83 protein-coding genes and 1 pseudogene (1 of these 84 running past the window's edge) are annotated in these 115,343 nt (G+C 39.1%); 76 read left to right on the top strand and 8 right to left on the bottom strand.

From position 1 onward, the window contains the following. Positions 1-135, top strand: the 3' portion of a protein-coding gene (locus BUB77_RS15410; protein WP_073277489.1) for an ABC transporter permease. 789 nt of this gene lie to the left of the window's left edge; only the last 135 of its 924 coding nucleotides appear in the window; the start codon falls outside the window, past its left edge; the stop codon is at positions 133-135. 137 nt (positions 136-272) lie between these two features. Here the strand turns inward: BUB77_RS15410 and BUB77_RS15405 are convergent, their stop codons facing one another. Continuing rightward, complete coding sequence (locus BUB77_RS15405; RefSeq protein ID WP_073277635.1) at positions 273-1,073, bottom strand: hypothetical protein; 801 nt, start codon at positions 1,071-1,073, stop codon at positions 273-275. A gap of 705 nt (positions 1,074-1,778) precedes the next feature. Between BUB77_RS15405 and BUB77_RS30470 the strand changes: the two genes are divergently transcribed. From BUB77_RS30470 to BUB77_RS15370, 7 genes are all read left to right on the top strand, one after another. Continuing rightward, the gene (locus tag BUB77_RS30470; protein ID WP_073277488.1) at positions 1,779-2,894 is read left to right on the top strand and encodes a cell wall hydrolase; all 1,116 of its coding nucleotides are present in this window, start codon (positions 1,779-1,781) and stop codon (positions 2,892-2,894) included. Between the two features lie 320 nt (positions 2,895-3,214). Continuing rightward, complete coding sequence (thrC, locus tag BUB77_RS15395) at positions 3,215-4,699, top strand: threonine synthase (protein WP_073277486.1); 1,485 nt, start codon at positions 3,215-3,217, stop codon at positions 4,697-4,699. Positions 4,700-5,610: 911 nt separating this feature from the next. Next, positions 5,611-8,094 (top strand): Ig-like domain-containing protein, encoded by a 2,484-nt coding sequence (locus tag BUB77_RS15390; RefSeq protein ID WP_073277485.1) that lies wholly within the window; start codon positions 5,611-5,613, stop codon positions 8,092-8,094. Positions 8,095-8,280: 186 nt separating this feature from the next. After that, entirely contained in the window at positions 8,281-11,223 is a 2,943-nt protein-coding gene (locus BUB77_RS15385) for a CDP-glycerol glycerophosphotransferase family protein (protein WP_073277484.1), read from the top strand. After that, complete coding sequence (locus tag BUB77_RS15380) at positions 11,223-13,445, top strand: polysaccharide pyruvyl transferase family protein (protein ID WP_073277482.1); 2,223 nt, start codon at positions 11,223-11,225, stop codon at positions 13,443-13,445. Before BUB77_RS15385 ends, BUB77_RS15380 begins: the two co-directional genes overlap by 1 nt. Before the next feature lie 69 nt (positions 13,446-13,514). Further along, positions 13,515-14,294, top strand: a complete 780-nt coding sequence (locus tag BUB77_RS15375; protein ID WP_073277481.1) for an ABC transporter permease — start codon at positions 13,515-13,517, stop codon at positions 14,292-14,294. 20 nt (positions 14,295-14,314) lie between these two features. Next, entirely contained in the window at positions 14,315-15,049 is a 735-nt protein-coding gene (locus tag BUB77_RS15370; RefSeq protein WP_073277480.1) for an ABC transporter ATP-binding protein, read from the top strand. Positions 15,050-15,351: 302 nt separating this feature from the next. Here BUB77_RS15370 and BUB77_RS15365 read toward each other — a convergent pair whose 3' ends face one another. Beyond that, positions 15,352-17,166 (bottom strand): O-antigen ligase family protein, encoded by a 1,815-nt coding sequence (locus BUB77_RS15365; protein ID WP_073277478.1) that lies wholly within the window; start codon positions 17,164-17,166, stop codon positions 15,352-15,354. Between the two features lie 183 nt (positions 17,167-17,349). On the opposite strand from BUB77_RS15365, the gene BUB77_RS15360 reads away from it, so the two are divergent. From BUB77_RS15360 to istB, 21 genes and pseudogenes are all read left to right on the top strand, one after another. Continuing rightward, the gene (locus BUB77_RS15360) at positions 17,350-17,979 is read left to right on the top strand and encodes a sugar transferase (RefSeq protein WP_073277476.1); all 630 of its coding nucleotides are present in this window, start codon (positions 17,350-17,352) and stop codon (positions 17,977-17,979) included. Then, the gene (locus BUB77_RS15355; RefSeq protein WP_073277474.1) at positions 17,951-18,745 is read left to right on the top strand and encodes an NAD-dependent epimerase/dehydratase family protein; all 795 of its coding nucleotides are present in this window, start codon (positions 17,951-17,953) and stop codon (positions 18,743-18,745) included. The genes BUB77_RS15360 and BUB77_RS15355 overlap by 29 nt, the downstream gene beginning before the upstream one ends. A 72-nt stretch (positions 18,746-18,817) precedes the next feature. Further along, positions 18,818-20,002, top strand: a complete 1,185-nt coding sequence (locus BUB77_RS15350) for a glycosyltransferase family 4 protein (protein WP_073277472.1) — start codon at positions 18,818-18,820, stop codon at positions 20,000-20,002. Then, complete coding sequence (locus BUB77_RS15345) at positions 20,002-21,267, top strand: glycosyltransferase (protein WP_073277470.1); 1,266 nt, start codon at positions 20,002-20,004, stop codon at positions 21,265-21,267. Before BUB77_RS15350 ends, BUB77_RS15345 begins: the two co-directional genes overlap by 1 nt. A 21-nt stretch (positions 21,268-21,288) precedes the next feature. Continuing rightward, a complete protein-coding gene (locus tag BUB77_RS15340; RefSeq protein ID WP_073277468.1) occupies positions 21,289-22,452 on the top strand; it encodes a glycosyltransferase family 4 protein in 1,164 nt (387 codons plus the stop codon). A gap of 7 nt (positions 22,453-22,459) precedes the next feature. Further along, positions 22,460-23,236 (top strand): ABC transporter permease, encoded by a 777-nt coding sequence (locus tag BUB77_RS15335; protein ID WP_073277466.1) that lies wholly within the window; start codon positions 22,460-22,462, stop codon positions 23,234-23,236. 2 nt (positions 23,237-23,238) lie between these two features. Further along, positions 23,239-24,531 carry an ABC transporter ATP-binding protein gene (locus BUB77_RS15330; RefSeq protein ID WP_073277464.1) on the top strand — a complete coding sequence of 431 codons (1,293 nt, stop codon included), beginning with the start codon at positions 23,239-23,241 and terminating at the stop codon, positions 24,529-24,531. Positions 24,532-24,554: 23 nt separating this feature from the next. Continuing rightward, positions 24,555-27,029 (top strand): methyltransferase domain-containing protein, encoded by a 2,475-nt coding sequence (locus BUB77_RS15325; RefSeq protein WP_073277463.1) that lies wholly within the window; start codon positions 24,555-24,557, stop codon positions 27,027-27,029. Between the two features lie 57 nt (positions 27,030-27,086). After that, positions 27,087-27,713, top strand: coding sequence for a hypothetical protein (locus tag BUB77_RS15320; RefSeq protein WP_073277461.1), 627 nt, complete (start codon positions 27,087-27,089; stop codon positions 27,711-27,713). Between the two features lies 1 nt (position 27,714). Continuing rightward, positions 27,715-28,794: a glycosyltransferase gene (locus BUB77_RS15315; protein ID WP_073277459.1), complete on the top strand. Its 1,080-nt coding sequence runs from the start codon at positions 27,715-27,717 to the stop codon at positions 28,792-28,794. Position 28,795: 1 nt separating this feature from the next. Beyond that, positions 28,796-29,971 (top strand): glycosyltransferase family 4 protein, encoded by a 1,176-nt coding sequence (locus BUB77_RS15310; RefSeq protein ID WP_073277457.1) that lies wholly within the window; start codon positions 28,796-28,798, stop codon positions 29,969-29,971. A 14-nt stretch (positions 29,972-29,985) separates the two neighbouring features. Next, the gene (locus BUB77_RS15305) at positions 29,986-31,170 is read left to right on the top strand and encodes a glycosyltransferase family 4 protein (RefSeq protein WP_073277455.1); all 1,185 of its coding nucleotides are present in this window, start codon (positions 29,986-29,988) and stop codon (positions 31,168-31,170) included. A gap of 96 nt (positions 31,171-31,266) precedes the next feature. Further along, a complete protein-coding gene (locus BUB77_RS15300) occupies positions 31,267-33,507 on the top strand; it encodes a hypothetical protein (RefSeq protein WP_073277453.1) in 2,241 nt (746 codons plus the stop codon). 13 nt (positions 33,508-33,520) lie between these two features. Beyond that, positions 33,521-33,937: a GtrA family protein gene (locus BUB77_RS15295; RefSeq protein WP_242962527.1), complete on the top strand. Its 417-nt coding sequence runs from the start codon at positions 33,521-33,523 to the stop codon at positions 33,935-33,937. Then, a pseudogene (locus BUB77_RS30890) lies at positions 33,930-34,819 on the top strand (glycosyltransferase family 2 protein). Before BUB77_RS15295 ends, BUB77_RS30890 begins: the two are co-directional and overlap by 8 nt. Positions 34,820-35,111: 292 nt before the next feature. Then, a complete protein-coding gene (locus tag BUB77_RS30465; protein ID WP_242962526.1) occupies positions 35,112-35,321 on the top strand; it encodes a hypothetical protein in 210 nt (69 codons plus the stop codon). Between the two features lie 124 nt (positions 35,322-35,445). After that, on the top strand, positions 35,446-35,652 hold the full coding sequence (locus BUB77_RS31010) for a mobility-associated LCxxNW protein (protein ID WP_408606406.1): 207 nt from the start codon (positions 35,446-35,448) through the stop codon (positions 35,650-35,652). A 216-nt stretch (positions 35,653-35,868) separates the two neighbouring features. After that, positions 35,869-38,166 (top strand): DUF6020 family protein, encoded by a 2,298-nt coding sequence (locus tag BUB77_RS15275; RefSeq protein WP_073277451.1) that lies wholly within the window; start codon positions 35,869-35,871, stop codon positions 38,164-38,166. A gap of 13 nt (positions 38,167-38,179) precedes the next feature. Continuing rightward, entirely contained in the window at positions 38,180-39,118 is a 939-nt protein-coding gene (locus BUB77_RS15270; RefSeq protein WP_073277449.1) for a glycosyltransferase family 2 protein, read from the top strand. A gap of 855 nt (positions 39,119-39,973) precedes the next feature. Then, entirely contained in the window at positions 39,974-41,521 is a 1,548-nt protein-coding gene (gene istA / locus BUB77_RS15265) for an IS21 family transposase (RefSeq protein ID WP_073277447.1), read from the top strand. Then, positions 41,518-42,276, top strand: a complete 759-nt coding sequence (gene istB / locus BUB77_RS15260; RefSeq protein WP_073277445.1) for an IS21-like element helper ATPase IstB — start codon at positions 41,518-41,520, stop codon at positions 42,274-42,276. The genes istA and istB overlap by 4 nt, the downstream gene beginning before the upstream one ends. Positions 42,277-42,312: 36 nt before the next feature. Here the strand turns inward: istB and BUB77_RS15255 are convergent, their stop codons facing one another. From BUB77_RS15255 to BUB77_RS15240, 4 genes are all read right to left on the bottom strand, one after another. After that, positions 42,313-42,900 (bottom strand): ATP-binding protein, encoded by a 588-nt coding sequence (locus BUB77_RS15255; protein WP_170866662.1) that lies wholly within the window; start codon positions 42,898-42,900, stop codon positions 42,313-42,315. 197 nt (positions 42,901-43,097) lie between these two features. After that, positions 43,098-44,051, bottom strand: coding sequence for a GDP-mannose 4,6-dehydratase (locus BUB77_RS15250; RefSeq protein WP_073277442.1), 954 nt, complete (start codon positions 44,049-44,051; stop codon positions 43,098-43,100). A gap of 60 nt (positions 44,052-44,111) precedes the next feature. Beyond that, a complete protein-coding gene (gene gmd / locus BUB77_RS15245) occupies positions 44,112-45,140 on the bottom strand; it encodes a GDP-mannose 4,6-dehydratase (protein WP_073277440.1) in 1,029 nt (342 codons plus the stop codon). A 26-nt stretch (positions 45,141-45,166) separates the two neighbouring features. Then, positions 45,167-46,237 carry a mannose-1-phosphate guanylyltransferase gene (locus tag BUB77_RS15240; protein WP_073277438.1) on the bottom strand — a complete coding sequence of 357 codons (1,071 nt, stop codon included), beginning with the start codon at positions 46,235-46,237 and terminating at the stop codon, positions 45,167-45,169. A gap of 674 nt (positions 46,238-46,911) precedes the next feature. Here BUB77_RS15240 and BUB77_RS15235 point away from each other — a divergent pair. The 17 genes from BUB77_RS15235 to BUB77_RS15145 all read left to right on the top strand — a co-directional run bounded on the left by BUB77_RS15235 (position 46,912) and on the right by BUB77_RS15145 (position 76,775). Continuing rightward, positions 46,912-49,641, top strand: coding sequence for a right-handed parallel beta-helix repeat-containing protein (locus BUB77_RS15235; RefSeq protein ID WP_073277436.1), 2,730 nt, complete (start codon positions 46,912-46,914; stop codon positions 49,639-49,641). A gap of 293 nt (positions 49,642-49,934) precedes the next feature. Next, positions 49,935-50,468, top strand: coding sequence for a GRAM domain-containing protein (locus tag BUB77_RS15230; RefSeq protein WP_242962525.1), 534 nt, complete (start codon positions 49,935-49,937; stop codon positions 50,466-50,468). 479 nt (positions 50,469-50,947) lie between these two features. Further along, entirely contained in the window at positions 50,948-52,927 is a 1,980-nt protein-coding gene (locus BUB77_RS15220; RefSeq protein WP_073277432.1) for a TerB N-terminal domain-containing protein, read from the top strand. Then, on the top strand, positions 52,917-54,242 hold the full coding sequence (locus BUB77_RS15215) for an ATP-binding protein (RefSeq protein ID WP_073277430.1): 1,326 nt from the start codon (positions 52,917-52,919) through the stop codon (positions 54,240-54,242). The genes BUB77_RS15220 and BUB77_RS15215 overlap by 11 nt, the downstream gene beginning before the upstream one ends. 51 nt (positions 54,243-54,293) lie before the next feature. Further along, complete coding sequence (locus BUB77_RS15210) at positions 54,294-56,561, top strand: DEAD/DEAH box helicase (protein WP_084124300.1); 2,268 nt, start codon at positions 54,294-54,296, stop codon at positions 56,559-56,561. Between the two features lie 347 nt (positions 56,562-56,908). Then, on the top strand, positions 56,909-57,895 hold the full coding sequence (locus BUB77_RS15205; protein WP_242962524.1) for an ABC transporter permease: 987 nt from the start codon (positions 56,909-56,911) through the stop codon (positions 57,893-57,895). A 55-nt stretch (positions 57,896-57,950) separates the two neighbouring features. After that, the gene (locus BUB77_RS15200) at positions 57,951-58,835 is read left to right on the top strand and encodes a carbohydrate ABC transporter permease (RefSeq protein ID WP_073277428.1); all 885 of its coding nucleotides are present in this window, start codon (positions 57,951-57,953) and stop codon (positions 58,833-58,835) included. A gap of 30 nt (positions 58,836-58,865) precedes the next feature. Then, positions 58,866-60,464, top strand: a complete 1,599-nt coding sequence (locus tag BUB77_RS15195; RefSeq protein ID WP_073277426.1) for an ABC transporter substrate-binding protein — start codon at positions 58,866-58,868, stop codon at positions 60,462-60,464. Positions 60,465-60,583: 119 nt separating this feature from the next. After that, on the top strand, positions 60,584-62,812 hold the full coding sequence (locus tag BUB77_RS15190) for an FAD-dependent oxidoreductase (protein ID WP_073277424.1): 2,229 nt from the start codon (positions 60,584-60,586) through the stop codon (positions 62,810-62,812). Between the two features lie 176 nt (positions 62,813-62,988). Further along, a complete protein-coding gene (locus BUB77_RS15185; protein WP_073277422.1) occupies positions 62,989-64,965 on the top strand; it encodes an alpha-amylase family protein in 1,977 nt (658 codons plus the stop codon). A 252-nt stretch (positions 64,966-65,217) separates the two neighbouring features. Further along, positions 65,218-67,386, top strand: a complete 2,169-nt coding sequence (locus tag BUB77_RS15180; protein WP_073277420.1) for a glycosyl hydrolase family 28 protein — start codon at positions 65,218-65,220, stop codon at positions 67,384-67,386. 25 nt (positions 67,387-67,411) lie between these two features. Continuing rightward, a complete protein-coding gene (locus tag BUB77_RS15175; protein WP_073277418.1) occupies positions 67,412-68,083 on the top strand; it encodes an SGNH/GDSL hydrolase family protein in 672 nt (223 codons plus the stop codon). After that, entirely contained in the window at positions 68,067-70,346 is a 2,280-nt protein-coding gene (locus BUB77_RS15170; RefSeq protein WP_073277416.1) for a GH36-type glycosyl hydrolase domain-containing protein, read from the top strand. Before BUB77_RS15175 ends, BUB77_RS15170 begins: the two co-directional genes overlap by 17 nt. Before the next feature lie 764 nt (positions 70,347-71,110). Next, positions 71,111-72,145, top strand: a complete 1,035-nt coding sequence (locus BUB77_RS15160) for a response regulator (protein ID WP_073277412.1) — start codon at positions 71,111-71,113, stop codon at positions 72,143-72,145. A gap of 69 nt (positions 72,146-72,214) precedes the next feature. Next, positions 72,215-74,002, top strand: a complete 1,788-nt coding sequence (locus tag BUB77_RS15155; RefSeq protein ID WP_170866661.1) for a sensor histidine kinase — start codon at positions 72,215-72,217, stop codon at positions 74,000-74,002. Between the two features lie 97 nt (positions 74,003-74,099). Then, positions 74,100-75,815, top strand: coding sequence for a heparinase II/III family protein (locus BUB77_RS15150; protein ID WP_073277408.1), 1,716 nt, complete (start codon positions 74,100-74,102; stop codon positions 75,813-75,815). A 168-nt stretch (positions 75,816-75,983) separates the two neighbouring features. Next, complete coding sequence (locus tag BUB77_RS15145; protein WP_139241196.1) at positions 75,984-76,775, top strand: arginase family protein; 792 nt, start codon at positions 75,984-75,986, stop codon at positions 76,773-76,775. A 309-nt stretch (positions 76,776-77,084) separates the two neighbouring features. On the opposite strand, the gene BUB77_RS15140 is transcribed toward BUB77_RS15145, so the two are convergent. Continuing rightward, on the bottom strand, positions 77,085-78,980 hold the full coding sequence (locus tag BUB77_RS15140; RefSeq protein WP_073277404.1) for a polysaccharide biosynthesis protein: 1,896 nt from the start codon (positions 78,978-78,980) through the stop codon (positions 77,085-77,087). A gap of 587 nt (positions 78,981-79,567) precedes the next feature. Between BUB77_RS15140 and BUB77_RS15135 the strand changes: the two genes are divergently transcribed. From BUB77_RS15135 to BUB77_RS15125, 3 genes are read left to right on the top strand one after another with little or no spacing between them, the layout of a single operon-like run. Further along, a complete protein-coding gene (locus BUB77_RS15135) occupies positions 79,568-80,533 on the top strand; it encodes an ABC transporter permease (protein ID WP_073277402.1) in 966 nt (321 codons plus the stop codon). A 59-nt stretch (positions 80,534-80,592) separates the two neighbouring features. Then, positions 80,593-81,531: a carbohydrate ABC transporter permease gene (locus BUB77_RS15130; protein ID WP_073277400.1), complete on the top strand. Its 939-nt coding sequence runs from the start codon at positions 80,593-80,595 to the stop codon at positions 81,529-81,531. Positions 81,532-81,584: 53 nt separating this feature from the next. After that, the gene (locus BUB77_RS15125; RefSeq protein ID WP_073277398.1) at positions 81,585-83,225 is read left to right on the top strand and encodes an ABC transporter substrate-binding protein; all 1,641 of its coding nucleotides are present in this window, start codon (positions 81,585-81,587) and stop codon (positions 83,223-83,225) included. A 411-nt stretch (positions 83,226-83,636) separates the two neighbouring features. Here BUB77_RS15125 and BUB77_RS15120 read toward each other — a convergent pair whose 3' ends face one another. Beyond that, the gene (locus BUB77_RS15120) at positions 83,637-84,662 is read right to left on the bottom strand and encodes a LacI family DNA-binding transcriptional regulator (RefSeq protein ID WP_073277396.1); all 1,026 of its coding nucleotides are present in this window, start codon (positions 84,660-84,662) and stop codon (positions 83,637-83,639) included. A 318-nt stretch (positions 84,663-84,980) separates the two neighbouring features. On the opposite strand from BUB77_RS15120, the gene BUB77_RS15115 reads away from it, so the two are divergent. The 27 genes from BUB77_RS15115 to BUB77_RS14995 all read left to right on the top strand — a co-directional run. Further along, positions 84,981-86,498, top strand: coding sequence for an ABC transporter substrate-binding protein (locus BUB77_RS15115; protein WP_073277394.1), 1,518 nt, complete (start codon positions 84,981-84,983; stop codon positions 86,496-86,498). 143 nt (positions 86,499-86,641) lie between these two features. Then, complete coding sequence (locus BUB77_RS15110; protein ID WP_073277391.1) at positions 86,642-87,580, top strand: ABC transporter permease; 939 nt, start codon at positions 86,642-86,644, stop codon at positions 87,578-87,580. An 11-nt stretch (positions 87,581-87,591) separates the two neighbouring features. Then, positions 87,592-88,479, top strand: a complete 888-nt coding sequence (locus BUB77_RS15105) for a carbohydrate ABC transporter permease (protein WP_073277390.1) — start codon at positions 87,592-87,594, stop codon at positions 88,477-88,479. A 15-nt stretch (positions 88,480-88,494) separates the two neighbouring features. Further along, the gene (locus BUB77_RS15100) at positions 88,495-89,352 is read left to right on the top strand and encodes an alpha/beta hydrolase (protein WP_073277388.1); all 858 of its coding nucleotides are present in this window, start codon (positions 88,495-88,497) and stop codon (positions 89,350-89,352) included. A 174-nt stretch (positions 89,353-89,526) separates the two neighbouring features. Further along, a complete protein-coding gene (locus BUB77_RS15095; RefSeq protein WP_073277386.1) occupies positions 89,527-90,357 on the top strand; it encodes an alpha/beta hydrolase in 831 nt (276 codons plus the stop codon). 17 nt (positions 90,358-90,374) lie between these two features. After that, a complete protein-coding gene (locus tag BUB77_RS15090) occupies positions 90,375-91,742 on the top strand; it encodes an acyclic terpene utilization AtuA family protein (RefSeq protein WP_073277385.1) in 1,368 nt (455 codons plus the stop codon). 13 nt (positions 91,743-91,755) lie between these two features. Further along, a complete protein-coding gene (locus BUB77_RS15085) occupies positions 91,756-92,082 on the top strand; it encodes an AtuA-related protein (protein WP_073277383.1) in 327 nt (108 codons plus the stop codon). 14 nt (positions 92,083-92,096) lie between these two features. Then, positions 92,097-93,296, top strand: a complete 1,200-nt coding sequence (locus tag BUB77_RS15080; RefSeq protein ID WP_073277381.1) for a CaiB/BaiF CoA transferase family protein — start codon at positions 92,097-92,099, stop codon at positions 93,294-93,296. Positions 93,297-93,327: 31 nt separating this feature from the next. Beyond that, entirely contained in the window at positions 93,328-95,019 is a 1,692-nt protein-coding gene (locus tag BUB77_RS15075) for a CocE/NonD family hydrolase (protein ID WP_073277379.1), read from the top strand. Positions 95,020-95,041: 22 nt separating this feature from the next. Further along, positions 95,042-96,223 carry an acetyl-CoA C-acetyltransferase gene (locus BUB77_RS15070; RefSeq protein ID WP_073277377.1) on the top strand — a complete coding sequence of 394 codons (1,182 nt, stop codon included), beginning with the start codon at positions 95,042-95,044 and terminating at the stop codon, positions 96,221-96,223. 239 nt (positions 96,224-96,462) lie between these two features. Then, on the top strand, positions 96,463-97,299 hold the full coding sequence (locus BUB77_RS15065) for a helix-turn-helix domain-containing protein (RefSeq protein ID WP_073277375.1): 837 nt from the start codon (positions 96,463-96,465) through the stop codon (positions 97,297-97,299). Between the two features lie 87 nt (positions 97,300-97,386). Next, complete coding sequence (locus tag BUB77_RS15060; protein ID WP_073277373.1) at positions 97,387-98,460, top strand: iron-siderophore ABC transporter substrate-binding protein; 1,074 nt, start codon at positions 97,387-97,389, stop codon at positions 98,458-98,460. Between the two features lie 119 nt (positions 98,461-98,579). After that, entirely contained in the window at positions 98,580-99,608 is a 1,029-nt protein-coding gene (locus tag BUB77_RS15055; protein WP_073277371.1) for a FecCD family ABC transporter permease, read from the top strand. Then, on the top strand, positions 99,608-100,525 hold the full coding sequence (locus BUB77_RS15050; protein WP_242962523.1) for a FecCD family ABC transporter permease: 918 nt from the start codon (positions 99,608-99,610) through the stop codon (positions 100,523-100,525). Before BUB77_RS15055 ends, BUB77_RS15050 begins: the two co-directional genes overlap by 1 nt. Beyond that, the gene (locus BUB77_RS30460) at positions 100,431-100,625 is read left to right on the top strand and encodes an iron chelate uptake ABC transporter family permease subunit (protein ID WP_242962522.1); all 195 of its coding nucleotides are present in this window, start codon (positions 100,431-100,433) and stop codon (positions 100,623-100,625) included. The genes BUB77_RS15050 and BUB77_RS30460 overlap by 95 nt, the downstream gene beginning before the upstream one ends. Before the next feature lie 154 nt (positions 100,626-100,779). Further along, positions 100,780-101,640, top strand: coding sequence for an ABC transporter ATP-binding protein (locus BUB77_RS15045; RefSeq protein ID WP_330392587.1), 861 nt, complete (start codon positions 100,780-100,782; stop codon positions 101,638-101,640). 35 nt (positions 101,641-101,675) lie between these two features. Beyond that, positions 101,676-102,416 (top strand): nucleotide-binding protein, encoded by a 741-nt coding sequence (locus tag BUB77_RS15040; RefSeq protein WP_073277369.1) that lies wholly within the window; start codon positions 101,676-101,678, stop codon positions 102,414-102,416. A 19-nt stretch (positions 102,417-102,435) separates the two neighbouring features. Then, positions 102,436-103,989, top strand: a complete 1,554-nt coding sequence (locus BUB77_RS15035) for a nitrogenase component 1 (RefSeq protein WP_073277367.1) — start codon at positions 102,436-102,438, stop codon at positions 103,987-103,989. Beyond that, positions 103,976-105,187: a nitrogenase component 1 gene (locus BUB77_RS15030; RefSeq protein WP_073277365.1), complete on the top strand. Its 1,212-nt coding sequence runs from the start codon at positions 103,976-103,978 to the stop codon at positions 105,185-105,187. The genes BUB77_RS15035 and BUB77_RS15030 overlap by 14 nt, the downstream gene beginning before the upstream one ends. 156 nt (positions 105,188-105,343) lie before the next feature. Next, positions 105,344-106,144, top strand: a complete 801-nt coding sequence (locus BUB77_RS15025; RefSeq protein WP_073277363.1) for an FHIPEP family type III secretion protein — start codon at positions 105,344-105,346, stop codon at positions 106,142-106,144. A gap of 776 nt (positions 106,145-106,920) precedes the next feature. Beyond that, on the top strand, positions 106,921-107,097 hold the full coding sequence (locus BUB77_RS29930) for a hypothetical protein (protein ID WP_170866660.1): 177 nt from the start codon (positions 106,921-106,923) through the stop codon (positions 107,095-107,097). 91 nt (positions 107,098-107,188) lie between these two features. Continuing rightward, positions 107,189-107,848, top strand: a complete 660-nt coding sequence (locus tag BUB77_RS15020) for a hypothetical protein (RefSeq protein ID WP_073277361.1) — start codon at positions 107,189-107,191, stop codon at positions 107,846-107,848. Between the two features lie 12 nt (positions 107,849-107,860). Next, complete coding sequence (locus BUB77_RS15015; protein ID WP_073277359.1) at positions 107,861-109,360, top strand: contractile injection system protein, VgrG/Pvc8 family; 1,500 nt, start codon at positions 107,861-107,863, stop codon at positions 109,358-109,360. Positions 109,361-109,373: 13 nt separating this feature from the next. Then, positions 109,374-110,357: a pentapeptide repeat-containing protein gene (locus BUB77_RS15010; protein ID WP_073277357.1), complete on the top strand. Its 984-nt coding sequence runs from the start codon at positions 109,374-109,376 to the stop codon at positions 110,355-110,357. A gap of 4 nt (positions 110,358-110,361) precedes the next feature. Further along, positions 110,362-110,871 (top strand): imm11 family protein, encoded by a 510-nt coding sequence (locus BUB77_RS15005; protein WP_073277355.1) that lies wholly within the window; start codon positions 110,362-110,364, stop codon positions 110,869-110,871. Positions 110,872-110,902: 31 nt separating this feature from the next. Further along, positions 110,903-111,349 carry a DUF4280 domain-containing protein gene (locus BUB77_RS15000; protein ID WP_084124292.1) on the top strand — a complete coding sequence of 149 codons (447 nt, stop codon included), beginning with the start codon at positions 110,903-110,905 and terminating at the stop codon, positions 111,347-111,349. Positions 111,350-111,360: 11 nt separating this feature from the next. Next, positions 111,361-115,343: DUF6531 domain-containing protein (locus BUB77_RS14995; protein ID WP_073277353.1), on the top strand; the 3,983-nt coding region annotated here is incomplete at its 3' end.

Here is a 115,343-nt window from a genome sequence, read left to right as displayed (position 1 = left end):
TTAAATGAGCACTGGTTTTTGTTAAGTGCCGGAATCCAGATAGCAATTTCCATACTCCTGCTGCTATTGTCAGCCAGAATATTAAATCCTCTTAAGGGTAATAAAGGAAAATTTAAAAATAATAAGATAAATTAGAAAAATAAAATAGCCATCGGCTTCTTAAAAGCAAAGAAGCGATGGCAATTTTCTGGAATATGAAAATGGAAGAAGAATAATATGTGTTTATTATAACATATAAAATAAAAAAAGGTAGTCTTTTTTTAAAAAATTTTTTAATTTCTTTCTTTTTCGGATTTTAGCAGTAAATTTTCTGCAAATCTTCGGATACTTTTGGAAATTCTCAGATTGTGATAAAGCTTGGCATATTCAATCTCATCCACGTCACCAATGTAATTGACGGGGAAATTCTTTTTAAAACCACTTCTTATTAATAGATCGGCAGCCTTATTGTAAGCGACAGCAGCCTCTTTTTCGCTGGGATAACGGCCTACAAGGTAGTCGCCTTCAATATGTATTTTAGCAGTATAGCAGGGAAGGGACTTATGTATGGTGGTGAAAACACCGTGGTACCGGTTAATTACCTCAATATTGCTATAACGAAGGTCTTTTTCATTTCCGTTAATAAAACGGTAATCTCTTCCGGCTACCGCATAATTCTTAATCCCATAACGGGAGAGAATATTTACCTGCATCCCGTAATCGGAAACGAAAAGGTGTCCGCCCCTTATCATAATTTTATGGTGCCCATAATAAAACAGATCGTCCGTGTCAAATATAAAATAAGTATCTCTACTTATATAATATATGAAGTAATTCGTTCTTAAATAAATAGGATTCTTAATATAGATTCCATTATCTCTGAAATTCATAAGAATAACCCACTTCTCAAAGTCCAGTGCCATATCTTCCGTATAATCCATAAGTGTATATTGGTTTTCTCTCAGAGCGAAAAGGGCGGCTTCGTAAGCACGGTTACCCTGAAGGGCGGTTGTGTAGCTCCCAAGACTTATATGCTTGTTTTGATAAGTAATACCGGCACGGTAATAGCACTCACCATTTTTTTTGTATGCCATGGTAACACCAGGATAAGAAAGCAAGGAATTCACCTCTCAGTCAGTTTCGGATTTATTTGCTTCTATTTTATAAGAAATAACAGATAAATTCAATAAGACATAGGTAAGGGAATAACTGTTTTAGGGAGGCTTCCTTTCAGACGTATATATGTTCTATTTATATAGAAAATAAAATGAGTAGGATAAAATGGAAAAAAACTGCAAAAGGCTCTGAATAGAAGTAAAGCTCCGTTAATATGAAAAAATATTATGTTACATAATTATTACATGGTGTAATAGATATGTAATAATATAAATGGGGATAAATCAATAAAAATCAAGGGGTTTTAAAAAATACGGGCAAAAAAATGGTGTTGACATGTATAAATCTCAAAAAATGGTACAAAATATTTAATAACTCCTTAACATTTAGTTAAAATTTGTTTGTATGTAATCAACAAAAATCTAAAGCTTAAAAGAGGTATAAATTATGCATAAAGCCATTTGCAGGAAAAAAATTCCAAAATTATTTGGCGTATCATCCAAAGTTCGCATAGAGTTATTGACAGTAAAAGGTTAAATGATATAATGCATGAGAAGCTCTTAAGAGAAAGAATGCCTGTAGTTCTTTTAAGCAGTTTGATAGTCCATAGACTATTATGACAATAGAATAACAAAGGTGATATTTTATTGGAGTAAGATCAAGAAAGAAAAGAGGATGTATATATGCTAAAAATACACTCGTTTCTTCAAAGGGCTTTAAAACCGGTGAAGGCAGCAATACCCGCAGCCGGAAATAATAAAACAGCAATTGTGGCAGCCATTTTATATACGGCGGTTGCAGGCTTTTTAGTATTAAGTCCGGATACTATCTACGAACATTCCTCCCTGCAGAAGGCTCCTGTATATACTTCAGGAAACCTGGAAGGAAAAGGTAACGGGATAGGGGAAGAAACAGCGATACAAGCTATCCAACGGGTAATTCCGGATAGCGGTTTTGAGGCTTATGGTATCCAGTATGTAAATCCTTATATTCCCTTCAAACTAAGTAACGCAGCAATAACAGCAATAAACGATTCAAAAACAGCAGAAGAAAAATTAAAAACAGAGGCAAGGTCAGCGCTGGAAAAAAGCCTGGAAATTAGTACTGGCCCTATCGTAAAAGAAAAAACAATAAGTTTGAGCTTATTAACAGACAAGAATACCAATACAGGAACCAACCAGGCGGTAAAAGAAAACATAGAAGATAATAAAAGTAGATCAGCAAAGAAAAGCTCAACAGTAGAAGAAGCAGTACAGGCAGCTGCAAAAAGTAAGGTTGATAGTAGTTCAGCCAAAGAAAAAAAAGAAATCAAAAAACTTGAGAAAACTTCTAAAAAAACGGCCTCTAAAGAAGTAAGAAAGACAGTCAGAAAAGAAGCAAAAAACGCTGTCAGAAAAACAGCGTCTAAAGTAAAGCTGAGCAATGAAGATATGGGAGTTCTTCAAAGAATCGTAGAAGCTGAAGCAACCGGAGAAGATGTGAAGGGCAAGATGCTGGTTGCGAATGTGATCCTAAACAGAGTTAAAAATAAGGATTTCCCTGATACGGTAAAAAACGTGGTCTTTCAAAGAAGCGGTAATACCTATCAGTTTTCCCCGATAAAGGATGGAAGATATTTTTCCGTAAAAGTATCGGAGAGTACCAAAAAAGCCGTTGGGCGAGTACTTGAAGGAGAAGATTATTCCCAGGGAGCACTGTATTTTTCGGCAAGAATAAGAGCTGACAAAAACAGTATGAGTTGGTTTGACCGTCATTTAAAATTCCTTTTTAAATACGGCGGGCATGAATTCTTCAGGTAATATCAAAAATCAAAAAGGATGTTTTGAGATAATGAAAGGTAATTATCTCAAAACATCCTTTTTGATTTGAATTTCACTTTAGTAAGGTATTGTGCATCAGTAGGAAACATGTTATAATACAACGAAAATCGGCTAAGGCCGTTTCTTTCATCAGCGATGCAGAAGGACGCATCACTTGTATTAGCAGTTCATATAAATAACTCATATCAGTAATGCATGGATGTAATGATCTAATGATCAACAATAGTTGGGAAAATCCTTTTTCAACAGTATATACAGGAATATAAAGCAGAGATTTGTTAATTACGAAAGGAGACAGCATGAATCTTTTATATCAAAGCACTCGCAGCCATACCGCACCCATAACCGCATCCCAGGCAATATTAAAGGGGCTGGCAGAGGATGGAGGACTCTATGTTCCTGAGAGCATTCCGAAACTGGAAGTTACCTTAAAGGAATTAAGCACACTTACCTACCAGCAGACAGCTTACGAGGTCATGAAGCTGTATTTTACCGACTTCACGGAAGAAGAATTGAAAAGCTGCATAAACAATGCTTATGATGAAAAATTTGATACGAAAGAGATAGCTCCTGTAAAAGAAGCCGGAGGACTCTATTATCTTGAATTGTTTCATGGCTCCACAATCGCGTTTAAAGATATGGCATTATCCATATTGCCCCATCTGCTGACAACAGCGGCGAGAAAGAACAATGTAACCGATGAAATCGTTATTTTGACAGCAACCTCAGGAGATACAGGGAAAGCGGCACTTGCCGGCTTTGCAGATGTAAAGGGAACCAAAATTATTGTATTTTACCCGAAAGACGGTGTAAGTCCCATTCAGGAAAAACAAATGGTAACCCAAAAGGGAAGCAATACCTATGTTATCGGAATCGATGGCAATTTTGACGATGCCCAGAACGGTGTCAAAGCTATGTTCAACAACAAAAAGCTGGCAGAAGACTTAAAAGCAAAAGGCTATGTATTCTCCTCCGCGAATTCCATTAACGTCGGACGGCTGGTGCCTCAGATCGTATATTACATCTATGCTTATGGCAACCTGTTAAGAAAGGGTGTAATCTCCGAAGGTGAGAAGATAAATGTCGCAGTACCAACGGGTAATTTTGGAAACATCCTTGCTGCCTATTTTGCAAAACAGATGGGACTGCCCCTTGGTAAGCTTATCTGCGCTTCCAATGAAAACAAAGTGCTGTTCGATTTCCTGGAAACAGGAGTTTATGACCGTAAGAGAGAATTTATACTTACTTCCTCGCCTTCCATGGATATATTAATCTCCAGTAATCTGGAAAGGCTGCTGTACTTAGCATCAGGAAAAGACAGCGACAAGACCCTTTCTCTTATGAATTCTTTAGCCAAAGAGGGAGAGTATGAGATAACAAAAGAAATGAAAGACAATATGTCAGGTATACTGGGAGGCTATGCCAGCGAAAGCCAGACAGCAGAAGCCATCCGAAAAGTATATGAAGGAACAGGTTATATAATCGATACCCATACAGCAGTAGGTGCTTCTGTTTATGTTAGGTATAAGGAAGAAAGCAAAGATGAGAGCAAGGCAATCATAGCTTCAACAGCAAGCCCGTATAAATTCACCAGAAGTGTTATGGAAGCAGTTGACTCAAAATACGGCAGTATGGAAGATTTTGAACTGGTAGATGAGTTAAGCAGGATATCAAGGGTTCCGGTACCGGCAGCAATTGAGGAAATTAGAAGAGCCGAGGTGCTTCATGACAGAGTATGTAAAAAAGATGAAATGCAGTTGGTTGTAGAAGAGATATTAAAATAAGCTGAAAAATTGATAATAGTTATTTCAGCAGGTAGCAGGATATAGAGAGTTTTAATAAAAAAGAAGTGAAAGAGAATATATCCTATAAAATAAATAATAGAGAAAAGTAAGGTGAAAGGTAATGCTGGTGAAGGAACTTAAATATAAAGCATAAGAAATAGAGAATAAGAAACAGAACAAAAGGTAACATGTCAAAAAGAATCAGATCAAAAAGAAGTAGATTAAAAAGAAACAGATTAAAAAGTAGCAAATTAATGAGCGACAAATCCAACCCAAGGTAACAGATCAAAAAGTACGTTTAAAAAGCAACAGATTAAAAAGCAACAGTAACAAAACATAAATTCAAAAAAATAATATTAATAAGTAAAGTAGAAAAGGTTATAAGGATGATTTGAATATAATAAAAATAGCTATAAACAGACAGAGAGCTGCGGAGTTCATTACGGATACCGCAGCTCTCTATCTGTTTACAACAGACTGAAAAGTACTTAAAATGTCTTGAAAAAAAGCCGTTTGTGACAAATGCCTGACATAAAATTGACATAAACAAAGTGCATTATATACCTAGAGTTCAGGAATCATAAAGCTTTGGAAAAGTTTTTGGTCCTAACTTTGATATAATCGTCCATAAAGGTATAACAAGAAATGGAAAGCAGCCAAATGCTTAAGATGGAAAGAGCTTCCATGTTTTTGACAGAACAGGCTATAGGACAAATGAGCCTGAATGTGTCAAAAATAAGGCAAAGTCCAGTTTTTAAGCTTAATTTATGAGGCTGTTAAACAGTAAAATTATAGATAAAAGGACTTGACCTTTTATTTGATTATTGTTATAATCTACTTGTTATTGGAATGATTATATTGAAAAAATATAATACCAAGCCAAACCTATATTTTAAGGAGGAAGAAAGAATATGAAGAAAAATTTCTTTAAAAAGAAATTAGCTTCTGCTCTTGCTCTTGCGTTAGTAGTAGCAAGCGTTAGCCCTAGTCCATTAAGTGCTTCCGCAGCAACTGTTGCTAAGATCGTAGACAAGGGTTCAAGCAAAGCAACAGCGGTTCTTTATGTTGACAAGGTTTCTTATGGCAAGAGTGCTGTAAACTTCGACCTTAGCAAAACATACGCTGGAACAAAATACACCTGGACAATTAGTGATAGTAAAAAAGCTACTATCGGTGCTAAGACAGGTTATGTGGTAGCGAAAGCTCCCGGAGTAGTAACTGTTAAGGTTGCTGCTAAGAACAAAAAAGGTAAGACAACAGCATTTACTCAGAAAGTTACAATCAGAAAACGTGCTACAGCCGTTGCAGCTGGTGATGACTTTACATTAAATTCTGGTGAGACAAAAACTATCAAAGCAACTGTAACACCTTCTAATTCAACAGATGCTGTAAGATACTATTCAAGCGATGAAAAAATCGCTACAGTTGATGTTAAGACTGGTGTTGTAACAGCAATTGGTGCTGGTGAAGCGACAATTACTGCTTATGCTAAAGCTGCTTCTACAGCTCCTAACACAAGCCAGTGGAATGTAACAGATACTGTTAAAGTAACAGTTCCTGTTGGTCTTGCAAGCGTTAAGCAGAATTCTTCTACAGAACTTGCTGCTACATTTAATACAAATATTGAAAGTGGAAAAGTTACAGCAAGTGATTTCAGTATTGTAAATGATGCAACAAAGCAGGTTATAGCTGTTAAAGAAGCTAAGGCTGATGGTACTGGTGTTGTTAAGTTAACTACATTTTCTAATATGTCAGATGGAAAGACATATACAGTAACTTATAACAAAAAATCTGTTCAGTTTACAGCAACTGATGGTGTTGTTGCAAGTCTTGCTATTACACCTGCAACTGTAGCCGCCAATACAGAAACAGAGATTAAGGTTAATACTGTAGATTCTAAAGGTATTGTAATTAACTCATATGCTCTTGGAAGTGTAACTGATTCAAAGCTTGAGTTTAGCATCTCTGATAACAAAGGCTATACAAGCGGAAGTAAATTAACTCTTTTCAATATTGGTGATACTGCAAAAGCTACTGCTATTTATCATACTTACAAGTGGGATAATACAACAGGTCAGGAAACAGGAGCAATCAAAGCTGAGCTTACAATTACAGCTGTTGATAAAGTTGCTGCTGGTGTTTCCAAAACTGAATACACAATTGGTGCTAACAAACCTAACTGGAACAAATATACAAGTAAAACAAGTATTGCTGTTGGTGAATCAAGTACATTATGGTTTAGAGTAACCAAGACAGATGATAGCTATGCAAAATATGGTGACTATACATTCTCATCATCCAATAGCAATGTACTTATTGTTTCTGATCATAGTTCTGAACTTGCTGCTAGAATTAATGCTGTGTCTGTAGGTTCTGCTTATGTATTAGTAAAAGATAAGAATGGTAATGTTGTTTGGTCTCTTGCTGTAACAGTTGTTGGCGAAAGAAAAGCAACTAATATGATACTTGATAAAGATTCTGTAACAGTATCTAATTCCAGCAATATTACAGATACAAAAGTTATAACAACCACATTAAAGGATCAGTATGGTGAAGATATGGATTATACTTCTGCACCTACAAAGACATTATTAACTAGTATTGCTTCCGGCGTAGTTCAGCCTAGTGTAGTACCTAGTGCTGATGGAGATATCACAATTACAGCTGTTGGCGCTACAAAAGGAACATATCAGTATAAGATTGTTTATGGCAATGCATTCAGAACTATCACAGTTAATGTCGTTGCACCTGATAATAGCACAAGTGCTACAGTTAGTTATCAGTTAGATAAGAGTGCTGATACAATTGATACAGTATTCACTGGAAATTCTACAACTCCTAAGGATTTTGTAGCTAAGGTTGCTATGCTTAAAGGTGGTGTTGTTGATGGATACGCTGATATTACATCATACTCAATTAAAAAAGGCACAACAGAAGTTGCTAGTGGAAGTTCTTTAAAGAACACTACTGCTGTTAGCTATTCCGCATTAAGCGTAAGTGGTAGTACAGTAACTAAGGCTGTAGCTGATGGTTATTCTGTAAATATTAAATACGTAGATAACAAAGGTGTAACTCAAGAAATGAATACTGGCTTTGTAATCAAAGATACTCAGTCATCAGTAACTGCAACACAGGTTAAGACAAAAGTAACTGGCACTTCTAGCGTTGCTAATGCTATTTCAGAGGCATTTAAGTTCTACTATGAAGGTAATGAAATTACAAGTCCTATATTCCAAACTATTGATAAGGATGCAACTGTAACGGCTAGTTCAGGCACAAATTATACCTTCGTAAGAAGCGTTTATGTTTATGTAACAGTTACAGGCACTAAGGGATCATTCCAGGTACCTGTAAAAGTAACACTCGGTACTAGTGGTGTTACAATTGAACACTAAAATTTTAGTGCTTAATTGATTTTGATATAATAAAAGAATCAGAGAAGTCCAGGCTTCTCTGGTTCTTTTTTTATACATTATCATATCAGCCAGTTCCTTAAGAATCCTTAATAATTATTGCATTCTCCCATTTTCTATGATAAAATCCAATTTAGTGGCAATTAGACCCTTAGGAGGAGTTTAGAAATGAATGAAGTTAAGGTAAGCATCATTGTACCTGTTTACAATGTAGAGAAATACCTTACAGTTTGTATGGAAAGTCTGGTCCATCAGAGCTTAGAGGACATTGAGGTTATAGTGGTCAATGACGGCAGCCCTGATAACAGCATCAAGATTTTAGAAAAATATGAAAAGAAGTATCCCGTTAAAGTGCGAGTATTCACTACGGAAAACAGGGGTGTAAGTCATGCCCGTAATTATGGATTAGACAGAGCGGTCGGCGAATATATTATGTTCGTAGACAGTGATGATTTTATAGAGCTTGATATGGCAGAAAAGCTTTATACCAAAGCAATTACAGATAACAATGATTTGGTTCTGTGTGCCAGGTATAATGTTTATGAGGTTCCAGGAAAGGAAGAGCTTCAGAAAAAAGAGATGAAGGTCTTCTATATGAATCAGAATTATAAAATGTCCGAGAGGAAATTTGAGCTGGTGCATGCATCGCCTTTCCCCTGGGACAAGCTATTTAAGAGAGAACTGTTAAAGGATATAAGATTTCCGGAAGGTATCCGATTTGAGGATCTTGTACTTGCTTTTGAAGTAATGGCAATTGCAGAAAGCATTGGTGTTGTTCCTGAACCCCTATATAATTATAGAAAGACAACGCAGGTCGGGTTTCTGAATAGTTTTTCCGAAGCAACAAAAGACATTGTGAAATCCTTTGGGTTGTTGTTTCAATTTATGAAGGAGCATAAACTCTATGATACCTTTAGAGAAGAATTGGAATATGTCTGTATAAGGCATTTTTTTTACCGTTATGAGTCTTTTTATTCTGATGAAAAAAAGGGGCAGCTGCCTTTAAAAATAGATATTATAAATGCTACACAGGATTTTCTGGACAGGGAAATACCTGAATGGCCGGGAAATCATTATCTTAAATACACTGCTTCTCAGTCATTAAAGAAGCATCTGAAGCATTATGTTGACAGAAAAAAAGCTATCCGATATGTTTCGCTGAGAGATCGTTTGCCAGGCAGACTAGTAAGAATTCTTCAAAAAATCAAGGACAAATGGCATAACCTCCAAAAAAAGTGGACAAAATTTAAGAAAAGCCGTAAAAAGATTACCTTTATTAAAAATAAAATTAAAAAGCTTAAAATCTATAAATTATTCCACCTGCCTGCTGATATGCGCTATACGAAGTATTTTGAAAAGCTTCCTGTCAGGGAAAAGTATATTTTATTTGAGTCCAAGCATGGCGAGGACCTGGCGGGCAATATCTTTAATATGATATATGAATGCAAGCACGGAGCATATAGGGATTATTGTATTAATCTTGTTCTTAAGAAGGAGCTGTTTGATACTTATGAGGAGCTGCTTTATAACTATGGCATCAACTATGTGAAGTTTATAGAGCTTCACTCAGATGAATATTTAAGGGCACTGGCTTCGGCAAAATATTTAATAACAGATACCAGTTTTCCGCCTTATTATATCAAGAGGCCGGAGCAGGTATATTTGAATACCTGGCATGGTACGCCGTTAAAAGCCATGGGTAGAATAGTACAAGACCGTGAGTACGGTCTTGGTAATGTCCAGAGAAATTTTTATATAGCAGATTATCTTTTGTATCAGAACGAATTTTCAAAGAATGTCTTCTTTGAAGATTACATGCTGGAAGAAGCATATAAGGGAAAAGTACTCTTATCGGGATATCCCAGAAATTCAAGCTTTTATCGTACAGAGAGAAGGGAACAGATACGAAAAGAATGCTTTTTAACAGATAAACAGGTTATTGTGTATATGCCCACCTGGAGAGGACTTTTACACAAGAAGCAAAATAAAGAACAGGTTTCTAAGATATTTGGCTACCTGGCTTATCTTGACCGGAAGTTAAAACCGAATCAGATATTGTATGTTAAGCTGCATCCATTTGTAAAAAATGAAATTAACTATAGAGAGCTTCTTCATGTAAGGGAATTTCCCGGGGCTTATGAGAGCTATGACTTCTTAAATGCCAGTGATATGCTGATTACCGATTATTCCAGCATTATGTTCGACTATGCGGTTTCGGGTAAGAAGATTATCCTGTTTACCTATGACAGGGAAGAATATTTAGGTGACAGAGGAATCTATATCGGTCTAGATGAGATGGATTTACCAAAGGTCGATACAGTGAAAGAGCTTGTAAAGGAAATCAATAAGGAAGAGCATGAGTATCCTAAGTTTTACGAAAGATTCTGCAGTCTGGATTCAGCTGATTGTGCCAAAAAGGTATGCGATACCATGTTTTTAAATCAGGAATCAGGACTTTTAACGGAAGATTATTCAAAAAACAAAAGAACAAATACTCTGATAAATATAAAAAACCTGCGTGATACAAGAGAAAATCTGCAGTTCATAAATGACCTTAACAAGCATAAGGATGAAAACAGTCATATTTATTTAAATTTCAAAGCCGGTGCGTTAAAGAAGCACTCCAGAAACTTATCCCTGCTTCATAAAAACATCGGATATATTCCTTTGTCAACAGGAAGGAATAATACTTTCCTGGAATATGCAGCCTTTGCAATGACTTTCAGATTTGGGATTGAAACAAAATTTACAAGAAGAAAATTAGCAAGCTTGGTTAAGAGAGAGAATCTCAAGAATTATGGGAATATCAGCTTTGATACGGTAATTAATTATTCCGGTATGGATTTGCTATTGCTTCATCAGTTTGAACTTCTTGCTAACAGGAAGATATATTATTTTTCTGATTTTGACGAATTGAAATATCAGAAAAATAAGAAGTACCGCAAAAACGTGGAGTATGCTCTAAAACACCTGGGCAATTACACAACAGTTGTTATTCCGTCTTCCATGAATAAACTTAAAAGCGTGGAAGAATTGAGAAATAAAGTAAATGTTATAGTATCAGAGGAATCACCAATTCATCTTGAAATGCTGCTAAAGGAGGCAAAATAGTGAAGGCTGGTGTCATTACATTTCACAGCGCCCATAATTTTGGAGCAAGTCTTCAGACATGGGCTTTACAAAGGGTGCTTAAAAATAATCATATAGATGCATACGTGGTTAATTATCATCCCCCTATTATTGATGATTTATATAATCCTTTAAAGGGAAAGGAAGGTATCAGGAAGAGGCTTGCAGAATTAAAGCTTAAGCATGACAATCCCAGAAGTCTGCAAAGATTTAAGAATTACACGCATTTTATCCAAAAACAATTTGATTTGGTTGGAGATTATACAGATTATCAGGAGCTTGCGGATGCATCATTAGATCTGGATGCTTACATTGTAGGCAGTGATCAGGTATGGAATAGCGAGCATATAGGCGGTTTTGATCCAGCCTACTTTTTAGATTTTGTTAATTCTGGAAAGATAAAAATATCCTATGCAGCCAGTATAGGAAAAGATTATCTTCTTCCTATCTATCATGATAGGATTCGTAATAGCTTAAAAAGCTTTACCTCAATATCGGTAAGAGAGAAGAGTGCGGTGAAAGCGGTGAAAGAGCTTGCCGGCCGACCGGTGGATGTTGTATTGGATCCTACCCTTCTATTGCCAAAAGAAGATTATGAGGTCATAAAAACAGTTCCTTCTATGAAGGAAAAGTATATTTTTGTTTATATGATGGAACATAATCCTGAGGTAATTGCTTTCGCCAATAGAGTATCTACTGCAACCGGACTTCCCATCATACAGAGAAGACCGGGTAAACTGTTTAGAAATGAAATAGGCAGTTGTTATACCAGTGCACCGGGAGATTTTCTCGGTTTAATCGAAAATGCGGAATATGTTATAACAAATTCCTTTCATGGCACGGTGTTTTCCATTATCTACGAAACACCATTTGTTTCCATGCTTCATTCAAATACCGGAAGCAGAACAGTAGACTTGCTTGCATCCCTGGAATTAGATTCTCACTTGCTTTACAGCAAGGAAGAATTTAAGGATTTTGAACAATTTAAGATTCTGGAACCGGAGAAGCTAAGGAAAAGAATATTGGAATTAAGAGAATTCTCACTTTCATTTTTAATTGATGCACTGAATAACAATAACATCCAGACAAAAGTACAATGTCCTACCGACATTAGTAAGATGGACTGTTATGGCTGCAGAGCCTGCAAAGAAATTTGTCCTGTTGGTGCTATTACAATGGTGCCGGACAAGGAAGGATTTATGTATCCGGTAGCAGATGAAAAATGCATTAACTGCGGTGCATGCAGTAGAGCTTGTATCCGTAAACATGAGCATATTATTTCCTATGAAAAGTCCTTTCCTAAGGTTTATTGTGCAATAAACAAGGAGGAAGAGGTGCGCCTTGGTTCGTCTTCAGGGGCTATATTTCCGGAAGCAGCCAGATATGTAATAGAAGAAAAGAAAGGTGCAGTTGTTGGTGTCAGATATGATGAAGATATGAATGCCATATCTGATATTGCATATACCATGGAGGATGTTAAACCATTCTTAGGTTCAAAATATGTTAAGAGTGATTTCGAAGGCATGTTTCCTAAGATAAAAAAACTTTTAGCAGAAGGAAGGACAGTTCTGTACTCGGGCCTCCCCTGTGAATGTGCCGGTCTTCGTTCCTATCTTAAGAAGGACTATGAAAATTTGTTTATCAGTGAAATCTTATGCCATGCATCACCGTCTCCGAAGGTATATCGTCAATATATCGATTACCTGAATAAGAAGCACGGTTCAAAGGTTACGAATTTGCAGTTTCGTAATAAGAGCAAAGGCTGGCTGAGCACCGATGCCAGTATGGTTATTGAATTTGCCAGCGGCAAATCCATAACAGTGAATACCAGAAAAAATGATTACTATCGGTCGTTTACCAAAGATTATATTTCCAGACCTTGCTGCAGCAAGTGCGGTTTTACCCACAAAAACCGTGTCGGGGATATAACCATGGGAGATTTCTGGGGAATAAAAGATATTGATCCATCCATGTATGATAATAAAGGAGCAAGCCTTTTACTTGTAAATAACGAGAGAGGCGAAGCTCTCTGGAATGGAATAAAAGACAATTTCCGCTTTAAGGAAAGCAATATCAGAGACGCCTTCCGTAAGAATCATAAGAAACCCAATCCATATAAACCGGAACGCATGGAGTTTTTTGGAAGGCTGGATAAAGAGCCTATTGAGCAGTTGTTGGAAAGCTGTAATGATTTAAAACAATAATAGGTACGACTGCTTATGCAGCTTTATTAAATTCTGTAAGTACTTTCTACGAAAGGCCAAGGTGTTAATTTGAAAAAACATTTTAGTAATTTTAAAAAATATCGTTTTTTATTAGGTGAACTGGTAAAAAAGGGAGTAACCTTAAAATACAGACATTCCTACCTGGGAATTTTGTGGACATTAATTGAGCCATTACTGACTATGATAGTACTTACTATTGTATTCGGCAGCTTGTTGCACAGAAGTAGTGACCCGACCTTTCCTATCTACATACTTTCAGGAAGGTTAATGTATTCGTTCTTTTCCAATAGTACAAAAGTATCCATGAAATCGATCCGCTCCCATAGCAGCATGATTAAGAAAGTATATGTACCAAAGTATATGTATCCGCTTTCCAGTGTATTAAGTGACTACATTACTTTCCTGATATCCTTGATCGTACTGGTTGGAGTAGGAATTGTACTCAATGTCAGACCCACGCTTTATCTGTTTGAGGCAATTATACCTTTAATAATGCTGCCAGTAATGTGTTATGGAATCGGATTGATTCTTGCCACATTTTCAGTATTTTTCAGAGATCTGGAATATATTTGGTCCGTAGCATTAATGTTAATCATGTACACATCAGCTATCTTTTATCCGGTAGAAAGAATTATTGAGAACGGATATGGCTGGCTGTTAGAAATTAATCCTCTCTATAACGTAATTGTTAACTTCCGAAATGCTATTTTTGGTCAGCCTTTGGATATGAGAGCATTGAAATTATCCGCTTTATTCAGTATTGGATTTTTAATTTTCGGATTAATTATCTTCTATAAGAAACAGGATGAGTTCATATTGCATGTATAATATCTGGAAAGGAGTTCGACATGAAAACAGCAGTAGAAGTTAATAATGTAAGTATGCGGTTTAATCTGGCTTCTCAGAAGGTAGATAACCTGAAAGAATATTTTATTAAGTTTGTAAAGCGTCAATTAAAGTATACAGAGTTCTGGGCACTGAGGGATATCAACCTGACGGTTGAAAAAGGAGACCGTCTGGGGATACTTGGTTTGAACGGAGCAGGAAAGAGTACACTCCTTAAGATTATTGCCGGTGTGTTAAAGCCCACAGAAGGCACTCTTACTGTAAAGGGTAAGATTGCCCCTTTGCTGGAATTAGGAGCAGGATTTGAGCCGGAATACACCGGTGCGGAGAATATCTATCTTTATGGTGCGGTTCTGGGATATCCAAGGGATTTTATAGCTGAGAAATATAATGAAATAATAGAATTTTCCGAGCTTGGTAAATTTATCGATGTACCCCTTAAGAATTATTCCTCCGGTATGAAATCCAGATTAGGCTTTGCTATAGCAACTATCGTAGAACCTGATGTACTGATATTGGATGAAGTTTTATCAGTTGGAGATGCTAAGTTTAAGAAGAAATGTGAGAAAAAGATTCAATCTATGTTTGATAAGGGAGTTACTGTACTTTTTGTATCACATTCTTTGGCCCAGGTTCAGAAGATATGCAATAAGGCAATACTTTTGGAAAAGGGAGAGATTATAGCATCCGGAGATATTGGGGATGTAAGTAAGATATATGAGGAAAAGACGAGTTAGTGGTTGCTTAAGCTAAACAGAATTGATAGGAATAGTTAATGTAAATGGGGAGGGATTCGGATATGATATCTCCAAAGTAGATAAGGCAAATAACCAAATCTACTTTGGAGATTTCATTCTCAGAATCTCGCACTAACTGTGAACAGGGATTTTATATAATCGTGCGGAAAAATCAAATTCTTATAAGTTAATTTTATATAAATTCTATTCGATATAAAAAATCCCGCTGGATACAACAGCGGGATTTTGTTATGAGTATAAATTAATGAATATGGGTTTTCACACCAGTTTAATTTCCGCACCTATACGGAGCCTTTTGATAATTTATAGTTGATGGCCACTCCGATACCTATAATAGTCCAGAAAACGGGAGCTACTGTAACAGTAGAATCATTTGAAATACAAACAATCATATAAGAAATACTACCAAGGAAATAGGCAGCACCGGTCTTTTCCCAATAGGAATCAAAATTACATTTGAGGTATAAACGAATACTTGATATAAAGTACATAATGTAAAATACAAGCATTGCGATAAGGGATAATAGTCCTGTCTGTATTCCTACCTGTAAGTATAAGCTATGAGGCTTTGTCAAAGTCTGCCCTTCAAAACCTGAATTATAATAATTAAGGTAATCATTCTGTGGAAATTCGAATACAAAACTGTCAGCACCACCACCTAGAATGATGTTATTTTTTAATAATGGTATTGATCTGGACCAGATATAGCCTCTTCCAGATATAAGCTTTTCATAGCCAGTAAATATTGCAGAGTCAGCAGTTACCATTTTATCAAATTTCCCTTTTGTATTTAAATAATAGAAGGTACCATCACCTGTCTGGTTTGTAAATACCCAATCCTTCCCTTCTATTATTAGATTCATACATAAAACATTATTGTACATAACCGGTGTTATAGTAATGTTTTTATAGCGTTCATCATCTATTTGCATCTGGTATGAAATACTCTCTGTATGATAGGGAAGAGTATTATTATTGGAATCCTTCAATGTTAAGTCAATCTGTGAATTATCAAAAGTATAATTTAATAAAAGTTTATTCCCTTTATATGTGAGCTCCAAATCTTTATCGGTTTTAATGTCAGAAATATTATATGTAGATTTCACTAACGAAAATTTACTGTTAACAGCTGATGTTATAGTATCAAATTTAAGGAAAAATAAACATAATACAGCAGTGGATAATATAAGCGTAATACCAATCGCAATTTTTTTATGTTTAAATAATTTTTTTCTGAATATAATAATTGTAGCAAATACGGTAATTATGGAGCTGAGTAACCCTGCAGCAGAACCAGAAGATATTAGTGAAATTATCATACATAGTAGAGCAAATACGTAAGTAATTCTGTATTTTATATTTTTCTCCGTAATCAGAAGACTTATGAGAATAGGAATGACAAAGGAGGTATATACACCTACATAATTTGGGTTATATAATGTAAGAAAAGCGGTTTTTAATGGAAAATTGAAGGTAATAGAGTCTAGGTTTCCCCAATCAGAACTGGGTATGTAAAGTTTCTTCATAAAATTTGTTCTGATTAAGTCATGTCCAAATGCCTGAAATAGACCAAGTATGCCAAGTACTATGATACCAATTAAAAAATAGTGATTGATTTTTTTTAAATCGTTTTCTGTTTTAATATAAAGAAAAGTGTAAGCTAAAACAATCACATAACCAAGTAGCACAAAAACCGACTCAAATTGCTCAAAGGAACCGCTAAATCCATAGGAAGGATGCTTGGAAAATAAAGTTGATAGAAATGCAAGCAATCCGTAAATAAACATAGGGTATAGGATAGCAGAAAATTGTAACTTTCGGTTATTAGTGAAAAACTTGTATATTATTGCCAGAAGCATAATTGTACAAGTTATTATAAAGAAGATTTGCTTATAATACAAAAAAGTATCCATATATTCAGTAATATCACTAAACCAAGGGTATTGGTTTAATTTGGGATTATATTCATAAGAGCGTATTATTAGAGGCAGAATAGCGATAATGAATATAATCGGAAAAAGTTGAATAGCTGTATTTGATGTTCCAGCATTTTTATAATGTTTATTGTTCCCTTTGTTAGAAAGATTCGACTTCATTATAAACTCCTTATTTGTTATGTAATATGGTATCTATTTTAATACTTGAACTAATTATTTACAAGAGTATATAGAGTTTCTTAAGATATTAAGTCATTTAGTAAAGATTAGTCAAAAATGCTTGTAATTTCTGGGGGTATTAATTATAATTGAGTTATTATAAAAGGATGGTAAGTACGGCCTATGTATATTAAGTATTTTAAACGGATTATAGATTTTGTAGGTGCATTTGTTACCACTGTGTTATTTTCGTGGCTTCTACTTATGATAGCACTTTTAGTAAAATTAACATCAAAAGGGCCTGTATTATATAAGCAGAAAAGAATTGGAAGGAATAAAAAAGAGTTCTACATATTAAAATTTCGGACTATGAAGTCATCAACTCCTGGTGATGTGCCAACACATTTATTACAGAATCCGGAACTATACATAACTGGAATTGGTAAATTCCTTAGAAAAAGCAGCCTGGATGAATTGCCGCAGTTAATAAATATCTTAAAAGGGGACATGTCATTTGTAGGTCCGAGGCCGGCACTTTGGAATCAGTATGATTTGATAGAAGAAAGGGATAAATATAGGGCTAATTCCATAAGACCAGGGCTAACTGGCTTGGCACAGGTTAATGGGCGTGATGAGCTTCCGATACCAATAAAAGCTGAATATGACGGTGAATACATTAATAAGATGAGTTTTCTATTTGACTTATCCTGTATCTTTAAAACGTTTTATTGTGTATTTAAGCATAAAGGCGTCAGAGAAGGAACTTGTGAGGTAAAGAAATTTTATGAAGAGAGTACTGGTAATTGGAGCTAATAGTTACATAGGGAAGAAATTTTATGAATATGTAGGTTCACTTAATGAAAAATTGATAGAGATAGATATGGTAAGTGCAGCAGATGGATCATGGGAGAAGGTGGATTTTTCTTTATATGATACGGTGCTGCATTTATCTGCGATTGTACATAGAAAAGAAAATAAAAAAATGAAAGATCTCTACGAAAAAATTAATCATAATTTACCTGTATCAATTGCCAGTAAAGCGAAAGATAACCATGTCAAGCAGTTTATATTCATGAGTACAGTCGCAGTATATGGTGATATTAATGGATGTATTACCAAGGATACTATTCCTAAGCCTTTATCATTATATGGAAGATCAAAATTGTATGCTGAAGACGACATCCAAAAATTCAAAAATATAGACTTTAAAATTGCCATTATCCGTTCACCTATGGTATATGGAGAAGGATGTAAAGGTAATTATCAAAGGCTTAGTAAGCTTGCGGCATTTACGCCTGTATTCCCAAACTATCATAACAAAAGAAGTAAGATTCACGTTGATAAATTAAATTATTATTTGCTAGATATAATATTGCATGCAAAAGAGGGCCTTTTTTATCCTCAAGATAAAGAATATGGAGATACTTGTGCACAAATCATAGATATAAGAAAAAGAATGGGAAAAAAAACTTATCTTACAATGATTTTTAACGGTTTCATTAGGTATCTAGAAAAAAGGGTTGGAATTATTAATAAAATGTTTGGTGATCTTTATTATGATATTGATATATTGATATAATATTGACTTTTATAGTTATCTAAGTGATTAGAAAAGTAATGGTTAAATTATTAGTGATAAGGAAATTATACCATGATGAAAAAGGTATTATTGTTAAGTTATCGAGCACCTCTCCCTGTTGTTAGTGGAGATAAGATAAGGATATTTCAAGATTTGAAAATTTTATCAGATAGCTTTGTTATTGATTTGGCTTATATTGATGATATGGGAAAAGAATTTAATGAGTTAGATAAGTATTGCAATAAAGTAGTCAGATTTCCAATTAGTAAAGCAGAGCATTTTATCAATGCAATTTATAGTTATTTATTTTTATCAATGCCATTTCAAAGTGGATATTTTTATAGTAAAAAGATGCAAAAATGGATAGATAAGAATATTGGAAATTATGATTATATATTTTGTATACATATTAGAACGGCATCCTATGTAATGAAATACAATAATTTAATCAGAATAATAGATGGTGTTGATGCAGTGTCATTAAATTATTTTAACAAACTAATATTGTCCAAGGGTTTCAAACATATTCTGTATAATTTGGAATATAGACGTTTGAGTAAGTATGAAAAGCAAATATATAAAAGTTTTACCAAAGCAATTCTTATATCAGAATATGATAAGAACTATGTTAAGGAAATGGGTGTGGATAATCTTATAAAGGTCATACCTAATTATGTAAGAGATATAGGATATGATCCTTCGGTAGAAATAAGAGGTTGTTCTATTGTATTCATGGGATTAATGCGTTATGAACCTAATATTAATGCCGTATTATATTTTGCTAATGAGATTTTTCCAGCAGTCAGGGATAAAGTATCAGATATTAGGTTTCGAATTATTGGTGGTGAACCAACTAATGAAATTAAGGAATTAAATAAAGTGGATGGAATAGAAGTGTTGGGATTTGTTGAAAATCCAGCCATAATTTTACAAGAAGCTACTCTGGTGGTGGCACCAATGATAAGTGGCTCGGGATTACAAAATAAAATTATTGAATCGATGTATCTGGGGAAAGCGGTGATTACAACAAGGCAAGGAGCTTATGGCCTCACACATTTGTCTGGGGATGAAATAATTATAGCAGAAGACACAGACGATTTTATACAAAAATTAGAATGTTGGATTAGCATAGAAAAAAGGGAAGAACTATTGGAAATAGGAGTTAATGCAAGAAATTATGTGTGTAAGTATTTTGGATATGATAATATAAAATCAGCTTTAACTAAATATCTAATAGATGAAGAAAAGGATAAATAATGGTTAATTTATCAAAAGTGTTATTAAAATTATCAGATAAGTTAAAACCTTTTTTAATACGAATATTACCAATTGCATTTCTTAGAAAGGTTAAACAACTGATTATAGATAGTAGCTATAAGCGAATAGATAGGTTACAGATTGAACCATTTAATAAAGAAAAGTATGTGGACGGTATTAATCTTATAGGAAATATAAGGGCAGAAATTGGATTAGGGCAAAGCTGTCGGCTTCTTGCAAACGAATTAGAAGCTTCAAATATTGATTTTATAGTACTTAATTATGTGCAAGTAAGTGCTCTTCATATGAATGACCATACATGGGATAATAAACTGGCAGCAGAAGCTAAGTATAATATTAATATAATACATATTAATCCTTATGAATTGGGACTGGCATATCTGCAATTAGATAAATGTACATGGGACTTCCGCTATAATATTGCTTTTTGGTTATGGGAATTGGAAGAATTCCCTGATGAATGGACAAGCTGCTTACCTTATTTGGATGAAATATGGACTCCTTCAGAATTTGCCAGCAATAGTATTAGGAAGAAGACAGATAAACCTGTTATAACAATACCTTATTATATTACAGTACCAACTGAAGAAAAATATAATAGAGAATATTTTAAGTTGCCAGAAGAAAAATTTTTATATTTGATTATGTATGATAGCGGGAGCACCATTGAACGTAAAAATCCTTTAGGTGCGATAGAAGCATATAAAATAGCATATCCAGTAGAAAATGAGAATGTTGGGTTGATTATTAAAATCAATAATATGCAAAAAATGGATTTAGATATCATTAAGGATAAGACAAAAGAATATAAGAATGTATATTTTATAACAGATATCATGCAAAAGATCCAGGTAAATAGTCTGATAAAATGCGCAGATGTCTTGATTTCATTACATAGAGCAGAAGGCTTTGGACTGGTATTAGCAGAAGCAATGCTATTAGGAACGCCTACAATAGCAACTAACTGGTCCTCAAATACGGAATTTATGACTGAAGAAAACTCTTGCCTCGTGGATTACAGTCTGGTTACCATAGAAAAGGACTGTGGAATTTATAAAGCTGGCTATCGATGGGCTAATCCTGATTTGAAGGAAGCTTCAAAATTTATGTTAAAATTATTTGAACAGGAGGAATATTATCATATGATAAAGCAAGCAGCGCAAGAGCATATAGCAGTAATTTTAGGTGCGAAGCAAGCTGTTGAAAAGATTGAAGAAAGAATACAGACTATATTATTACAATAGATAATCAGGATGGTAGATTCCATGAGAATAGCATTTGATGCACAACTTATATTTGAGAAACAGAAAACAGGGATAGGCTGGACCTCTGAGCATATTCTTAAAAATATAATTAAGGAATTTAATAATGAATATTACTTGAATTATTACACTTTCCATAAAGCCCGAGAAAAGAAAAAAATAGTAGAAGAATATATTGATTTAGGGTATAAACTAAAAAAATGTGTATATCTACCAAATTATTTATATAAAAGGGCCTGGAATGTGATACCAATACCTTATTCAAGGTTATTTGGTAATAAAGCACAGATAACACAATTTTTTAATTATGATGTTCCACCAGGAGTGAATGGAAAGGCGGTTACTTTTATTTATGATATGGTTTATAGAGCATTTCCGGAAACTATCGATCAAAAAAATAAAAAAATGCTAGATTATAATTTATCCGTAGCATGTAAAAGAGCGGATCATATAATTACTATTTCTGAATTTAGTAAAAATGAAATCATCAAATATATGCAAGTTGAAGAAAATAAGGTATCTATTATGCCATGTGGAGTCGACACATCGATTTACCATGTAAACTATACAGAGACTGAGGTTCAAACTGTAAAGAGAAAATATGGCATTACAGGGGACTATTTATTGTATTTAGGTACATTGGAACCTAGGAAAAATATTGAAAGGCTAATAAAAGCATATGCATTATTAATTGAACGATTACATGATGCACCTTTATTAGTGCTAGCTGGAAAAAAAGGCTGGATGTATGATAAAATATTAAGCTTGGTGGAATTTTATAATTTACAGGAAAAAATTATATTTACAGGGTATATAGAAGCAGCAGAAGCACCAAAACTTTTAAAGGGTTCTTTACTCTTTGTTTTCCCATCTATATATGAGGGCTTTGGCATTCCACCATTAGAAGCTATGGCATGTGGAACACCAGTAGTAGTTTCAAATCAAGCTTCAATGCCAGAGGTAATAGGTGATGCCGGGTATTATATAGACCCATATCAAGTAGAAGATATCTGTGATGCACTACAAACATTATTGGGAAATGATAATCTACGGAAAGAATTAAGCAAGAAGGGAATCAGTAGAGCAAAGGAATTTACGTGGAGTTCCGCTGTCAATAAATTAATGAAAATATATAATAAACTTGTCTGGGACGAGGGGAAAAGTTAGGTGAATTATGAATACATTAACAGAATTATATGCCTATAGGCAAATGATATACAGCTTGGTAAAAAGAGATTTAAGAGGTAGATATAAAGGTTCAGCTTTAGGATTTCTCTGGACTTTTATAAATCCATTGCTACAATTGGTAGTATATACAATAGTATTTTCAGTCATTATGAAGACAGGTATTGATAAGTTTTATCTTTTTTTGTTTGTTGCGTTAGTACCATGGCTTTTTTTTAGTACATGTTTAACTGGTGGCGCAAGTTGTATTATGGCACAGCAGGATATGGTGAAAAAAATTTATTTTCCTAGAGAAGTGCTTCCACTATCTTATGTCATAAGCCAATTTATTAATATGCTACTAACTTTTTTAATTATCTTTTTGGTAATAATTATGTCAGGTACGGGTATTAATTTAGAAGCAGTATTATATCTTCCGTTAATAATGATTGTAGAAATGATTTTAGCTCTTGGCATAACAATGTTAGTCTCTGCATTAACAGTTTATTTTAGGGATTTAGAGTATATATTAGGGATAGCTGGTATGATATGGATGTATTTAACTCCAATTATGTATAGTGTTGATCAAGTACCTAAAAATATAATGCCCATTTTTAATTTAAATCCCATGACTCCTTTAGTAATAGCATACAGGGATATTTTATATTATAAAAGAGTACCAGAGATTGAAACATTAGGACATGCATTATTATTGGGAATAGGTATTTTGTTTTTTGGATGTTGTGTATTTAACAAATTAAAAAGACATTTCGCAGAGGAATTGTAATAATGAATAGTGAAAATTCAATTGAAGTTAAAAATGTGAAAAAGAAATTTAAAGTTTATTATGATAAAGGTAGAAGCTTAAAAGAAAGAATACTTTTTCGTAATCGTAATCATTATGAAGAACGCTGGGTGCTAAATGGTATTAGTATTAATATTAAAAAAGGGGAAGCTGTAGGTTTAATAGGACATAATGGTTGCGGTAAAAGTACAACTTTGAAGCTATTAACAAGAATTATGTATCCTGATGAAGGTACTATAGAAATTATGGGAAGGGTTTCGAGTTTAATAGAGTTAGGTGCAGGTTTCCATCCTGATATGAGTGGAAGAGAAAATATATATACAAATGCTTCTATTTTTGGACTTAATAGAAAAGAAATTGATAATAGAATAAATGATATTATAGAATTTTCTGAATTAGGTAAGTATCTTGACAATCCTGTAAGAACATATTCTTCAGGTATGTATATGAGACTGGCATTTTCAGTAGCTATCAATGTGGATGCAGAAGTGTTGCTGATAGATGAGATTTTAGCTGTTGGCGATGCCAATTTTCAGTCTAAGTGTTTAAATAAACTAAGAGAGATAAAGGCAAAAGGTACAACTATAGTAATAGTCTCTCATTCTCTAAATCAAATTGAACAAATATGTGATCGTTGTATTTGGATTAAAGAAGGCTTGATATATAAGGATAACGTACCATCTGAAGTGGTTTATCAATATATGGATTATATGGGAGAAAAGAATAGGAATTTTGATAAAACAGTATCAAAAAAAGAAAAAATACAAGATGATAATACTACAAGCACTCCCCAGAAAGATACTGATAAAACAACAGAAGTTAATACGTTTAATCAACCTAACGATACATCACAAGATTCAAGCCTTGATAAAATAGCTTCTATTATACAAGCGGAGTTAGTTCATGAAGATGGCAGGACAGGTAATCGTTTTAAAACAGGAGAAAAAGTTATATTGCAAATTAAATATTCATCTAAACCTGAACTTTTGGATGAGCCTATCATAGGGCTTAAGTTATATCGTAATGATAATATTATAAGCTATGGGACGAACACACAAAATGAAAGGATAAAGGTTGATTTAAAAAAAGAGGGAGTTATTAACCTGTATATTGATAAACTTAACTTAATAGCTGGTGAGTATATACTAGATATTGCAATACGTTCTCAGCATATGTTCGCATATGATTATAAAAGTCATGCAATTAAATTTACGATATACAACTCTATATATGAAGAAGGTATTATTCATCTGGATCATGAATGGAAATTTGAATAAAACATGTACAAAAAGGAGTAGGGATGGAATCAAAAGAAAATCACAATCCGAATATCAAGAAAGATGATATATCAAAAAGTATAGAAACTAAATTATCCAATGAAGAGCATATCCTGTACTTGAAGAATCTGTATAATATACAAAATGAAAAATTAGAAAATTCAAAAGAATACTCCCGATTTAGTTTCTATTGGGATTTATATGGGAAAAAATATTTTTTAAAAAGACTTTTACGAAAAGTATTAAGAGTAGCTTATGGGTGGTTTATTATACCCTTAATAGAACATCAAAATAGTTTTAATAAGTCAGTTATAGAAGTACTGGAAACAAATAAATTAATATCCGAAGAAACAAATAAATCGATCAGAAATTTGGATGATGACAATAATGAACAGATGATTGCTCTTCAAGATTTAGAGAATAATCTAAAGCTAGTCTCTGAAGAATTTGCTATATATAAACAAGAGAATGATGACAGGCATAAACAATTGAAAGAAGCGGTATTTCATCAAAGATTATCTATGGAGCATTATCAAAGACATGTTGTGCCAGAATATAGAGTGCAACTAGAAGATAAGCAGACAAAAATTATCTCAATAGCTAGAGAACAGGATCTAAATAAAATGAATGAAATAGATTCAAGTAATTTAGAATTCTTACAAAATGATAATCTAGATAAAATAAATGAAAATTATAGAAATTATATAGAGAAAACTATCAGTAATTCTAATAAAAATGGCGGATTAATTGTAATCATAATTAAAAGTTTTCGGCAGGAATATGGTATGGAAGCGATTAGAAATGAAACGTATGATTTATACCAACTTTTAAAAAAGGAAAGTGTCTATAAAGTTAAACTGATATCTCTTGAAAAACAGAAAACACCGAGTAATTATGATGAATCTATAATGTATATTATGGAGAATAAGCTGTCAGATTGTATAGAAACGCTATCGCCCAATTTACTAATATTGTGTGCAAGTGCTGCTCATATCCTATTTGAATATTATTCTGTTTTTTTTAAATATCATACGCTTGTTCGACTAACAGCGCAAAATCCTTTTCAGGGATTAAATAATGAGTCTATTGAGGAGCTTCGCCATGCAAATGATTTTGGAGTGCACCATTATATTGTAAGTTCGAAGCGAGCACTTGGTATAATGGAGTCAGAAGGGTTTAGAGACGTTTTATTACAATACCCAATAATTAATACGGAACGTATTGATGTTAAAAATTTTAAAAAGCGTACAAATGAGGTTTTTACACTTGGATTTGCTTCCTCACCAATGTCTGAAGAACAATATGAAGATCGAGGAGTAGGATTATTGAGTCGAGTTATAGAAAAAATTCCAGAGGTTCAATTTAAAATACTTTGGAGAAATGTAAATCTACCAGTACCTGCGATACTAACAAGTCTTTCAAACTGTCAGATTTATATTGGAAAGTATGATATGGTTAAATTCTATACGGAAATTGACAGTATTATAATACCGTATAAGACAATCGATTATAATCATGCGTGCCCGCTATCAGCAGCAGAAGCCTTGATAAATGGAATACCCGTAATATGCACAGAAAATTCAGGAATAAGTGAAATTCTTAATAGCTATGGCATGGGAGTGGTGTGTGAACCTACAATAGAATCACTGGTTGCTGGCATACTTAACCTACGCACAAATTATCAGCTTTATTTAAATGAAGCTAGTGTCAATTTAGTAAGAACACTATTCAATTCAAATAAAGTAATTGGAGTAGTAGAGGATATTGCAGAAAATTATGTGTCGGATAACTTTGTCACACTACGTCAATGGGATGATTATCTGAAAATTAAAGGCAAATATTTGGTGAAGGGACATGATGCTATTAAACAATACTACCAGAATGAAGAAATAGCAGAAAAATATAATGAAGAAAGATTCTTGCAATTTCCGTTTAATTATTTCGATGCTTTTGAACGTACATCAATTGACATAGCTTTTGAAAGTTATATGAAAGAACACATTAAAATTTTAGATATTGCTTGCGGTGACGGCAGAATTGTACAAGAAAATCTGAAATATGGTAGTTGCACAGCAGTTGATAGTTCTCAGGCTATGTTGAATATCGTCAAGAACAGATACGGGCACAATAATGTAAAGACTCAGATATGTGATTTTTTTATAGACAGTATTGAAGATAAGTTCGATGTAATTACAACCTTTAGATATATTAGGCATTATGATTATGCACAGCGAAAAAGCATTTATCATAAAATATGGAACACACTTAATGATGAAGGAATGCTAGTATTTGATGCTCCTAATATACGTTACGCTATGAAGGAAAGGAATGGAGATAATTGGGGATATTATAATATCTATGACGTATTCTGGACTGAAGAAACTATAAAAAAAGAATTGTCAGATAATAATTTTATTCTATACTATTTAATACCGATAGGATTAAGTTCTATAGATGAAGAACCGGTTTCTTGGACAGTAATCGCGATAAAAAAATAAAATACAATTATATGCTACCGGAATGATAGTATAAAATAAAACGAGGTGAGAAATAATATGGAAGAACAAATGATAGATATTGACATAGAAAAAATAATGGAAACAATAAGATGTAATATTAAGAGAAAGAATTATAATACAAACCTACTTAGTTTTGAAGACATATCAAGTAATAACACAGGTTATACTGAAGAATTTGAAATGCGTGAATTAGACGAAAATTTATCTTATGTTAATCAAAATTGCAATGTGAGAATAGAACGTGAAATTCAAGCTCATGGAAAATTGAAGAAACCTATAGTATTTTTAAAAAAGGTTATTAGAAAGTGTATCCGATTTTACATAGTACCAATTATTGAAGGGCAACAAGATTTTAATAATTCTGTTACCAGAAGCCTGAATCAAGTGTCACAGTTTATAAAAAGTCAATCAAATTCAACTCAGATGATAGAGGATTTAAATTATGAGTTCAATAAAAATATAAAGAAAGAGTTAAAATTAATTGAAATTAAATATGCAGAAGTTCTTATGGAAAACCAAAAACTGAAGAATCGATTACAAGAAGTAGAAAAAGAATATAATATATCGAAGAAAGATATCTCTACATTAACGGATAAGGTTGAGCGTGTCAATCTAAATTTAGATAAATTAGAATTTCAACTTGAAAAAAGCAAGGAGGTGTAAAATGAAGGTATTTCAAATACTACCCACCCTTGCTTATGGAGACGCGGTAAGTAATGATGCTCTGGCAATAAATAAGGTGTTCCATGAAAATCATTATAAAACCAGTATATATGCTGAAAATATTGACTCCAGACTGCCTAAAGGATTAGTAAGTGCTTATAAAAATATACCTTTTGATATAGAAGAAAATGATGTAATTATTTATCATTTATCTACTGGATCTAAGATGGTGCATGATATTCCAAAATTTAAATGTAAAAAAATAGTTATATATCATAATATTACTCCTCCAGAATTTTTTCGTGGTTATAGCAGAGGAGGGCAGCAGTTATGTCAAGAAGGCTTAAAAGATGCAATTTATTTGTCGGATAAAGTTGATTACTGCATTGCTGACTCCGATTTTAATAAACAGGATTTAATAAATATGAATTATAGCTGCCCTATTGATGTTCTACCTATTTTAATACCTTTAAATGATTATAGTACAACTGCTAATAAAGATATCCTACGGAGGTTTAATACAAATGGAACTGTTAACATTATTTTTACAGGTAGAATAGCACCTAATAAGAAGCAAGAAGATATAATAAGAGCATTTTATTATTACAAAAACTATATAAATTCTAATTCCAGACTGATATTTATAGGCTCTTATACTGGTATGGAGAACTATTATGAGCAGCTTACCCAATATGTATCCTCTTTAAACTTACAGGATGTTATTTTTACAGGACATATCAAGTTTGATGAAATAATTGCTTATTATAAAGTGGCAGATATATTCTTATGTATGAGTGAGCACGAAGGATTTTGTGTACCCCTTGTAGAAGCTATGTATTTTAATATTCCGATTATTGCATATGACAGCTCTGCTATAGGATTTACTTTGGGGGGAAGTGGTCTACTAATAAAGGAGAAAAATCCAATTGTTGTTGCTGAACTAATACATACATTAATGACAGATAAAGAGTTAAGAAATAATGTGATTCAAAACCAAAAAATTCGTTTGAAAGACTTTGAATATGATACTATAAAAACGAAGTTGTTACAGTACTTCCAAAATTTAGTTAAGGAAAAATGAGATGCAAAAAATTGCCATAATAAATCAAAGATATGGATTAGAGGTAAATGGTGGTTCTGAATTTTATACCAGACAAATTGCTAGTAAATTAAAAGATTATTATGAAATCGAAATCTTGACAACAAGAGCAATCGATTATATGACATGGGCTGACTATTATCCAGAAGGCTTACAAAATGTAGACGGCATTCCTGTAAGAAGGTTTTCTGTAAAAAGAACGAGGGACATGAAAAAGTTTAATAATATAAATGCAGAATTATTAACCAGTCCTGTTCATAATGAAGAATTGGAAACACGTTGGACAGAGGAACAAGGGCCTCTATCAATAGATTTAATTAAATATATAGAAACGTATCGAAATGATTATGATGTCTTTATCTTTGTTACATACTTATATTATCTTACAGTGACAGGATTACCATTAGTAGCAGAAAAAGCAATACTTATACCTACTGCACATGATGAGCCATATGCTTATTTTCAAATTTATAATAAAATATTCAATCTTCCTAAAGCTATTGTCTATCTTACCGAAGAGGAAAAAAATTTTGTACAGAATAAATTTCTAAATAAACATATTTATAATGACGTATTGGGGGCAGGAATTGATGTACCTGACGTTATTAAAGCAGGTGAATTCCGCAGTAAATATAAAATACTAAACGAGTATATCATCTATGTCGGACGTATAGATTACGGTAAAAATTGTGATTGGTTATTTCGTTATTTTACAGAATATAAAAAGAGGCATAACACTAGTGACTTGAAGTTAATATTAATGGGAAAAGAAGTTATGGAAGTCCCTAACCACCCAGATATTATTAGCTTAGGTTTTGTTAGCGACGAAGATAAATTTAATGGATTAGCAGGAGCAAAAGTATTAATTTTACCCTCCGAATTTGAAAGTTTATCCATATCGGTATTAGAAGCGATGGCTATTTCTGTTCCGGTTGTTGTTAATGGCAAATGTGAGGTTCTAAAAGGACATTGTATAAAAAGTAAAGCAGGATTGTATTATCATAATTATTTTGAGTTTGAAGAAATACTAAACTATATATTTAAATATGATGGGATATATCAGCAGATGAAGAAGAATGCAAAAGAATATATTATAAAGAATTATCAGTGGAATACTATCATAGAAAGATTTAAAACAATTATCCAAAGCATCAAATAGAGGAGGAGTTAATCATGAAAAAACTAGCATTTGTAACTCCCTGGTTTGGTGAAAAAATACCCGGTGGTGCTGAGATGGCATTAAGAGGTATCACACAGCATTTATTTGCATCCGGGATAAATTTAGAAATATTAACAACTTGTGTGAAAGAATTTTCTAGTGATTGGAATGAGAACTTTCACAAACCAGGAGAGGTACATATTAATGGTATTCCAGTAAAACGGTTTTCGGTAAGTAAAAGAGATGTAAAAAAATTTGATGAGGTTAATTATAAACTCATTAATCATATACCTATAACGAAAGAGGAAGAATTAATATTTATACAAGAAATGGTAAATAGCCCTGATTTATATAAATATATAGAACAAAATGTAAATGAATATGAGCTTTTTATTTACATTCCATATATGTTTGGGACTACATACTTTGGTGTTAAAATTTGTCCTGATAAATCTATATTAATACCTTGCTTCCACGACGAAAGTTATATGTATTTAGGCATATTCAAAGAATTATTTTCAAAAGTAGCTGGTATGATTTTTAATGCAAAACCTGAATGTGTCTTGGCTAATCAAGTATATGATTTGTCTAATGTAAATCAATGCACTCCGGGTTTAGGTTTGGAGATTGATATTGAATATGATGAAAATCGGTTCAGACAAAAATATAATATACAAGATCCATTTATATTATATGCTGGCAGAAAAGATGTTGGAAAAAATGTTGACTTACTTATAAAGTATTTTATTCAATATAAAAAGAGAAAAAAAAGTAATTTAAAATTAGTTTTACTAGGAGGCGGAACGATAAATATTCCAGACACTTTTAAAAGTGATGTTTTAGATTTAGGTTTTCTGCCTCTTCAAGATAAATATGATGCATATAGCGCTGCTTTATGTTTATGCCAGCCATCTATAAATGAAAGTTTTTCGTTGGTTATAATGGAAAGTTGGTTGTGCCACAGACCAGTAATAGTACATAATAATTGTGAAGTAACTAAGCACTTTGTTAAAGATTCAAATGGGGGATTGTACTTTGCTGATTATTGGGAATTTGAAGGATGTATAGAATATTTACTTAATAATCCAGCAAAATCAAAAGATATGGGGAATAGAGGAAATGAGTATGTAAGGAATAATTTTGATTGGAATATAATTATAATGAAATATAAAAATTTTTTTAGTAAGATAGAATTATAGATATATATATCTAAAGTAAAGATATTTAGCGCTAATGGTATAACAGAACACAAACAATAAAATGATTTATGTAAATATATGATAAAGGGAGTTAAAATGAAGAAATATAAGACTTATGATATAATTGATAGTAAAGCTGTTTTTATTTGGAGTCTATTTTTTATAATTAATGCAGTTGTGGCTATACAATTAAAAGTACTGACAATTATCCCGGATGAATTAAATCCACTGGGGGTGCCTGCATATCTATCTGGATTGGATTGGTCTACATCAATAAGTAATTATAAAAATTATTATGGTTATGGGCAAGCTATACTATATACTCCTTTATTTTATTTAATTAATGACAATATCTTATTATATAAAGCAATAATATTGGTAAATTCTTTTATTGTTTCCTTTATACCGGTAGTTGCCTATAAAATATTAAAAGAACACTTTGATATGAAAAATGATAAAATTACACTTTTAATAGCATGTGTAGTCGGTGCACAACCATGCTATTTAACTCTGTCAAAGCGGGCTTGGAATGAAAGTTTAGTAATGCTACTTTTATGGATAGTATGTTATTTGATATTAAAATGTTATAAAACATATAATAATAAAAAATATAATTGTATTAATAGTATTTTATTGGCAATAGCGTTGATGTATGGTTATGCAACTCATGGTAGATTTATAGCTGTTATTGCAGCAGTTATAATTATAGTATTTTTATATATTATAGCATTTAGAAAAAAAGTCATATCATTAATACCTTTTACTATAACATTTTTATTTTTATATTATGTTAATAAGTTAATTGAAGGATATTTCTTGAAAAAAGTATGGTTAGTTAATAGTGAAAGTGAGTTGCGAAATACATTTGCAGAAACATTCCATAGAGCAATAGAAAATATATTTAGTATTGATACATTATATGTATATTTGCGTGCTTTTTCTGGTTATATATTTTATTTGCTAATTGCAAGTTTAGGATTGTTGGTATTGGGAGTAATTGTATATTGTAAAGTGATTAAGGTATATTTACAACATAATAAAGGATTATGTAATGGTATTGAAAATGATAATATAATATTTTTTGGTGCATTTTGCATTTGTTTAGTAATTTGTGCTATTGGTGTTGCTATAATATTTTTTACAACTGATTTAAAAGATGCAAGTGGTTATTATTACATATATGGTAGATATACTGAATATCTATTAGGACCAGCAATAATGATAACTTTAAAATTAATAATTAAATATGGAGTTACTATGACTGATTTAGCTATAAGTAGTTTGATTTTAGTAGCTCATTATTTATATACTTTTATTATAGAAGCAATTGATATAACTAACCCTGAAAAGACAGTTGTTAGCTTAAATATTTTTACTCTTGAATCATTTTCATATAATTACGGTATTGAAAAATCAAAATTGTCTTTTATAACAGCAATATTAGTTGCATTAATTTGTTTTATTATAATTGTGTTACTTCTAAATAGAAAGAAATATATTTGCAGTTTTGGTTTTATTTTATTTGTATTTATTATATCATATGCACATACCGCTAATAGTGTTTTAATACCGGATTCTCAAGGTATGTATCAATCATTACAAAGTTCATATCACTTTTTTAATAATATCAAATTGGACAATAAAAATAAAACTATATATTTATATAATATATTTCCGCATAATTATCAGTTGGCATTAAAAGATTTTAAATTCCAACCAATTTATGATGAAAATTTTATACTAGAAAAAGGAACTTTTATAATTGTAAATGGCACTAAAGATTATAAATTCGGCTGTGATTATCATGAATTATATAAGGTTAAATTAGATTATGATTTAAATGATGAGAAGATATTTGTTTATGGTAATAATTTAGCACAAAAATTAAAGGAAGAGGGTGTTAAGCTAAATGGATTTACTTACATTCTTGGTGATGTGGTTAATTATTCCAATAACAACAATTCAAATAATTATTTAAATCGGGGATGGTCAGTACAAGAAAATTGGGGAATTTGGTCAGAAGGTAATGATAGTGGGTTGTATTTTCCACTTAATGAACAGCCTAAAAAGGATATTAATATAAATTTAAAAGTTAGTGCATTTAATAGTGAAAAAAATGTGGAAATGTATGTAAATGGGGATTATTTAAGTACACTTTGCTTTACAACAGGAGTAAACAATTATGAAGTTAAAGTTCCATTAGATATGATTGCTGGTGCAACGTCATTAGATCTAGTTTTTAAAATAACGGATAAATTAGTCTCACCACAAGAGATTGGGATGAGTGCAGATACCCGTAAATTAGGATTTGGATTATATTCTATAAAAATTTATTAAAGGAAGAAAAAACATGATGAAAAAACTAGCTCTGCAGATTATTAAGTTTGGCATAGTGGGGGTAATCGCTTTTATAATTGATTATTCTATATTATTTATTTTAACAGATTTTTTTTCTGTCTACTATTTACTATCTGCTGCTATTTCATTCACAATATCAACAATTTTTAATTATTTCTGTTCTATGTGCTGGGTTTTTGAGGGTAAAAAAAATATAAAAAAAAGAAATGAACTTATGATATTCATTTTTTTGAGTGTTATAGGATTAGGAATTAACCAAGTTATGATGTTGATATTAGTTGAGCAAATAAAAATTTTTTATATGATATCAAAGATCATCGCTACTTGTGTAGTCATGATTTGGAATTTTATTACTAGAAAATTATTTTTAGAAGATCATAAAAAAAGGAGAATATGTACTAATGAATAAAATAGCAATATTAATACCTTGTTATAATGAAAGTTTAACTATTGAAAAGGTAGTTAAAGATTATAAGGAAGTTTTACATGAAGCTGATATATAGGTTTATGATAATAATTCGATTGATGGGACTGATGAAATAGCTAGAAATGCCGGCGCTATAGTACGCTATGAAAAAAGGCAAGGAAAAGGAAATGTTATAAGGAGTATGTTTAGGGAAATAGATGCAGATTGTTATCTTATGATTGATGGGGATGATACATATCCAGCAGATAATGCTAGGGATATGGTAAATGCTGTTTTAAATGACAAAGTAGATATGGTAATTGGAGATAGACTATCATCTACTTATTTTACAGAAAATAAAAGATTGTTTCAAGGAAATCGATTAGTAAGATTGTTAATTAAAAAATTATAAGAGATATTATGACAGGTTATAGCGCATTTATTAAATTATTTGTTAAAAAATTACCTATTCTATCAAGAGGTTTCGAAATTGAGACAGAAATGACTATTCATGCATTAGATAAAATTTTATGTTGAAAGAAATGCCCGTCGACTATAGAGATAGACTAGAAGGAAGTATATCAAAATTGAATACTGTATCTGATGGTATTAAAGTAATAAAGACAATAGATATTCTTTTTAGAGATTATAAACCTTATATATTTTTTCAATGATTTCAATAGTAGGGTTACTATTCTCGTTAGCATTATTTATACCAATATTTATAGAATTTATTAATACAGGTAAAGTACCAAAATTTCATCTTTGATAGTATCCTGTATTATTGCAGTAATTTCTATTTTAATGTGGATTTGTGGAATTATTTTAGATGTTATTGTGAAAAAACATAATCAACTATATGAAATCATGTTAAATAAAAATTAACTATAAGTTATGACTACTTATCAGCGATTCTCCCCGGCGCCGAGGCTAAAGAACATTTCCATTATTCTAAAGAATAAGATGGAAAAAGCAAAAGACGAAAAGGTGCAATACGGCAAAGACAGCCAATACGGAATTACCCGTGGCTCAGCTTATTATGGATGTGGACGATAATGATTAAGCAATCAACAATAGATAAGATGCAAGATTTAAGACTTACATGCATGGCATCCGCTTTTGAAGAGCAGTGTAACAGCCATGCCTTTGATCCTATTTCTTTGAAGACCGGGTGGGAATGCTGGTTGACAGACAATGGGACAACATGAAGAACAACACTCTCCTAAAACTTATGAAGCAGGCTGGATTCCGGTATCCAAATGCATGTATGGAGGATATCGAATACCTTCCAGACCGAAATCTTGATGAATTTCTTCTGTCTCCGCTTACCAGTGAGCAATGTCATAATTTATTGGAAATCATTGGAATCAGAAGTATTCGAGGCTGAGTGATTTTCTGCACACAGTTTGAAACAAAAGGATGGCTATCCAGAATCGGTACAGATGCAGATGCTACTGTTGCTGAAACAATCATAGACCGTATCAAACCAAACGCATACGATATCATGACTGATGGAACTGTTTCAATGCGTGAACGTAATGGTCTTAAAGCTAGTCAGAAAGCAGGTGGTATCCATGAATAATTATTGTGCATTCAATAGAGAACACAACTACCTGAAATGGACAGACCGTGAACTTACAAGGTTTGATCTGCAGGAAGCTGATGAACTATGCTATGGCAACTGGATTGAGTATACAGCACTTGCAGGATCGTGTTGATCAACTAGAACAACTGATCCGGGATGCTGGAATTGAAGTACCACCAGAATACTAAGAAACAATACAAACCGCACTTCCTATCCGGAAACTATTACACTTTTATATTGATAGGGATGCACTGAAATACCGAAAAGAGTACTTTTCAAACAGTATATCTGCTATAGGGATACTTAAACTGTATACACAAAAATTAATCATTATGAGAGGTAAAGATTAATGTATTTTAAGACTTTGTTTGCAAATAATTGTAAAACATATAAGCTGCTAGCTTTTTCTGTAATTGCTGTGGCTACAATTAATACATTTGAGAAATTTGGAAATAGTAATATGGTTTTGATTTCATTGGTAGCAATTATAATTGGCTTATGTTATCGCAAGATGTTGAGCCTAAATGTAATGCGCAGAGAAAAGATAATTGTAGGCTTTTATTCTGTTTTCTTATCATTGGCGATAATTGCTGGTCATGAAGTTCATTATTCTGAAATGCGTAGTGGCATTAGTGAGAATTTCATTGATTTAGACATATCTAGTATACTTACAGGTTTTTCATTAGCAATTCTTACTTTTCCAGTATTGGTTAATATTGTCGAGCTAATAAAAAAGCATAGAATAAACGAACTTGATCACAATGTCATTAATGTAAAGCCACTTTTCATAGTCTCTTGGATTATCATTTTTATTTCATGGTTACCATATTTATTGACATTTTATCCGGCGGGGGTAGTAGGTGATGGAGCAGTAACGTTAGAGTATTCGCTACAAGACGGTATCCCATCAAATAATCATTGGGTTATTTTATATATTTTGCTGTTAAGGTTGTTCATATATGTCGGAAGATTAATAAGTCAGGATATTAATGTAGCTCTTTTCTTATATGCTATTACAGAATCTGTGGTTTATTCAGCAGTTTGTGCAGTGACGGTAGCAACAATAAGAAAAAAGGGTGCACCAAGATTAATTGCATATGTTTCCTTATGTATATATGCATTATCTGGTTTCTTTGCATCCTATAGCATGACTCTTTGGAAAGATGGAATTTTTTCTGCAGCAGTAGTGCTACTTGTATTACTGTTTTGGGATTATCCTAAAGATAAATTGGTATCAATTGGTTATTGCATTAGGTTTGCGGCAATTTCGCTTTTTATTTGTTTCTGGAGAAATAATGGTACATATGTTCTGATTTTATGCATCATTGGGATAGCAATTTTACTTGGAAAAAAGGCAAAAAGGCTTATTGTAACAGGAATCATTGTGGCATGCATGGCATTAATAATTCAAGGACCTATTTACAATATGCTTGGAATTGGAAAAGACTCTTTAATAGAATCATTTTCAGTTCCTTTACAGCAAATTGCTGCCGTTGTAAGTGAAGGGGGGGCACTATCTGATGAGCAGGCTGAAATAATATATTCAGTCATGCCAAGGGAAACGTGGATGAAGAATTATTGCCCCACATTAAGTGACGATATAAAAAATGCTGTTGATGCCGTTTATTTGAAAAATCACCTTGGCGATTTTCTTAAAGTTTGGGCTCAGTTATTGATGCCACATTTTTCGACTTATGTTAAGGCGTATTTGATGCAGATGCTTGGTTTTTGGCAGCCTGGAGTATTTCAAGGAAACTATTGGGATTACTGGTTAGGAATTCAAGACTTATATAACAGAGGCTATCAGGCAACTGATTTGATTCAAAGTATTACCGGGATTTCAATAGAAGGATTATTGCTTGATCGAATGCAGTTTATTCCTTCGGGAACAATGGTATGGCTACTACTTTTTTCTGGAGTTGTTGTTGCGTGCCAAGACAGTTATAGAAGAAAGAGAATGTTTGTAATGCTCCCATTGATTGCTTCCTGGGGCATTATTATGATTGCTGCACCTATTGCATATGCCTATAGGTATATAGTAATGATACCGATGGCATTTCCAGTCATTTTCCTATTACCTTTTATAGATGAAACAAAACAGCAAGTCATATATGAGCGTGATATTCAAGGAAACTGTCTGAGAACAATAAATACAAAGATTTTATGTGCGACGTTTGTTATTACTTTTTTTTGTTTATGTGTAAATGTCGGGGCAAAGACACATGTCATAGAAAGATATAGAGGGGGTGAATTCGTTATCAATTTAGCAGGGGATGAGTACAATGCTTCCGATTATGTTAAAAGCGGTTTATCAGGAAATGAAGGAATGTTTTCATGGACTGATGGCGACTGCGTGGCTTTTGAGATACCTGCTAATAATAAATATAAGAATTTAAAAGTTGATCTTTCTGTGCTTGGCACATTTGATGGAAAAAAATCTTATGTTATTAAACAGAATGAAAACGTAGTTTCTGAGGGAAGTATAAATGGCAGCGGAGAAATTATCTTCTATGCAAAGGTTAATGATAAAAAGTTGAAATTTGACTTATATCTACCTGATGCAGAGGTTATTAGTGAAGTCCAACCAGATAACGCTGATACAAGAAAAGTATCTTTTCAATTAGTAAAAATGACTATTAGTGAATAAGGAGCGGCAGATTATGGATAAAATAGCGATTTTGATTCCGTGTTACAACGAAGAGAAAACAATAGAGAAGGTAGTTGCAGATTTTAAAAAGGTTTTACCTGAAGCAAGTATATATGTATACAACAATAATTCTTCAGATCGTACTGTTGAACTCGCTGAAAGAGCGGGTGCTATTGTCAGAAATGAATATATGCAAGGTAAGGGTAATGTTATTCGCAGAATGTTTAGAGATATTGATGCAGAATGCTATATAATGACTGATGGTGATGATACTTATCCTGCAGAAAATGCAAAAGAAATGGCTGACCTTGTATTGAACAAGAATGTTGATATGGTGGTTGGAGATAGATTGTCTTCTACATATTTTTCGGAGAATAAGCGACCATTTCATAACTTTGGGAATTCGCTTGTTAGAAAAAGTATAAATTTCTTATTTCACAATGATATTAAAGACATTATGACAGGATATAGGGCATTTAGTTATGAATTTATTAAGACATTTCCTGTTTTGTCAAAGGGGTTTGAAATAGAAACGGAGATGAGCATTCATGCTATTGATAAGAATATGTATGTTGAAAATGTGATTATAGATTACAGAGATAGGCCAGAAGGCAGTGAGTCAAAATTAAATACATATTCTGACGGAATCAAGGTGCTTAAAACAATAGCTAGACTTTATAGGACATATAATCCGAGGGGGTTTTTCGGATCCATTGCAGCATTGTTAGCAGTGATTTCGATTTTATTTTTCATTCCTGTAGCTACAGAATATATTAAAACGGGCTTGGTGGCTAAAATCCCCACATTGATAATGTGTGGATTTGTCATGATTGCTGCGATTCAAGCATTTTTCTCGGGTATGCAGCTTCAGACTGGCATACAAAAAAACAGGCAAGATTTTGAAATGAACCTTCAACGTGTCAGTGATGAGAAAAAGGGACTTATGAAATAAATGAATAACAGAGAAGACGTATTTGATAAACCTATAAAGCTTCCAGTTTTGAACCAATATATAAAAACACAAAGAAATTCTTTTGTACTTATTATTTGGTGACTTGTAACTTTGGAAAGTATTGAAATATATGCTCTGTTTAGCATTTTATTTGGAATTCAAGAGCTCATTTCAAATGTTCTTTCGTAACCGTCAAATAAGTCAGTGCATATAAAAATAGCCAACCTTCTGGTATTCTTGAAGGTTGGCTATTAGCGACAAATCTTTTGAATCGAAGGATACCATGGTGTGTAGTCTTCCAGAAATTCAGGATATTGAAGAAAAGCCGTACCAAGGTAAGCGCCTAATTTCAGGCACACCCCCAAATTAGGCGCTTACGTACCAAGAATATCACTTAAAATAAATTGAATATATTTATAAGGACTGTATGTGCTTCAAAAGATGGTGTCATATACAGATTCATATTTCTATGATAATCTGCACCGGTCACTGATGCGTTTACCAATTGCCGCCCGGTGGAGTTAACGGCCAGTATTTAATCGATCGATTTCGTGTTTATTACTACAGTATAATGCTTTGTTGTTCTCTTCATGATTGCGTTCGAAGCAACTTCATCGTTCAATATCATAGATGTCCAACTCTTTGGCTCACGCTGTGAACAGACAATCGTGCTCTTTGACGCTTCACATCTTTTTGAATATTCCGGAGCCCAAGTTCCATCAGTTCCGGTGTTAGGTTCCACCTCTACCGGTTAAATGTTCCACCCTTACCGGATAGGTTCCAATAGATGTTTTAACCTCTATAATGGTCACATACACCAAATGGTGTAAATCCATTATGAAGGAGGTCATTATTATGACCCAATATCGTGAAATCCTGAGACTTCATAGTCTGGGATTCAGTCAGGTCAGCATTGCTGGCAGTGTAGGATGTGCACGTAAAACAGTCCGGAACGTTATTAACCGTTCCCAGGAACTTGGCATCCAGTGGCCATTAGAACCAACCATAACCGATTGTGTTCTGGAAACACAAATCAATCCCAAAGCTACCATAACACAGAACCGCCGTTATCCAGACATGGAGTATATCCATAAAGAACTCATGCGCAACGGCGTTTCAAAACGTCTTCTCTGGACCGAATACTGTGAAGATTGTCGTACCTCTGGTGAACTTCCACTGATGTATTCACAATTCTGTTATCACTACCAGCAGTATGCAGAGAAGAAACAGGCTACCATGCATATCAAGCGAAAACCTGCTGAAATCTGTGAGGTTGACTGGGCCGGACAGATGACCCATTACTGTGACAGAGATACCGGCGAACTCCTAAATGCCTATATATTTGTTGCTGTACTGCCTTATAGTATGTACGCCTACGTAGAAGCATTTCCTGATATGAAAATGGGAAGCTGGATCACTGCTCACGTAAATATGTTCCGTTTCTTCGGAGGTGTCACAAAAACTCTTGTGCCAGATAATCTAAAGACTGGTGTTAACAGGGTAGACTGGCATGATCCCGAAATCAACAAAACTTATCGTGAAATGTCAGAACACTATAACACCGCTGTCATTCCTGCAAGAGTAAGACATCCAAAAGATAAAGCCTCTGTAGAAGGAACCGTTGGTAAAATCTCCACATGGGTCATTGCTTCATTACGAAACGAACAGTACTTTTCCATCAAGGAATTAAACAAAGATATCCGTAAGAAACTCGATGTTTTTAATACAAGAGCTTTCCAGAAGAAAGAAGGGAGTAGACTCAGCATCTTTCTTGGGGAAGAAAAGTCTTTGTTGCTGCCGTTACCTGCTACGCCCTTCGAGTTGTCAGAGTGGAAACAGGCTACCGTAGCATTTAATTACCACATATCGGTAGATAAGATGTTCTACTCTGTACCTTATGAGTATATCAAACATAGGGTAGAAGTGCGAGTAACAAGTTCAATGATTGAGGTGTTTTATCAAAACAACCGCATATGTTCACATCCCAGATTATCCGGAAGAGACGGCATGTACAGTACCATACCGGAACATATGCCAGCGCACCATCAGCATTATCAGGAATGGGACTCCAAAAGATTTCTATCATGGGCTGAAAAGATAGGCCTCAGTACTGTCATAACAATCAAATCAATTATTACCTCAAAGAGGGTTGAACAGCAAAGTTATCGAAGTTGCATGGGACTGTTAAAACTGGCGGATAAGTATTCTGTAGAACGATTGGAACGTGCCTGTGCCAGAGCACTTTACTACACCATGCAGCCCAGCTATAAAAGTGTTAAGACCATTCTGGAAACCGGTCAGGACAAGCTGGATATTTCCGACAATACTCAACCTGAAAACAAAGATGATGATGACGGCGGTTTTACCCGCGGTGCTGACTATTATGGAGGTAATAACGGATGAATAATGAAACCACTTTAAATAAACTGATTGAAATGCACTTTACTGCAATGGCTGATGTACTGCGTATCCAGTTACAGGATAATTCCCAGGATCATCTTTCCTTTGAAGAAAGACTGGGATACCTAGTAGATGTTGAATATATCAGCCGGAAAAATAATAGGCTGCATCGCCTGATTCAAAGAGCAGCTTTTGATCAGCCACAGGCTAACATAGCTGACATTAACTATACTTCCGGAAGAAAACTGGATAAGTCACTTATACACCGCATGTCTACTGGAGAGTATATTGCGGATGCCCATAACATCATCATTATGGGAGCAACCGGAACGGGTAAGTCATATCTGGCCTGTGCTTTCGGTGTAGAAGCCTGTAAGCAGTATTATACAGTAAAGTACCTGCGACTTCCTGATTTACTGGCAGATATTAATACTGCAAGAGGTCTTGGTACATATAAGAAACTGATGAGCTCTTACAGTAAATACAAACTCCTCATCCTAGATGAGTGGTTGTTAACCAGCCTGACAGACACAGAAGCAAAAGATTTGTTTGAGCTGATACATGCCAGACATAAACGGACAAGCACCATCTTCTGTTCCCAGTTTTCACCACAGGGCTGGCATAAGAAAATCGGGGAAGCAACCCTTGCGGATGCCATCCTGGATAGAATTGTTCATGATTCATATACCATTGAAATTCAGGCAGACGCAAATATGCGTGAAGTCTATGGTTTAAAAAACATAAAAGCAACTAAGTAAAACAATGCTGGTTCCGTGTCCGGAACCACTGGAACATCAAACCGGAATGGGTGAAACCACCCATCCGGAACTGGTGGAACATTCCACCGGAATATTCATTTTTTCTAAAACAGAAAACAGAACTTTGATTTCCCGTTCAGCTGTGATAGTGTGAAGTAGTAAATCGTCAAGTACCAGCAGATCAAGCTTTGCGAAAAGTGTCATCTTACGATTATATTTTTTATAATCCGTTTCTTTTAGTGAAACCATTCCTTCAAGATAGGACTCGCAATGGTGGTATTCAACCTTGTAATTATTGCAGGCAGCAATCCCCAGTGCTTTCGCAAGATGTGTTTTTCCACTATCGGATGGTCCAAGTATGCATATATTGAGTCCATCCCGTATGAATGCCATTGAAGACAGTACATCAGTGATTCCTGTTGGCAGATATTCTCTGGTTATCGAATACTGACATTCTTCAATCGTCTGAGGGCATCCGATCAGTTTTGCATGACGCAGCCGATTGTTAACACGTTTACTGATTATATCCGCGTATTCTGACCCAATCAGTTCTGACATCAGGGTAAGGTGATCAAGATCAAGAAATAGTTCTGAATGATAGACTTTATCCAGCGTTGCAGCCATGTGAATATTCTTGCTGATTGAAATCAGCATTCCGGAAAAATGGAAATCCGTCTTCTGCTAGACGGAAATCATCTTAACTTAGCTTAATTGATTACTATCTTGGAATGGTCAAATTGTCAATGCTTGCCACAGCCGCCCAAATTGGGCGGCCAACTTATTGGTCTGGAATGGTTATTTGACATTTACTAATAAATCATTTAAGATTTCACATTGGATTTATTAATACGCCAATAGTTTAACGTCTCCATTATCGTTTGTTCAAGTGAAATTTTTCTTTTCCATCCAGTACAATCTTGTAATTTACTGATATCAGCTTCAATGATAGGAACATCTACAGGTCGTAATTTTGTCAAATCCGTCTCAATTTTTATGTTAGCAGTAGAAAACGAGAGAATTTTTTGTAGCAATTCTTCAATCTTAATTGCCTCGCCGTTTCCAACATTGTAAGTTTCACCAGCTGCACCTTTTTGAATTAGTAAGGAGTATGCCCTAACGACATCCCTTACGTCCGTAAAATCTCTTTTAGCGCTAAGATTGCCGACCTTGATAACAGGCTCTCTTAGCCCTTTTTCAATATCAGCCACTTGTTTGCAAAAATCTGCGACTACGAAGATAGGAGATTGTTTGGGACCAATATGGTTGAAAGCACGTATCATTATAATCTCCATCTGGTAAGCATCAGAATAGATTTTACCTAGCATATTCTGACAAGCCTTTGTGGCAGCATAGATATTACCCGGACGGGTATGATTTGATTCTGTTATTGGAGTTTCTTCCGGTAAGATGTGTCCATACTCTTCTCCAGAGCCAATTAAAAGAATGCGGGGGTTATAATCCAGTTCCCGTATGGCATCAAGCACATTAATGCTGCCTTTGATATTAACATCTATTGTTAAGGCAGGGTTCTTCCATGAAAGTGCAACTGAGCTTTGTGCTGCAAGATGAAAGATATAGTCGGGTCTGACTTCTTTCAGTACCTGATGGATAGCTTCTTTATCCAGAATATCTAGGTTATATGGAGTAACATAATCTTCTTCAATAAACTCATTTTCAAGCTTTGTCACTGCTACCGACCATTTACAATCATGATATAAATGATTTATCAGGTAGCTACCTACAAATCCGGCACCGCCTATAATTAATGCTTTCATTTTTCCTCCAAATTAAGAATGTCCCAAATAATTTGAGACATTCTCATTTCTTATTCATTTTTACTTAGTGTTTTTAATTTCCTTTTGTACTAATTCCATATCACTCTTTATCATTCTCTCTACTAATTCGGTGAATGGAATGTTACGTTTCCAGCCTAATTTCTCATCCGCCTTGGAAGGATCTCCGAGCAGGATATCTACCTCGGCAGGACGGAAGAACTTAGGATTTATTTTAACAATTATTTGACCGTTTTCCTGGTTAATACCAACTTCATTAACACCATCACCTTGCCACTTTATTGTAATACCAACAAGATGAAAAGCAGTCTCTACAAATTCCCTGACGGTTCTGGTCTCATTTGTGGCAATGACGTAATCATCTGGTGTATCCTGCTGTAACATTAACCACATTGCTTTTACATAATCTTTGGAATGTCCCCAATCGCGTTTGGAATCCATATTGCCAAGTTCCAGATATTCCTGAATACCAAACTTAATTCTGGCTACTGCATCTGTTATTTTTCTTGTTACAAACTCTTTGCCACGACGCTCACTTTCATGATTAAATAAAATTCCGCTACAGGCAAAAAGTTTGAAGCTTTCGCGATAATTTTTGGTTATCCAGTGACCATATAACTTAGCAACTCCGTAAGGACTTCTGGGATAGAAGGGCGTGGTTTCTTTTTGGGGTATTTCCTGTACCAATCCAAACATTTCGCTGGTCGAGGCTTGGTAGAAGCGGGCAGTAGGTTTAACAGTACGGATAGCTTCCAGCATATTGGTTACGCCAATAGCGTCTATTTCAGCAGTGGCAAGAGGCTGTTCCCAACTGGTAGCTACAAAAGATTGTGCAGCAAGGTTATAAACCTCATCAGCCTGGGATATTTTCATCGCATTGATTAGGGAGATAATATCAGTCATATCAGCATATATGAATTGTATTTTATCCTTAATATGTTCAACATTACCATAATCAACAACACTTTTTCTTCTCATAATACCATAGACATTGTATCCTTTTTCTAAGAGCAGTTCTGCAAGATAAGAACCGTCCTGTCCTGTAATACCAGTTATTAATGCATTTTTCATTGATAGTTAACTCCTTTATTATTATTCTATAGATATTCATTCCTATTACATATTTTAAGATTCTCAAGAATCTTTTTAATGTCTCCTGCACTGTCTTTTTGGCAAATTAATGTGGCATCTTCCGTGTCTACTACAATAAGATTTTCGATACCAACAGCAGCAATAAGTTTTTTGCTTCCTTCTATAATACAATTTTTTGAATCAATAGTTATTACATTCCCATCTACCACATTACCTAATTCGTTACTGGTTTTAATACGTTCCACTGCTAGCCATGAACCGACATCATCCCAGCCAAATGTTCCTGGAAGCGTATAAATATTAGATGATTTCTCCATAATGCCATAGTCTATTGAAATTGACTGTAAATCGCAGAATTCCTTTTCTAAGACAAAGTCTTCTTCGGGTGTTCCTATAGCGGATTGTATGTTAAGGAGACCTGAATATGTTGTTGGCATAAATTCTTTTATTTTATGCAAAATAGAAGATACTTTCCAAACAAACATACCGCTGTTCCATAAATATTCATCGGATGCCAGATATTCCTTAGCGGTCTCGAGATTGGGCTTTTCAACAAAACGATCTACTTCAAAGGCTCTTCCTGAACAGATACTTGGATTGAATTTAATGTAGCCATAGCCTGTTTCGGGATAATCAGGAGTAATACCTATAGTAACAAGGTTACTGTTATTTTGTGCAATATCAATAGCATCCTTTAAGGTATTTAAAAACATACTATTGTATTTAATCAGGTGGTCAGAAGGAAGTACCATCATAATGGCATCTTCATTTTTTTTAGCAATATGTATAGCACCTAATCCGATACAAGGAGCAGTATTACGGCTGCACGGTTCACAAAGTATATTCTCCTTTGGAATGCTTGGAAGTTGTTCTAAAACAAGAGATTTATAATCTTTATTTGTAGATATGTAAATGTCTTCGATACTTACAAGAGGCAAAATCCTTTCAACTGTCAGCTGAATCATTGTTTTACCATCACCAGTAAGTGAAAGAAATTGTTTTGGTAAGTTTTTACGACTTTTAGGCCAAAATCTTTCGCCACGGCCACCAGCCATTATGAGAGCTGTTATTTTCATATTCTTATGTTCTCCCTTAATTCTTAAGTATAAATGTGAATCTAATATATATAATACCCGACATTGCACGATAATGCAATTCAATTTTGGTGAATTTAGCCTTTCTTCTTTTAAGATTGGACTAACGAATTAGCTACTATATTCCATCCTATGTTCTAAATTGGGATTAGACATTTGAATAATATGTTTATGGTTAAATGTTTATAAAATTCAATGTTTTTTAAAACAGGTTAAAATATTACCATAATGTTAAATATCTAATATTGTTGATGCTTTGTGAAATAAATATAATTACATACATAAATATTGATAAAATATATGCAATATTATAAAAGCAACTAAAAATATTTTGATTTAATTATACAAATATTATAATTTAATTTAAATGCAGAAGGAATAATTGTAATCATTAAGCGCTTTTGATAAATAAAATTTATAAGATGAGAAAGCATACTCTAAAATCATAAAACTTTCTTTAGGTTTACGAAATTATTATAAAAGTGCATCCCATTTTAATCAGATAGTTATAAAATATGTAATGATTTTCTGTATATATTAATAAAACAGTAAGCCGTATAAATTACTTTGTAAAGGAACAAACAGGTTTTAAATACTAACCACCGTTAATAACGGACCCACCGTTATTAAATAAATCAAAATTCAGGAGGGAAATTATGAAAAGGGTTAAAAAAATTCTTTGTATCCTGCTAACGGCACTTTTTGTCGTGTCAATGAGCCTGACAAGCTATGCGTCAACCAATACCGCTCAATTATCAACATCAACGTCAACTGCATTTGCTGCCTTTTATGTTGACAACAAAGGCAATGACGCCAATGATGGCAGTAAAAAAACACCATTCCAAACAATCCAAAAAGCAAAAGAAGCAGTAAGAACCTTAATTGCCAAAGGCAAACTGCCAAAAGGCGGTGCCAGGGTGTATCTTCGGGAAGGTACCTATTATGTCTACAATTCATTGGAATTTGGACCGGAGGATTCGGGCTATGAGGACGGAAAGATTACCTATACGGCTTATCCTGGGGAAAATGTAAGGCTGTCAGGAGGTAAGCCTATTGAACAAAGCTGGTTTCAGCCTGTAAATGATGAGGAAAAAGCACGGATTATTGATCAGGACGCTGCGGGTAAAGTTATGGTCGCAGACCTGAGAGCCCATGGCATTACTGAGTATGGTGTATTGAATACAAGGGGATATCATTATTTTAATAAGGGACAGTATATGGCATCCGAGCTGATTGTGAACGGAGAAAATCAGACACTTGCACGCTATCCCAATACGGGCACCATTCCTGTAAATAATAAAAACCTTTTGCCTGAGGAACTGGCATTCAAATATGATAATGATAGGCCTAACTACTGGGCAAAGGCAAAGGATGTATGGATTTGCGGTACATTATCCATTAATTATGAAAATAACTACTATCCAATTGATTCCATAGATACGGCAGAGAAAAAAATCAAGCTAAAGGAAGGTAAGATTAAGACCTATTACACCAATGGCTGGTACTTTGCGGAGAATCTTCTGGAAGAGATGGATCAGGCAGGAGAGTATTACATTGACAGGGAAGCTGGAAAGCTTTACTATCTTCCTCCTAAAGATTTTAATGCAAAAAGATATACTATGGAACTGTCCACCATTGGAAAACCCATATTCTATTTTAACGGTGCCAAAAACATTGCTGTGACCAATATGACCATTGAGGGCGGAAGAGGCTATGCGGCCTTGGGAACCACCAAGGATTACAAAATGATGACTTATGGTGAGTTTCTGATTAAAAATAATGTCACGAATCCGATAACCTTTGACCCTGCCTCAAAGCATTTCCTAAGACTTGCTGCTCCCTCCAACTATCCGGAAGCCCAGGTGTTTCCGGGCCATATCTGGGATGGATTTCTGGATGACGGACAGGGTGTGGAAGGAATAGAGTTCCGAGATTGCCAGATACGCAATTTTGGACAAGGGGGACTGATTTTCCGGGGGACAAAGATAAAAATTGAAAATAATGAGATTAAGAATATCGGCGGGACAGGTGTATTTATGTCTGGGGGAGATTATGAGACTCTTACTTCAAGTGAAAATACAATTATCAGTAATTCAATACATAGAATCGGCTACCAGCACCGGGCTTATAATCCCGCAATTGCTTTGCAGGGGGTTGGGTGCAGGGTTGCATATAACGATGTATATGACGGGCCCCATTGTATTTTAAACTTTGGCGGAAATGACCATATCTTTGAATATAATAAAATCCATGATGCGGTGAAAGAATGTCTGGATATGGATGCCATCTATACGCGTAATGAAATCAGCCCTCAGCAGAGGGGTACCATATTCCGGAATAACTATATTTACAATCTTGGTATCTACCCCGTAGGAGAATATACCAAGCAGTTTAACGTATGCGGCATTAGAACGGATAATAACGGTCATGCATTGCAGCTTTACAATAATATCTTTGCCAATATCGGGTCTGACAAAGCGAATAATGTTGTGGCTGTCAGGGCCCAGGGTACACGTAATATGGTAAAGGGAAATTTGTTCCTGGACTGTTCTGCCACCTATTGGGGATTTGACAATTATAAACCCGCCATGACCTGGAACACGGCAGATGCAGAGACCAGCAGAAGACTGGAGCTTGTGAAAACCTATGCCGCAAAGCCTGTTTATGCTGCAAAGTATCCGGAACTTCTGACCTTTGACCAGGAATTTTATGCAGCCGTGGCAACCAATGTATTTGATGAGAACCTGACGGTCAATTTAAAATTCCCTCTTAGCCTGACAAATGGTACCACCCTTTCCAGCGGTGCCAGAGGTGCCAAAGAGCTTATGCTTGGCAGCAATAATATTGCCATGACCACAGACCCCGGATTTATAGGATACGGAAGCGGTAACTATGAGCTCAAGGCTGGTCTTGAGCTGTTTAGTCAAATGCCGTTTTTCAAGAACCTCAGTATGGGTGATTTCGGACCACGGGGATTGCCGGCGAAAGCATTGACGGATAATTTGAGGGACTATGTATATAACCTGGATATCAAAGAGGGTTTGAAAAATCCGTTAATAAGTAATCTTAACAATGCTATGGAGCGCCTGGAAAAGGGTCAGTATAAATTGGCATTGCTGGATATGAAATTATTTATGGCAAAAGCCAGGCTTATGGAGCCTAAGATAATCAGCAGGGAGCAATTTAATTATATCATTGCAGAGAGCCTTGATATCTGTAAGGCTATTTGGTCGGAGGCTGAGAGCAAGGCTGCAGGTGGGGAGGAGATCAGCAAGGCAGAGAAGATATTGGAATCCCTTGATAACCTGATAAAAACAAAGGATAAATCGGATAATTACAATGACTTAATAGATAAAGTCAGTGATTTGATTGATATGCTCCAATAACGGAACCTAAAGGTGTTTCATTAGATAAATATTTTATAAAGCGTTCGCTTCGTTAGGACTGCACTTTCTGACAATTGAGAAAGAATGTGAATAAAGGATATTCACAAGGAATACTTTTTCAATTTGTTCAGTAGGTGCAGTCTTTTTCTGTCTTTCATTCAGAAACGATTCGTTATCGGACGTGAATGGCTTCTGCTATTCCAGGCTATGGGTCGATTTTGCCGTATTATATAAGATAAGAAAGTGGTAATAATTTACTATAATGCATTTTACAAATATAACCGAATAAATAAATGGTGGATAAGGCGGCATTTATCACGAATAAAATGCTGTTAAGTACGGCGGCAGCTCCCATACTATCCTGGCGGGAGCATGCAAAAGCACTTTCTCACAAGAAAGTAACAAAAGAAAATTCAAACTATAAACGGAAGGATAAAAGAGCTATGAATGATAAGAAAAAAGAAAAACTGAAAAACAATCTTGTGAAAGCCGGGTTGATGGAGCAGGAAGATACAATTATAGAGTGCCTTCAAGCGAACTATAGGCAAAGATTGATTGGAATAATGGGACAGTGGAAGCAGGGCTGGATTTATTTTACAGAGACACGGGTTGTCTATCCGACAGGTCTTTTGGATAATGATATTGTGATTCCCTATAAAAGCATCCATAAAATTGAAAAATGCACCCAGGGTATTTTTCCTATGGGTATTTCTCTTACCTATGAGGAACCGAAGACCGAAAATCAAATAACAGATAAATTTTCCATGACCAAAAGAGGAAAATGGATGGATTTTCTGGCGGACAAGGCGGGCATTTCTCTCGGTTAAAACCCGGTAAAGGAAAGCAGCAACCGAAAGAAAGGCCAATCCGGCTGCACTTTGGCAAGAACAATGAGTATGGGGTGTGCCGCCCGCAGGCGGTAACCCTCATAGTCAAATAAATGGTGTGAATACAGGAAACAACAGTCATTTAGTGATATGGAAGTTAATATGATTTTCAACCAGATTTTTCTCTTTGCCTTAAAAATTTTCAATGAAGATTTCAGCATGTAAAATTCTCAATGAAGATTTCTGTATGTAAAATTCTTTCTTAGAGGATACTCACTAGGAGCATTTTTCAATATGTTCAGAAGGTGCAGTCTTTTTCTGTCTTTTATTTAGGAATGATTCGTTATCGGACGTGAATAATTCCTGCTATTTCAGACTATGATTTCAATAGTAATATTTTCATAATCTCTTGCCTATAAACTTCATATGGTATAAACTGAAAGAAACTATCGCAATACCAGCTAAGAGAGAGGCCTTGTATGGATGGAATGAAAGCTTTTGTGAAAGCAATTATGAGTGGAATGATTCAAAAGGGCGTGGACGGAAAAGATAAGCCGCTTAAGGATACGCTGGCTAAGAAGGAAATGAACCAGATTGTGGATGATTTTATAAATAAAGTATTCTGGGAAACTGTACTGGAAGAAAAGCCGGATAAAAAGATGCAATCGGAAAATATTCTTCCCAGAACTGCTTCAAAGGCTAAGGAGAAAAAGAAAGCATATACGAGCTCAAAACCAGACAAGCCCAATAAGGAACTGAATGTCATATTTGAGAAAATGCGCAGGTTATCCAGAGAATACGAAGTTTATTATTATGATAATACTTACAGAAGCTTATATGGCAACGGATACTATGGAAAAAGCTATGAAAAAAATTACCTTAAGCAGCGTGCTTCTCTTTTTGTAAAACAGGGAAAGTTGTTAGCGGATTTAGAGGAAGCTTATGAGTGGAAGGCAGATTATAGAAGTACAAAACCCTTTTATGGGGAGATGGACAACAGGCAGCTGCGAACCTATATTACCTGGCGGACAGGAATACGCAGAGGGGTTTATCAGAATGCGGATAATTCGTATTTCATACTTTATCTATCGGAGATTGTCAATAATATAGGAATCAAGGACCGGTATGAGGGGCTGCAGAAGCTTTTCTTTTTGTGGAACAGTATGAGAGCACAGGGATTTACCGCAAATGACAGCCTGTTTATTGCTTACATTAAGGCATACTATGTCTGCAATAATTTCAGGGAAAGCTTTAAGGAAGCTGTTGCACCTTACCGGGAGCCCGGACAGTTCGAGGAGTATTTTATTGATAAAACAGGGACTGGGTGGAAATTTCTTGCTTATGATGGCATATCCTCCTACAAAATCAGTAAAAGTAAATATTATACGAAAGAAAGGGAAGAGGGAATTGCCCTATGCTTTGAGGAACTTTTAGGGGAGCTGGACAATTATTTCAAGGCAGCCGGAAAGGATGTTCACAGTATAATTTATCAGAAATTAAAGGACAGGAGCTGGATTCCTTTTTCCGTAAGCTTTTATGAGGAGTTCCCTCCGAAATATGAAAAATTCGTATATCTTCAGAATGATGAGTATTATTTTTATAACCGAATGGAATGGAAATACCGCAAGGAGGAAGTAAATAATCCCTTTGCAAAACTTTTCCTTGGTTATATTATGAAAAGCATGGAAAAGCAGCTCCGGGAGCTCACGGATTATAAATATAAGCTTACGACGGATAAGCATCGTTTTATTCATGATATTAGCCATGAAAAGATTACGAAGACTTTGTACAAGCTTTTATCCAGTGAAAAACTGGATGAGATTATTAAGAATAGCGTTTTGTTGTTTCTTTCTAAGGAACCCCCAGCCTTTATGACTGGAAGGGAACAAGTTTCTCCTAAAGAAGTAGTTCTTTCCATCGATACAAATCAGCTGAATCGAATTAGAGAAGAAAGCCTTGAAATTCAGGACAAGCTGTCCGTAGGTAATTGTGAAGAGGCTGGCAGGGGAAACCCTCAGGTATCCCTCCCTGTTGCTTTGATAAGTGAGCAGGAAAAAAGTACCGAAAAAGTCCTTTCTGAGAGAAAGCCAGAGTTATCCTATTCCGTTGAGGAGAAGATGGTCTCTGCGAAGGAAGGCCGGCCGCTTCCTGCTTCAGAGGAGCAGGAGCCCGGTATAGCGGATCAGTGGGCAGAGCTTGCAGGGCTGCTAAAGCCGGTTCATTTTGAGATATTAAACCTTCTTCTTCAAACTTCCGGCAACGCTGCAGCCAGGGAGCTTACAGAGCTGTCAAAAAAAGAAAATAAGCTTGTGGAAGTCCTCTATGAGGAAATCAATGAAGCTGCTTTGGAGGTCATTGGGGATAATCTGTTAGATATGGCAGACTTATATCCAGATATTTACGAGGATTATCAGAGTGCTGTAAGGAATATGCTAAAGGAGTTAGAAGATGACAAATAAAATACCTAAGAGAATTGCAAATTCTGTTATGAATTCCCTGCGGGGAGGGGTTGTGCCAAGAATAGGGCTTGAATATATTGCCGTGGGAAGAAAGGATGAGATAGAAGCTCTTCTTTCGGATGTGGATATGGTGATTAGCGGAGGTGCTTCCTTCCGCTTTATTGTCGGAAAGTATGGAAGCGGGAAGAGTTTTCTTCTGCAGACAATCCGTAACTATACGATGGAGAAGAATTTTGTTGTACTGGATGCGGATTTATCGCCGGAACGCAGATTAGTCGGGAATAAAGGGCAGGGGCTTGCCACCTACAGGGAACTGGTTAAAAATATGGCAACAAGGACGAAGCCGGACGGAGGGGCACTGCCTCTTATTCTGGAAAAATGGCTGTCCGGTATTCAGTCTGCTGTCTTGCTGGAATATAACCTGTCTCCCGATGAGCCGGAATTTGAAGCAGCAGTGAATAAGAAGGTGTTAGAGACTCTTAACAGTCTGGATGGAATGGTAAATGGTTTCGATTTCTCAAGAATGCTGCTGCTATACCGGAGTGCATCCAAAGACAGTGACGAGGAAAAGAAAGCACGGGTTTTGAAATGGTTTAAAGGAGAATATGCTACCAAAACGGAAGTAAAGAATGAGCTTGGGGTGAATATTCTGATTACGGATGATAACTGGTATGATTACCTGAAGCTTTTTGCCGGATTTCTGGTAGGGGCAGGCTACGGCGGAATGCTGGTACTGATTGATGAGCTTGTCAATCTTTTCAAGATTCCGCATACCATTGCCAGGCAGTATAATTATGAGAAAATTCTGACTATGTATAATGATGTTCTTCAGGGAAAGGCAGAGCATATCGGCATCATTATGGGCGGCACGCCCCAATGTATTGAGGATTCCCATAAAGGTATATTCAGTTATGAAGCATTGAAATCCAGGCTGGAGGAAGGACGCTTTGCAAGGGAGAAGGGATACAGGGATATGCTGTCTCCCATAATTCGACTGGCACCACTTTCCCATGAGGAACTGTTTGTTTTAGTGGAGAAGCTGGCGCTGATTCATGGTGAGCTCTATGATTATACAGTGAAGCTGAAGCAGGAGGATTATTTATGCTTTTTACAGACAGAGCTTTCTCGTGTAGGAGCTGATAGCAAGGTTACACCAAGAGAAATAATCAGGGATTTTATAGAGCTTCTCAATCTGTCCATGCAGAATAAAGATACGGATATCCGTACTATTCTTGGAGGCGGCAATTTTACCTTTGCAGAAGATAGGATAGGAGAAGAGGCAATACATCAGGAATTCGCAGATTTTGAGCTATAGTATGATAGAGTTTCAGACGGATTATGGTATAGGTACAATGAAAAGGGCAGAATGCTGCATATAGCAGATTTTGCTCTTTTCGCTATGAGAAAGGAAGGAATGGAAATGAGTGAATTTGACAGACTGGCACCTTATATACAGGAGTATATTTATGCCCACCGGTGGGAAGAGTTAAAAGGTATTCAAGTGGCTTCCTGCAAGGCGGTATTTGACACGGATTGCAATGTCCTGCTGTCCTCCGGTACTGCTTCAGGTAAAACAGAAGCGGCATTTTTACCGGCCCTGACCCAAATTTATGAAACTCCTTCCTCTTCTGTCGCAATCCTTTATATCAGTCCGCTAAAATCCCTCATTAACGACCAGTTCTACCGGCTGAAGGATTTATTGTCTGAAGCCGGTATACCGGTTACCAGATGGCATGGGGATGTGGCTGCTGATAAAAAGAAGAAGCTTCTTAAGAATCCCTCCGGAGTATTGCAGATTACGCCGGAATCCCTGGAAAGCATGTTGTTGAACAGAAGGGAAGAACTTCAGATACTTTTTAAAGAGCTTCGGTTTGTTATCATTGATGAGGTACATTATTTTATGGGAAATTCCAGAGGAATACAGCTTCTTAGCAACCTGGAGCGGATTAGCAGACTGATTGGGATTAATCCCAGACGTATCGGGCTGTCGGCAACCCTTGGTAATCCCTCTCTTGCAGAGCAGTGGTTAAATTGCGGCACCAACAGACAGTGTGTAACGCCTGAGACAGGTTCCTCTGGTAAAAGGCTCAGTCTGGCAGTGGAATATTTTAAAGAAAAAGTACAGGAAGATTCAAAGGTGCCTGCTTTAAACTTTGATTTCTACAAGGCGGTTTACCGCCAGACCCTGGGGAAGAAGTGTATTATTTTCTCTAATTCCAGGTCAGAGGTTGAAATGATAATTGCCTTTCTTAAAAAAATTGCCGCAGAGAAGGGGACGGAGGATGTCTACCGGGTTCACCATGGCAATATATCCGCTTTTTATCGGGAAGCCACGGAGAAAGAAATGAAGGAATCGGAGCTTCCCTTGGTTACAGGGGCTACGGTTACATTGGAGCTGGGAATTGATATCGGTACTCTCGACCGTGTGGTCCAGATTGCGGCACCTTTTACCGTGTCAAGCTTTGTACAGCGATTGGGAAGGTGCGGCAGGATGGGAGGCCCTGCTGTTATGTATTTTGCTCTCTGTGAAAAACAAGTCTCTGATAATGCACATGTAATGAAGGCTATTGATTGGGAATTGCTGCGTTGTATTGCAATAATTGAGCTGTATGTGAAGGAACGCTGGATAGAAGAGAACCGGATTCCCCTCTTCCCGGCAGGGCTGTTGTATCACCAGACTATGAGCCATATAGCAGGAGAAGGGGAGGTCTCAGTTCCCGGGCTAGCCCAGTATATTCTTACCCTGTCCCCCTTTTGCAAGGTTTCCAAGGAGGATTACAAAATACTGTTAAGGCATTTGATTAAGACAGACCAGCTTATGTACTCAGAACGGGGAGGACTTATGCTGGGAGGTGCGGGAGAGCGTATTATTAATCACTTTGCGTTTTTGTCCGTCTTTGAAACTACAAGGGAATATTCTGTGAAATATAAAAGCCGTGAGATTGGTACCGTTATGATGCCATATCCCATAGGCTGCAAGTTCAATCTTGCCGGTACTGCCTGGCTTGTTATTGATACGGATGAAAAAAGCGGAACGATTTTTGTAGAGAAGTCTTCTGGTATAGCCAAGACTCCCTTTGTCGGGCCTGACGGAATTGATATTGATATCAGAGTGGTAAAAAAAATGAAGGAAATAATGGAAACCGGGGAGAAATACCCTTATCTGACAGGAGATGCCCAAGAGAAGCTGGAGGAAATAAGAAATCTGTCCAAAGCCTCCGGTATTTTGAAATATACCATTATGGCTACGGAAGTGAATTCCCTTTATGAAATATATCCGTGGCTTGGAACAAAGCAGCTAAGAGCATTGTCCCTTTTATTAGAGGACAAAGGGTATGCCAACAGGCAGAACAGCCCCTATAGCCTGGAGGTAATATACCCGGATGGGGATGAGGAGAGCCTGCTTAAATTGTTAAAGAGAATCAGTGAAGAGCCCGTAGATATGTGTGGAATAAAACCGGAAGGAGAAATCTCTGTATCGGGAAAGTACAACAGATACTTACCCCCGGAGCTCCTGATGAAGGAATTCCTTACAGATTATGTTGATGCGGAGGGGATGAAGAGGGAACTGAAGCAGGAATTTGCTTGTCATGAAAAAATAGCCGAAGCTGAAGCAGGAAATTGCTTGTCGTGAAAAAGCAGCCGAAGCTGAAGCAGGAAATTGCTTGTTATGAAAAAGCAGCCGAAACGTCAGTTAATAAATTGTAAAAATTTATATAAAATAGTTGGAGCGGGATACTTCTTATAAAAACTCATTGGCCGAATGACTATAGAGCGTAATTTCATAGGGACTGCACTATCTGAGAGTTGAAAAAACTGTGACATAGAAGAGGTTACAGTTTTTTTATATTTTTCAGAGGGTGCAGTCTTTTTAAAATGTAAAAATATTTTGGTTAAAATACTACGGTAATGTTAAATATCTATTATTGTCCGCTATTTGTTGAAGAGATATAATGAACTACAGAAAGAGCAAGAATAATTATGCAATATGACGGAAAGGTGTTGGGGCTTATGGCGGAAATAAAAAAGGAACAAGTAAATTTAACAATAAATAGGAAAAGCAAATGGAGGACCTTTAGAGATAATTTTGAGCTGTCTGTGATGCTGATACCCGGTATTCTCTTTTTTCTGATTTTTAGTTATATACCGATGTTTGGTGTGATTATTGCATTTAAGGATTACCGAAATAATCTGGGCATACTGGGAAGCAAATGGGTCGGATTACGGAATTTCAAATTCTTTTTTACCTCCCAGGATGCATGGAGAATTGCCAGAAACACCATAGGATATGGATTGGTCTTTATCATATTGGGCATTGTCTGCTCGGTGACCATAGCAATACTCCTGTATGAAATCAAAAATAAATTTGCATTAAAGTTTTACCAGACGACCATGATATTACCTCATTTCCTGTCCTGGGTCATTGTTGGTTATATTACCTACATATTATTGGAACCTAATATGGGTATACTGAATCAGATCCTTCAGTTTTTCGGGATGAAAAGCATCGACTGGTATCTGGAACCAAAGTACTGGGTTGTCATACTGCCGCTGGTAAATGTGTGGAAGACCGTTGGACTTAGCTGTATTATGTATTATGCGGCTTTGATGGGCATCGATGAGCAGCTCTTTGAAGCGGCAACGGTAGACGGAGCAAGCAAATGGAAGCAGGTCAAATATATTACAATTCCTTCCCTTGTCCCGCTGATGACCGTATTGACTATTCTTCATGTCGGCAATATTATCAAAGGTGATTTCGGCCTCTTTTATAATATACCCCGTAATGTAGGGCTGCTTTACCCTACCACAGATATCATAGACACTTATATATACCGCGGGCTGCAGACAGGTGATGATATCGGAATTACCACTGCGGTAGGACTGTTCCAGTCCTTTGTGGGATTGGTTATGGTTGTTGCAACCAATAAGATTGTTAAGAAGATTTCACCGGAAAATTCATTGTTCTAAAGAAAGCCGTGAGTGAAGTGAAATAGTGAAAGAGAAGGGTGCGATAGGTGTAAAGATGAAAAGCAAGAAAGCAAATATACCTGTAAATATATTTTTCATATTGTTTTCAATGTGTTTTGTAGTGCCGTTTATATTGATAATATCAGCCTCCATAACAGATGAACAGACACTTTTGGCAAATGGATATAAGCTGATTCCCTCAAAGATTTCATTTGAGGCCTATAAATATGTTATGAAAAGTCCGGGACAATTGTTGAACTCCTATAAGGTCACAATTATTTATTCCCTGCTTGCCACCGTACTTAGTATGATTGTTATGACTATGATGGCTTATCCCTTATCAAGGGCAAATTATAAATATAAAAAGCCGGTTACATTTTTTATTATTTTTACAATGTTGTTTTCTGGAGGATTGATTCCTACTTATATATTAATGACTAGATATTTGCATCTTCAGGATAACATTTGGGTTTATATACTGCCCAATCTGGCAAATGCATTCCACATTATCGTAATCAGGTCTTTCTTCCAGGGATTACCGCCTTCACTTGTTGAATCTGCAAAGATTGACGGAGCAAGAGAGCTGCAGGTATTTTATAAAATTGTCCTGCCTTTGTCAAAGCCGGTTATTGCCACAGTTTCCTTATTGAATTTACTGGCCAGGTGGAATGACTGGAATACGGCTTTGATTTATATCAGAAGCAAGAATTTATATTCTTTACAGTTTTTGCTTCAGCAGATATTAAGGGAAGTACAGTTTATAAAAGATATGGCCGAAAGTTCTCCGGTTGCGGGTATCAATATCAATCTTTCCAATTTGCCTTCTGAGACCATAAGATTTGCCATGTGTATTGTGGCGGCAGGTCCTATGCTGATAATATTCCCGTTTTTTCAGAAGTATTTTGCGAAGGGTCTGACGGTAGGAGCGGTAAAAGAATAGAGGTTTACATAGAAAAAAGGAGGGTATTTTATGTTTAAGCGATCAAAAGTTTTTATTGTAATCTGTCTTATGTTTTCACTTATTCTGACAGGCTGCAAAGGCAGTAATTCAACTACGGAAACGGGCAAGGCCAATAATGGGGACAAAGAAAATACCGCTACGCCGACTGAGACTGCCAAGGAGGCAGATCCGGTAACGTTAAAATGGGTAATTATGAGCCCGGGAGAGCAAAAAGATGACCAGGAGGTTTGGAATAAATTTAACGAAGAACTTCAGAAATATCTGCCGGGTACCACCGTTAAATTTGAGGGAATAACCTCAACCGATTATGCGGAGAAATGGAAATTAATCAGTGCATCCCAGGAAAATGTAGATATTGTATGGCATGGCTGGATGATTCCTTATACAACGGAAGTCAGAAAGGGCTCCTACATGGAACTGGATGACCTGATAGCCAAAAATGCTCCGTCCCTGTTGAAGGAAATCCCGGAAAACATTCTGGATAAATCCAGAGTAGACGGCAAGCTTTACAGCATTCCCTGCATGCAGCAGATGGTTTCCTATGTATCCACCCTGCAGTTCCCTGTTAAGATTTATGAGAAATATAAGGATAAGATTGACGTAGAAAAACTGGCAGCTTTATTCAGCTCCCATCAAAAAATGGATCAGGCTTTGTGGGATGAACTTGAGAAATACATTGTGATGATCAAAGACGGCGGAGATTTGAAGAAGGGTGTTTTTGGATTTGCAGATCACGTGGAAAAAGGCTATGAATGGATTTTAAATCCTTATAAAATCGATATTTACAGCGATGATTATACACCCATTAATCTTTACAGAACTCCGGAATATGCCACCTTCGTAAAGGAGTATTCCGACTGGTACCAGAAAGGTTATATCAGAAAGGACATATTGACAGCAGACAATGTATCCCAGGATATTTATGAAGTCCGCGGCGGAGCAAACTACCTTGTAGGACAGGGCTATTTACCTACCGAGTCTGAAATTAAAACAAGTGAAGCAGCAGGCTCGACCGCATATGTAAAGATACCTTTTGATAATTCACACTATATTCCCTATACAGCTTCTGCAACCAACATGGCTATCTCCTCCAATTCAAAAAATCCGGAAAGAGCCATACAGCTCCTCGAATTGCTGAATACCGAAAAAGGAAAGGATTTATACAACTTACTGGTATATGGTATCGAAGGTAAGCATTATAAGAAAATCAATGATCATGAAATTGAACCAATTGGCTATACCTCACAGCCTACGGCTGACAGCCCTTACGGACAGTATAACTGGGCCATTGGTAATATATTTAACGGATATGAAATTTACATGAAGGATAAGCCCCTTACCATGCAGAATGATTTTATCAAGAAGGTTAATGCAGATGCAGCTCCTTCCAAGCTTAAGGGCTTTACCCTGAATACGGACCCCATCAAGACAGAGCTTGCACAGGTAAATGCCGTAGTAGGCGAGTATAAGACCACCTTAAGCTCAGGTGCAGCTCCCGATGCTGATGCCCTGTACAAGGATTTTGTAGATAAGCTGATCAAGGCAGGCGATGATAAAATCGTGAAAGAAATTCAACGTCAGATTGATGAATGGCGGGCTTCCAAATAAAACGCAGTAAGCCATTAATATAGGTAAAATTCTTCTTCTATGCTATTAAGGCTATGAAACAGGCCTTAAATGGCATAGAAGAAGTGCTATTTATATTCAGTTCAGAAGTGGAGAGAGTTATGAAAAAACTGTATTTTGATGTTACGGTTGCAGGCGGAGGAATCGCAGGTATTTGCGCAGCAGTAGCAGCAGCCAGAAAAGGACTGAAGGTTTTATTGATGAATGACCGCTCTGTTTTAGGCGGAAATGCATCGAGTGAAATCGGAATTGCAATTTCCGGAGCCAGCCATCTGGGCTTAAACCCTTCCATCTATGCGAGAGAAGGCGGCTTGATCGAAGAAATCAGGCTTCGTATGGCAAAATACGCCATAGGCGGCGGCTATGATAAGGGTGCATTGCTGGATGCCGTTTTTTTTGATTTGATTTATGAAAATAAGAATATTACCCTGTTTCTGAATACTACCGTTTATTCCTGTGAGGTGGCAGAGCGAAAAATCACACAGTGCTATGCCAGGCATACGATCAGCAATGAAGCTTATTGCATTGAAAGCAAAATCTATGTGGATGCCACGGGAAACGGTATTTTGGCCCATGAAGCAGGCTGTACCTACCATATGGGCAGGGAAGGTAAAGAGGAGTACGGGGAAACCTGGGCTCCGGATAAAGCAGATAAATACACCATGGGAAACACCTTTTATTTTGAAACCTGTGACTGCGGGCAGGAGGTTACTTTTACACCTCCGGAATTTGCCCATAAAGTTGGAGATATGGACTTTATAAAAGATATCCATAATCCAAAAAATTTCCGGAACATCACGGTAAAGGGCGCCCATTGGTCCCTGGAATACGGCGGACAGGTGGATGTCATTTATCAGAGCGAGGATGTTGATTTAGAGCTTCGCAAGCTGATTTATGGCATATGGGATTATATAAAAAACAGCGGGAAATACCCGGAAGCAAAAAATTATGTATTAAAGAGAATTTATACAAGGTCAGGTGCCCGTGAATCCAGAAGATTTATGGGAGATTATGTGTTAACGGAAAATGATATTGAAAATAAGCGCAGCTTTGAGGATGCCGTGTGCATCGGCGGATGGCCCATGGATGTCCATGCCAATCTTGGGATATATGACAGTGCTCCTGCCAGCAATTTTATCCCGGTTACCGGGATATATAATATACCCATGGGCTCCCTTTACTCAAAGGACCTTGATAATCTGATGCTTGCAGGAAGAGATATCAGTGTGAGCCATATTGCACTTGGCTCTACCAGGGTAATGGCAACCTGCGGCGCCATAGGCCAGGCAGTGGGTACTGCCGCAAAATACTGTATTGAGCAGGAATTGTCTCCCCGGGAAGTGACGAAATTATATCAGAAGGAATTGCAAAGAACCCTTGCCGAGGATGATCAGACGATAATCGGAATAAGTAATATTTCCCCGGTTATGCAGAAGTTCACTGCCTCTGCCACAAGTGAAAAGAAATACGAGAATGTTAAGGGCACCGGTACTATGAAGCTGGCGTATGATTACGGCCTGGCCTTCATGCTGGAGACGGAGCATCTTAACAGCGTAAAGGTCAGAATAAGAAATCATTCAGCGGAAGCAAAGCTTCTGCGCTATAAGATATTGACAGGCAGCCACAAAGAGACCTTTCTGCCGGAAAAAGTCATCAAAACGTACGATACCTCCATACCGGGCGAATATGACGGCTGGGTCCGGCTTGCTATTGATGCGGACCGTGGAAAGGATGGCAAACTGTATCTCATATTTGAAAAAAATGATGCCCTTTCTCTGGATACCGCTTTTCAAAGACCAACAGGCGCAATAACCTTGCGTATGCATACCTCTGAAAACTGCGGGGAATGCAATCATGACAGTATTCCTCTTAACAAGGATACCGGATATCTGTTCTTTGAGCACCGGTATGAGAGAAATAGAAATATACTGTTTCAGGATATGGTTCCGGAACAAAGAGTATTTTCTCCTGCTATGGCCCTGTCCCCCTATACCAGACCCTACGGTATGCCGAATCTGTGGATCGGAGAAGGGGAATTTCCTCAGACGCTGACCTTAACAGCAGAAGAGCCCGTTGATGCCGGTAAAATTGCTATTACCTTTGATAGCTTTCTGGAAGGTGAAAATGCCCAGAATATGCCGGACTGTCTGGTCAGGAAGTATGAGCTGACAATTCACAGTAAGGACGGCATAATCAAAAAGCAAGTGCAGGATAATTGGAAGCGGTACCAGGTATTTGATATTAGTGCAATAGAGATTCGGAAAATAGAGATAAAGGTGATAAGCAGCTGGGGAGCCGAAGCCGGCATTTACGGCGTGAATTTATTCTGATAGCTAGAAAAGCATACAGCCTGTACCACCAATAAGGAATAAAGTAATAAGCCAGCATGCAGGAAAATGGAAATAAAAGTGAATGATTATTTAAACCTTTCACTTGGCAAGTTTGTATCTGTGCTGTGCCCGCAAGCTTGAAATGCACAAAATACTGCGCAGAAATGAGGAAAACTATGAATTACAGACAAGTACATTTGGACTTTCATACCAGTGAAAAAATAGAGGGAGTCGGTGAAAGCTTTCAAAAAGAGCAGTTTCAGCAGGCTTTAATAAAAGGCTGTGTCAATTCCATCACCTTATTTTCCAAATGCCATCATGGATGGTCCTATCATCCTACCAGGGTAAATGAAATGCATCCTAATCTGCATTTTGATTTATTGGGAGAACAAATAGAGGCGGCCCATGAAATAGGTGTAAAAACACCGGTGTATCTGTCGGCAGGCTTTGATGAAAAGACGGCCCGCAGGCATCCCGAATGGCTGGTAAGAATGCAGGATGATTCCCTGTTATGGACAAAAAGCTTTCTGGAGCCGGGCTTTCATAAATTATGCATCAATACGCCATATTTGGAGGAATTGCTGAGCCAGATCAAGGAAGCCTGCGAAAATTATGAAGCAGACGGAATCTTTCTTGATATTGTGGGAGTTCAGCCCTGTTACTGCAGGTATTGCAGAGAGACTATGGAGCAGGAGGGGATGAATCCTTTCAACAAAGAGGAGGTTATGACCCTGGCGGAAAGAGTCTATGCCAATTATACCAGGCGGGTACGGGAGACAGTGGACAGTGTCAGACCTGGTTTACCGGTATTTCATAATGGTGGGCATATCAGGCGGGGAAGAAGAGACCTGGCGTATAGGAACACCCACCTGGAATTAGAGAGCCTGCCTACCGGGGGCTGGGGCTATGACCATTTTCCCCTGTCGGCGGCTTATGCCAGAACCCTGGACAGGGAGTATCTGGGCATGACCGGAAAGTTCCATCAATCCTGGGGAGAATTTGGCGGCTACAAGCATCCCAATGCACTTCGCTATGAGGCAGCATTGTCAGCGGCAAATGGAGCGGGAGTTTCCATCGGAGACCAGCTTCATCCCTCCGGTGAGATGGATATGGCCACATATTCCTTAATCAGCCAGGCATATGGAGAATTAAAGGAGAAAGAACCCTGGCTCTTAGAAGCTAAAAATATTGCGGATATCGGTGTGCTTTCAGCGGAGGCTGCCTGGGAAAAGAACAGGGCTTTCATGGATAATACGGTAGAAGAAGCACAAAGGGCAGATGTAGGAGCCGCCAGGATTCTGCTGGAGGGTCATTATCTGTTTAATGTAATTGATCAGGAAGAGGATTTTGAGAAATATCAGCTGATCCTGTTACCGGATGTTATTTTGCTGGAGGAAGAATGCAGGAATAAACTGATGCAATACGTTAAGAAGGGCGGAAAAATTCTGGCAACCGGCAAGTCGGGCCTGGACAGCAGCAAAACAAAGTTCCTGCTGGATTTTGGCGTTGATTTTCTGGGTGAAAATCAATATTGCCCGGACTATTTCAGACCAGGGTTTACCCTGCCTGATTTGGATAATGCAGCTTTCGTTATGTATTCTCAGGGCTACCATATCGAAAATGTGTCGGGAGAAGAGCTTGGTAGCAGGGAAAATCCATATTTCAACCGTTCCGCTATGGCTTTTTGCTCCCATTTGCATACGCCGGGAAGGAACGAAAAGGCCGGTCCCGGAATGGTAAGCGGTAACGACGGAATTTATATTTCCTGGGAAGTATTTCAGGATTATGCCACGAAGGGCAGCCTGATTCTAAAGCGTATGGTTCAATATGCCATCGATTATCTGCTGAAAGATAAGATGACCCTGAAAACATCCCTCCCTGCCCAGGGGATAAATACATTGACAAAGCAAAAAGGCCGTTATATAGCTCACCTGCTCTACGGGGCTCCCGTAAAACGCGGAATAAATACGGAAGTCATCGAGGATGTACTGCCTGTTTTTAATATACAAGTCTGCTTGACCGTAAAGGAGCAGATAAAGAAGGTATACCTGGCACCTCAAAATGCTGACCTGGAATATACCCAGGAGAAGGGCACGGTCCATATAATTCTTCCGGAGATGAATTTGCACCAGATGATAGTATTTGATTTTTGATTTCATAGTGTTATAGGAGGGGTATCAGGAAAATAACAGGAATTTATGAAAGACAGCAGAACGGTATTCTTAAAAATAAAACTAAAAAATTGAAATACTAAGAAAATATATATATATTGGGGAAATAAAAGCACTAAAAAGCAAAAGAATATGGAATACAAAAAGGAAAACAAAAAGACCATATGACAAAAAAAATCAGGAATTAAAAAGACCAGGAACACAAAAGTATAAGAAACAGGAAAGGATAAGTGTATGAATTATAAGGTCTATGTAAATGGAGAAAGTGCCGGAATATACACAACCAATGTATTTCCCATGCCCTATAACGAAGTGCAGGTCATGGAGTATACCAGCTTCCAAATGAACCAGCCGGTGGATATACGCATAGAATCAGAAGCTTTTTTAAACAATGTCATGATACGTCCCCTCAGCCTGGGGTTGGAATTTACATATAAGGATCATGAAATCGTAATCCATTTGGAGGAGCCGAAAAAATTTTCAGTTGAAATAAATGGCAGCTATTACAATAATTTGCTTGTATTTGCAGAAGCGCAGCAATATGAGGATTTTGACAAGTATGCTGAAAATGTTATTTATTTTAGCCGGGGAGTTCATACAGTGGATATCCTTACCGTCAACAGGGATAATACGGTCGTTTACCTGGAAGAGGGAGCTTTTCTGAACGGCAAAATAGATTTGGACCATTGCAATCATGTTACCATCTGCGGTTATGGAACCATTAGCATGGAAAAATACCCTCTGGAGGTCAGAAATATCTATCACCGCTGTGTCGATGCGATGAATTGCCGGGAGGTTTGCATTAAGGATATTACCATAACCGACAGTAATGACTGGAGCTTAAGAATCTTTGGATGCGAGGAGGTCATCATTGACAATGTAAAGATTTTCGGCTGTAGGGGGAATTCCGACGGAATTGATATCTGCGGTTCCAGAAACGTACTTGTTCAGAATGTATTTACAAGAGTTTGGGATGATTCCCTGGTGGTAAAGGCATTTAATACCGGCAATCTTGAGAATGTAACCTTCAGGAGCTCCATCCTGTGGAATGATTTTGCAAGACCCATGGAGGTCGGTGTGGAGCTTCGGGCCGAAAAGGTCAGAAATGTCCGGTTTGAAAACATTGATATCATCCATTCCCCCACCGGATATCCCTTAATGGGAATCCATCACGGAGACAGAGCGGAGATTTCGGATATTCATTTTGAAAATATACGGATTGAAAATGCACCGGGAGCACAGCTCTTTGATATCAGAATCCGGGATTCCTTTTGGAACAGGGATAAGGAAAAGGGAAATATTAAGGATATCTTTTTCAAAAATATTGACTATATAGGCAATCCAGGAACGGATTTGCTTCTGTCCCGCTCAAGATTACAGGGGCTTAGTGAAGAATCAGGTATCCGTAATATTACCTTTGAGAATATCAAGATTCTTGGAAAGACTGCCGCCAGTGAAAAGGATTGCGGGCTGCTGGTCATGGATTATGTGGATAATGTGGTGCTCCTCTCGGAGGAATGTACACAAAAAATTAATTTGATAGATACCCGTATAGAGATTCCGGAAGAATTTGTTCAGGACGATAATGGCTTTTATAAGGGCAGGGTCCGGGTAGAGCTTGAAAACACAGGGAAGGAAGACCAGAGTGCGGTATTTTGGCTGCAGATTTCGCCTGCCCATGTGGGAGAATATAAACGGGAAGCAGAAGCCTTTCTCCTGAAAGCAGGTGACAGCAGGAGTTTTGATTATGATATCAGCCTGCCTCCCGGTAAATATGTAATAGCAGTCCAATCGGATAATGCCAATGTCAGCTATGCCTGGAAATTCCTGCAGCTTGACTGGGTACTCCGGGAGGGGGCAGAGGTAAATAAGGCTCCTGAACTGGAATTTATCAATTACTACAATATCAGAACCAGGGGATTAAAAGCTGCTGTTCATAAGGAGGAACTTATCCTTCAGTCGGATATCTTAAAGGATGGAAACAATAGTCTGGTACTTTATACGGCCCTGCCGGTGGACAGACGGGAAGAGGAAGTGATATTTTCCGTTGAAGAGACTGATTTTGGAGTGGTTCCTGCTGTTATTAGCGGTAAACACAGTCTGGAGCTTGCACCCCAATTACGCTGTCCGTTGGAGATAACTCTGGTATTTAAGAATGAGCCCAAGGTGAAGGAAATTAAGAAAACCCTGATTCCCGGAGGAGGGAATGGGACAGTCGCCATACCGCTTACAGAGCTTGGACTGGAGCCTGGAATCAGACATTTTTGGATGGAAGTCGAAGCCAGGACACAGGATGTCACAGAGTACAGATACCCCTATACAATGTTTCATTCGGTAACGCCGGAAACAAGCGCCCACATGTTTGCAAATGTAGTAATAAATACGGATGATGCCATTCGTTAAGTAAATAGAAAGAAGGTAAATACATATGGCAAAAACAATATTATTTCAGGGAGATTCTCTTACGGATGCTTGCCGGGATAAGGAGGGAAAGGATAAGAACCGGATACTGGGAGACGGCTATGTTAAGTTTATCGGAGCCAGCTTAATGTGCGATTATCCGGGTATCAATATTCTGAATACTGCCATTTCCGGCAACAGGATTTCGGATTTATATGGCAGATGGATTGAGGATACCTTAAATATTGACTTTGATATCCTGAGCCTCTTATGCGGCATCAACGATATTGGCTTTGCTTTAAGACTGAACATGGGAGCCGATGCCGAAAAGTTTGAATTTGTTTATGACAGAATGCTGTATGAGGTAAAGAAGGCAAAGCCCCAGGCAAAGATAGTTCTCTGTGAGCCCTTTTTATTCAAGCTGAATATCGATGAGGTAAAGGATGGAACGGATATTATTGAAAACTGGGATGTTTGGAACGGACATATGCTGGAGAGGAGAGCCATCGTGAAATCCCTGGCAGAAAAATACCAGGCAATCTTCGTGCCCTTTGGCAAAGCCTTTGATAAAGCACTGGAAAGTGCTCCGGCTAAACACTGGTCAATAGACGGTATCCATCTGACCATGGCCGGGAATGAGCTGATTGCAAGAGAATGGCTGCGCTGCGTAAAAGGAGACCCCAATGTATCATTTTCATAAGGAGAGAAAAGAAATAACAATTGATAAGTATAACACACCGACTCCCTGGATGAATTATTTATCCAACGGTACTTTTCATACCATGATTTCCCAGGCGGGAGGCGGCGTGGCATTTTACAGGTCGCCTCAGATATGGCGGATTAATCATTACCGTTTCTTTCACCTGCCAATGGACCGGAGCGGTTTTTATACCTATATCAGGGATGGCAAGGATATCTGGTGCCCGACCAATGAGCCCTGCAGGATGAAGCCGGAGCAGTGGAAGGCTTCCCATGGCATGGGCTATACACGCTATGAGGCAAAAAGGAATGGGGTTGAAGTAAAGGCAACCTACCTGGTAGGAAGCTATGAAGATGCCCTGATATGGAACTTAAAATTCAAATCCGATGAGGATAAGAAAATAACGGTCTACCCCTATGTAGAGCTTGGTATGATGGAATTCATGAGAGAGCTTCAATGGCAATGCTATAACAAGCACCAGCTTTCCGCGTATAATCTGGAGGATATCCTGGTATACCGCTATGGAGTGGAGGATCAGCCAAAGCCAAAGGAAACCCCCTATGTATATTTTGCCAGTGATGCTGCCATCAGCGGCTTTGACTGTGACCGTGATGAATTCATCGGAAGCTACCGGAGTGAAGAAAATCCAATAAGAGTAGAGGAAAATGCCTGCTCAAACTCCACTCTGTTTGGCGGAGACCCCTGTTTTGCCTTTCAGATAGAGGTTGACCTGAAGGCCGGAAAGGAGAAGGAAGTTACGATTTTCCTTGGAACGGCAATGACAGAAAAGGAGATACTTGATTCTGTCAGAAACTGCAGGCAGGAGGGTTTTGTATCCAAATCCCTGCGGTCACTGAAGGAGGATTGGGACAGCTTTTTAGAGAACTTCCAGTGTGAGCTGCCGGATAAGGAAGCGGAAACGATGATTAACATCTGGAACCCCTATCAGATGGAGCGTAATTTTCAGTTTTCCCGTAATATAAGCTATTATGCCACCGGAACCTTTCGGGGTGTCGGAGTAAGAGATACGGCCCAGGACATCCTGGCAATGATACCCTTTGATCTGGAGAGGGCAAAGAATAAATTGAATTTACTGTTTACCCAGCAGTATCAGGACGGTCACTGCAACCATTATTTCTTTCCGACGGAAGGATGGGAGCCGGTTAAGAGAATTCATTCGGATAACCACCTCTGGCTTGTGATGGACGTGTATAATATTATTCTGGAGGAAGGAAAACTGGACTATCTGTTTACAAGTCAGCCCTACTATGACGGCGGCAGGGATACGGTCTGGGAGCATATCAAAAGGTCAATTGAGTTTACAAAGAAGAACCTTGGCGAAAGAGGATTCCCCTTAATGCTTTCCTCGGATTGGAACGATATGCTGTACAAAGTATGCCGGAAAGGAAAGGGTGAGAGCATCTGGACCTCCATGCAGTATGGTACCGTATTGAAAATGATGGCCCATCTGTCACAGCTTATGGGGGAAGAACCATCCGAATATCTCAGGATTTACGAGGAGCAAAAGGAACTGGTAAATTCCGTGGCCTGGGACGGACAATGGTTCAGGCGCTGTATTACCGACGACGGAACCTTTATCGGCTCGAAAGACCAGGAGCAGGCGAAAATCTGGCTGAATACCCAGAGCTGGGCGGTTATCAGCGGAATGGGCGACCAGGAGAAGCAGCTTCAGGCCATGGACAGTGTTAAAAAGCACCTGAATACAGAACTTGGAATAAAGAAAATACACCCTGCCATGAAGGACTATCCTTCCAAAGAAGACCCCCTCACCTATTATAACAAAGGCTGCGGAGAGAATGGCAGCGTCTTCTGCCATGCCAATACCTGGGCTATCATCGCAGAATGTATGCTGGGAAGGAGTGATTTGGCATATCAGTACTACCATCAGCTGTTACCGATGGTTGTCCAGTCCAAAGCCGGAGAAGCCCGCTATAAAGCCGAGCCCTATGTATATGCCTCCAACATATTCGGACCCGAAAGCGATAAATTCGGCCTTGCCAATGTATCCTGGCTTACAGGAACCGCCGCCTGGATGTATCTGGCAGCCACCCAATACCTGCTAGGAGTCAAACCAAAATGGGAAGGCCTAGAGATTGCCCCCTGTATACCGGAAGGCTGGGAAAACGTCCATATAGAAAGAGTATTTCGAGGCTGCAAATACCACATTACAATAAAAAACAGCGGCAGTAAGGCTTTTATAGAGCATGTAGAAGGAAGAAAAGAATTCTCAGTAGAAATATAGAAGGTTAAATACCAGATATTTTGACTATAGAATTAGAACTATGTAATTCTAGTAATATATTTTTTAGATTATAAATGCCGAAGGAAGAGGGCTCTCAGAGCAATTCAACTATTAGAATTAAAATATTAAAACATATTTAAGAACGTATTTTTAAAATAAACTTTTAAACTATACTTTTAATTATACTTAAATACATTTTTAGCTTTATATTTCAAACAATATTTTTAATCATATCTTTAATCAATATTTTTAAATTACATTTTTTAATCATATTTTTTAAGCAATATATATTTAAATCATATATTTTCAAGTAAAAAAGTATTAACATCACAAAATGCAGCAAAAATATTATAGTAAGTAACCAGATGATTTTGACTTACCTTTTAACATTTCCTATTGAAGCGTCCCTAATGACACTTAAATGGCGGCAGCTGTGACTAGATTAAATTATACCATTGTCTGAGCTCACAGCCTTGCAGCCTTACTACCTTAACAGCGAGTTTGGTATAATTTAATCTGCCAGTCACAGCTGCCGGCATTTTAGTGGAATTTGGGACACTGAACGAGAAAATGTTAAAAGGTAAGTCAAAATCATCGTCCACTCCCAAAATCAGGACCCTGCCCAAGACACTTTCACTATATTCCTGCCTTTCCAAAGGCCCGGCCCTGACATAAGGTTTACTTGTATTTTTCAGTGTGCTATAGTATTTACAGAGCATTTTTAACCATGCTAAAATCAGCAGCTCTCAACGAGGAGATGAGGTATGTATAGGGTAATCGTAGTAGATGACGAACTAGTAATACGTAGTGGGATTACGCATTTCATCAATTCTGAAATGAAAGATTTTGAGGTTTTGAACAGCTTCGGTGACGGTGCAGAAGCAATAGACTATTTCAAAACAAATGACATTGATTTAGTGATATCGGATATAAAGATGACCCATGTATCCGGTATAGATCTTGCAAAATATATATTTGAAAACAGGCCTTCCATTAAAGTGATTTTATTGAGCGGTTACCGTGAATTCGAATACGCCAGGTCGGCCATCCAATACGGCGTAAAATATTACATCCTGAAGCCTACAAATTTTACGGAATTCAAGGATGTGCTGGCAAATATGAAAAGCGAACTGGATCAGGACAAATCCAGAAAAGACCAGGTACTTTTTATGGATAAAATCAAGCTGCTCTACTCCAATATTTTATCCAATAAAAAGAAGGAAGCGCAGGATATTCTGCTGTCCGTCTTTGAGGATGTCAAGGATTGTCCCATATCTAAAATAAAACAGTATTTTTATGACTTATTTGAAATCATCTTTGACAAGTTCAATTTATATCTGAAAATCCAGATAACTGCTGAAAAATTTAATCTAAATCAGCTGTTATCGCTGGAAAGCGTAAAGGAAGTAAAGGGCAGTGCTCTTGATATCCTTGAGAAGGTATTCCACCTGCTGCTAGTGGAAGAGGAAGCACCCAATGTATTTCTCCTGCAGGATATAAAGGAGTATGTCCAGGAGCATTTGCAGGAGGATATCTCCCTGCAGGATGTTGCCGATAAAATGTTCTTCAGTACGGTATATTTCAGCAGATTTTTTAAAAAGCAGACAGGTGAGACCTTTAGCAATTACCTGTTGAGAGTCCGGATGGAACAGGCGGTAAAACTGCTGCGGAAAAATAAAAAGGTAACGGAAATCAGCGAAGCCTGCGGGTATCATGACCCCAGTTATTTTACACGGATATTCAAGGAATACTACAATTATACGCCAAAGGATTATGCACGCAGGTTTATCAGCTGTTGATAAGCTTGTGCCCGGGTAATACCTGGCACAAGATGAAGGCGTACTATGGGCATGCATAGGGGGCATAAGGTGAAGAAGAAAAATAACACATGGTCATATATAAAAAATTATAAGTTCAACAGCATGTTCATCCGGACATTTCTGCTGATTTTTATCATGTTTTCCATTCCATTCTTTATACTCAGTGACTTGTATTACAGGAATATGGAACATGTGGCAAAACAGGAAATTATTACAGAGAATAACTCTCTGCTTTATGGGGTAAGGGATATTTCAGACAGTATATTAAGCGACTGTGACATGCTGTGCACCTATATCTCCTATAATGACAATGTCCAGATGTTCATGGTAAATGACTGGTTTACCAATATAAACAGTGAATCCATGAAGGAATTTACCCGGTTGGTAAAGGCCCTTCCCCTGATTTATAAGTATATAGATTCCATCTATGTTTATTCCGAATACAACCAATCCGTATATATCGGGGAAAGAAAAAGCCCGATCAAGAGATTAAAGGATATCTCCTGGATGGAGGAATATAACAGAAGCGAGGATGTTTCCGGCAGTACCATCCCCAGGCTGAAGAACGATAACTACCCCAGGCTGATAACCATTATTAAGCCCATTTTCATTGATAAAGTGAAGAGGGGAGCGGTTGTTTTAAATATCAACAGTGAGAAGCTGCATAATATCATTACCACGGAGAAATACCAGAATCAAAGTGATATTTATATGATTAACAATACCGGTAAGGTCATTATGTCCAGTGAAGAAAAACAATTCGGAAGAGCCGTGAAGGATATCCCCTATTTTAAAAGTATCATCAAAAGCGGCAGCTCCGGTTCTGTAATCAAAAATATAGACGGGATTAATTCTATCGTGTCAGTCATACCATCTGCCAAGTTTGGGTTTACCTATCTCAGTATGACCTCCATGCTGCATTATCAGAATAAGCTGGATCAGCTGAAGCTGCAAATTATCATACTGAGTATACTTTTAGTAGTATTAAGCCTGATATTTGCTTATTTTACAGCCATTCGAAGCTACAAGCCGGTGGCGGAGATAATAGGAGTATTAGAGGAACCGGAAAGATTTAATACCTACGATGATTCCAGGAAGGCAAGACTGAATGAGCTCAGATATATTATCAGCACCATTTTAAAGCAGATAAAGACTAATGAGAAAATGAAGGATGAGCTGGACAGTAAATTAAAGCTGCTGGAGCAGTCCCAGTTTGCCATGCTGCAATCCCAGATTAATCCCCATTTTCTGTATAATACCTTAGAGACAATCAACTGGATGGCCTTTGACCTGGCAAAGGGTGATAATAAGGTATCAAAAGCAGTGAACAGTTTGGCGCAGCTGTTTCGGAATAATGTTTATATGGGCGATTATATCATTTCCATTGACCAGGAAATAGAGAATACCAAAAACTACCTGGATATCCTTGCACTGCGGTATGGGGATGTCTTTCAAGCCAGATGGGAAATTGACGAAGCAATAAAGCCGTATTCCATCATAAAGATCTGCTTGCAGCCAATCATTGAGAATGCCGTATACCACGGTATAAAGCCAAAGGGTACAGGAGGACTGCTCAAGATCCGGGGTGAGATAAACGGTCTTGATATTGTATTTACGGTAAGGGATAACGGTGTTGGTATGGAGCAGGTACTGGTAAATGAGATTAATCAGAAGTTAAATGACAGGTCCAGTCTGGCAGAAGACCACATTGGAATATATAACGTCAATCAACGGATTAAAATCGTATTTGGCAAGGAATACGGAGTTTTAATAGAATCCCGGAAGAACCTTGGGACCTCTGTTATAATAAGGATTCCTTTAGTAAATTTACAATGAGAGCCTGAAGCAGGAGAAGGGTGATTCTACCGATATTAGTTATGAAGGATATTGGTATTTCAATCATAAAGAAAAGAACAAAGGCAGGTGCATGGCAATGAGAAGACAGGGATGGGAAAGCAGTGAGGATACCCTAAGCTTAAGAAAGCAAATTGATGAATATGTAAAGCAGGCGGCCGGCGGGAGTATCCCCCAGCCTCTCTTTTCCGGGTATCAAAGATATATTGAACAGGGCAGCAGGGCAGAATCAGAGGCAGTTTATTTTGAAAGAAGAAAACAACTGGCAGCCTTTGGCTTGTACCTCCAGTATCATCAGAAAACGGAAGATAATTACGGAGAAATACGGAATTACTTCCAGGAGCTTATATGGTCGGTCACAAATGAATTTTCCTGGTGTTTAGCCGCCCACCTTCCGCAGGATAAGAATGGCTTTTTGGAAAGTCCCGGGTTTCAGATAGATTTATTTGCGGCGGAAACAGCGGATACTCTTGCCGAGCTTTTATCCATTCATTCGGATATTATCCATCCGTTTATACAGGGACATATCAGAAGGCAGATCTCCGAACGTATTTTTGAACCCTTCCTTGAGAAAAGCTGGTGGTGGGAGACGGCGCAAAGCAATTGGTGCGCTGTTTGCTGCGGTTCTATCGGTATGGCGGCATTATTGTTAGAGGAGGGCCAGCGAAGAGAGCAGCTTCTTAATAAAGTTGACCGGGGCCTGGTACATTATTTGAATAGCTTTGGCGAGGACGGGGCCTGCGAAGAGGGAATCGGATACTGGGTCTATGGATATGGCTATTACACCTATTATATTGCCATGAGAAAGGAACTGGATGCAAAATTCCATTTGAATGAGGAGGACTTTGGAAAGCTGAAAAAATTGGCGGAATTTCCAAGCCTTGTTCAAATGAGTGAAGGTTCCTTTGTTCCATTTTCGGATGTGCCGGACAGAACCCTCCTTCCTACGGGGTTATTGTCCTATCTGCAGCAGGAATATGCAGTGGAAATGCCTGCCTGTATACAAATTACACCCTTTGATTTTGACCATTGCTTCCGCTTTGCCCATATCAGCCGGGACCTTTGGTGGACGGACAGCCGGATATTTCATAGGGAACTGGGAAAGAAAGCAGTCTATCTGGAAAACCGCCAATGGCTCCTTCAAAGGCAGGACGGCTGCTTTTTCGCCATTAAGGGCGGAAATAATCAGGAACAGCACAATCATAATGACACCGGCAGCTTTGTATTTGCCATGGACGGAGAGCTGCTTCTCGCTGATTTGGGAGCAGGCAGGTATACGGCGGATTATTTTGGTGAGAAACGCTATGAACATGTACATACCAGGTCACGCTATCATAATCTGCCTCTTATCCAGGGGCTGGAGCAGGTTCCTACTGCGGAAGAGTGCCTTGTGGAGCAGGTTACGGTAAAGGGAGATTTAGCCGGAATAACGCTGGAGCTTGCCAGGCTGTATCCAATTCCGGAGCTGAAAAGCCTGAAGCGTACGGTAATCTCAGATATGGCAAAAGGGTGCATTCATTTAAAAGATACGGTAAGCGCAGCAGAAGCTGCTACCATGGAAGAAAGCTTTATCAGCTATATCCGTCCAACGCTTTTAGAAGATGGCAGGATTGTTATATCAGGAGAAAAAGGGCAGCTGGTCTTATCCTATGGAGAAAATCTGCTGGAATATTCCCTGGAGGAGCTGTCTGTTGAGAATCACTACGGGGAGCTGAGAGAAGCTTACCGGATAGGTCTGAAAACCAGGGAGCGGAAAGAGAATACAGCACTGGAGTTTTTGCTTACCTACAAATAAAATATTCCGTTGCAGCAGTACAAGACATGCCGGCATGAAATACCTTGAGGTGTCTGATATAACACCCCGGATATATTTTACAAAGATACTCAGAAGGATTGAGATGTCTTAAATTTTGGAGTATAATGTAATGTAGTTGTAAAGTACCGTAAAAGGAAGTGTATTGTATTGACAAAATCAGTTACAATAATGAATTTTTCCGGTATCTATGAAAAGGAAAGCTTTTACAAAGATATGGATTACCAATGGATAGAGCTAAAAGACATCAGAGGAACCAACTGTTACTGTGATGAAGCTGCCCAGGGAAAGCTAACGGGCATACTGAAAAGCTATACTCCCTACGGTATTCACTTTATCGATTCCGGGAATTATCATTATACTACAAAATTTTGGACGGCTAAGCTGACCAGGCCTTTTTCCTTAATCGTATTTGACCATCATACGGATATGCAGCCTCCGGCATTTGGAGATATCCTGTCATGCGGGTCATGGGTAAGGAATTTACTGGTTACCTGTCCGAATCTGGTTAAGATTTATCTTATTGGCATGCCGGAGAAGGTATGTTATTTTGCAGGGCGCGAGAAACATAAAAAGCTAATATGGATCAGTGAAGAAAAATTCATGGCAGGAGATAATTGGAAAGGATTCTTTCAAACCTCCTTGAAGGAACCTGTCTATATTTCTGTTGATAAGGATATCCTTACTGAGAAAACCGTTAAAACCAACTGGGACCAGGGAAATGTTACTATCGATAAGCTGGAGGAAGCTCTTGAGACGATACTGGGAAACTGCCCTGTCCTGGGTATGGATGTATGCGGTGAATACATTTACCGGGAATATAGCAAAGAAAAGGAAAGCATACTTGCCGGTCAGTATTATAAAATGCATGATAAAATAAACAGGCTTCTGTTGGAATGTTATTTGAATACGGAAAGCAACCTGCTCTGGAAAATAAACTAGTGAGTAACCAGCTAGTAAGTAAGAAACTAATAAAAACAAGCTAATAAAAACAAATTAATAAAAACAAACTAATGAATAACCTTGGAATATTGAATTAAAAACCATAAAGCATTGATGCCGAAAGTTTTGTCATCAATGCTTTATGGTTTTTTTATATTGCAACTATTGATTTGGATTTATAAAATATCTCAGCCTATATCTTTGATATCTGGGTTATAAAAATGCAAGGTCGTGACTTTCACGGAGCTGAGTGTATTTTTATAACCCAAATATCCATTCAACAAACCTAACGTTATAACAATCAAATTATTATGTATTTTCTTTACTCGCCGCCACATATTGCATGGCTCCGGCGTTATCAGGATGATAAGTAGGTACCAGTTCCATGATTCTTTCTCTGATATCATCTACCTCTTCCTTTGCAGCCTTGTCCAGCTCCAATACCTTTTCCAGAAATTCCTCTTCATCGATATCGATCTGTTTCCCGATGAATATCAATTTATTACTGGTGGAAGACAAGCCTTCCTCTTCCATGAGAAGCTCTTCAAATAATTTCTCACCGGGACGGAGTCCGGTATACTCAATTTCGATATCTCTGTCCGGTTCATATCCGGAAAGGCGGATAAGATTTTTCGCCAGGTCCGCTATTTTTATCGGTTCCCCCATATCCAGGATAAAGATTTCACCGCCCTTTGCATAGGCACCGGCTTGAAGGACTAAGGATACGGCTTCCGGAATGGTCATAAAATACCGGATGATGTCAGGATGGGTTACCGTTACAGGACCGCCTCTTTGAATCTGCTCCTTGAATAGTGGGATTACGCTGCCATTGCTTCCAAGGACATTACCAAAGCGTACAGCTACGAATTCAGTTTTGGATTTCTTATGAAAAGCTTGTATTATCAATTCGCAGATACGTTTGGAGGCACCCATTACATTTGTGGGATTTACTGCTTTATCGGAGGAAATGAGGATGAATTTTTTTACTCCGAAGAGATGGGCTGCCATTGCCATTTTATAGGTACCGCCCACATTGTTTTTGATTGCTTCGTTAGGGCTGTTCTCCATTAAGGGAACGTGCTTGTGGGCCGCTGCATGGTAAATGATATCCGGGTGGTATCGCTCCATTATTTTATGAATCCGCTTTGTATTCCTTACGGATGCAATCAGTACGGTCAGATTCAGGTCCGGATGGGTGCTTTTAAGCTCCTGCTCAATGGAATAGGCATTGTTTTCGTAAATATCAAGGATAATTAGCTGCTTTGGTTTATGCCCTGCCAGCTGCCTGCACAGCTCACTGCCGATAGAGCCCCCGCCGCCTGTTACCAGAACGACCTTGCCGCTTACATAATTCATTACTTCCTCTAAATCGATTTTTACAGGCTCTCTTCCCAATAAGTCATCGATTTCCACATCTCTTAGCTCTGTTACACTGACTTCCTCATTAATAAGCTGATACATACCGGGCAGTAATTTTAACCGGCAGTTTGTTTGCTTGCAGATCTCAAGTATTTCCCTAATTGCTCTCTTGCTGGCAGAAGGCATGGCTACAATAATACTGGTTATTTCATATTTTTCAACAGCCTCCAGAACATTGTTCCTGTCACCGACTACTTTGATTCCCTGAATGTAGCTTCCCATTTTGTCCTTGTTATCGTCAATGGCACAAATGACACTTCCATTCACATAGACACTTCCTGAAATTTCCCGGATAATGGAGCTTCCGGCTTCCCCTGCTCCAATAATCATAATACGTTCTTTTACAGCTCCGAAATTTCTTCTGGAAAGTCTTCTGATATAGCGGTAGAAGAAGCGCCCCATGCTGATGAAAAAGATTAGAAACAGGGTACTGGATGGGTAAAAGCTTCTGGGCACATGTATTCTAAATACGAAATGCATTAAAATCAGCTGAATGGCACCGGCACTTACACAGGCAAATAAGATGTTTGTCAACTCGTCTATTCCGGCGTATTTCCATAAACTGTTGTAAAGTCTGAACAACGCAAAAATTATGATTGTGACCAGCGTATTTATTAAGGTATAGGATAACACCGCTTCCGCATAGTTTGTTGGTACCTGGCTGATTCGAAAGTCAAAACGAATGATAAGTCCCAAAAAAGATGCCATATTTATAAGAATAGCATCAAGTAATATCAGAAAAAGCCTTCTGATAAAAAGCTTCCTGTCTTTTATAAACTGTTTCATGTGCCACCTCAAACTATTTGATTTTATACCTGGCAGATTGACCCTCGGAACAATGTCCGGTTAGACCATGTACGTGGGGATTTTGAATTAGAACTTCTATATTCTAATGGAATAGCTCCTAACTTCATATCATATCACAATTTCTTTTTTCTTACAATCAGTTTGAAGAATAAACATAAATATCCTAAGCAATCTTATACACATGATTGTGCCTGGGAAATCCTCAGCCCAATCTTGTGATAGGAAGGCATGGCTGTTAGTTTGAAAAATGCGTTGTATTTTTATACCCAAAATTTACATAGATAAAATCTGCAGTTACTTATGACACTCGAATCAAAATTGTTTGAAATCACTTCTTTCATTGTCAATTTTTCATCTTATATCGCCGCATTTACTTCTGCTTGTGTTGAAAAAGTACAAAAAACATCCGGAATTAGAACAAAAATTATAACGAATAACATATATAAACAAATAATAACAATTCTGTTTCATTACTATTGTGTTAAAATCATGTAAAATTAATAGTAACAAAAAGAAAATAAGCAACTTTAAATAGAGCGCAGAAAGAAGACAGGAGGATAAAGATTATGGCTAAGTTAACGGCGGAGGCAAAAAGAAAGGAGAGGGGCTGGGGAAGGAAGAAAAAGACGTTATTACTGCTAAGCATGGTTGCTCCCGGAGCTATCTGGTTAATTCTATTACGTTATCTTCCCATGTTCGGTATCATAATTGCCTTTAAGAATTACAAGATTTACACAAAGGAACCTACCTTGCTTAACAATGTAATGCACAGTAAATGGGTGGGACTGGAAAATTTCAAATTTATGTTCAAGACCACTGATTCCTGGATTATGATACGGAATACCCTTGGATATAATCTCCTATGGATTTTGCTTGGTATTGTAGTGGCAGTCAGCTTTGCAATTATGCTGGATCAGATAACAAATAAATTTGTGGCCAAGAGCTATCAGACAATGATGTTTTTCCCTTATTTTCTCAGCTGGGTGGTAGCAAGCTACTTTGTACTGGCTTTTCTGGACCCTACCAGAGGATTAATTGTACATTTTCAGAAGTCCCACGGAATGGATGTTATTAACTGGTATAATGACACGACCTATTGGCCCTTTATTTTAACCATAGCGAATATGTGGAAATACATAGGATATTCAACCATTCTTTATCTGGCGGCAATTACCGGAATTGATACCACCCAATATGAAGCAGCCGGCATCGACGGTGCAAGTAAATGGCAGCAGATTCGGTATGTGACGATTCCTCACTTAAAAACGATGATTATTATATTATTCATACTGAATATCGGAAAGATTTTCAATGCTGATTTTGGTCTTTTCTACAGTGTGCCAATGAACTCCGGACCATTATTTCCTGTAACTCAGGTTTTTGATACTTATATTTACCGTACTTTGATGGCTACCCATAATGAAGGAATGAGTACTGCTGCAAGCTTAATGCAGAATTTCGTTAATTTCATTTTTATCATGACAGCAAATACCATTGTACGTAAGGTGGACGAAGAAAGCAGTTTATTCTAATCGGCTGAAGTGCTGCGGCGGATGGGAAGAAAATTTGACAAAGAAGGTTAGGGTGAATTATGAGTAATATAGATTATACAATAACGGTAAAAAGTAAAAAAAGAAGACTGAATTCCATCAGTCTTCCGGCGGAAGTCATTATCAATATTATATTGGGACTTTTCTGTCTCGCATGTGTCCTTCCATTTATATTTGTTGTGATTATATCCTTTAGTTCTCAAAACAGCATCAGAGAAATCGGATTCTCCTTTGTACCAAAGGAGTGGTCGTTAAATGCCTATAAATACATTATGGATTTAGGAGCGCAGCTTTGGGTTTCATATTTTAACAGCTTTTTTGTGACCATTCTGGGAACGATTCTCAGTGTTCTTATGTGTGTACTGTACTCCTATGCATTGTTCCGAAAGGATTTTAAGTACAGAAGGTTCTTTACCTTTTTCAGCTTCTTTACCATGCTCTTTGGCGGCGGCCTTGCACCGACCTATATGGTCTGCAAGAATATGCTGGGCTTAAGTGATAATTACGCGGCATTGATTGTGCCCATGCTTATAAATCCTTTCAATATTATTATTATGAGGACCTTTTTCCAGTCCTCGGTTCCTACGGAGCTGATTGAATCTGCTGCTATTGACGGCAGCGGCGAATATAACACCTTGTTTAAGATTATTGTACCCATATCAAAGCCCGGCATTGCCACGGTCGCACTGTTAAATGCCCTGGCTTACTGGAATGAATGGTTTATTCCCATGCTGTATATTAAAAAGGCCCACTATATACCATTACAGTACCTGCTGATGAAAATGCAGAACCAGGCGGATTTCCTGGTCAGAAATGCAGGTGTTCTGGGAGCTGAAGCATCAAAGATCATGAATACCATTCCGCAGGATACCCTGCGTATGGCATTGGTAGTATTAATCGTTATTCCCATTGCCTGTGCCTATCCGTTTTTCCAGAGATTTATCATATCAGGCCTTACCATTGGTTCCGTAAAGGGATAAGTACGGCAGGTAATTTTGCCGCTTATATAGAAAAAGAAGGAGGATTTATATTTATGAAGAAGGTAGTATCTATCATCCTTACACTGGTTCTGGTATTTTCATTAGCTGCCTGCGGTAGTAAGGAAAACAAGAATACTTCCAGTAATGCAGGAAGTACAAATCAGAGTTCGAATTCGGGGGCTAATGGAGGTACGGATGCTTCCGCAACAGAGGCAGCCACAGAGACACCCGGGGCACCTGACATTTCCGAGCCTGTTACCTTGAAATGGTACCTAACCGGCAGTACTGTTACAGATGACAAAGAGGTGATTGCAAAAGCAAACGAGTACTTAAAGGAAAAGCTGAATGTAACATTGGAACCCATTTGGGGAACCTGGGGAGATTTTGATAATAATGCTGTGCTTGCCATAAATGGCGGTGATGATGTGGATATTTATTTCACCAGCTCCTGGAGCGGTGACGAATACAATGCATTTGCCAAGAAGGGTGCATGGGTTCGTCTGGATAATCCGGATAACAACCTGATCGAAAAATATGCTCCCGACCTTTGGAAAGCACTTCCTACTGTACTGACAGATGGTGCCAAGATTAACGGCTCCGATGGTTTAGGCGTGTATGCAGTTCCCGGTTACAAGGATATTGCCACACAGAACTGCTGGGATATCAATGTACCTTTACTTCAGAAATACGGCTATTCTGTGGATGATATCAAGAAGCTTGATTACTACAGCTTTGGTGATATCTTAAAGAAAGTAAAAGAGGGTGAAGGGGACGATTTCTATCCTCTGTTAGTAGAAGGTGCCGTACTTGAAAGAATGGTGGACAATTCCATTATTGTCACCGGTGATGCCGGAAGCAATAACCTTCTTTCCTACTATATCAATCCGACTGACCCTTCACAGCCCGGCTCTTATGAAAACAAGATTTTAAGTAAATTTGAAACACCGGAATATAAGAAATTTGTAGAAAAGACCCGTGAATATTACAATGCCGGTTATATTGACCCTGCAATGGGCAATGCAAACCAGGCAAATGATACCCGTACAGCCAAACAGCTTTCCGGACAGTATTTAATCGGAACCCAGAGCTATGCTCTCGGATATGAAGTTCAGGCAAGCAGCGAGCGTGGATTCGAGGTTGCAATGGTACCCTGTACACCTGCTTATGTTGATACCACATCCTCTCAGGGTGCTATGATGGCTATATCCACTTCCTCCAAGAATCCGGAACGTGCCATGATGTTCCTTAACCTCTTAAATACAGATCCCACACTTTTCACACTGTTGGATTACGGTATTGAAGGTACACACTATACCTTAAAAGACGGCAAGGCTGCCTTTACAGATAAGCGTAAAGATTACCAGCCCTGGACAAATGGTATGGGTAATGTAACACAGCTTCCTCCTTTAGACGGACAGGATGCTAACTTCTGGGATAACTTCAAGTCCTATTATGGCTCTGCAAAGAGCATACCTGCTTTAGGCTGGGCATTTGATCCTACCAGCGTTGAAACAGAATTAGGCTCACTTGCCAACGTAGCCGCAGAATATGCACTTGCATTAAACACCGGTACTGTTGATCCCGCAACGGAGTTACCGAAGTTCATCAAGAAATTGAAGGACAACAATATTGATAAGATAGTTGATGAAGCAAATAAACAGTTAACAGATTATCTGGCAACAAAGGGGAAATAAACTGTTAACAGATTATCCGGAAACAAAAGAAGATTAAACAGAAAATAATCAGGAAATAAAACAGGATAAAGCTAAAAAGTCAGATTATAAGATGGATTTGGTTATAAACTGTAAGTAAACAAGGGGAAACACATAAGAGAAATAAATAGAAGTAAAGAAGAGAAATAAAATATGTAAAAAAATAAGAGAAGTAAAACAAGAGTAAATCAGCAAAACAAATTAGCGAAAGCAAATTTGAGAAATTCAACAAGAAACTCCACGCCTCTTCTGCATAATAATGCAGGAAGGCATGGAGTTTCTTGTGTTGGAAGGTTGCGGCCAGGAGCCGCTGTATCTGGCGGATGCCATTTATCCTTTCGTTTGCCAGAATGTGGCTGAAAGCTGAGTAAAAGGTCCAGCCAATTAGTTCGTTCATTGGCGGTCAGTGGATTTTCTTGCAATCAGTTCTGTCTTAAAATAAATCTGAGTCGGTTTTATATCCGGATTATTTATATGAATTTTAATAAGGTCATAGCAGGAGGCTGCCATTTGCTCCATGGGAATGTTAATTACAGTTAGGGAAGGATTACTGTATTTGGTATATTGGGGGTCACCGTTGCCGATAGCAATAATGCCGATAGTATCAGGAACAGGAATGGCATACTGCTGCAAAGCATGGATAAGGCCAAGGGCAATTGCATCGGAATCACACAGGAAGGCATCAATGGATTGGATTCTGTCCCCGGTCATATCATGCTCATAAATAAACTCGGCTCCGCCTGCAATAGAATTCGTTACGTTTCTGATATTTTCATCAGGTATTGTAATTCCATAGGTACTCATCTGGGCAAAAAAGGCCTCCCGGCGCATGGAAGCTCCCGGGAAATTTACATGGGAACCGAGTATAAAGGGGTTACGGTAGCCCTTCTGGTATAGATGGTCCGCAGCCAGCTGGCCAATTAACGTATCATTCATATTGACGGAAGAGAACCGCTCGGAAAACCGGTTATAAAGAATAATAGGAATAACCGTATCAAGTTCTTCCAGGAATTGCAGGTCTTCTTTCGAAGCATTTGCTACGATGGCAGCATGGAAGTGGCTTCCGTCAAAATTTTCAGCTTCCCGGTAGAGCTCTCCGTTGGTATAGGGATAGATAAATATACTGGAATTGGCCTGCATAACCTGTATTTTTTCCTGAAGTCCTGAAAAGAACCGGGACATCATTCCTTTACGAAAGTCGAAGGTCCAGAACAAGGCTATGATGAGTTTATCTGCATAGCCTCTTTTCAGCTTCTTTGCGGATATATTCGGATAATAATTCAGGTCTGTCATTGCCTGTCTCACCCGTTCCTGGGTCGCCTTAGATATTTTTCGTTCTTCCGCTTTTCCATTGACTATAATTGAAACAGTGCTTAGAGAAACACCTGCTCGCTTTGCAACATCTTTTATGCTGGACATGGGAATAAATCCTCCATTCTTTCTTACCTTATTCTAATTATACACTGTTTTATTATCAGGTGTATATCCTTTAAATTGTTAGTATAACGATTTACTTAATTGTAGCATAAATAGTAATTAATGTATAGAAGTATTTGGAAACAGTGATAAATATGGTAATAATGACAATGAAACTTCGGTAAGAGAATAAAAATTAATACTTTTATCTAAAAAAAACAAAAAAATCGGTTGACAATACAGCACATGTATTATAATATAGTGCTTAAGTAAAACGTTATAGTACAACGTTGTACTTAATAAATCAAAAGGAGAACAGGTATGAAAAAAAGATTGTTATCATTTCTATTGGCGGGGTTTATGGTAATGACCTTGTTGGCTGGATGTACGAAAGAAGGAAGTAAAAACGCTGACGCAGATAATGGAAATGCACCAACTTCCGCAGACACCAAAAATGAAAAACCTTATCATGCGGTGCTGGTGTATCTGGTTGCAAGTGATTCACAGGATCAGGAGAAAGTGAACGAGAGGTTTAACGAGCTGACCAAGGAACAGTTGAATATGGAAGTAACATTGATGCCGATGACATGGAGTACATGGCAGAACCAAATGCAGCTGATGCTGTCAGGCGGTGAACAGGTGGATTTATTTCCAATGCTTATGAACAATGCAGCAACCTATATAGGCGCAGATTACATAACTAATATAGCACCATATCTCGAATCGAATGGGCAGTATCTGCTGGATAATGTAGGAAAAGACGATATCTGGTGCTGCAGTTTAGGGGATTTCCTTTGGGGAGTACCTACCATGAAGGAAAGAGCCAATCCGGTTTCTATGTGTGTGCGTACGGATCTTTTAAAGGAAGCGGGTATTGATCCCGCTACAATAAAGAGCTATGAGGATATGTCCGGGGTATTTGAAAAAGTAAAGGCCCTTCATCCGGATATGATAATGTATGGCGGTGCTTCCAACTCAGCGCCTGCCTCTCAGACCAATGAGCTGGATATGCTGGGAGACCGCTTTGGCGTTCTGGAGAATTTCGGACAGACTACAAAGGTAACAAACTATTATGAATCTGACCAGTATAAAAGGCTGGTAAACCTGGCAAGGAAGTGGTACGAAGCCGGTTATACTTCAAAAGATATGGCTACCAGCAGCGACAGTGGAGAAACCTTAATGAAAGCCGGCAATTTATTTTCTTATGCTGTTTACTGTAAACCGAATACGAAGCTGGAGAAGGATGATCAGACCGGCTATGATACAACGATTCTGAAAATGGAAGGAAACGAGCTGAATACCTGGGGTACGGGAAGTCTTGGATACGCTGTGGGAAGTGCTTCTCCTGATCCTGCAAAAGCAATTGAACTGTTAAATTGGATTTCAAAGACAGAAGAGGCAAATGATTTATTAAACTGGGGTGTAAAAGGTGTCCACTGGGTTGAGAAAGAGGATGGAACCATTGATTTTCCGGAAGGTGTTACAGCTCAAAGCAGCGGATACCATCAGAACTTTGGATTTGCGCTTCCCAATCAGTTCAACAGTCATGTCTGGGCAGGCAACTCTCCTGATATATGGGAGCAGTATAAAAAATTCCGTGATGAATCAACAAAATCCTTAGCCTATGGTTTTTCGCCTGATTTATCGGATTATACCACGGAGCTTACGGCCTTGGCAGCAGTTCAGAGCCAGTATGATGCGCAGATTGCAACAGGAAGTGTAGACCCGGTTCCTGCCATGAAAGAATATAATGCTGCACTTTATGCGGCAGGCTTGCAAAAGATTATGGATGAAAAGCAAAAACAGCTGGATGAATGGCTTTCAAAGCAGCAAAAATAGCAGACAGGGAAACGGAATTCTGCTTCCACGGAATTCCGTTTCTATAAAAGCCTGAATATCGTGTTACTATACCTGTTAAACCGTTTATACGAAGGGCATGCTGCCTGCCCATTATGAATCATAATGTTGAAAGGAAAAGGTTTATGAAGAAGAAAGAAATCCATGGAGAGGCTTCCTTAAAAAAGAGACTGCTTAAGTCAATTCCATTATACCTGATGCTTTTGCCGGGAATGGTCTATCTTTTTATTAATAATTATATTCCTATGGCCGGAATTGTCGTGGCTTTTAAAAAATATAGCGCACGTAAGGGTATATGGGGAAGTAAATGGTCTGGCTTTGATAACTTTACCTATTTATTTCGAAATGATGCATCTTTGATTATCCGTAATACCTTATTTTATAATATTGTCTTTATTATTCTGAATCTGGTCGTGGGAGTAGCTTTGGCGATTTTAATCTCAGATGTTGCATCAAATTACGCAAAGAAAATATACCAGAGTGCTATTATGCTGCCTTTTCTGATTTCGATTGTTATTGTAAGCTACATTGTATATGCGTTTTTGTCCGCGGAAACAGGTATGATTAATAACAGTATTTTAGAACCCTTAGGCAAAAAAAGTATCCTATGGTACAGTAATACGAAATACTGGCCGTTTATTCTGGTCTTTGTAAATACGTGGAAGACGGTAGGCTATGGATGCCTGATCTATATAGCTGCCATTGCCGGTATTGACAGGTCCTTTTATGAAGCTGCTCAGCTGGACGGGGCGAACAGATGGCAGCAGATTATGAAAATTACACTGCCGTCCCTGACTCCCTCTATTATAACTTTATTAATGTTAAATATCGGGCGTATATTTTATTCCGATTTCGGTCTGTTCTACCAGGTACCTCAGAATGCGGGGGCGCTTTACAGCGTAACGAATACAATTGATACCTATGTATACAGAGCCCTGATTTCTGCAGGGGGTATCGGAAGGTCATCCGCAGCAGGAGTGTTCCAGTCAATCGTAGGATTTACGCTGGTTATGCTAAGCAATATGATTGTACGTAAATTCAGTAAAGAAAATGCGTTATTTTAGGAGGAGAGCAGATGATTAAATCAAAAGGCTTTAAATTATATCAGCTTATTATTAATATAATCCTTATATTGGTAACGCTAAGCACTGTAATACCCCTGGTGCTGCTATTTATGTCTTCCATATCTTCGGAGAGTTCTTTGATTGCACATGGATATTCTTTCTTACCGAAAGAATTCAGCCTGGAAGCTTATGCTTATATTTGGCAGAACAGGGGAACTATCTTTAGGGCTTATGGCATTACCATACTGATAACGATTTTCGGAACGCTGGGAAATGTAGGACTGTCTTCCATGATGGCATTTGCATTAACTAACAGAAAGTTACCCTTCCGGAGAATTATCAGTTTTTATATCTTTTTTACGATGTTATTTAGCGGCGGACTGGTTCCTTCCTACATAATGTGGACAAGTACCTTTCATATCAAGAATACGATCTGGGCATTGCTGTTACCGAATTTTTTCTTAAGTCCCATGAATGTAATGCTGATTCGTACCTATTTTGTCACAAGTATTCCGGAACCGTTGTATGAAGCAGCTGAGATTGATGGTGCGGGCTATTTCACCGTATTTCGTAAGGTGGTACTTCCCCTTGGAAAGCCGATTCTTGTAACAATGGGACTTTTTTCCGGACTGACCTACTGGAATGACTGGACAAACGGTTTGTATTATATCACCAATTCCAAATTATACAGTATACAGACCTTGCTTAATAAGATGATTCAGGACATCCAGGCGATTCAGGCAAATGCAGCAGCTTCATCGGGTGCGGCAGTAGCGATACCGCAGGTATCTATCCGAATGGCAATCGCTTTTGTAGCGGTGCTTCCGATTCTTATAATATATCCGTTCCTGCAAAAATATTTCGCCCAGGGTATTGCCCTTGGTGCGGTGAAAGGTTAAAGAAAGAGGTGCAATATGGCAAAATTTAACTGTAATTTTATTTCCTATACATTGACCCGTGCTGTGGATATAACAGTGGTTATCCCTTCCGTTACAATACCGGAAGCAATGGCAGCCGGCCCCGGTGTTTTAGATGCTGTAAGTGAAACAGATGTGAATGGAGATATGGAAGGAATGTCTGCCGGTATTTCGTTCCCCAGCCATAGAAAAGAAAATAAATATCCGGTATTGTACCTGTTACATGGAATGGGAAATAATCATGCAACCTGGACCGGTTATACCAATATTGAAATGTTTGCGGAAGAACGCAATATTGCTGTAGTTATGATTTCAGCTGAAAATAAATCCTATGTGAATCATAAAAGCGGAGACAGGTTTTATGATTTCCTTGAAACAGAATTACCGGAATTTATCGGCGGGATGTTCCCGGTATCTGACCGGCCGGAGGATACCTATATAGCAGGGCTGTCCATGGGGGGCTTTGGCACTTTGGTACACGGTCTTAAGTATCCGGAGAAATACGCCGCCATCGGTGCGTTTTCTTCAGCAATTTTTCTGGAGCCTTCCAGGTTGGCAGGCGGATTAAAAGAAGCAGTGAATCCGGATTACGACCCAAAGACCTTGGCTCTGCGCCTTGAAAAAGAAGGAAAAAAAGGAATCCACATATTCATTGCCTGCGGGGAAAATGATTTTTTATATGATGCCAATAAAGAATTTCAGCAAATGTTAAAAGAGCAGGGGCAGGAGGTTACCTGGGTATCAACACCTGGTTTCGGACATGAATGGCGGTTCTGGAACATGATAGTAGAACAGTTTTTAGACTGGCTGCCCAGAAGTGACGCCTATAAATCAGTTGGAAAACGGCAGATATAATAAAAGATATAGATGATGATAAAGATATAGATAAAGATATAGATAAAGATACAGATAGCGATACGATATAGCTAGAGAAAAGATAAGATATAGATGGAAATAAAATATAGAAATAGATAAAGATGTAGGTATAGATAAAGATATAGATGAAGAAATAATAAGGAGGATAAGGATATGGCTTTATTGCAAGTAAATTTCTTTTCAAACAGTCTGATGCGCACAGTAACGGTGCATGCAATTATACCTGCGGATAAGAGAAATTTTGACGGGAAACTGCTCAGAGAGAAAAAACCGTTTAAAACCCTTTACCTGTTACATGGACTGCTGGGAGATGATACGGACTGGATTGGGGGTACCCGCATTCAGAGGTGGGCACAGGATCAGAATCTGGCAGTTATTATGCCTGCCGGAGAGAATCATTTTTATGTAGACAGTGAAAACAGCGGTGAAAAGTATGGAGAATTTATCGGAAAAGAGCTGGTGGAATTCACAAGAGATTTATTTCCTTTGTCAGATAAGAGAGAGGACACCTTTATAGCGGGGCTTTCCATGGGAGGCTATGGGGCAATCCGCAACGGTTTAAAATATCAGGACACCTTTAGCCATATTGCCGGTTTATCAAGCGGCTTCATTCAGGAAGGGGTACTTGCTTCGAAAGAAAATGACACATTTTTTACAGGAAGCAGAAAGTTCTATACCAGTGTATTCGGGAATCTGGAAAAACTGGAAGGAAGCGATAAGGACTACAAGGCGTTGATCAGAAACCTAAAAGAAAAGGGGCTGGAGATTCCCAGGATCTATTTGTGCTGCGGAACGGAAGATTTCCTTTTACAGGCTAATCGTGATTACCGAGATTTTCTTCAGAAAGAAGAGATAGACTTTACTTATGAAGAAGGTCCGGGCAGCCATGACTGGGATTTTTGGGATACTTATATCAAGCGTGTACTGGACTGGCTTCCGTTAGAAAATGCAGCACAGGGAATCAGCAGTGGAAATGTACATTAGCTTAGGAGGAAATAATCATGGGAAACGTCATTATAGGCGGAGGCCAGGGGTTCTGGGGTGACAGCAGTGATGCAGCTATCCATATGGTACGCCGCAGTAATATTAATTATATGGCATGTGACTATTTGGCGGAACTGACATTATCTTTAATGGCCAGACAGAAATTGAAAAACCCGAAAGCAGGTTATGCCGGAGATTTTATCACTATGATGAAAGAGTGCGGGAAAGAGGCATTTGATAAAAAAATTACCGTATTGACCAATGCAGGCGGCATGAATATCAAGGGAATGGTCGAAGAGCTTGGAAAGCTGTCATCCGAACAGAAGCTGCATGGCTTGAAAATAGGATATGTATTAGGGGATGAAATATCGGCAGACATCCCGAAGCTGGAAGCGGAAGGAATTCCTTTTCAGAATATCGATGACATAGGTGATTTTAAGGAAATCAAAGATAAGATTTATAATGCCAATGTTTATTTTGGACATGAGCCTACGCTGGCATGCCTAAAGCAGGGCGCCAATATTGTAATTACCGGACGTTCAACGGATTCCGCACTGTTTTTGGCTCCGGTCATGCATGAACTGGGAATCGCGCCGGATGACTGGGATAATCTTGCCAGGGGAATCATGGCCGGACATCTGCTGGAGTGCGGCGGCCAGGGAGCCGGTGGGAATTTTGATTACGGCTGGCGGGATGTACCAGGGATGGATGAATTGGGATTTCCCATTGCAGAGGTATCAAAGAATGATATGATTATTACCAAAGCCCCGGATTGCGGCGGATTGATAACAGAGAAGAGCTGTAAGGAGCAGTTTTTGTATGAGGTCCATGACCCGGCTAATTATATCACACCGGATGTAACAGTGGATATCAGCAGGGCAACACTGACCCAGGCGGGAGATGACCGGGTACGGGTAGGAAACGTAAAAGGAAAGAAAAGACCCGATATGCTTAAGCTGTCCATAGGATATCATGCCGGTTACCAGGTGGCCGGCATGCTGAGCTTTGCATGGCCCGACGCTTATGAAAAAGCACAGTATGCGGCAGAAATCTTAAAGAAGAAGATGAAGCGAAAGGGCTTACTGGCTGAGGAAATACGGGTGGATTATATCGGATTGAATGCCTTGCATCTGAATGTGGCGGAGGTATCCAAGGAACTGCTTAAAAATATGAATGAAGTAGTAATGCGCTTTGCCATACGTACAAAAACGAAGGAAGAAGCCATGAAATTAGTACCGGAAATTGCACCGCTTCAGCTAAACGGACCTCCTGGTGCCAGTTTTTTTGGAGGCAGGCCCAAAGTGACAGAGCAGATTGGACTCTGGCCGACCCTGATTCCCAGAGATGCGGTAAAATTGACATCCCATATCCTGGAGATTCCGTAAGGAGGAGAAAACAATGGAAATATATCTGAATCAAATTGCTCATGGCAGGTCAGGCGATAAGGGAGATACCAGCAACGTTTGTATTTTTGCAAAAGAAAGCAGGTATTATGAATTAATACGCCGGGAAGTTACGGTTGAAAGAGTGAAAGAACATTTTAAAGATATGGTGCAGGGAGAGATTATCCGGTATGAGGTACCTTCTCTGGAGGGCTTTAATTTTGTAATGAAACATGCCTTAGGAGGCGGGGCCACCCATTCCCTTCGGTTGGATACACTTGGAAAATCTATGGGCTCGGCATTCTTAAGAATGAAACTACAGGTTAACGAAAACGAATTGTAACACAGGGGGGAATTATGACAGAACATAGGGCTTTGGAAAACATCACAGTAATTGATATGACACGGGTTGTAGCCGGACCGTTTTGTGGAGCAATGTTAGGAGACTTGGGAGCAACTGTTATCAAAGTAGAAATTCCGGGCAGAGGCGATGATTCACGTGCTTATGGGCCGTACGTTAACGGAGAAAGTTTATATTATTCCAATCTTAACAGAAACAAATACGGGATAACATTAAACTTAAAGACAGAAGAAGGCAAAAAAATATTAAAGGATTTGGTAAAAAAGGCGGATATCTTAATCGAAAACTTCCGCCCGGGGGTAATGGAACGGTTAGGCCTGGGATATGAGGAGCTTTGTAAAATAAATGAAAGGCTGATCTATGGAGCTGTTTCGGGGTTTGGAAGCTATGGACCATATAAAGACAGGCCGGGTTATGACATCATAGCACAGGCTATGGGCGGTCTTATGAGCCTGACAGGACAGGAGGGAAATCCGCCGACCCGTGTAGGAAGTGCTATCGGGGACTTACTTGGAGGGCTGAATTTGACCATTGGTGTTACGGCAGCTTTAAATGCCAGAAATATTACAGGTAAGGGACAAAAAATTGATATAAGTCTTGTAGATTGTGTGGTTGCAAGTCTTGAACAGGCTGTTCAGCGTTTTGAGGTGTCCGGGGAGGTTCCGGAAAGACATGGGAATATGTATGAATCCATAGCCCCTTATGATATGTATCATACAAAAGACGGCTATGTTGTTATAGGATGCGGCAATCAGAAGATGTTTGAAAAGTTCTGCAATGAGATACTGCAAACACCTGAACTGATTATCGATAAGCGGTTTTTAACGGTTCCGCTGCGTGTAAAGAACAATAAAGAAATGAAACAGTATATCGAAAACTGGACGGAAACACTTACTGTCAACGAAGTGGTTCAGAGGCTGTTGGACAGCGGAATCCCTGCAGGTCCTATTTATGACCTTTCTGATATTGTAAAAGATGAGCATATTGCCAATGCCCGGGAGATGATTGTACACACAAAGCATCCGGTTATGGGGGATATTGTGCTTAATGGTAATCCCATCAAAATGTCTGATACCAGAGTGGATATCCATAAAGCATCTCCGACTTTGGGAGAAGATACGGAAAATATACTGACTCAGTATTTAAATATGGAAAAAGAACAGATAACAGAATTAAGAGAAATGGGAGTAATTTAGCCGGTAAATTACCACAGGGAAAGAGGTTGCTATGAATGAAGAATTACAAAAAATAGTTACATATATGAAGGAATTGTATTCTCAGGCGGAGCAGAAGGAAAGCCATTACGTAGCAAAAAAGGAAGAAATCATGCTGCCGGTGTCGGATGGAAGCCGCTTAAAAACAACGATTTGGTATCCCAATGACATGGCATGTGCTCCCGCTGTACTCGTTCGTTCCTGTTATCCGGATTCCAGAGTAATTCAAGAAACGGATGCGGAAGAATTCTGTAAAAGAGGATTTATTTTTATATTGCAATGGTGCAGAGGCATTGGAGGCTCCGAGGGAGTCTGGGAACCCAATGTGAATGACAGAAAGGATGGATTGGACACTTTAGAATGGCTGAATTCCCAGGAATTTATTGAAAGCATCGGCTATTGGGGCAATTCCTATCTGGCTTATACCGGCTGGTGTATGGCAGATGCGGTGCCGGACAAGGTAAAATGCATGTATCTTGGAGTATATGGCACTAATCGCTATATCTCTGCCTATAAGGACGGAATGTTCCGCCAGGATATATTAACCTCCTGGGCACAGGGTAATGCAGGAATACCAATTGAAGCAGATTTGCTGGAGTCCTATTCCTTCCGCCCCCAGATCAAGGTTGACAGGGAGCTTTGGAAGGCTGATCTGGAGTGGTACCGTACCTGGATATCAAATACCGATGGTGACAGCGATTACTGGAACAGCGGGCTTTGGGGCAGGCTAAAGGAAACTCCCTCGAAAATGAAGATACCCGTTTGTATGTGGGAAGGCTGGTATGATCATCACTTAGGCAGTGCTGTTGCAACCTATATGAACTTATCGGAGGAGGCAAAAGCACATAGTGTATTCCGGATCGGGCCTTGGAACCATAGTCATCAGCCTGCTATTACCCACCAATCTGTTAAAAATCTTGCAGATGATTCGGTACAGGCTCCCCTTAGCTGGTTTACACAGATATTAAAGGACAAGGAGCTGCCTGGAGGAAGGGTGGAAACCTACGTAATTGGTGCAGACCGGTGGGAGACATGGAAAACTTTACCGGTACCGGCAGAGGATAGCAAGGTATTTTATTTGAGCAGCAAGGCGGCAGCCGGAAAAGAATATGGCATGTCGGGAAAAACAGGGGGAAAAGAAGGAAGGGTCACCTATGTATACGACCCTTTAAATCCTGTAATGTCAAGAGGCTGCGAATCTGCCTTTTCCACCCAGACGGCGGTGGGAAGCATGGAGCAGCCCCCCTGCGGCTTCCGCGAAGATGTTATCAGCTTTGTTTCGGAAACAGTAGAAGAGGCCTTTGAAATAAATGGTGAAATACAAGTAAAGCTGTTTGTCAGTACCGATGCAGAGGATACGGCATTTACGGCAAAGGTAATGGAAATCTTTGAAGATGGTACTGCCGTAAATATCAGGGGAAGTATCACAACACTTGCTTACCGGAACGGTGCTGCCGCCCGCGGCACCTACAAGCCGGACAGCATAGTTGAAATAACCGTTTCCATGTGGGACATTGCATGGCTGGTGCAAAAAGGTTCCAGGCTGCGTGTAGATATCTCTTCCTCTGATTTCCCGCAATACAGCGTTCACAGCAATTATCCTGGGGTGTGGGCATTACAGGAAAAAACGAAGAAGGCGAACCAGACGATTTATTTCGGAGGGGCTTATCCTTCCAGAATTGAGCTTCCCTGTGTCAGGCTTTAAAACAGAAAGGTAATGGAAATATATGGAACGAGAAGTGGTCTTAGCAGGGGCCTGCCGTACGGCTATCGGGCGTATGGGAGGTTCTTTAAGTGAAATACCTGCCGCCTCCCTTGGGGCAATTGTTATAAAAGAAGCACTAAGCCGTGCAAAGGTCCCGGCAGAAGAGGTGGACCAGGTATATATGGGGTGCGTGCTGCAGGCAGGCCTGGGACAGAATCCCGCACGTCAGGCTGCCATTAGGGCAGGGTTACCCGTGGAGGTACCGGCGGTCACCCTGAACGCAGTCTGCGGCTCGGGTCTGCATTCGGTGAACCTGGCAGCAAGCCTTATCCGGGCCGGCGATGCCGATATCGTGGTCGCAGGCGGCATGGAAAATATGTCACTGGCACCTTATCTGATAAATAAAGCAAGATATGGGTACCGGATGGGGAATGATATCCTGGTAGACAGTATGGTACAGGATGCGCTATGGGATGCATTTCATGATTATCATATGGGTATTACGGGAGAAAATATTGCAGATAGATGGAACCTTTCAAGAGAAGAGCTGGACGAATTTTCCCTGCAAAGTCAAAGAAAAGCAATAGAGGCTCAGCGAAAGGGAATATTTACAGAGGAAATCGTGCCTGTTGAAGTCAATAGAAAAAAAGAAAGTTATATTTTTTCGGCAGATGAAAATCCCAGGGCAGATGTCACGATGGAAAGGCTGGGAAGGCTTAAGCCTGCTTTCATGCAGAATGGTGTAATAACAGCGGCTAATTCCTCCAGCATCAATGACGGGGCAGCGGCAATTGTGGTAATGAGTGCAGAAAAAGCCAGGGAGCTGGGTGTTATTCCTATGGCTTATTGGAGCGCAGGTGCTTTAGCAGGTGTGGCACCGGAAATTATGGGCATCGGGCCGGTGGCAGCAACTAGGAAGGCAATGAAAAAAACAGGCATAAGGGCAGAGGACATAGAGCTTGCCGAAGTTAATGAAGCGTTTGCTGCCCAGGCAATTGCCGTAGCCAAGGAACTTTCTCTTAACACAGAGGCTTTAAATGTGAATGGAGGAGCAATTGCCCTGGGGCACCCGGTAGGAGCTTCGGGATGCCGTATATTAGTTACACTCCTCCATGAAATGGGACGAAGAAATGCCAGCCGGGGGCTTGCCGCGCTTTGTATTGGGGGCGGTATGGGATGTGCGGCTATTGTTGAAAGAAAATAGGTATTTATAAGGGACTGTTTTGAACGGAAATCCATACGCAGAACAGTTTCATTTAGTAAATCCAGTGGACTGAATCCGGTATTATACAGGATTCAGTCCTTTTGTCCTTGTATAAGGAGGCAGGATGCATTTTTCAAGGCAGGGATCAGGAGTGACATCTATACGTTGACATTGTAGTAAAATGTCCATATAATGAGAATGAAACTCAAGTGCATTAGAAATATTTCAGGTGAATTACAGTGAATATAAATAAAGAAAAACTAATCCGCAGCTTTGCCGACGGCTGCCTTCAGGTGGATGACTTCTTCATCATATCCGTCATACCCCATACAAGGGTATATGACAATCATACCAAGCCGGGGGTCTGCGGGCTGGTCATACCGATAAAGGGAAAAGCAAGATTTACCATCTGCGGGGAAGAGTACGAACTGGAACCGGGAGCTGTACTCCATGCAGGGCCTTCCATGGAGCTGGATAAAAAGGTGCTGGGAGAGGATGTCTGGGAATTCGCCCTGCTGCATTATTATGTGAAAGGGCCGGAAGAGATAAAGGATTATCTGGAGAACCTTCACGGCAGGCTGTATTTTAGTCCTGCCGGATTTAACGACTTACTGGCCCTGGTAAAACAGCTGCATCATGTCAGGAGAAGTCCGGGACCATTAAATGAGCTGCGCAGCAAGGCTCTTTTGTATTCCATTTTGGAACAGCTGTTATCCCACGGTATGGACAAAAAGAAAAATACCGATGAGGATACCATTCTTTCCATGGTGGAATACATTGACAACCATTATGACCGGAATCCTACGGTTACGGAGCTTTCCGAACTGGCAGGAATGGATGTGAAGCGGTTCTCCTATCTTTTTGGAAAGGTAATGGGAGAGTGCCCTAAAAAATACATTAATATGGTGAAAATAAACCGTGCAAAGGAGCTGCTGATACATGATACCATTTCCATAACAGAAATCAGCAGCCTTATCGGATTGGAAGATGCTCTGTACTTTAGCCGGTTGTTTAAAAAGTACACCGATTTGTCTCCCAGTGTCTTTCGGGAGAGGTTCGGAAAAAGTCCATGGTGATTTGAAAATATGTCTATTCCTATTTGAATTGGTGTATGATATAGTTTGCATGAAAATGAAAATCATAATCAACAAATGGAGGACATAATGAAAAAAGCATTTAATATAGTGGCGGTTTTAGCCATTACAGCTGTTCTTTTTACAGGCTGCGGCAAAGCAAATGATAACACACCGGCTTCCGGAAATGGCAATGCTGCAGATACCGCAAAGACAACCTCGGCAGAAGGAACAGCAGAGCCGGCAGAACCTTCTGGGACCAAGGAGGCTTCCGGTGAAGCTTCTGAAAATGCGGCAGTTACACCGTTACAAGTGGAAGAAACGGTTTATCCATATACATATACTGATGGGGAAGGCAGGGAAATTACCATTGAAAAGCAGCCTCTTAAGGTGGCTATCAATTATCTGCCCCATTGGGAAACTTTGATTCTCCTTGGAGTGATGCCCGTTGGAACAACAAGTGCGGAGCATTATATTAAAACCTGGGATGCCTTACAGGGCTACGACTTAAGCTCAGTGACCGATTTGGGAGATGCGGATATCAATTTGGAGCTTCTTGCCGGGCTGGAGCCGGATATTATCTTACAGCAGAGCTATAACAAGGAATCTGTTGAAAATCTGGAAAAAATAGCACCTGTTGTTGTATTTGGCCCTCAGGTCAAGATGGACTGGAGATACAGCCTGAGAGAAATCGGCAAGGTCGTAGGAAAAGCACAGAAGGCAGAAGAAGTTATTGCGGAAGTGGATCAAAAGCTGGCAGATGCCAGAGGAAAGCTTCAGGAAAAATATACCGGAAAAACAGTTATGCTGATGTCTCTCATGGGAGAGGACAAGTATTATTGTGCTTACCGACCGGATTTGTATGACAGCAAAACCGGCTTAGGATTAAATGTTCCCGAGGGCTTCCCGACTTCGGAGCAGTACGAGCAGGTATCCATGGAGGCACTTGCCGAAATGAACCCGGATTATTTATTTGTAAATGTCTTTGACGGGGATGAGGCTTATCTGGAAGAGCTGAATAATAATAATTCCGTTTGGAAGTCCTTAAAGGCTGTCAAGGATGGACACGTTTACCGGCTGGATGGCTCCGGTCATGCTGCCAGTGCAATTTCAACCGTTTACACCGTTGATACCATCATTGATAAATTGCTGGGTGAGAAATAGACAAAATCTGAAAAACTGTAGAGGGCAGGGGTGTCGGAAAAGGTATCAGAGTTTCGGCATCCCTCTCTTTTGCAGGGAGAATCGGCGGGGAATTTTTTTATATAAGAATGAGGTAAGCTATGGAACGAAAGAATGACGGAAAGCTCAGGAGAAATCGCGGCTACAAGGCATTTTTGCTTATGGTGGCCGGGGGATTGTTTCTTCTTTTTTTTATGGTGCTGTCAATTATGGTGGGAGCAGCTAAAATACCCCTTTCTACGGTGGGTGATGCTTTTTTACATTTTGACGGGGAGAATATGAAACACCTGATGGTAATAGATTTAAGGCTTCCGAGGGTAATCAGTGCGGCTGTCACCGGAGCAGCCCTTGCTGCCGCAGGAGCCGTTATGCAGGGGATGACAAGAAATCCCCTGGCGGATTCCGGGCTGATGGGGTTGAATTCCGGAGCGGCTCTTGCTATGGCAATCTGCCTGGCCTATGTAAATAAGGCAGCCTATTCCCAGATTATTCTCAGTGCGTTTATCGGGGCAGGAGCAGGAGCGCTGGCGGTGTATGGAATCAGCAGTCTTGTACCCGGGGGAAATAAGCCTATGAAGCTGGTGTTGTCGGGAGCCGCGGTAAGTACTTTCCTTGTGGCGGTCAGCCAGGCAATTGCCATTGGTAACAAGATGACCCAGAATCTTAATTTCTGGACGATGGGAAGCGTAACGGGAAACAGCTGGAATCAGTTAAAGGTTGCAGTGCCGGTAATGGGCAGCGGCATATTGATAGCCATCCTTCTTTCCAGGAGGATTTCCATTCTCAATATGGGGGAAGAGGTAGCCCTTGGCCTTGGGGTCCGTATTGCTTTTGTGAAAACCGCAGGAACCCTCGTGGTGGTTCTGCTGGCAGGCACTTCGGTGGCGCTGGCAGGCTCCATTACCTTTGTGGGGATGCTGATACCTCATTTTGCAAGATATCTGGTGGGACCTGACTACCGTTTGATTATTCCTTTAAGTACCATACTGGGGGCATTGCTTTTAGTGGTGGCTGATATCGGAGCCAAGACCTTAAGTGCTCCCGGTGAGTTACCCATAGGCGCATTGATATCCTTACTTGGGGTGCCGGTATTTCTTTACTTTGCAAGAAGGCAGAAAGGGGAGCTCTGATGAAGAAAAAAAACAGAAAATATGTGCTGTTTCTGCTTCTCCTGCTGCTTCCTGCGGCTGTATTTATCAGTATAAATGCCGGGTTTACGGATTACCATGTTACGGATATCCTCCGTATATTAGCAGGCGGAGGAAGCGGGAAGGAAAATCTTGTGGTACTGCAGTTCCGTATGCCCCGTATTTTGTTAGCTTTGCTGATTGGAGCAGGCTTTGCCCTGTCCGGCTGTATCATACAGGGGATTACAAGGAACCCTCTGGCAGACCCGGGTATCCTTGGTATCAATGCAGGTGCGGGAATTATGGTATTGCTGTATGTGGTGCTCCACGGGGCCGTCTCCTTCGGCTCTGTCTTTGGCCTGCCTTTTCTCTCCCTTATAGGAGCACTGGCTGTGGGAGGGCTTATTTATGCACTGTCGACCAGCAGGACAAAGGGGGTATCTTCCATGCGGCTGGTATTAAATGGTGTGGCTATTCAGGCGGGCATTAATTCGGTTATGACCGTAGTAATTATGAAACTGGATGACTCCCAGCATGAATTTCTTGCCAAATGGCAGGCGGGAAGCATCTGGAATGCCAACTGGAAATTTGTTGCCGCCCTGCTGCCCTGGATTGTAATGGGAATTACTTATCTGATCTTCCGTTCCAGGCACCTTGACATACTGGCTATGGGAGATGACATTTCCTTTGGCCTTGGTGTGGCCGTGGCAAGGGAAAAATACAGGCTGCTGTTTACGGCCGCGGCCCTGGCGGCAGCCTGTGTGGCGGTTAGCGGCAGTATAAGCTTTGTCGGGCTTTATGGCACCCCATTTGTCAAGAAAACTGGTGGGCTCCGGCCACCGGCTTCTGATACCGGTATGTGCCCTGGCAGGAGGTCTTCTGGTGCTAATTGCAGATACTGTTGCAAGAACGGTAATTGAACCCTCGGAAATTCCTACCGGAATCGTGGTATCCCTCCTTGGAGCGCCTTATTTTGTATTTTTGCTGTTAAAAGAGAGAAAGAATACGGTAAAGGGTTAAATAGAGGAAAGCAATGGGGAGGGAAGAAAGCGGTAAAGGATTAAGGAAAATTGAGACAGGAATAGAAGCAGGCAAATGGGAAATGTAAAAGCATAGGGCTTAAAGATAAACAAAGAGTAATAAAGGTGTTATAAGCAGGTTAACAGCAGGCTGCATGGCAGGACTTATGCAGGTGAAAGGAGAGAAAACCATGAAAAACGGTATCTGTACCGACAGCATAAAGGCGGCATACGGTGAAAAGGTCATTATAGAGGAACTGAGCATATCCATCCCCATGGGTCAGATAACAACTATCATCGGCCCTAACGGCTGCGGTAAATCCACCTTTTTAAAGACCCTGGGAAGAATTCTGGGGATTAAAAAAGGATGTATCTATTTGGATGGGGAAGAGATTCATAAGCTTCCTACCAGGGAGCTTGCCAAGAAGCTTGCCATACTGCCCCAGACGCCCCAGGCTCCCGATGGACTCACGGTAGAAGAACTGGTTTCCTATGGCAGATTTCCTTACCAGAAGGGCCTTGGGCGTCTTACCGGGGAGGACAAGGGGATTGTCGCCTGGGCGATTGAGGCTACGGGATTAAAAGGCCTGGAAGGCCAGGCCACATCTGAGCTTTCGGGAGGGCAAAGACAGAGGGTCTGGATTGCCATGGCTCTGGCACAGGAAACGGAGGTCATCCTCCTGGATGAGCCTACTACCTATCTGGATATGGCATATCAGCTGGAGATACTGGAGCTGCTGGAGGATTTGAACAAAGAGCACGGCTGTACTATACTGATGGTTCTTCATGATTTGAATCTGGCTTCCAAATTCGCAGATCATATGATTGCCTTTCGGGAGGGAAGAGTGGTAAAGGCCGGTACTCCCTGGGAAGTAATGAATAATGAGACCTTGAAGGAAGTCTTCGAAATAGATGCTGCCATCGTAACGGACCCTCTGTCCTCAAGGCCTGTTTGCATGTCTTATCAGCTATTAAGTAAAGCTGGAAATAAGGGCAAGGTGAAAAAGGGAGCCTGAGCGCTGCCCTGTCCAATGGAAAGGAAGAAAAGGATATGAGAAAGATTGCTGTATATGGGAAAGGCGGAATCGGAAAGTCCACGACCGTATCCAACCTTTCAGCAGCCCTGGCTGCCAGAGGCCTTAAGGTAATGCAGATAGGCTGTGATCCCAAAGCCGACTCTACCAGGAACTTAACAGGCGGAGTTAAGATTAAGACCGTACTTGATGTATTAAGGGATAAGTATGAAGCCACTCTTCAGGACATTGTTACGGAGGGGGAGCTTGGTGTACTCTGCGTAGAGGCAGGAGGACCGGTACCCGGAGTGGGCTGTGCAGGAAGAGGCATTATAACTGCTTTTGAAAAACTGAAGGAACTGGAAGCCTATGAAATATATCAGCCGGACATTGTCCTTTATGATGTGTTAGGTGATGTGGTATGCGGCGGATTTGCCATGCCTATCAGGGGAGGATATGCGGATGAAGTCTGTATTGTGACCTCTGGGGAGATGATGTCCTTATATGCCGCCTCCAATATAGCATATGCGGTCAAAAGCTTCGGTGGGAGAGGCTATGCTTCTTTAAAAGGGCTTATCCTGAATGCAAAGAACATTGAAAAGGAAGAAGAGCTTGTAAGAGATGCCGCAAAAGAAATGGAAGCCCCTATGCTTTTCAAAATAGACAGAAACCCACTGGTACAAAAAGCAGAAGACCTGGGACGAACGGTAGTGGCTGCATTTCCGGACAGTCCCCTGGCGGCTGAATACGAAAAGCTGTCAAGGATTCTATGTCCCTGACATAAAAAGGAGTGAAGCAATGGCGGATAAAAATGAGTATGGCTGGCTGCCTCTGTCTAAGGCAGCCGTAAGAACCGGTATCCCATTATCCGGTACACCGGGCAATCCTGGCAGGCACTGCCCTATGCACACGGCACTGGCCCTTGCCAAGCAGCTGGGGCATGTGTCCACTCTGGTAGTGGGAACGGCGGAATGCGGATATTACAGCCGTTATGTAATGACGGAGCCCAGGGGAAACAGCGGCGAGCTCCATTATGTCTATGAGCTGGATGCCAGTGAGGTGGTATTCGGCTGCAGAACAGGGCTGATGGAAGCTGTCATTGAAATGGACAGGGAAGGGGCGGCACTTATCCTTTTGATTCTAACCTGCGTACCGGCTTTAATCGGCGAGGATATGGAGGCTGTTATTCGGGAATTGAATGGAAAAATAAGTGCAAAGCTTATTTACATAGACGGAGCCCATTTTAAATACAACGGATATCTTAGCGGATATTTAGACACTTACAGCCGATTGGGAGAAGTGTATAGAGGTTGCGGTGCCGATGAGGTAAGAGGCAAAGAAAAGGGAGAAGACAAAGCAGCAGGAGAGAAAGTCGCAGAAGATTCTCTAACAGATTATGCAGCGGAAGAAATAAGTAAGCAAGAAGACAGACGAGAACAAGAAGACAGACGAGAACAAGAAGGCAGACGAGAACAAGAAGGCAGACGAGAACAAGAATACAAAGGAGAGCAGGAAGATAGCAGGGAAGTAGACCAGGAATACAACAAAGAGAACAGACAGGAAGGGGAACGGGCAGAAGGCAGAAAGACTGGTACAGGTACAAAGCAGATTAATTTTCTTGGGAATCTTAGAGGAAAGGAAGCCCTGGCACTAAAAGCTGCCTTAACCGGAGCAGGGTATGAGCTTCTGGAGTTAAATCAGCAGGATATAACCGGTAAACTGGAGAAGCTTTGGAGCGGCTCTCTATCCATCCTGCAGGATCCTAATCAGGGGCAGCTGGCAAAGACATTGAAAAAGCCGGTAATATCCCTTTGCAGAAGCTTTCCGGCAGAGGATATAAGAGAGAGTTACCGTGGGTTGAAGGAGGTGCTTGGCCTGGAAGGGATGGAAGCGGAGGAATTTCTGGTGAGTTCCTATGAGCTCCTGAAAGAAACGGAGGAAAGAGCCCGCAGGGAGTTAAAGGGGATTCCTTTTATTATTACCGTACAGGAACTCCTTGCCCTGCCGGCAGCCTCATATCTTGCGTCACTTGGAATGGAGCCGAAGCTTCTTGGAGTCGAACGCTTTCTGGAAGAGGATGGAATATACCGGGAGAGAATCTTAAAGGAGGGCTTTAATCCTTACCTGGTAACCTTAACGGAGGAAAAGAACGTAAAAGAGTGGGCAAAGGCTCATCCACTGCTTTCTATCGGCCACAGCACAGCGGTATGGGAGAACAGGACGGTACAAAATCCCCAGATACAGAAAATCTTTGCCTTACTGGGCTATGAAAGAAGCATATCCCTCCTTGATTGTCTGATGGAGCTGGCAAAAGGAATGGAAAAAGGAGGAGCAGATAATGGGCTTATATAAATACCATCCTGTCCCTTCCGGCAGGATGGGGGCTTTGTGGACTCTGGCAACCATAAAAGGAGCCGTTGTTCTGGAATTCGGCTCGATGGGGCATATGATATATGCGAAAAGATGGCTGGAGCAGGCAGGATATTCCAAGGACTGCCAGGCCTTTGTAACCCATCTGGATGAAAAGGACATAGCCCTTGGAATGACGGACCGCATAGAAGCAGCATTGGATGGAATACTGGAAAAACAGAAGGCGGAGGCGGTATTTCTTATTCCTTCCTCCGTTCCGGAGGTTATCGGAATAGATATGGAGGCTATTTGTCAGGAACTCAGCTTTCGCTATGAGGGGCTTCCTATTCTCTATTTTCCCTGCGGAGGCTTTGACAGGGACTACCATAGGGGGATTGAGACCGCTCTATATGAACTTTGCAGGAATTTACCGGAAAAGACTTTAAGGACAGAGGAACTTACCTGCAATATCATAGGTTCCGGCATTGATTTACATTTGTTCGAGGCAGACGCCAGGGAAATTGAAAGAATGCTTTGGGGAGCCTTTGGCATGAAGGTATCCTGTGTTCTCTCAACCAGAGCAGATATGGAAGGTATTCGGAGATTGGGGGAAGCGGATATTAATCTGGTGCTCAGAAGAGAAGGAATCAGGGCGGGGGAAACCTTAAAAGAACAGTTTGGAACTCCATATCTCTATGGGAGGCCCTATGGAATACAGGGCACCGTCAAATGGCTGGAGCAGGTCGGAAAGCTGTCGGGGCGTCTTGTTAACACGGAATTTATAGTGGATGAAATCAAGGACTGCAGCACTGTATATGACAGTCTGAAACATATCCTGGAGTTCTTTGGAGAAAGACTTGTATTCAGTGCCGGAGGCAGCAGGGATGTGGTACAGGGATTGAAAGAGTTTGCAGTAGAAGAGCTTGGTATCAGGGAAGGGCTTTTTTGGTGTGAGGCCAAAGAGGATGAAAAGGAAGGGATTTCCTGCCTGACGGAAGAAAAGGTGTTAAAGGAGCTTGGCCATCTGCCCCAGGGTATTCTGATGGCAAGAAAGGAATATTTAAAGACTGCAGGCAGGAATACAGGGCTTTTGACAGACAGAGGAATCAATGAATGGAATTTTAACCCCTATGTTCCTCCCTATGTGGGATTTCGGGGAGTTACCAATCTTTGCAGCCTGTGGTTTCAGGAAATAGAATAGGAGAAGGGCCTTTTATTTCTGTTGAGGTGTACATGAACGACTGGTTGTTTTACTTATCTCTTATCAGATGATATGATTACTGTAACAAAAGGATATCAGATTAATACCTGGTAAAAGCAAGCAGGACCAAAATGTAAAACACCGGAGGTAAGTACAATGATTCGTGATTTTGAGGACAGGCTGATTAATGCAAGAAAAGATAATAATTACACCCAGGACGAACTGGCACAGCGCCTTGGCGTAACACCCCAGGCGGTATCCAGGTGGGAGAGAGGCATGGGATATCCGGATATCGAACTGATGGTGTCCCTTTGTCAGATTTTAAACTGTTCCCTGGATTATATGCTGAAAGGCGAAAACAAGGTGGAGTTTTCGGAAAGGGATGGGCTAAAGCCTTCCAGAGAACTATTGGACAGTATTATTTCGGAACCGTTCCTGCTGGAAATCGGTACGGGACTTATTTCTGCGGCCAGGGAGGAAAGTGGCAAAGGCTTCCCGGAAATAGCGGAAATCAGGAAAAGGGCAGCGGCTTCCCTGGGATTACTGCTTCCCCAGATACGAATCAGGGATAATGAGGACATGGATAAACTTTCGTACCACTTTTTATCCTATGATAACAAGCTTTATGAGAATACCTTTACTGCGGAAGAAGAAATCTCTTTTCTGCAGATCTATAAAGATTTAGAGCAGGTATGTATCAGGCATTACGGGAAAATAATCAATAAGCAGCTGACAAAGAGGCTGGCAGATAATCTGGAGGAAAAATATCCGGAGGTCATAAAGGGAGTAATACCGGAGAAAATATCCCTGATACAGTTTCAGAATATTTTAATTCAAATATATGAGAAAAAGGGTACCATACATAATTTTATTAAGATAGTGGAGCTGTTGGATGAGAAAGCAGGCAGCATCCGGGATACCAAGGTACTGGCGCAGGATATCCTGAAAGAGATATAAAAAGATTTTGCTTTCAAAACGAAGTTCATCTAAATTGGACATAGGGACTTTACCTTTCGTATTTTGGGGTTGTGGTGACTTCATTATACAAAAGTTAAAGTCCTTTTTTCATGCAATTGTATTTCATTTTTTAAGTGAAAGTTATTTTATATGATTTCAAAAGTAAGGTTCAAAAGTAAATTTGTGACATAAAGCATATAATTTGGAATATTGGGTTGAAAAATGTAATATTATGGTATATAATGGAATGACAGAACATTAAAAAACCTTCACATTTTCAGTTGGACGTTTCGCCTTTGACGAGAGCGGAGTTTTTTCTGAGATGGTGTCATCAACCATAACTTTATATTTTTATGGTAAAATATTGAAGCAAAAATGCTCATTTATAGCGATATGCTAAAAATGTCACATAATAGAAACAGGGGAAACAAGGGGAAAATAGTAAGAAGCAAAGGTCTATTTTTGGTGTCATTTTTTAATTCTATCCGTTCTTATAATGCATATTACAGTGTTTGCTGATGAGCAGACATCAAGTATGAACAAATCTGTTATTTTCCTTTTTGATTCCAGTGGAAGTAGGAAGACGAAATTTATTTTAAATCTGGTCCAAATCATAATCTGATTTAGACAATTTGGCAAGGGGGATATTGTGTTTGAGGATGAGACAGGTGAGCTGACGTTCCGATACAAAGACTTAAAACCTTCTGAAATGCATAAATGTCCGCATTGACAGAATGGAATTAAATAAATGAGCAGTATGAGAAAGGGAGTGGTAAATGATGGAGATTATAAGCCAAACTAACCGAACAATCTTGTTGGACTTGCTTACATTGGTTGGTGAGGTAAAAGGAATCGACAGCTTGAGTGATGACCAGATGCAAGAAAGTAAGGAATGGGAACCATGTGCCAGGGAAGCCCTTGCCGCAGAAGCGAAAACAATTTTAGTTGACTGAGAGGCCGGTATGACAAATAGATTAAAATCATCAGTAGAAGAAAAAGGAAGAGATAGCGAAAAAATTCTTCATGAAAGGAGTGGCAATAAATATGAAAAGAGAATTTTTTGATGAACAGATTCTTGATCTTAGAAATCAACAGGAAGGAGAAGAGGCGAAAAGTCATTCATTATCTGACGTTTCCATAGAGAATGAAAATGATTTGTATGCCAGCCAGGTTCCGCCAGAAGAGAGGAATATATATACGGGAATCAGGATTGACGGTAAGTGGATTTATTTTGAACGTCGTTTTTTATGGGAGGAAGCAATTAGTATAATGCTTCCTAAAAGCTTTCACTCCATGAGTTTAGAAGAGGCCAGAATTAAATATCCTTCCGAGCATCGGCCGCAGTGCATTCTGACCGATCCCAGCGGATCAGTCAATCTTCTGTTTCAACAGATGATTGGAACCGTAACAAATGAAGGGATAGAGGATTTTCGGAATCAGGCTTTTGGAATGATGAAGCGGATCAATCAGGGAATTAAGCCAAAGGAACAGGGAGTAGTAGAGGTAGAAGGAAAGCATATTGCTTATGTGGAATTTTCTAATCCTGCAATGGATGGGAAATTGTATAATCTTATGTTTTTCCTGGAAGCAGAGGGAATCCCTTATATGGGAACTTTTAACTGCCGTACGAAGGGAATGAAATACTGGAGAACAGCGGCATTTGAAATGGTCAGGTCAATTGAGATTGTTCAGAACAGGAATTAAGGGGGTATAACAATGGGAAAACAGTATGATGAAGAGATTACGTTTCAAAATCTGAAGATTGCTCCTTATGAAATCAAGCATTTACTAAAAGCTGTGGTGATTCAGAAAATGAATGAACACAGTACTCTTTATATTAAGGCGTTATTGCCAGAGGAGAAAAAAGACAGTGACGTGCAAAGATGTACTGGGGGGAGCAATATCAGTTTTTCTTACATCCGGGCAGATGGAAGCGAGTATGTCTTGTTTCAGGGCCTTGTGAAGGATATTCAGGTACAGAGCATAAATGGTATGTATTATATGGAAGTCAGTGCTGTTTCCTACAGCTATCTGTTAGATATTGAAAAGCGGACACGTACCTTCCAACAAAAAGGGATGTCATATAAAACGCTGATGGGACAAGTATCCGCAGGATATGGGAAGGCGGGTGTGGCAGACTTCGCTTCCCAAGGGGCAGCCATTGGACAGCTTCTTGTTCAATATCAGGAAACAGATTGGGCGTTTTTACGCCGGCTGGCTTCACATTTTAATACTGGCTTGGTAAATGATGTCCATATTGCCCTGCCATGGATTTATTTTGGTATTCCTAAGCGAAATAGCAGGGTGGCTGCAGCCACAGAATATCAGGTGAAAATGAATTCTTCAAAATATTTACAGTTATCTGGTGCCGGAGTTTCAGGCCTTAGTGATCACGATTTTCTTTCCTATCAGGTGGAATGTGATCAGGAGGTTGATATTGGGGATGTGGTGACATTTAAAGGGCGGACCTTGTATGTCAGTGAAATCATTGGACAGGTGGAAAAAGGGGTATTTCGTCAGATTTTAACTTTAACCAGTATAAAAGGAATGAGTCAGCCGTATCAGGGGAATAACCAGATTGCCGGCTGCTCTTTGAATGGAGAGATTCAGGAGATTAAAAATGATCAGGTAAAGGTTTCCTTAGAAGTGGATCATGCAATTAACCATTCCCCAGGAACGCCCTGTTTCTTTCCCTATTCTACGATTTATTCCTCTAAAGATGGAAGTGGGTGGTATTGTATGCCGGAGACAGGGGATAGTGTGCGTGTCTATTTTCCGGATGAAAAAGAAGATCATGCTTATGCGATCAGTTCTGTACATAACCCTGTTGATTCTTCTGTGAATACCTCTATGCAGACGGGGGCAGGAAGTTCAGGTGCCAGTGCCGGAGGTGCAGGAGGTGGGTATAGTGGTCAGCGGGATGATCCGAATGTGAAATCTATCCGCAATAAAGATGGAAAAGAAATTCGCCTGACACCAGAAGGAATTTACATTCTTGCAGATGGAACGTATATAACCCTTTTGGATGATGGCGGTGTTTCAATCTCAAGTGACCAGGATATTACCTTTGAATCAAAGAAGAATATCCTTTTGTATGCAGAGCAAAATGTTAACATTGTTGGAGATACAGGAGTGGATTTAAGTTGTCTTGAAACTGCTTCAATAAAAATGAAGGATAAAGTGGAAATTGTTGGTCAGGAAGTAAATTCCAATTAAGAAAGGAGCAGTAATGGCAGAGGGTTTTAATCTGAACCAGAAGAGTACAGAACTATTAAATCAGTTAGACTTATATATAAAAAAACATTTAGATGAACTGACGGATCAGCTTTCTGACTGTATTTCTAAATATGGAGAATTGATTTATGAAATGCAGAAAACGGGAGAAAAAGGAGCCATTGCATATCTGCAATTTTCACTGCTACGTACCAACATTTTGTTAAATAAACATGAATTGCGATTGGACGCTTTCGATGAAAATTGGTATCTGGATACGGTGGAATGCAGTGGCAGCTACGAAGTGAATGAGGTTTTAAAATATTTGACTGAATTTTCAGATATGGTAGAAACCTTGCGTAAAGAATCTCCTATGAGAACGACACTCCGAGAAGCGCAAAGCCGTATTTTTGAGGAAAGCCAGAAATATCAGATATTTTTGGCGGAATTGATTCGATTGGGAATGCGGAAAGTGTTTCAGACAGAAGGGTATAGAAAGATTGTAAAGGCTCCGGTTTTTGTAGTATGCATTGGCGGACTTCTTGATCGTGTGGATATTTTATATAAGGAAGACATTACGGAAAAGGATTTCAGAGAGGTTAGACGTTATTTACAATCAAAAGAACAAATAGTATTCAACCACGAAATCTATGAAAAGCTGGACTTGTCAAGGGGGAATTATGACGGACTTAAATTTTTGTATTCCTCTTTTGCCGGAAGTGATTTTACAGAGAGCAGTTGGAATAAAGGCCAGCTACTGTTCAGTGATTTTAGTAAGTGTATCTTAAAGAATACTAATATGGAAGAAACTCAGTTTTTTGAGGTGAATTTTTCTGGTGCGGCTCTTGAGCATGTCAGCTTTGCAGGATCGAAGTTAAGTCAGGTTTCCTTTGAAGGAGCAACTCTTTCCAATGTGGATTTTGACGGTGCACTTTTAGTAGAAGAGGTGAATTTTAACAACGCAGTTCTTGAAAATACCAGAATACCAGAGAGCAGGTGAGAATATGGAGTATTTTATGATGCAACAGGATAACCGGCTAAAGCATTTACCATTCATTCGGATACCCCCCGGATTTTCTGACGGAGAACAGTGTAAGGATGAAAAAGCTCTTTTGACACTTTATGTAGAAAACCTGGGACTAAAGGACCAGTATTCTGACTACCTTCTACAACCTTTTCCAATGATTGGGGAAAGGATTCAGAAGGTGATGGGAAAGTACCAGAGAGATATGAGCTTTCAAAGGATTATCCTGATTGATAAAAAGGAAAGTCTTCAGCATAACTACTACCGGATATCTGTACCAGAGATCGATTGTGTTTCTGCAGAGGAGTTTGATATTGGCAGGAAGTATAAAGAAATAAAAATTGTATTAAATCAGAATCAAGTGGAGTACGCTAAAATCTTTCGGGTAAAGCAGCTTAAGGGCAATTTACTTGTACGCCTTGATGTGGCGGAAAGTATCTTACGCCGTGAGCCGGAGGGAATCTGGTTTACTCCGGTCAAATTTCTGTAAAAGTTATTGATGAGAGAAAAGGAGGACTGAAATGGCAGAAGAGATGCAATATCCATATGTGGTACGGGGAGCACAAATTTATTGTAATTGTGGAACACATATCAGGAAGCTGGATATGCCGGCATCCCATGGCTCAAAGATCAGAGGGAAGGCAATGCTTCATGAGGAAGACTGTAAGGTTGGGCTGGATCAGAATATTCCGCCTTTTGGAGCATGTCATTCAGAAGAAAATGGGGAAATTACAATTGAAATTAATGATACCAGGGATTTGTTACCAATGACAGATGAGAATGGGAATCCAGCAGAGGTTACTTTGCCAATCCAGGGGAAACTATGTGTGCCAAAGCTGGGAGCCAAGTGGCTGGATGCTCAGACAGAAATGTTGGTAGATGGAAAACCGGCAATTACTGTAAAATGCACGATTGCATGTGCGTATGGCGGAATCATCACTTTTATAGATGATGGTCAGGGGGTTTAGGAGGTATTTGTATGTACAAAAGCGGAGCATTGGGCCAAATGGATAATGGATTCACCGCCGGGCAGCTTCAGGTTGAATCACCCTATCCCATTCAAGAAATCAGCAGTCTTACCATTATTCAAAAAATGAATGAGCATGCACAGCTTCATTTAGAGGGAATCCTCTGGGACAGCAAGGGAGCAGACTGGATTGAAAGGACTACCAGTCGAGATCCGATTGCGATTTATGGAGAGAACCAGGAAGGGAGAAGCCTGCTTTTTTCCGGTACGGTAACAGAGGTAGAGGTGCTTGAGAGGAATCAGCTGCACTTGATTCGTCTTCGGGCGGCTTCTTATAGCAGCTTTTTAGATTATCAGGAAAGAAGTCGTTCCTTTCAGGATAATGGGATGAGTTATCACAGCCTGATTCAAAATGTGCTCCATGCGTATCCTGGCAGCACGTTTCTAAGTCCTGCTATTTCAGCAGGGCAGACGACTGGTCAATTATTCATACAATACAGGGAAACGGACTGGGCATTTTTAAAGAGGATTGCCTCTCAATTTCATACAGTATTGATTCCGGACGTCTCAGGAACTGTTCCCAGATTTTCGGTTGGGCTGACGAAAAAACTGACAGAATTATATGATGGCTGTCATGTGGCGATGGAACGGGATATTGGTCAGTATCAGGCGGCTCTGAGCAAGGGGCTGGAGGTTTACGAGGAACAGTATATAAAATATCATTTGGACAGCAGGCAGAGGCTGGAGTTGGGAAATCAGGTGATTTATCAGGACCAGCTTCTGGTCGTGGAAAGCAGCCGGGCATTTCTACAGAAGGGACTTCTTTGTTTTAGTTACATACTTGGGTTTGAAGCGGGAACAGCTGTCCCGGTGCAGACCAATCCCTGGCTTCGTGGTGTTTCTTTGCTGGGAAGTGTTTTGGAAGCAAAGAACCAGCAAGTGAAACTGAAGCTGAGAATTGATCAGGGACAAGCTGGAACAACAGCCTGCTGGTTTCCTTTTGCTTCCCAGGGAGGGAATTTATTCTATTGCATGCCGGAGGAGGGAACTGAACTTTCCCTGTATTTCTCCAGTGACAGGGAAACCAGTGCAATAGCAGTGAATGTGGTGCGAAAAAATGGAGGCAGTTGTTCCAAGACATCAAAACCCAGCATGAAGTACATGGCAACTCCCCAGGGAAAAGAATGGAAGCTTGGAGAAACGGATATCAGCTTTACAGCACAGGAAGAGTTGTTTTTGGCTATGGATGCAGGTCAGGGAGTAAGGATAAAAAGCCATGAGGATTTGAACATCTTTTCAAAGCAGAAGCTTATCCTGACAGCCAGGGAGCAGGTCAAAGCTTTTGCAGAAACAGGGGATATCATTGTTAATGCAAACGAGGTATCTTCTCTGTATTTGATGGGTGGTGCAGCCGGGAATACCCATATCAGGGCAGGGGCAGACCTGATGTATAAGGGAAGGTACAAGGAGGTCTTTTCCCAGCGTCTGAATGAAGAAATCGCATGGGAAGAGAAGACTTTTGACTGGTGGGAGCTTGGTAAAAATGTTCTGATTGGCCTGGCTGCCGTTGCGGTAGTTTGTGTGGCTGCGGCCGCAATCGTGGGAACGGGCGGCCTGGCAGGCCCTATTATAATGGGTGCGGCGCTGAGCGGAGGCCTTGCTGTTGTGGGAACTGCGGTTGGAGATGTCATGCGGGGAGAAGTCAGCAGCACGGGGGATTATTTACTGGCTGGATTAAAAGGAGTAGTTGAGGGAGCGGTCTCTGGGGCTATCCTGGGGCTGCCGGTATTAAAGGGAGTCACGTTGTTAGGTAATAAGCTTTTGGCTAAAATGGTAATCAGTGGAACAACCTCCCTTTTCACAGATGCCATTTCTCAGGGAATCGATGTGTTCAGCGGCCGGTCAAAGGGATATAACTGGGAGCAGGGCTTGTTTTCTTTTGGTGTCGGATTTGCCATGCCGGCCGTTGCCAGGGGAATGAACGTGGGAGCAAAGAAACTGGCTGCGCGTTATGGTACGAAAATGCCAGGCTGGATGCAAAAAGCGTTGTGCACCTTGGGTGGTGAGCCAATCGATTTAATTGAAGGAAATGTCCTCTATGATACCGTAGACTTTGAGCTTCCAGGCCCCCTTCCTCTTGTCTTTCGAAGAAACTGGTGCAGTGCCAGCCGGTTGGTTGGACATCTGGGACATGGAACCCGCTTCAACTTTGAAATGGGAATGGAGGTGCTGGAAGAGGATCGTGCTCTTGCGGTTTTCCTCAATGACGGCAGGGTGGGAATTTTCCAGAGTCTGCTGACCGGAGAGGAAACCTTCAGCTATGAGAACGGGCTGCTGCTGAGAAGGATGGAAGAGTTTTATGAACTTGTTGAGCCGGAGAGCGGTTACCGCTATAAGCTGATGGCATGTGAGGGCGGATATCTTCCTTATAAGCTGAACCGTGTTAGCAACCGGGCAGGCCATGCCATTGAATTCTCCTATGATGCGACCGGGTATTTAAGCCAGATCAGAGACAGTGCCGGAAGAATTCTGAAGGCTGCTGTCAATGAAGCAGGCCGGCTGACTGAGATTGCCTTACAGGAAGCTGGAGGACATAGCCGTACTCTTGTCCGCTATGCGTATAGCGAGGAGCAGGATTTAATCGAAGTAACGGATGCCATGGGAAAGGCCCTGCATATGAAGTACAGTAATCATCTGCTGCGCCAGAAAACGGACAGGAATAATCATTCCTTCTATTGGAAATACGATAAAGAAGAGGATGGTGCAAAGGCAGTCGAAAGCTGGGGTGATGGCGGGGTACTGACCATTCTGATTCAATACCATGAGGAAGAGGGCTATAATGAAGTATGGACCGGCCGGGATGGAAAGCCTGCCAGATACGATTATGATAAGCGTTCCCTGTGTACCAGGATCACCTATCCGGACTTTAGTGAAACAGGGAAGACCTATAACGAGCGGTACCAGGTGGTACAGACCGTAGATGAAGAAGGAAGAGCCACTGCATTTGAGTACAATGATTGGTCCCAGGTAACAGGAATTACTTTTGCAGATGGAAGCAAAACAAAATTTGCCTACAATCAGGAAGGTGCTCTGACCAGCCGGGCGAATCCGGAGGGCCACAGCCGGAGTTTTCATTGGAAGGAGGATGGAACTCTTGGCAGCACCCTTGACGAAGAGGGAAGAGAAACCGTTTATCGTTATAATGGACAGAAGCTTGTGGAAGCAATTGTAAATGCGAAGGGAGAGGAAGTAAGCTTCTGTTACGACCAGCACTTCAATCTCAGCCAGATAACACTTCCAGACGGCAGTTCTTCTCAGTTTGAGTATGACAGCAGAGGAAACTGTATCAGTGAAAAGAATCCGTTGGGAGCTATGGAAACTTATCAGTATGATTCCCTGAACCGGATGGTAAGGGCATATCTATCCGATGGAAACCAGATTGCCCTGACATATGATGGCTACGATGGCGTGTTAAAAGCGAAAGACAACAATCGGGAAGTAAGCTTTACCTATACCATCTTAGGCAGTATCACCTCCCGTACCCAAGGGGAGAGGGCTATCCGATATGATTATAATAGTGAAGAACAGCTTGTTTCCGTCACCGATGAAAAAGGGGAGATCTGGCAGTTTGACCGGGATGAGAAGGGAAATATTACGAGAGAAATTCAATATGGCGGTCAAACATATGTCTATGAGCGGGATTATTCCGGCCTGATAACAAAAATCTGCCGTCCGGGAGGGCGGTATACCAGGTATCAGTATGATAGGATTGGTCAGGTGGTTCGTACGGATTACCATGACCAAAGCTTTGATGCTTTTGCTTATAATAAAAACGGTGATCTGGCAGAAGCAGAAAACCAGCATGTGAAGCTGAGACTGGAGAGGGACAAGACCGGGCAGATCATCAGGGAATGGCAGGATTATGACTGGGCAGCCAAGGAATACGATGAGTCAGGAAGCTGTACCCGAATAACCAGCCGCTTTGGTGCCGATAT

This window comes from Anaerocolumna jejuensis DSM 15929, from assembly GCF_900142215.1.
Classification (GTDB): domain Bacteria; phylum Bacillota; class Clostridia; order Lachnospirales; family Lachnospiraceae; genus Anaerocolumna; species Anaerocolumna jejuensis.
Note: the sequence above shows the minus strand (reverse complement) of the source record. Positions and strands in the feature narration are given on the sequence as shown.

What these genes read in the sequence shown, in the direction of transcription:
- BUB77_RS15405 (WP_073277635.1), bottom strand. Translation starts at nt 1,073, where the DNA reads ATGGCATACAAAAAAAATGGTGAGTGCTATTACCGTGCCGGTATTACT.
- BUB77_RS30470 (WP_073277488.1), top strand. Translation starts at nt 1,779, where the DNA reads ATGCTAAAAATACACTCGTTTCTTCAAAGGGCTTTAAAACCGGTGAAG.
- thrC (WP_073277486.1), top strand. Translation starts at nt 3,215, where the DNA reads ATGAATCTTTTATATCAAAGCACTCGCAGCCATACCGCACCCATAACC.
- BUB77_RS15390 (WP_073277485.1), top strand. Translation starts at nt 5,611, where the DNA reads ATGAAGAAAAATTTCTTTAAAAAGAAATTAGCTTCTGCTCTTGCTCTT.
- BUB77_RS15385 (WP_073277484.1), top strand. Translation starts at nt 8,281, where the DNA reads ATGAATGAAGTTAAGGTAAGCATCATTGTACCTGTTTACAATGTAGAG.
- BUB77_RS15370 (WP_073277480.1), top strand. Translation starts at nt 14,315, where the DNA reads ATGAAAACAGCAGTAGAAGTTAATAATGTAAGTATGCGGTTTAATCTG.
- BUB77_RS15365 (WP_073277478.1), bottom strand. Translation starts at nt 17,166, where the DNA reads ATGAAGTCGAATCTTTCTAACAAAGGGAACAATAAACATTATAAAAAT.
- BUB77_RS15360 (WP_073277476.1), top strand. Translation starts at nt 17,350, where the DNA reads ATGTATATTAAGTATTTTAAACGGATTATAGATTTTGTAGGTGCATTT.
- BUB77_RS15355 (WP_073277474.1), top strand. Translation starts at nt 17,951, where the DNA reads ATGAAGAGAGTACTGGTAATTGGAGCTAATAGTTACATAGGGAAGAAA.
- BUB77_RS15350 (WP_073277472.1), top strand. Translation starts at nt 18,818, where the DNA reads ATGATGAAAAAGGTATTATTGTTAAGTTATCGAGCACCTCTCCCTGTT.
- BUB77_RS15345 (WP_073277470.1), top strand. Translation starts at nt 20,002, where the DNA reads ATGGTTAATTTATCAAAAGTGTTATTAAAATTATCAGATAAGTTAAAA.
- BUB77_RS15340 (WP_073277468.1), top strand. Translation starts at nt 21,289, where the DNA reads ATGAGAATAGCATTTGATGCACAACTTATATTTGAGAAACAGAAAACA.
- BUB77_RS15335 (WP_073277466.1), top strand. Translation starts at nt 22,460, where the DNA reads ATGAATACATTAACAGAATTATATGCCTATAGGCAAATGATATACAGC.
- BUB77_RS15330 (WP_073277464.1), top strand. Translation starts at nt 23,239, where the DNA reads ATGAATAGTGAAAATTCAATTGAAGTTAAAAATGTGAAAAAGAAATTT.
- BUB77_RS15325 (WP_073277463.1), top strand. Translation starts at nt 24,555, where the DNA reads ATGGAATCAAAAGAAAATCACAATCCGAATATCAAGAAAGATGATATA.
- BUB77_RS15320 (WP_073277461.1), top strand. Translation starts at nt 27,087, where the DNA reads ATGGAAGAACAAATGATAGATATTGACATAGAAAAAATAATGGAAACA.
- BUB77_RS15315 (WP_073277459.1), top strand. Translation starts at nt 27,715, where the DNA reads ATGAAGGTATTTCAAATACTACCCACCCTTGCTTATGGAGACGCGGTA.
- BUB77_RS15310 (WP_073277457.1), top strand. Translation starts at nt 28,796, where the DNA reads ATGCAAAAAATTGCCATAATAAATCAAAGATATGGATTAGAGGTAAAT.
- BUB77_RS15305 (WP_073277455.1), top strand. Translation starts at nt 29,986, where the DNA reads ATGAAAAAACTAGCATTTGTAACTCCCTGGTTTGGTGAAAAAATACCC.
- BUB77_RS15300 (WP_073277453.1), top strand. Translation starts at nt 31,267, where the DNA reads ATGAAGAAATATAAGACTTATGATATAATTGATAGTAAAGCTGTTTTT.
- BUB77_RS15295 (WP_242962527.1), top strand. Translation starts at nt 33,521, where the DNA reads ATGATGAAAAAACTAGCTCTGCAGATTATTAAGTTTGGCATAGTGGGG.
- BUB77_RS30465 (WP_242962526.1), top strand. Translation starts at nt 35,112, where the DNA reads ATGCTGGTTGACAGACAATGGGACAACATGAAGAACAACACTCTCCTA.
- BUB77_RS31010 (WP_408606406.1), top strand. Translation starts at nt 35,446, where the DNA reads ATGGAACTGTTTCAATGCGTGAACGTAATGGTCTTAAAGCTAGTCAGA.
- BUB77_RS15275 (WP_073277451.1), top strand. Translation starts at nt 35,869, where the DNA reads ATGTATTTTAAGACTTTGTTTGCAAATAATTGTAAAACATATAAGCTG.
- BUB77_RS15270 (WP_073277449.1), top strand. Translation starts at nt 38,180, where the DNA reads ATGGATAAAATAGCGATTTTGATTCCGTGTTACAACGAAGAGAAAACA.
- istA (WP_073277447.1), top strand. Translation starts at nt 39,974, where the DNA reads ATGACCCAATATCGTGAAATCCTGAGACTTCATAGTCTGGGATTCAGT.
- istB (WP_073277445.1), top strand. Translation starts at nt 41,518, where the DNA reads ATGAATAATGAAACCACTTTAAATAAACTGATTGAAATGCACTTTACT.
- BUB77_RS15255 (WP_170866662.1), bottom strand. Translation starts at nt 42,900, where the DNA reads ATGGCTGCAACGCTGGATAAAGTCTATCATTCAGAACTATTTCTTGAT.
- BUB77_RS15250 (WP_073277442.1), bottom strand. Translation starts at nt 44,051, where the DNA reads ATGAAAGCATTAATTATAGGCGGTGCCGGATTTGTAGGTAGCTACCTG.
- gmd (WP_073277440.1), bottom strand. Translation starts at nt 45,140, where the DNA reads ATGAAAAATGCATTAATAACTGGTATTACAGGACAGGACGGTTCTTAT.
- BUB77_RS15240 (WP_073277438.1), bottom strand. Translation starts at nt 46,237, where the DNA reads ATGAAAATAACAGCTCTCATAATGGCTGGTGGCCGTGGCGAAAGATTT.
- BUB77_RS15235 (WP_073277436.1), top strand. Translation starts at nt 46,912, where the DNA reads ATGAAAAGGGTTAAAAAAATTCTTTGTATCCTGCTAACGGCACTTTTT.
- BUB77_RS15230 (WP_242962525.1), top strand. Translation starts at nt 49,935, where the DNA reads ATGGTGGATAAGGCGGCATTTATCACGAATAAAATGCTGTTAAGTACG.
- BUB77_RS15220 (WP_073277432.1), top strand. Translation starts at nt 50,948, where the DNA reads ATGGATGGAATGAAAGCTTTTGTGAAAGCAATTATGAGTGGAATGATT.
- BUB77_RS15215 (WP_073277430.1), top strand. Translation starts at nt 52,917, where the DNA reads ATGACAAATAAAATACCTAAGAGAATTGCAAATTCTGTTATGAATTCC.
- BUB77_RS15210 (WP_084124300.1), top strand. Translation starts at nt 54,294, where the DNA reads ATGCTGCATATAGCAGATTTTGCTCTTTTCGCTATGAGAAAGGAAGGA.
- BUB77_RS15205 (WP_242962524.1), top strand. Translation starts at nt 56,909, where the DNA reads ATGCAATATGACGGAAAGGTGTTGGGGCTTATGGCGGAAATAAAAAAG.
- BUB77_RS15200 (WP_073277428.1), top strand. Translation starts at nt 57,951, where the DNA reads ATGAAAAGCAAGAAAGCAAATATACCTGTAAATATATTTTTCATATTG.
- BUB77_RS15195 (WP_073277426.1), top strand. Translation starts at nt 58,866, where the DNA reads ATGTTTAAGCGATCAAAAGTTTTTATTGTAATCTGTCTTATGTTTTCA.
- BUB77_RS15190 (WP_073277424.1), top strand. Translation starts at nt 60,584, where the DNA reads ATGAAAAAACTGTATTTTGATGTTACGGTTGCAGGCGGAGGAATCGCA.
- BUB77_RS15185 (WP_073277422.1), top strand. Translation starts at nt 62,989, where the DNA reads ATGAATTACAGACAAGTACATTTGGACTTTCATACCAGTGAAAAAATA.
- BUB77_RS15180 (WP_073277420.1), top strand. Translation starts at nt 65,218, where the DNA reads ATGAATTATAAGGTCTATGTAAATGGAGAAAGTGCCGGAATATACACA.
- BUB77_RS15175 (WP_073277418.1), top strand. Translation starts at nt 67,412, where the DNA reads ATGGCAAAAACAATATTATTTCAGGGAGATTCTCTTACGGATGCTTGC.
- BUB77_RS15170 (WP_073277416.1), top strand. Translation starts at nt 68,067, where the DNA reads ATGTATCATTTTCATAAGGAGAGAAAAGAAATAACAATTGATAAGTAT.
- BUB77_RS15160 (WP_073277412.1), top strand. Translation starts at nt 71,111, where the DNA reads ATGTATAGGGTAATCGTAGTAGATGACGAACTAGTAATACGTAGTGGG.
- BUB77_RS15150 (WP_073277408.1), top strand. Translation starts at nt 74,100, where the DNA reads ATGAGAAGACAGGGATGGGAAAGCAGTGAGGATACCCTAAGCTTAAGA.
- BUB77_RS15140 (WP_073277404.1), bottom strand. Translation starts at nt 78,980, where the DNA reads ATGAAACAGTTTATAAAAGACAGGAAGCTTTTTATCAGAAGGCTTTTT.
- BUB77_RS15135 (WP_073277402.1), top strand. Translation starts at nt 79,568, where the DNA reads ATGGCTAAGTTAACGGCGGAGGCAAAAAGAAAGGAGAGGGGCTGGGGA.
- BUB77_RS15130 (WP_073277400.1), top strand. Translation starts at nt 80,593, where the DNA reads ATGAGTAATATAGATTATACAATAACGGTAAAAAGTAAAAAAAGAAGA.
- BUB77_RS15125 (WP_073277398.1), top strand. Translation starts at nt 81,585, where the DNA reads ATGAAGAAGGTAGTATCTATCATCCTTACACTGGTTCTGGTATTTTCA.
- BUB77_RS15120 (WP_073277396.1), bottom strand. Translation starts at nt 84,662, where the DNA reads ATGTCCAGCATAAAAGATGTTGCAAAGCGAGCAGGTGTTTCTCTAAGC.
- BUB77_RS15115 (WP_073277394.1), top strand. Translation starts at nt 84,981, where the DNA reads ATGAAAAAAAGATTGTTATCATTTCTATTGGCGGGGTTTATGGTAATG.
- BUB77_RS15110 (WP_073277391.1), top strand. Translation starts at nt 86,642, where the DNA reads ATGAAGAAGAAAGAAATCCATGGAGAGGCTTCCTTAAAAAAGAGACTG.
- BUB77_RS15105 (WP_073277390.1), top strand. Translation starts at nt 87,592, where the DNA reads ATGATTAAATCAAAAGGCTTTAAATTATATCAGCTTATTATTAATATA.
- BUB77_RS15100 (WP_073277388.1), top strand. Translation starts at nt 88,495, where the DNA reads ATGGCAAAATTTAACTGTAATTTTATTTCCTATACATTGACCCGTGCT.
- BUB77_RS15095 (WP_073277386.1), top strand. Translation starts at nt 89,527, where the DNA reads ATGGCTTTATTGCAAGTAAATTTCTTTTCAAACAGTCTGATGCGCACA.
- BUB77_RS15090 (WP_073277385.1), top strand. Translation starts at nt 90,375, where the DNA reads ATGGGAAACGTCATTATAGGCGGAGGCCAGGGGTTCTGGGGTGACAGC.
- BUB77_RS15085 (WP_073277383.1), top strand. Translation starts at nt 91,756, where the DNA reads ATGGAAATATATCTGAATCAAATTGCTCATGGCAGGTCAGGCGATAAG.
- BUB77_RS15080 (WP_073277381.1), top strand. Translation starts at nt 92,097, where the DNA reads ATGACAGAACATAGGGCTTTGGAAAACATCACAGTAATTGATATGACA.
- BUB77_RS15075 (WP_073277379.1), top strand. Translation starts at nt 93,328, where the DNA reads ATGAATGAAGAATTACAAAAAATAGTTACATATATGAAGGAATTGTAT.
- BUB77_RS15070 (WP_073277377.1), top strand. Translation starts at nt 95,042, where the DNA reads ATGGAACGAGAAGTGGTCTTAGCAGGGGCCTGCCGTACGGCTATCGGG.
- BUB77_RS15060 (WP_073277373.1), top strand. Translation starts at nt 97,387, where the DNA reads ATGAAAAAAGCATTTAATATAGTGGCGGTTTTAGCCATTACAGCTGTT.
- BUB77_RS15055 (WP_073277371.1), top strand. Translation starts at nt 98,580, where the DNA reads ATGGAACGAAAGAATGACGGAAAGCTCAGGAGAAATCGCGGCTACAAG.
- BUB77_RS15050 (WP_242962523.1), top strand. Translation starts at nt 99,608, where the DNA reads ATGAAGAAAAAAAACAGAAAATATGTGCTGTTTCTGCTTCTCCTGCTG.
- BUB77_RS15045 (WP_330392587.1), top strand. Translation starts at nt 100,780, where the DNA reads ATGGCAGGACTTATGCAGGTGAAAGGAGAGAAAACCATGAAAAACGGT.
- BUB77_RS15040 (WP_073277369.1), top strand. Translation starts at nt 101,676, where the DNA reads ATGAGAAAGATTGCTGTATATGGGAAAGGCGGAATCGGAAAGTCCACG.
- BUB77_RS15035 (WP_073277367.1), top strand. Translation starts at nt 102,436, where the DNA reads ATGGCGGATAAAAATGAGTATGGCTGGCTGCCTCTGTCTAAGGCAGCC.
- BUB77_RS15030 (WP_073277365.1), top strand. Translation starts at nt 103,976, where the DNA reads ATGGGCTTATATAAATACCATCCTGTCCCTTCCGGCAGGATGGGGGCT.
- BUB77_RS15025 (WP_073277363.1), top strand. Translation starts at nt 105,344, where the DNA reads ATGATTCGTGATTTTGAGGACAGGCTGATTAATGCAAGAAAAGATAAT.
- BUB77_RS29930 (WP_170866660.1), top strand. Translation starts at nt 106,921, where the DNA reads ATGATGGAGATTATAAGCCAAACTAACCGAACAATCTTGTTGGACTTG.
- BUB77_RS15020 (WP_073277361.1), top strand. Translation starts at nt 107,189, where the DNA reads ATGAAAAGAGAATTTTTTGATGAACAGATTCTTGATCTTAGAAATCAA.
- BUB77_RS15015 (WP_073277359.1), top strand. Translation starts at nt 107,861, where the DNA reads ATGGGAAAACAGTATGATGAAGAGATTACGTTTCAAAATCTGAAGATT.
- BUB77_RS15010 (WP_073277357.1), top strand. Translation starts at nt 109,374, where the DNA reads ATGGCAGAGGGTTTTAATCTGAACCAGAAGAGTACAGAACTATTAAAT.
- BUB77_RS15005 (WP_073277355.1), top strand. Translation starts at nt 110,362, where the DNA reads ATGGAGTATTTTATGATGCAACAGGATAACCGGCTAAAGCATTTACCA.
- BUB77_RS15000 (WP_084124292.1), top strand. Translation starts at nt 110,903, where the DNA reads ATGGCAGAAGAGATGCAATATCCATATGTGGTACGGGGAGCACAAATT.